At 68.1% G+C, this 111,876-nt stretch carries 111 protein-coding genes, 2 pseudogenes and 1 riboswitch (1 of these 114 only partly in view); of the genes and pseudogenes, 64 read left to right on the top strand and 49 right to left on the bottom strand.

What is annotated here, in order from left to right:
- The 10 genes from fabD to E2F46_RS05380 form a co-directional block, all read left to right on the top strand.
- Positions 1–656, top strand: partial view of an ACP S-malonyltransferase gene (fabD, locus tag E2F46_RS05425; protein WP_133321075.1) — the 3' portion only. The gene continues 289 nt to the left of window position 1, outside the view; only the last 656 of its 945 coding nucleotides appear in the window; its start codon lies off the left edge, out of view; the stop codon is at positions 654–656.
- A gap of 123 nt (positions 657–779) precedes the next feature.
- A complete protein-coding gene (gene fabG, locus E2F46_RS05420; protein WP_133321074.1) occupies positions 780–1,523 on the top strand; it encodes a 3-oxoacyl-ACP reductase FabG in 744 nt (247 codons plus the stop codon).
- A 115-nt stretch (positions 1,524–1,638) separates the two neighbouring features.
- Positions 1,639–1,878, top strand: coding sequence for an acyl carrier protein (acpP, locus tag E2F46_RS05415; protein ID WP_133321073.1), 240 nt, complete (start codon positions 1,639–1,641; stop codon positions 1,876–1,878).
- Positions 1,879–2,006: 128 nt separating this feature from the next.
- Positions 2,007–3,245 carry a beta-ketoacyl-ACP synthase II gene (fabF, locus tag E2F46_RS05410; RefSeq protein ID WP_133321072.1) on the top strand — a complete coding sequence of 413 codons (1,239 nt, stop codon included), beginning with the start codon at positions 2,007–2,009 and terminating at the stop codon, positions 3,243–3,245.
- Positions 3,246–4,022: 777 nt separating this feature from the next.
- A complete protein-coding gene (locus E2F46_RS05405) occupies positions 4,023–5,396 on the top strand; it encodes an aminodeoxychorismate synthase component I (protein WP_133321071.1) in 1,374 nt (457 codons plus the stop codon).
- A gap of 39 nt (positions 5,397–5,435) precedes the next feature.
- Entirely contained in the window at positions 5,436–6,491 is a 1,056-nt protein-coding gene (mltG, locus tag E2F46_RS05400) for an endolytic transglycosylase MltG (RefSeq protein WP_133321070.1), read from the top strand.
- Positions 6,488–7,129, top strand: a complete 642-nt coding sequence (gene tmk, locus E2F46_RS05395) for a dTMP kinase (protein ID WP_133321069.1) — start codon at positions 6,488–6,490, stop codon at positions 7,127–7,129. The genes mltG and tmk overlap by 4 nt, the downstream gene beginning before the upstream one ends.
- A complete protein-coding gene (locus E2F46_RS05390; protein WP_133321068.1) occupies positions 7,126–8,076 on the top strand; it encodes a DNA polymerase III subunit delta' in 951 nt (316 codons plus the stop codon). Before tmk ends, E2F46_RS05390 begins: the two co-directional genes overlap by 4 nt.
- Complete coding sequence (locus tag E2F46_RS05385) at positions 8,073–8,432, top strand: PilZ domain-containing protein (protein ID WP_133321067.1); 360 nt, start codon at positions 8,073–8,075, stop codon at positions 8,430–8,432. The genes E2F46_RS05390 and E2F46_RS05385 overlap by 4 nt, the downstream gene beginning before the upstream one ends.
- 92 nt (positions 8,433–8,524) lie before the next feature.
- Positions 8,525–10,231 carry a tetratricopeptide repeat protein gene (locus E2F46_RS05380; RefSeq protein WP_133321066.1) on the top strand — a complete coding sequence of 569 codons (1,707 nt, stop codon included), beginning with the start codon at positions 8,525–8,527 and terminating at the stop codon, positions 10,229–10,231.
- A gap of 63 nt (positions 10,232–10,294) precedes the next feature.
- Here the strand turns inward: E2F46_RS05380 and E2F46_RS05375 are convergent, their stop codons facing one another.
- Positions 10,295–12,367 (bottom strand): 3-hydroxyacyl-CoA dehydrogenase NAD-binding domain-containing protein, encoded by a 2,073-nt coding sequence (locus tag E2F46_RS05375; RefSeq protein ID WP_133321065.1) that lies wholly within the window; start codon positions 12,365–12,367, stop codon positions 10,295–10,297.
- 212 nt (positions 12,368–12,579) lie between these two features.
- Between E2F46_RS05375 and rpoE the strand changes: the two genes are divergently transcribed.
- From rpoE to recO, 9 genes are all read left to right on the top strand, one after another.
- Positions 12,580–13,194: an RNA polymerase sigma factor RpoE gene (gene rpoE, locus E2F46_RS05370; RefSeq protein WP_133321064.1), complete on the top strand. Its 615-nt coding sequence runs from the start codon at positions 12,580–12,582 to the stop codon at positions 13,192–13,194.
- Positions 13,191–14,165 carry a sigma-E factor negative regulatory protein gene (locus E2F46_RS05365; RefSeq protein ID WP_133321063.1) on the top strand — a complete coding sequence of 325 codons (975 nt, stop codon included), beginning with the start codon at positions 13,191–13,193 and terminating at the stop codon, positions 14,163–14,165. The genes rpoE and E2F46_RS05365 overlap by 4 nt, the downstream gene beginning before the upstream one ends.
- Before the next feature lie 103 nt (positions 14,166–14,268).
- Positions 14,269–15,807: a DegQ family serine endoprotease gene (locus E2F46_RS05360; protein WP_133321062.1), complete on the top strand. Its 1,539-nt coding sequence runs from the start codon at positions 14,269–14,271 to the stop codon at positions 15,805–15,807.
- 150 nt (positions 15,808–15,957) lie between these two features.
- Positions 15,958–17,751, top strand: coding sequence for a translation elongation factor 4 (gene lepA / locus E2F46_RS05355; protein WP_165967382.1), 1,794 nt, complete (start codon positions 15,958–15,960; stop codon positions 17,749–17,751).
- 44 nt (positions 17,752–17,795) lie between these two features.
- Positions 17,796–18,587 carry a signal peptidase I gene (gene lepB / locus E2F46_RS05350; protein WP_133321060.1) on the top strand — a complete coding sequence of 264 codons (792 nt, stop codon included), beginning with the start codon at positions 17,796–17,798 and terminating at the stop codon, positions 18,585–18,587.
- A 41-nt stretch (positions 18,588–18,628) separates the two neighbouring features.
- Entirely contained in the window at positions 18,629–19,027 is a 399-nt protein-coding gene (locus E2F46_RS05345; RefSeq protein ID WP_133321059.1) for a DUF4845 domain-containing protein, read from the top strand.
- The gene (gene rnc, locus E2F46_RS05340) at positions 19,017–19,691 is read left to right on the top strand and encodes a ribonuclease III (RefSeq protein WP_133321058.1); all 675 of its coding nucleotides are present in this window, start codon (positions 19,017–19,019) and stop codon (positions 19,689–19,691) included. The genes E2F46_RS05345 and rnc overlap by 11 nt, the downstream gene beginning before the upstream one ends.
- A 91-nt stretch (positions 19,692–19,782) precedes the next feature.
- Positions 19,783–20,694 (top strand): GTPase Era, encoded by a 912-nt coding sequence (gene era, locus E2F46_RS05335; RefSeq protein WP_133321057.1) that lies wholly within the window; start codon positions 19,783–19,785, stop codon positions 20,692–20,694.
- A 12-nt stretch (positions 20,695–20,706) separates the two neighbouring features.
- Positions 20,707–21,453 (top strand): DNA repair protein RecO, encoded by a 747-nt coding sequence (recO, locus tag E2F46_RS05330; RefSeq protein WP_133321056.1) that lies wholly within the window; start codon positions 20,707–20,709, stop codon positions 21,451–21,453.
- Here the strand turns inward: recO and E2F46_RS05325 are convergent.
- Positions 21,432–22,154 (bottom strand): response regulator, encoded by a 723-nt coding sequence (locus E2F46_RS05325; RefSeq protein WP_133321055.1) that lies wholly within the window; start codon positions 22,152–22,154, stop codon positions 21,432–21,434. The two genes, recO and E2F46_RS05325, sit on opposite strands and share 22 nt — an antisense overlap.
- A gap of 51 nt (positions 22,155–22,205) precedes the next feature.
- On the opposite strand from E2F46_RS05325, the gene rlmD reads away from it, so the two are divergent.
- From rlmD to E2F46_RS05285, 8 genes are all read left to right on the top strand, one after another.
- On the top strand, positions 22,206–23,627 hold the full coding sequence (gene rlmD / locus E2F46_RS05320; protein ID WP_133321054.1) for a 23S rRNA (uracil(1939)-C(5))-methyltransferase RlmD: 1,422 nt from the start codon (positions 22,206–22,208) through the stop codon (positions 23,625–23,627).
- Positions 23,628–23,753: 126 nt separating this feature from the next.
- A complete protein-coding gene (locus tag E2F46_RS05315; RefSeq protein ID WP_133321053.1) occupies positions 23,754–24,275 on the top strand; it encodes a CYTH domain-containing protein in 522 nt (173 codons plus the stop codon).
- Positions 24,276–24,284: 9 nt separating this feature from the next.
- Positions 24,285–25,292, top strand: coding sequence for a beta-N-acetylhexosaminidase (gene nagZ, locus E2F46_RS05310; protein ID WP_133321052.1), 1,008 nt, complete (start codon positions 24,285–24,287; stop codon positions 25,290–25,292).
- A complete protein-coding gene (locus E2F46_RS05305; protein WP_133321051.1) occupies positions 25,289–25,849 on the top strand; it encodes a hypoxanthine-guanine phosphoribosyltransferase in 561 nt (186 codons plus the stop codon). Before nagZ ends, E2F46_RS05305 begins: the two co-directional genes overlap by 4 nt.
- Positions 25,850–25,993: 144 nt before the next feature.
- The gene (locus E2F46_RS05300) at positions 25,994–26,749 is read left to right on the top strand and encodes an S-methyl-5'-thioinosine phosphorylase (RefSeq protein ID WP_133321050.1); all 756 of its coding nucleotides are present in this window, start codon (positions 25,994–25,996) and stop codon (positions 26,747–26,749) included.
- Between the two features lie 89 nt (positions 26,750–26,838).
- Positions 26,839–27,045 carry a cold-shock protein gene (locus E2F46_RS05295; RefSeq protein WP_133321366.1) on the top strand — a complete coding sequence of 69 codons (207 nt, stop codon included), beginning with the start codon at positions 26,839–26,841 and terminating at the stop codon, positions 27,043–27,045.
- Positions 27,046–27,125: 80 nt separating this feature from the next.
- On the top strand, positions 27,126–28,397 hold the full coding sequence (locus tag E2F46_RS05290) for an FAD-dependent oxidoreductase (protein WP_133321049.1): 1,272 nt from the start codon (positions 27,126–27,128) through the stop codon (positions 28,395–28,397).
- A gap of 42 nt (positions 28,398–28,439) precedes the next feature.
- On the top strand, positions 28,440–29,105 hold the full coding sequence (locus E2F46_RS05285; protein WP_133321048.1) for a hypothetical protein: 666 nt from the start codon (positions 28,440–28,442) through the stop codon (positions 29,103–29,105).
- A gap of 436 nt (positions 29,106–29,541) precedes the next feature.
- On the opposite strand, the gene E2F46_RS05280 is transcribed toward E2F46_RS05285, so the two are convergent.
- The 4 genes from E2F46_RS05280 to E2F46_RS05265 all read right to left on the bottom strand — a co-directional run bounded on the left by E2F46_RS05280 (position 29,542) and on the right by E2F46_RS05265 (position 33,559).
- Positions 29,542–31,314, bottom strand: coding sequence for an ABC transporter transmembrane domain-containing protein (locus tag E2F46_RS05280; RefSeq protein ID WP_133321047.1), 1,773 nt, complete (start codon positions 31,312–31,314; stop codon positions 29,542–29,544).
- A 129-nt stretch (positions 31,315–31,443) separates the two neighbouring features.
- Positions 31,444–32,034, bottom strand: a complete 591-nt coding sequence (locus tag E2F46_RS05275; RefSeq protein ID WP_133321046.1) for an IMPACT family protein — start codon at positions 32,032–32,034, stop codon at positions 31,444–31,446.
- Entirely contained in the window at positions 32,031–33,014 is a 984-nt protein-coding gene (locus E2F46_RS05270) for a hypothetical protein (RefSeq protein ID WP_133321045.1), read from the bottom strand. The genes E2F46_RS05275 and E2F46_RS05270 overlap by 4 nt, the downstream gene beginning before the upstream one ends.
- Positions 33,011–33,559 carry an RNA polymerase sigma factor gene (locus E2F46_RS05265; protein WP_425599807.1) on the bottom strand — a complete coding sequence of 183 codons (549 nt, stop codon included), beginning with the start codon at positions 33,557–33,559 and terminating at the stop codon, positions 33,011–33,013. Before E2F46_RS05265 ends, E2F46_RS05270 begins: the two co-directional genes overlap by 4 nt.
- A 213-nt stretch (positions 33,560–33,772) precedes the next feature.
- On the opposite strand from E2F46_RS05265, the gene E2F46_RS05260 reads away from it, so the two are divergent.
- The 9 genes from E2F46_RS05260 (at position 33,773) to E2F46_RS05220 (ending at position 44,905) form a co-directional block, all read left to right on the top strand.
- Positions 33,773–36,718 (top strand): EAL domain-containing protein, encoded by a 2,946-nt coding sequence (locus E2F46_RS05260; protein ID WP_243720314.1) that lies wholly within the window; start codon positions 33,773–33,775, stop codon positions 36,716–36,718.
- A gap of 50 nt (positions 36,719–36,768) precedes the next feature.
- A complete protein-coding gene (gene miaA, locus E2F46_RS05255; RefSeq protein ID WP_133321044.1) occupies positions 36,769–37,725 on the top strand; it encodes a tRNA (adenosine(37)-N6)-dimethylallyltransferase MiaA in 957 nt (318 codons plus the stop codon).
- Between the two features lie 346 nt (positions 37,726–38,071).
- Positions 38,072–38,344 (top strand): RNA chaperone Hfq, encoded by a 273-nt coding sequence (gene hfq, locus E2F46_RS05250; protein ID WP_133321043.1) that lies wholly within the window; start codon positions 38,072–38,074, stop codon positions 38,342–38,344.
- A 92-nt stretch (positions 38,345–38,436) separates the two neighbouring features.
- Positions 38,437–39,843 (top strand): ribosome rescue GTPase HflX, encoded by a 1,407-nt coding sequence (gene hflX, locus E2F46_RS05245; RefSeq protein WP_133321042.1) that lies wholly within the window; start codon positions 38,437–38,439, stop codon positions 39,841–39,843.
- A 197-nt stretch (positions 39,844–40,040) separates the two neighbouring features.
- On the top strand, positions 40,041–41,189 hold the full coding sequence (gene hflK, locus E2F46_RS05240; RefSeq protein WP_133321041.1) for an FtsH protease activity modulator HflK: 1,149 nt from the start codon (positions 40,041–40,043) through the stop codon (positions 41,187–41,189).
- Entirely contained in the window at positions 41,186–42,049 is an 864-nt protein-coding gene (gene hflC / locus E2F46_RS05235; protein ID WP_133321040.1) for a protease modulator HflC, read from the top strand. Before hflK ends, hflC begins: the two co-directional genes overlap by 4 nt.
- A 389-nt stretch (positions 42,050–42,438) precedes the next feature.
- Positions 42,439–42,624 carry a DUF2065 domain-containing protein gene (locus E2F46_RS05230; RefSeq protein WP_133321039.1) on the top strand — a complete coding sequence of 62 codons (186 nt, stop codon included), beginning with the start codon at positions 42,439–42,441 and terminating at the stop codon, positions 42,622–42,624.
- A 230-nt stretch (positions 42,625–42,854) separates the two neighbouring features.
- Positions 42,855–44,147 (top strand): adenylosuccinate synthase, encoded by a 1,293-nt coding sequence (locus E2F46_RS05225; RefSeq protein ID WP_133321038.1) that lies wholly within the window; start codon positions 42,855–42,857, stop codon positions 44,145–44,147.
- 2 nt (positions 44,148–44,149) lie between these two features.
- Positions 44,150–44,905 carry a hypothetical protein gene (locus E2F46_RS05220; RefSeq protein ID WP_243720313.1) on the top strand — a complete coding sequence of 252 codons (756 nt, stop codon included), beginning with the start codon at positions 44,150–44,152 and terminating at the stop codon, positions 44,903–44,905.
- A 140-nt stretch (positions 44,906–45,045) separates the two neighbouring features.
- On the opposite strand, the gene E2F46_RS05215 is transcribed toward E2F46_RS05220, so the two are convergent.
- Positions 45,046–45,477, bottom strand: a complete 432-nt coding sequence (locus tag E2F46_RS05215) for a type II toxin-antitoxin system death-on-curing family toxin (protein ID WP_133321037.1) — start codon at positions 45,475–45,477, stop codon at positions 45,046–45,048.
- Between the two features lie 9 nt (positions 45,478–45,486).
- Positions 45,487–45,708: an AbrB/MazE/SpoVT family DNA-binding domain-containing protein gene (locus E2F46_RS05210; RefSeq protein WP_133321036.1), complete on the bottom strand. Its 222-nt coding sequence runs from the start codon at positions 45,706–45,708 to the stop codon at positions 45,487–45,489.
- A gap of 156 nt (positions 45,709–45,864) precedes the next feature.
- On the opposite strand from E2F46_RS05210, the gene E2F46_RS05205 reads away from it, so the two are divergent.
- The 7 genes from E2F46_RS05205 (at position 45,865) to hsdR (ending at position 52,956) form a co-directional block, all read left to right on the top strand.
- On the top strand, positions 45,865–46,395 hold the full coding sequence (locus tag E2F46_RS05205) for a MarR family transcriptional regulator (protein WP_133321035.1): 531 nt from the start codon (positions 45,865–45,867) through the stop codon (positions 46,393–46,395).
- Positions 46,382–47,092: a hypothetical protein gene (locus E2F46_RS05200; protein ID WP_133321362.1), complete on the top strand. Its 711-nt coding sequence runs from the start codon at positions 46,382–46,384 to the stop codon at positions 47,090–47,092. The genes E2F46_RS05205 and E2F46_RS05200 overlap by 14 nt, the downstream gene beginning before the upstream one ends.
- Positions 47,093–47,095: 3 nt before the next feature.
- The gene (locus E2F46_RS05195) at positions 47,096–48,850 is read left to right on the top strand and encodes a class I SAM-dependent DNA methyltransferase (RefSeq protein WP_243720312.1); all 1,755 of its coding nucleotides are present in this window, start codon (positions 47,096–47,098) and stop codon (positions 48,848–48,850) included.
- Entirely contained in the window at positions 48,847–49,962 is a 1,116-nt protein-coding gene (locus E2F46_RS05190; RefSeq protein ID WP_133321034.1) for a restriction endonuclease subunit S, read from the top strand. The genes E2F46_RS05195 and E2F46_RS05190 overlap by 4 nt, the downstream gene beginning before the upstream one ends.
- A gap of 73 nt (positions 49,963–50,035) precedes the next feature.
- Complete coding sequence (locus E2F46_RS05185) at positions 50,036–50,320, top strand: CopG family ribbon-helix-helix protein (protein WP_133321033.1); 285 nt, start codon at positions 50,036–50,038, stop codon at positions 50,318–50,320.
- Position 50,321: 1 nt separating this feature from the next.
- The gene (locus E2F46_RS05180) at positions 50,322–50,621 is read left to right on the top strand and encodes a type II toxin-antitoxin system RelE/ParE family toxin (RefSeq protein ID WP_133321032.1); all 300 of its coding nucleotides are present in this window, start codon (positions 50,322–50,324) and stop codon (positions 50,619–50,621) included.
- Entirely contained in the window at positions 50,605–52,956 is a 2,352-nt protein-coding gene (gene hsdR, locus E2F46_RS05175; RefSeq protein WP_133321031.1) for an EcoAI/FtnUII family type I restriction enzme subunit R, read from the top strand. Before E2F46_RS05180 ends, hsdR begins: the two co-directional genes overlap by 17 nt.
- A 95-nt stretch (positions 52,957–53,051) precedes the next feature.
- Here hsdR and E2F46_RS05170 read toward each other — a convergent pair whose 3' ends face one another.
- Together E2F46_RS05170 and E2F46_RS05165 are read right to left on the bottom strand one after the other, a co-directional pair.
- Entirely contained in the window at positions 53,052–53,444 is a 393-nt protein-coding gene (locus E2F46_RS05170; protein WP_133321030.1) for a GFA family protein, read from the bottom strand.
- Between the two features lie 2 nt (positions 53,445–53,446).
- Positions 53,447–54,094 (bottom strand): glutathione S-transferase family protein, encoded by a 648-nt coding sequence (locus tag E2F46_RS05165; protein ID WP_133321360.1) that lies wholly within the window; start codon positions 54,092–54,094, stop codon positions 53,447–53,449.
- Between the two features lie 95 nt (positions 54,095–54,189).
- Between E2F46_RS05165 and E2F46_RS05160 the strand changes: the two genes are divergently transcribed.
- The 3 genes from E2F46_RS05160 to E2F46_RS05150 all read left to right on the top strand — a co-directional run bounded on the left by E2F46_RS05160 (position 54,190) and on the right by E2F46_RS05150 (position 56,606).
- A complete protein-coding gene (locus E2F46_RS05160) occupies positions 54,190–55,197 on the top strand; it encodes a helix-turn-helix transcriptional regulator (RefSeq protein ID WP_133321029.1) in 1,008 nt (335 codons plus the stop codon).
- A gap of 96 nt (positions 55,198–55,293) precedes the next feature.
- Positions 55,294–55,734 (top strand): response regulator transcription factor, encoded by a 441-nt coding sequence (locus E2F46_RS17790; RefSeq protein WP_133321028.1) that lies wholly within the window; start codon positions 55,294–55,296, stop codon positions 55,732–55,734.
- Between the two features lie 338 nt (positions 55,735–56,072).
- Complete coding sequence (locus tag E2F46_RS05150) at positions 56,073–56,606, top strand: DUF4199 domain-containing protein (RefSeq protein WP_133321027.1); 534 nt, start codon at positions 56,073–56,075, stop codon at positions 56,604–56,606.
- Positions 56,607–56,717: 111 nt separating this feature from the next.
- On the opposite strand, the gene E2F46_RS05145 is transcribed toward E2F46_RS05150, so the two are convergent.
- Positions 56,718–58,772, bottom strand: a complete 2,055-nt coding sequence (locus tag E2F46_RS05145; protein WP_425599803.1) for a catalase — start codon at positions 58,770–58,772, stop codon at positions 56,718–56,720.
- Between the two features lie 274 nt (positions 58,773–59,046).
- Here E2F46_RS05145 and E2F46_RS05140 point away from each other — a divergent pair, with 274 nt between their 5' ends.
- Together E2F46_RS05140 and E2F46_RS05135 are read left to right on the top strand one after the other, a co-directional pair.
- The gene (locus E2F46_RS05140; protein WP_133321025.1) at positions 59,047–59,448 is read left to right on the top strand and encodes a host attachment family protein; all 402 of its coding nucleotides are present in this window, start codon (positions 59,047–59,049) and stop codon (positions 59,446–59,448) included.
- Positions 59,448–59,780: a thioredoxin family protein gene (locus tag E2F46_RS05135; protein ID WP_133321024.1), complete on the top strand. Its 333-nt coding sequence runs from the start codon at positions 59,448–59,450 to the stop codon at positions 59,778–59,780. Before E2F46_RS05140 ends, E2F46_RS05135 begins: the two co-directional genes overlap by 1 nt.
- Positions 59,781–59,984: 204 nt before the next feature.
- Here E2F46_RS05135 and E2F46_RS05130 read toward each other — a convergent pair whose 3' ends face one another.
- The 4 genes and pseudogenes from E2F46_RS05130 to E2F46_RS05120 all read right to left on the bottom strand — a co-directional run bounded on the left by E2F46_RS05130 (position 59,985) and on the right by E2F46_RS05120 (position 62,315).
- On the bottom strand, positions 59,985–60,356 hold the full coding sequence (locus E2F46_RS05130; RefSeq protein WP_133321023.1) for a response regulator: 372 nt from the start codon (positions 60,354–60,356) through the stop codon (positions 59,985–59,987).
- 8 nt (positions 60,357–60,364) lie between these two features.
- Complete coding sequence (locus E2F46_RS05125; protein ID WP_341777553.1) at positions 60,365–61,342, bottom strand: sensor histidine kinase; 978 nt, start codon at positions 61,340–61,342, stop codon at positions 60,365–60,367.
- A gap of 2 nt (positions 61,343–61,344) precedes the next feature.
- Positions 61,345–61,759, bottom strand: a pseudogene (locus E2F46_RS17660) (PAS domain-containing protein); the annotation flags it as partial.
- A 97-nt stretch (positions 61,760–61,856) separates the two neighbouring features.
- The gene (locus E2F46_RS05120) at positions 61,857–62,315 is read right to left on the bottom strand and encodes a hemerythrin domain-containing protein (RefSeq protein WP_133321021.1); all 459 of its coding nucleotides are present in this window, start codon (positions 62,313–62,315) and stop codon (positions 61,857–61,859) included.
- A 151-nt stretch (positions 62,316–62,466) separates the two neighbouring features.
- Here E2F46_RS05120 and E2F46_RS05115 point away from each other — a divergent pair, with 151 nt between their 5' ends.
- The 3 genes from E2F46_RS05115 (at position 62,467) to E2F46_RS05105 (ending at position 67,135) form a co-directional block, all read left to right on the top strand.
- Complete coding sequence (locus E2F46_RS05115) at positions 62,467–62,823, top strand: cupin domain-containing protein (protein ID WP_133321020.1); 357 nt, start codon at positions 62,467–62,469, stop codon at positions 62,821–62,823.
- Between the two features lie 36 nt (positions 62,824–62,859).
- Positions 62,860–64,077: an NAD(P)/FAD-dependent oxidoreductase gene (locus tag E2F46_RS05110; protein ID WP_133321019.1), complete on the top strand. Its 1,218-nt coding sequence runs from the start codon at positions 62,860–62,862 to the stop codon at positions 64,075–64,077.
- A gap of 136 nt (positions 64,078–64,213) precedes the next feature.
- Complete coding sequence (locus tag E2F46_RS05105; RefSeq protein WP_165967353.1) at positions 64,214–67,135, top strand: bifunctional diguanylate cyclase/phosphodiesterase; 2,922 nt, start codon at positions 64,214–64,216, stop codon at positions 67,133–67,135.
- A gap of 243 nt (positions 67,136–67,378) precedes the next feature.
- On the opposite strand, the gene gcvP is transcribed toward E2F46_RS05105, so the two are convergent.
- On the bottom strand, positions 67,379–70,255 hold the full coding sequence (gene gcvP / locus E2F46_RS05100) for an aminomethyl-transferring glycine dehydrogenase (RefSeq protein ID WP_133321017.1): 2,877 nt from the start codon (positions 70,253–70,255) through the stop codon (positions 67,379–67,381).
- A gap of 156 nt (positions 70,256–70,411) precedes the next feature.
- Positions 70,412–70,531: riboswitch (glycine riboswitch) on the bottom strand.
- Positions 70,532–70,750: 219 nt separating this feature from the next.
- Here gcvP and E2F46_RS05095 point away from each other — a divergent pair.
- Complete coding sequence (locus E2F46_RS05095) at positions 70,751–71,455, top strand: hypothetical protein (protein WP_133321016.1); 705 nt, start codon at positions 70,751–70,753, stop codon at positions 71,453–71,455.
- A gap of 23 nt (positions 71,456–71,478) precedes the next feature.
- A complete protein-coding gene (locus E2F46_RS05090) occupies positions 71,479–72,702 on the top strand; it encodes a multidrug effflux MFS transporter (RefSeq protein WP_133321359.1) in 1,224 nt (407 codons plus the stop codon).
- A gap of 15 nt (positions 72,703–72,717) precedes the next feature.
- Here the strand turns inward: E2F46_RS05090 and E2F46_RS05085 are convergent, their stop codons facing one another.
- The 7 genes from E2F46_RS05085 to E2F46_RS05055 all read right to left on the bottom strand — a co-directional run bounded on the left by E2F46_RS05085 (position 72,718) and on the right by E2F46_RS05055 (position 79,713).
- Entirely contained in the window at positions 72,718–74,169 is a 1,452-nt protein-coding gene (locus E2F46_RS05085) for a trypsin-like serine peptidase (RefSeq protein WP_133321015.1), read from the bottom strand.
- A 274-nt stretch (positions 74,170–74,443) separates the two neighbouring features.
- Positions 74,444–76,465 (bottom strand): M2 family metallopeptidase, encoded by a 2,022-nt coding sequence (locus E2F46_RS05080; RefSeq protein WP_133321014.1) that lies wholly within the window; start codon positions 76,463–76,465, stop codon positions 74,444–74,446.
- A gap of 237 nt (positions 76,466–76,702) precedes the next feature.
- Positions 76,703–77,197: a hypothetical protein gene (locus E2F46_RS05075; protein ID WP_133321013.1), complete on the bottom strand. Its 495-nt coding sequence runs from the start codon at positions 77,195–77,197 to the stop codon at positions 76,703–76,705.
- A 50-nt stretch (positions 77,198–77,247) separates the two neighbouring features.
- Positions 77,248–77,505, bottom strand: a complete 258-nt coding sequence (minE, locus tag E2F46_RS05070) for a cell division topological specificity factor MinE (RefSeq protein WP_133321012.1) — start codon at positions 77,503–77,505, stop codon at positions 77,248–77,250.
- 3 nt (positions 77,506–77,508) lie between these two features.
- Positions 77,509–78,318 carry a septum site-determining protein MinD gene (minD, locus tag E2F46_RS05065; protein WP_133321011.1) on the bottom strand — a complete coding sequence of 270 codons (810 nt, stop codon included), beginning with the start codon at positions 78,316–78,318 and terminating at the stop codon, positions 77,509–77,511.
- Between the two features lie 25 nt (positions 78,319–78,343).
- Complete coding sequence (gene minC, locus E2F46_RS05060) at positions 78,344–79,129, bottom strand: septum site-determining protein MinC (protein ID WP_133321010.1); 786 nt, start codon at positions 79,127–79,129, stop codon at positions 78,344–78,346.
- A complete protein-coding gene (locus E2F46_RS05055; RefSeq protein WP_133321009.1) occupies positions 79,126–79,713 on the bottom strand; it encodes a GNAT family N-acetyltransferase in 588 nt (195 codons plus the stop codon). The genes minC and E2F46_RS05055 overlap by 4 nt, the downstream gene beginning before the upstream one ends.
- Positions 79,714–79,912: 199 nt before the next feature.
- Between E2F46_RS05055 and E2F46_RS05050 the strand changes: the two genes are divergently transcribed.
- From E2F46_RS05050 to E2F46_RS05030, 5 genes and pseudogenes are all read left to right on the top strand, one after another.
- On the top strand, positions 79,913–81,181 hold the full coding sequence (locus E2F46_RS05050; protein ID WP_133321008.1) for a sensor histidine kinase: 1,269 nt from the start codon (positions 79,913–79,915) through the stop codon (positions 81,179–81,181).
- Positions 81,178–81,819, top strand: a complete 642-nt coding sequence (locus E2F46_RS05045; protein ID WP_133321007.1) for a response regulator — start codon at positions 81,178–81,180, stop codon at positions 81,817–81,819. The genes E2F46_RS05050 and E2F46_RS05045 overlap by 4 nt, the downstream gene beginning before the upstream one ends.
- 328 nt (positions 81,820–82,147) lie before the next feature.
- Positions 82,148–83,278: pseudogene (locus tag E2F46_RS05040) on the top strand (polyketide cyclase); the annotation flags it as partial.
- Positions 83,279–83,499: 221 nt separating this feature from the next.
- Positions 83,500–83,871: a DUF423 domain-containing protein gene (locus E2F46_RS05035; protein WP_133321006.1), complete on the top strand. Its 372-nt coding sequence runs from the start codon at positions 83,500–83,502 to the stop codon at positions 83,869–83,871.
- A gap of 4 nt (positions 83,872–83,875) precedes the next feature.
- Positions 83,876–84,550, top strand: a complete 675-nt coding sequence (locus E2F46_RS05030) for a DNA-3-methyladenine glycosylase family protein (protein WP_133321005.1) — start codon at positions 83,876–83,878, stop codon at positions 84,548–84,550.
- Positions 84,551–84,572: 22 nt separating this feature from the next.
- On the opposite strand, the gene E2F46_RS05025 is transcribed toward E2F46_RS05030, so the two are convergent.
- From E2F46_RS05025 to E2F46_RS04990, 8 genes are read right to left on the bottom strand one after another with little or no spacing between them, the layout of a single operon-like run.
- On the bottom strand, positions 84,573–85,382 hold the full coding sequence (locus tag E2F46_RS05025) for a M15 family metallopeptidase (protein WP_133321004.1): 810 nt from the start codon (positions 85,380–85,382) through the stop codon (positions 84,573–84,575).
- 10 nt (positions 85,383–85,392) lie between these two features.
- A complete protein-coding gene (locus tag E2F46_RS05020) occupies positions 85,393–85,926 on the bottom strand; it encodes a hypothetical protein (RefSeq protein WP_133321003.1) in 534 nt (177 codons plus the stop codon).
- Positions 85,927–85,955: 29 nt separating this feature from the next.
- Entirely contained in the window at positions 85,956–86,354 is a 399-nt protein-coding gene (locus tag E2F46_RS05015; RefSeq protein WP_133321002.1) for a DUF3887 domain-containing protein, read from the bottom strand.
- A 1-nt stretch (position 86,355) separates the two neighbouring features.
- Positions 86,356–86,538, bottom strand: a complete 183-nt coding sequence (locus tag E2F46_RS05010; RefSeq protein ID WP_133321001.1) for a DUF4177 domain-containing protein — start codon at positions 86,536–86,538, stop codon at positions 86,356–86,358.
- Entirely contained in the window at positions 86,535–87,344 is an 810-nt protein-coding gene (locus E2F46_RS05005) for an alpha/beta hydrolase (protein WP_133321000.1), read from the bottom strand. The genes E2F46_RS05010 and E2F46_RS05005 overlap by 4 nt, the downstream gene beginning before the upstream one ends.
- The gene (locus E2F46_RS05000; protein WP_133320999.1) at positions 87,341–87,529 is read right to left on the bottom strand and encodes a type II toxin-antitoxin system antitoxin; all 189 of its coding nucleotides are present in this window, start codon (positions 87,527–87,529) and stop codon (positions 87,341–87,343) included. Before E2F46_RS05000 ends, E2F46_RS05005 begins: the two co-directional genes overlap by 4 nt.
- A gap of 4 nt (positions 87,530–87,533) precedes the next feature.
- A complete protein-coding gene (locus E2F46_RS04995) occupies positions 87,534–87,812 on the bottom strand; it encodes a hypothetical protein (protein WP_133320998.1) in 279 nt (92 codons plus the stop codon).
- The gene (locus E2F46_RS04990) at positions 87,812–88,681 is read right to left on the bottom strand and encodes an SPFH domain-containing protein (protein ID WP_133320997.1); all 870 of its coding nucleotides are present in this window, start codon (positions 88,679–88,681) and stop codon (positions 87,812–87,814) included. Before E2F46_RS04990 ends, E2F46_RS04995 begins: the two co-directional genes overlap by 1 nt.
- Positions 88,682–88,913: 232 nt before the next feature.
- Between E2F46_RS04990 and E2F46_RS04985 the strand changes: the two genes are divergently transcribed.
- Positions 88,914–89,192 carry a hypothetical protein gene (locus E2F46_RS04985; protein ID WP_133320996.1) on the top strand — a complete coding sequence of 93 codons (279 nt, stop codon included), beginning with the start codon at positions 88,914–88,916 and terminating at the stop codon, positions 89,190–89,192.
- Between the two features lie 21 nt (positions 89,193–89,213).
- Here E2F46_RS04985 and E2F46_RS04980 read toward each other — a convergent pair whose 3' ends face one another.
- Together E2F46_RS04980 and E2F46_RS04975 are read right to left on the bottom strand one after the other, a co-directional pair.
- The gene (locus E2F46_RS04980) at positions 89,214–90,434 is read right to left on the bottom strand and encodes an endonuclease/exonuclease/phosphatase family protein (protein ID WP_133320995.1); all 1,221 of its coding nucleotides are present in this window, start codon (positions 90,432–90,434) and stop codon (positions 89,214–89,216) included.
- Entirely contained in the window at positions 90,431–91,153 is a 723-nt protein-coding gene (locus tag E2F46_RS04975; protein WP_133320994.1) for an arginyltransferase, read from the bottom strand. The genes E2F46_RS04980 and E2F46_RS04975 overlap by 4 nt, the downstream gene beginning before the upstream one ends.
- A 171-nt stretch (positions 91,154–91,324) precedes the next feature.
- On the opposite strand from E2F46_RS04975, the gene E2F46_RS04970 reads away from it, so the two are divergent.
- Positions 91,325–91,972, top strand: coding sequence for an EF-hand domain-containing protein (locus E2F46_RS04970; RefSeq protein WP_165967352.1), 648 nt, complete (start codon positions 91,325–91,327; stop codon positions 91,970–91,972).
- A gap of 367 nt (positions 91,973–92,339) precedes the next feature.
- Here E2F46_RS04970 and E2F46_RS04965 read toward each other — a convergent pair whose 3' ends face one another.
- The 7 genes from E2F46_RS04965 to E2F46_RS04935 form a co-directional block, all read right to left on the bottom strand.
- Positions 92,340–93,479, bottom strand: a complete 1,140-nt coding sequence (locus tag E2F46_RS04965) for an RNA polymerase sigma factor (protein ID WP_133320992.1) — start codon at positions 93,477–93,479, stop codon at positions 92,340–92,342.
- A 55-nt stretch (positions 93,480–93,534) separates the two neighbouring features.
- Positions 93,535–94,356, bottom strand: coding sequence for a putative signal transducing protein (locus tag E2F46_RS04960; RefSeq protein WP_165967351.1), 822 nt, complete (start codon positions 94,354–94,356; stop codon positions 93,535–93,537).
- A gap of 1 nt (position 94,357) precedes the next feature.
- On the bottom strand, positions 94,358–95,251 hold the full coding sequence (gene tesB / locus E2F46_RS04955) for an acyl-CoA thioesterase II (protein WP_133320990.1): 894 nt from the start codon (positions 95,249–95,251) through the stop codon (positions 94,358–94,360).
- Positions 95,252–95,319: 68 nt separating this feature from the next.
- Positions 95,320–95,886 (bottom strand): hypothetical protein, encoded by a 567-nt coding sequence (locus tag E2F46_RS17655; protein ID WP_243720309.1) that lies wholly within the window; start codon positions 95,884–95,886, stop codon positions 95,320–95,322.
- 34 nt (positions 95,887–95,920) lie between these two features.
- Entirely contained in the window at positions 95,921–97,147 is a 1,227-nt protein-coding gene (locus tag E2F46_RS04945; protein WP_133320989.1) for a glycoside hydrolase family protein, read from the bottom strand.
- A gap of 1 nt (position 97,148) precedes the next feature.
- Complete coding sequence (locus E2F46_RS04940; RefSeq protein ID WP_133320988.1) at positions 97,149–97,814, bottom strand: hypothetical protein; 666 nt, start codon at positions 97,812–97,814, stop codon at positions 97,149–97,151.
- A 166-nt stretch (positions 97,815–97,980) separates the two neighbouring features.
- Complete coding sequence (locus E2F46_RS04935) at positions 97,981–98,556, bottom strand: N-acetylmuramoyl-L-alanine amidase (RefSeq protein WP_133320987.1); 576 nt, start codon at positions 98,554–98,556, stop codon at positions 97,981–97,983.
- Positions 98,557–98,579: 23 nt separating this feature from the next.
- Between E2F46_RS04935 and E2F46_RS04930 the strand changes: the two genes are divergently transcribed.
- The 4 genes from E2F46_RS04930 to E2F46_RS04915 all read left to right on the top strand — a co-directional run bounded on the left by E2F46_RS04930 (position 98,580) and on the right by E2F46_RS04915 (position 102,762).
- A complete protein-coding gene (locus tag E2F46_RS04930) occupies positions 98,580–99,080 on the top strand; it encodes an MOSC domain-containing protein (RefSeq protein WP_133320986.1) in 501 nt (166 codons plus the stop codon).
- Positions 99,077–99,607: an alpha/beta hydrolase gene (locus E2F46_RS04925; RefSeq protein WP_133320985.1), complete on the top strand. Its 531-nt coding sequence runs from the start codon at positions 99,077–99,079 to the stop codon at positions 99,605–99,607. The genes E2F46_RS04930 and E2F46_RS04925 overlap by 4 nt, the downstream gene beginning before the upstream one ends.
- Before the next feature lie 14 nt (positions 99,608–99,621).
- Positions 99,622–101,760 (top strand): bifunctional 23S rRNA (guanine(2069)-N(7))-methyltransferase RlmK/23S rRNA (guanine(2445)-N(2))-methyltransferase RlmL, encoded by a 2,139-nt coding sequence (gene rlmKL / locus E2F46_RS04920; protein ID WP_133320984.1) that lies wholly within the window; start codon positions 99,622–99,624, stop codon positions 101,758–101,760.
- 141 nt (positions 101,761–101,901) lie between these two features.
- Positions 101,902–102,762 carry a pirin family protein gene (locus tag E2F46_RS04915; protein WP_133320983.1) on the top strand — a complete coding sequence of 287 codons (861 nt, stop codon included), beginning with the start codon at positions 101,902–101,904 and terminating at the stop codon, positions 102,760–102,762.
- 178 nt (positions 102,763–102,940) lie between these two features.
- Here the strand turns inward: E2F46_RS04915 and aqpZ are convergent, their stop codons facing one another.
- The 9 genes from aqpZ to E2F46_RS04870 form a co-directional block, all read right to left on the bottom strand.
- Positions 102,941–103,675 carry an aquaporin Z gene (gene aqpZ, locus E2F46_RS04910; RefSeq protein ID WP_133320982.1) on the bottom strand — a complete coding sequence of 245 codons (735 nt, stop codon included), beginning with the start codon at positions 103,673–103,675 and terminating at the stop codon, positions 102,941–102,943.
- Positions 103,676–103,775: 100 nt separating this feature from the next.
- Positions 103,776–104,213 (bottom strand): hypothetical protein, encoded by a 438-nt coding sequence (locus E2F46_RS04905; RefSeq protein ID WP_133320981.1) that lies wholly within the window; start codon positions 104,211–104,213, stop codon positions 103,776–103,778.
- A gap of 83 nt (positions 104,214–104,296) precedes the next feature.
- Positions 104,297–105,157: a pirin family protein gene (locus E2F46_RS04900; protein WP_133320980.1), complete on the bottom strand. Its 861-nt coding sequence runs from the start codon at positions 105,155–105,157 to the stop codon at positions 104,297–104,299.
- Positions 105,158–105,250: 93 nt separating this feature from the next.
- Positions 105,251–105,922 (bottom strand): deoxyribonuclease V, encoded by a 672-nt coding sequence (gene nfi, locus E2F46_RS04895; protein ID WP_133320979.1) that lies wholly within the window; start codon positions 105,920–105,922, stop codon positions 105,251–105,253.
- Complete coding sequence (locus E2F46_RS04890) at positions 105,919–106,353, bottom strand: SixA phosphatase family protein (RefSeq protein ID WP_165967350.1); 435 nt, start codon at positions 106,351–106,353, stop codon at positions 105,919–105,921. The genes nfi and E2F46_RS04890 overlap by 4 nt, the downstream gene beginning before the upstream one ends.
- Positions 106,354–106,494: 141 nt before the next feature.
- Positions 106,495–106,722: a putative cation transport regulator ChaB gene (gene chaB, locus E2F46_RS04885; RefSeq protein WP_133320977.1), complete on the bottom strand. Its 228-nt coding sequence runs from the start codon at positions 106,720–106,722 to the stop codon at positions 106,495–106,497.
- A gap of 81 nt (positions 106,723–106,803) precedes the next feature.
- Complete coding sequence (mfd, locus tag E2F46_RS04880) at positions 106,804–110,346, bottom strand: transcription-repair coupling factor (protein ID WP_133320976.1); 3,543 nt, start codon at positions 110,344–110,346, stop codon at positions 106,804–106,806.
- 73 nt (positions 110,347–110,419) lie between these two features.
- Positions 110,420–110,968 carry a GNAT family N-acetyltransferase gene (locus E2F46_RS04875; protein ID WP_133320975.1) on the bottom strand — a complete coding sequence of 183 codons (549 nt, stop codon included), beginning with the start codon at positions 110,966–110,968 and terminating at the stop codon, positions 110,420–110,422.
- An 81-nt stretch (positions 110,969–111,049) separates the two neighbouring features.
- A partial coding sequence (locus E2F46_RS04870; protein ID WP_133320974.1) for a 23S rRNA (adenine(2030)-N(6))-methyltransferase RlmJ occupies positions 111,050–111,876 on the bottom strand: 827 nt, incomplete at its 5' end.

Below are 111,876 nucleotides of genomic sequence, written 5' to 3'. Positions count from 1 at the left end.
AATACACCGCGCTGGTCGCAGCCGGGGCGCTGTCGCTGCACGATGCCGCGAAGTTGGTGCGCATCCGCGGGCAATTGATGCAGGACGCCGCACCTGCAGGCACGGGCGCGATGGCAGCCGTACTGGGGGCGGAGGATGCGGTGGTCGTCGAAGCCTGCGTGCAGGCGTCGCAGGACGAGGCCGTGGTGCCCGCCAACTACAACTCTCCCGGCCAGATCGTGATCGGTGGCCATGCGGCCGCAGTGGATCGCGCACTGGCACTGCTGGCCGAGCGTGGCGTGCGCAAGGCGGTGAAGCTGGCGGTCAGCGTGCCCTCGCATACGCCGCTGATGCGTGAAGCCGCGAACCGCTTGTCGGAAGCGATGGCCGGCCTGTCCTGGCAGGCGCCGGCGCTGCCGGTGGTGCAGAACGTCGATGGCGAAGTGCACGACGGCGTGCAGTCGGTGCGCGACGCGCTGGTGCGCCAGCTCTACCTGCCGGTGCAATGGACCTCGTGCGTGCAGGCGCTTGCCGCGGGCGGCGCGACGCGCATCGCCGAATGTGGTCCCGGCAAGGTTCTGGCCGGACTGGCCAAGCGCATCGACAAGACGCTCGACGCGCGGTCGCTGGGCGCGCCCGGCGATTTCGACGCTGCATTGGCGGATTGGAACAACTGATGTCGGCCGCGGATTGACGCAGATCGTTACGGATCGCGCAAAGACATCCTCTATGCTGGATGTTCCATCCGCGATCATCCGCGTCGATCCGTGGCGAAAGGATCCAAAGGGCAGGTAACTCACATGACACAGCAACTGCAAGGCGAGATCGCGCTGGTCACCGGCGCCAGCCGCGGCATCGGCGCCGCGATTGCCGACGCACTGGCTGCGCGTGGCGCGACCGTGGTCGGCACCGCAACCAGCGAGTCGGGTGCGAATGCCATCGGCGAACGCCTCAAGCCACAGGGCGGCCATGGCCGCGTGCTCGACGTGTCGCAGGCAGGCGCGATCGAGGCGCTGATCGATGAGGTCGGCAAAAGCGTCGGTGCCATCTCGATCCTCGTCAACAACGCCGGCATCACCCGCGACAACCTGCTGATGCGGATGAAGGACGAGGAATGGCAGGCGATCCTCGATACCAACCTCACCAGCGTCTACCGCGCGTCGAAGGCGGTGATGCGCGGCATGATGAAGGCGCGCAAGGGCCGCATCATCAACATCGCGTCGGTGATCGGCGTGACCGGCAATGCCGGGCAGACCAACTACGCCGCGGCCAAGGCCGGCATCATCGCCTTCAGCAAGTCGCTGGCGAAGGAAATCGGCTCGCGTGGCGTGACCGTGAACGTGGTCGCGCCGGGCTTCATCGAGACCGACATGACCGCGGCGCTGCCCGAAGACGCGAAGTCCGCGCTGGTCGGGCAGATCGCGCTGGGCCGGCTGGGCCAGGCGGCGGACATCGCGGAGGCGGTCGCCTTCCTTGCGGGTCCCGGTGCCGGCTACATCACCGGCGAAACCCTCCACGTCAATGGCGGCATGTACATGCCGTGACGGGCTGCCCAGGTGGCAAACCCTTGAACCGGAAGGCCGATGCCCGGGGCGCGCCCCGCCAGCGGCTTTGTCTTACACTATCCCCTGAAACATCCCTCCGCGGAGCCAACAACCCATGAGCAGCATCGAAGAACGCGTCAAGAAGATCGTGGTCGAACAACTGGGCGTCAAGGAAGAAGAAGTGAGCAACAGCGCTTCCTTCGTCGACGACCTCGGTGCCGATTCGCTGGATACCGTCGAGCTGGTGATGGCGCTCGAGGAAGAGTTCGAGTGCGAGATCCCGGACGAGGAAGCCGAGAAGATCACGTCGGTGCAGCAGGCCATCGATTACATCAAGGCGCACGTCAAGGAGTGACGGCGGCCATCGCGGGCCCGGGGCGCATCGCGCGCGGGTTCCGCCACCACCACGGGGCCGCATCGCGGCCTCGTGCGTTTGCGCGGCGTGCGGCCGCGTGCCGGCATGTCCATCGCAGGAGTTGAGCAATGTCCAAGCGTCGCGTCGTCATCACTGGCCTCGGCATCCTGTCGCCACTGGGCAATGACCTGGCTTCGAGCTGGGATGGCATCGTCAATGCCCGCTCGGGCATCGGCCCGATCACCCACTTCGACGCCTCCGCCTTCGCCACCCGCATCGCGGGCGAGGTGAAGGGCTTCGACGCGACGCAATGGATCGCGCCGAAGGACCTCAAGAAGATGGACCCCTTCGTCCACTACGGCGTGGCCGCCGCGATGATGGCGATCGCCGACGCGGGCCTCGAGATCCGCGATGCCGATGCCGAGCGCATCGGCGTGGCCATCGGCGCCGGCATCGGCGGGCTGAAGGGCATCGAGGAAACCTCGATCAAGTACCACGAGGGCGGCCCGCGCAAGATCTCGCCGTTCTACGTGCCCAGCACCATCATCAACATGATCTCGGGCCAGGTCTCGATCATGACCGGGGCCAAGGGCCCCAACATCGCCGCAGTCACGGCCTGCACCACCGCCACCCACAACATCGGGCTGGCGGTGCGCATGATCCAGTACGGCGATGCCGACGCGATGATCGCCGGCGGCGCCGAGTTCGCGACCACGCCGACGTCGGTCGGCGGCTTCTGCTCGATGAAGGCATTGTCCACGCGCAACGATGCGCCGGAACAGGCCTCGCGCCCTTGGGACCAGGGCCGCGACGGCTTCGTCATGGGCGACGGTGCCGGCGTACTGGTGCTGGAGGAATACGAGCGCGCCAAGGCACGCGGCGCACGCATCTACGCCGAGCTCGCCGGCTTCGGCATGAGCGGTGACGCCCACCACATGACCGCGCCCAGCGAGAACGGCGAGGGTGGGGCGCGCTGCATGGTGGCCGCGATCCGCGATGCCGGCATCGATGCCTCGCAGGTCGAATACATCAACGCGCATGGCACGTCCACGCCGCAGGGTGATCTGGCCGAGACGATGGGCATCAAGTCGGTGCTGGGCGCGCAGGCGTCGCAGGTGATGGTGAGCTCCACCAAGTCGATGACCGGCCACCTGCTGGGCGCGGCCGGCGGCGTGGAGGCGGTGTTCTCGACGATGGCGATCCACACGGGCGTGATCCCGCCGACGATCAACCTGGACAATCCGTCCGAGGGTTGCGACCTGGACTACGTGCCGCACGTGGCGCGCGAGAAGAAGATCGATATCGCGATGTCGAATTCGTTCGGGTTCGGCGGGACGAACGGGACGCTGGTGTTCCGGCGCGTCTGATGCTTCTTGCGGGCGGGAGCCGTCCCCTGGAACGCGTCTGGTCCAATCGTTTCACCCCGTCATTCCTGCGAACGCCGGGAGACGGTGCCCTCGTGGTCGATCTGCAGGCATGAGTTGCCCGGGGCGCCGATTTCGCGGGAATGGCCGGATTGCAAGCGAGCGGTTCTCGTTTGTTGCAGCGACAACATCGAATCTTTTCGGAAGAGCTAAAGGCTTCCGCCTTCGGCGGGTTCATTTCTTTTTGCTGGCCCAAAAAGAAACGAACCAAAGAAAAAGGGCCTTCCCCGACAGAGCTAACGATTGGGCGGAGAGTACGTCGGGATTTTCCGACTCGCCATCCTGGCTCGGTCGGAAAACGCCGCACACCCCTGTGCGGCGCCCTACGGGTCTGGAAAGCTCCGTCGTGGTTGGCCAGAAGAACTTAAAACTGTCATTCCGGCGAAAGCCGGGATCCGGCGTCTTTCGATTGCTCACCTGTTGTCGTAGGAAAAGGCATTGGGTTACGGCTTTCGCCGGGACGATGGCTGTTGGGCTGTTGATCCACGTTGAGCAGCAATACTGCTGGAAGACCCGGAGGGCGGCCGGCAGGGATGCCGGACGTTTTTCGACAGGACAGGGATGTCCTGTCGAAAAATCCCGTCGAGGCCAAAGCGATACGTTAGCTTCGTCGGGGAAGGCCATTTCTTTTGGTTACTTTTCTTTGGGCCAGCAAAGAAAAGTAACCCGCCAAAGGCGGAAGCCTTTCGCTTTTCCCTAGGATGAATCTGAAGCGAAAGTATGCTGACCACCCGTCAACTCCTTCCCGACACCGACCTGCTCGCACTGCAACGCGCGGCATCGTCGCGCTACCCGCTGCTGCTGCAATCGGTCGCGCAGGGTGGCGCGCAGGCGCGCTGGGACATGCTGCTCATGGCCGATGGCGATCGCCTGCAACTGGATGCCGATGGCCGCGTGCGCGATGCCGCCGGAACCGACACGGGCCTGCCGTTCCTGTCCGCACTCGACATGCAATGGCAGGCACTGCGAATCCCGCGCGAGGAACCCCGCTGGCCCTTCCGCGGCGGCTGGGCGCTGTGCCTGGGCTATGAACTGGCCGCCCAGGTCGAACCCGTGCTCAAGCTACCTGCGGCCCGCGGCCACCTGCCCGTCGCCATCGCGATCCGCTGCCCGGCAGCCGTACTCCGCGATCGCACCACCGGCGAGTGCGTGGCCGTGGCCGAAACCGGCAGCGACCACCTGCTGGATCGCATCGTCGGCGACGCGGATGCGGCCCGCGCCCTGCCTGCGTTGCCGGCGTGGATGCCGCCCACCGCAGTGCACGAGGATGCGCCGGACGCCTTCACCGATGGCGTCCGGCGCATCCTCGACTACCTCGCCGCGGGCGACCTGTTCCAAGCCAACCTGTCGCGCGGCTGGCAGGCGCGGTTCGATGCGCCGCTCGACCCGGCGCGGCTGTACACGCGCCTGCGCGAAGCGAATCCCGCCCCGTTCGCCGGCCTGTTCGCCGGCGATGGCTGGGCCGTGGTGAGCGCATCCCCTGAACGGCTGGTGTCGGTGCGTGGCGACGTGGTCGAGACCCGACCCATCGCCGGCACCCGCCCGCGTTTCGCCGGCGACGACGACGCCTCGCGCATCCGCGAACTGGTCGGCCATCCCAAGGAACGTGCCGAACACGTGATGCTGGTGGATCTTGAACGCAACGACCTGGGCCGCGTCTGCACGCCGGGCAGCGTCGAGGTCGACGAGCTGATGACGGTGGAAAGCTACGCCCACGTGCACCACATCGTCAGCAACGTGCGCGGCCGGCTGCGCGCCGATGCCACGCCCGGCGAGGTGATCGGCGCGGTGTTCCCCGGCGGCACCATCACCGGTTGCCCGAAGGTGCGCTGCATGCAGGTCATCGCCGAGCTGGAAGGCGTGGGGCGCGGCGCCTACACCGGCGCGATGGGCTGGCTGAACCGCGATGGCGACCTCGACCTCAACATCCTGATCCGCAGCGCCGAGGTGGAAGGCGACATGGCGCGCTTCCGCGCCGGTGCCGGCATCGTCGCCGACTCCGATCCGGCGAAGGAACTGGACGAAACCCGTGCCAAGGCGCGCGGCATGCTGGCCGCGCTGTACCCGCCGGGAACGCCGGGCACGGTATCCTGAGCGACATGGACATCGACACGCATCCAGCAGGGGCGCCGCATGGCGGGTAAGGGCAGGGTGGGGCGCATCCTCGCGGTCCTGTTCGTGGTGTCCGCGCTGGTCATGGGGAGCGCGGCGTACTGGGCCTGGGAGCGCTACACCGGCTTCGCCGACAGCCCGCTGACCGGCATCGAGGCGGGCGACACCTTGATGGTCGAACGCGGCGACTCGTTCGGACGCATGCTGGCCAAGCTGCGCGAAGCAGGCGTGCGCGAAGGCCACGAGAGGGAATGGCAGCTGCTGGCCAAGCAACTCGGCGTGGCCGGGCGCATCCAGGCCGGCGAATACGCGCTTGAGGATGGCATCACCCCGCGCACGCTGCTGCTGCGCATGCGCGACGGTCGCGTCATCAGCTACCGCTTCACCATCGTCGAAGGCTGGAACATCCGTGAACTGCGCGCGGCGTTGTCGCGGGCGGAGCCGCTGGTGCAGACCATTGGCGAACGGGACGATACGGCGTTGATGGCGGAGCTGGGCCTGCCCGGCGTGCACCCGGAAGGCCGGTTCCTGCCGGAAACCTATGTCTACACACGGGGCGATTCCGACCTCGACATCCTCCGCCGCGCCAATACCGCACTGGAGCGCGAGCTGGCGCAGGCATGGGAGGCACGCGCCGACGACGTGCCGCTGCGCACTGCCGAGGAAGCGCTGATCCTCGCCTCGATCATCGAGAAGGAAACCGGCATCGCCGAGGAGCGTCCGGAGATCGCAGGCGTGTTCTCGCGGCGGCTGAAGCTGGGCATGCGCCTGCAGACCGATCCCACCGTGATCTACGGCATGGGCAGCAGCTATACCGGCAACATCCGCCGCACGGATTTGCAGACCGACACGCCCTACAACACCTACACCCGCGACGGCCTGCCGCCGACGCCGATCGCGATGGCCGGGCGCGCCGCGATCCGCGCGGCCACCAATCCGCTGCCGGGCGAAACGCTGTACTTCGTGGCCGTGGGTGACGACAGCGGCCGGCACGTGTTCTCGCGGACCTATGCCGAACACCAGGTGGCGGTGCGCGAATACGTGCAGCGCTATCGCGAGCGGTTCGGCCCGCGATGACGACCCTGGCGACGCATCCGCGGCTGGTGTCGCTGGAAGGCGGCGAGGGCGCCGGCAAGAGCACGGTGCTCGAGGCGTTGCGCATCGCGCTGGGTGCGGACGGGGACGAGGTGGTGTGCACGCGCGAACCCGGCGGCACGCCGCTGGCCGAAATGATCCGCGCGCTGTTGCTGGACCCTGCGCATGAGCCCGCCTCGCCGGAAACGGAGCTGCTGCTGATGTTCGCCGCCCGTGCCCAGCACGTGCGCGAAACCATCCTGCCGGCGCTGGAACGCGGTGCCTGGGTACTGTGCGACCGCTTCACCGATTCCAGCTTCGCCTACCAGGGCGGCGGCCGCGGACTGGACGCCGGGTTCATCGACGAACTGGAACGGCGCGTCGTCGGCCTGCGCCCGGGGCTGACCCTGCTGCTGGACCTGCCGGTTGCGCAGGGCCGCGCACGCGCGCTGGGGCGCGACGGCAGGCCCGACCGCATCGAGGCCGAGCAGGACGCCTTCTTCGAACGCGTCCGCGCCACGTTCCGCGCACGTGCAGCCGCCGAGCCCGGCCGTTTCCGCATCATCGATGCCTCGCAGACCGCCGATCGCGTCGCTGCCGAGGCGGTGGCGCAAATGCAGGCATGGCGGAATCCGGCATGAACGATGCGCTGGCGCCCTGGCAGGCCCGTACCCTCGCGCAGGCCGTCGAAGCGCTCGACAGTGGCCGCATGGGCCATGCCCTGCTGCTCTGTGGCCCGCCCAGGATGGGCAAGCGCGCGGTCGCGGATCGCCTGGCGGCGCACGTGCTGGGTACCGCCCGGGATGCACGCGCCGCGGCCCTGGTCGCGGCGGGCACGCATCCCGACCTGCATCTGCTCGGGCTGGAATTCAACAAGGAAGGCACGCGGCTGCGCACCGAGATCGTGATCGACCAGATCCGCGCGCTGTCGGGCAAGCTGTCGCTCACGCCGCAGTACGGCGGCGCGCAGGTCGCCATCGTCGATCCGGCCGACGCGATCAACCATGCCGCCTGCAATGCGCTGCTGAAGACGCTGGAAGAACCGCAACCGGGCCGCTACCTGTGGCTGCTGGCGGCCGATCCCGCGCGCCTGCCGGCGACCATCCGCAGCCGCTGCCAGCGCCTGGAGTTCCGGCTGCCGCCGCGCGACGAAGCGCTGGCCTGGCTGCAGGGGCAGGGCCATGCCGCGGCGGCGGCCATCAATGCGCTCGACGCCACCCGCGGCCATCCCGGGCTTGCGGATGCCTGGTTGCGCGATGGCGGCATCGAGCTGCGCCGTGAAGTCGCCGCCGATCTCGCCAGCCTCGCCAAGGGCGCCGCATCGGCCCTCGAGACCGCACAGCGCTGGGCCGCGGACGATTCGGCGGCCGATCGCCTGCGCCACGCCGCCGACCTTGCGCTCGCCGAGGCGTCGGGGTTGACCGATCCGATGCGAATCCGGAAGCTGGCGCACTGGTTCGATGCGGCCAATCGCACGCGCGGCCTGCTCAGGACCACGGTGCGCGCGGATCTCGCCATCGTCGAATTGCTGCTCGACTGGTGCGGGGACGCGCACCAGGCGGCGACCGGGACACGAGGCTCACGATGAATGCAACTGCAGGTGGCGCACGACAGGGCATCCTGTCGCTCGCGATCAAGGACAAGGCGGCGTTGTACAACGCCTACATGTCGTACCTGAAGCATGGCGGCATCTTCGTGCCCACGCCCAAGCGTTATTTCCTGGGCGACGAGGTCTTCCTGCTGCTCACCCTGCCCGAGTCCAACGAACGCCTGCCGGTGGCCGGCAAGGTGGTCTGGGTCACGCCCACCGGCGCGCAGGGCGCCCGCACCGCGGGCGTCGGCGTGCAGTTCGCCGACACGCCCGAAGGCGAGAACGTCCGCGGCAAGATCGAAACCCTGCTGGCCGGTACCCTCAACGCCGAGAAGCCCACCCACACGATGTAGACGCCCCTTGCGGGCGTCGGGTGCATCTTCCTGTGGCCGCTGCCGGCGGGTCGCCGCGTTCCCGTGGATGTCGCCCGTCCCTGGAGACCGCCATGGTCCTTCGCCGCCTCGACGCCACGTGCCGGGCCACCGGCGCGCTCATCCTCGCGCTCGCTCTCGCCGGTTGCAGGGAGCAAGCGGTCGCGGATGCCGAACCCGCGGTGTCGCCGCCGGAAATGGCCGCGGTGGGCGCGGTGCTGCTGGATGGGCTGGGCGACTACAGCTTCCCGGTGACCAGCGACCATCCCGAAGTGCAGCGCTGGTTCGACCAGGGCCTGATGCTGGGCTACGGCTTCAACCACGACGCCGCCGAACGCGCCTTCGTCAAGGCGACCGAGCTCGACCCGGAATGCGCGATGTGCTGGTGGGGCGCATCATTGGTGTTGGGGCCGCACGTCAACGCCGGCATGGATCCCGCCGACAACGCCGATGCCTGGAGCCGGCTGCAGCGTGCGCGCGCACTGGCGCCGAACGCCGGTGAGCGCGAGCAGGCGTTCATCGAAGCGTTGTCGGCGCGCTACGCCGAGCAGCCGCCGGAAGACCGCCGCCCGCTCGACGAGGCCTATGCGGAGGCGACGCGCAGGCTGATGCAGCAGCGCCCGGACGACCTCGACGCGGCGGTGCTGCATGCCGAGGCGCTGATGGACCTGCAGCCCTGGGACTACTACGACGGAGCGCTGCGGCCGAAGGGCCATACCGCGGAGATCGTCGCGGTGCTGGAGTCGGTGATGGCGCGCGACCCCGACCACGCCGGCGCCCTGCACCTGTACGTGCATGCCGTGGAAGCCTCGGCCGATCCGCAGCGCGGCGTCGCCGCCGCCGACCGGCTGCGCGAACTGGTCCCCGGTTCCGGCCACCTGGTCCATATGCCCGCGCACATCTACGCGCGGGTCGGCCGCTGGCACGATGCGGTGATCGCGAACCAGCGCGCGATCGAGGCCGACGATGCCTACCTCGCGATCTGCCGCGGCAATGCCCAGGGCGTGTATCCGCTGGGCTATGTCCCCCACAACCACCACTTCCTGTGGTTCGCCGCCAGCATGGAAGGCGACAGTGCGATCGCGCGCGAGGCCGCGCGCCAGACCGCCGAACGCACCGACCTGCCGGAGCTGATGCGCGAGGACGGCTTCGCCGGCCTGCAGCACTACTGGATGACGCCATGGTTCGAGCGCGTGCGTTTCGGCCGCTGGGACGAGATCGCCGCCGCGCCCAATCCCGCCGAAGACCTGCCCTACGTCACCGCCATCTGGCACTACGCGCAAGGCATGGCCGCGGTGCGGCAGCAACGGCTGGACGATGCCGAGCGCCATCTCGCCGCATTGCGGCCGCTGGCGGACGATCCGGTGATGGAAACGCTGAGGGTCTGGGACCGCTACCCGCTGGCGCACGCGGCGCGGATCGCCGAGCGCAGCGTGACCGCCGAACTTGCCGCCGCGCGCGGCGACCACGATGCGGCCGTCGCGGCGTTGCGTGATGCGGTCGCGGTGGAGGACGGCATTCCCTACGACGAGCCGCCCGGTTGGCATGCGCCTGTTCGGCACACATTGGGCGTGGTGCTGCTTGACGCCGGGCGTCCCGCCGAAGCGGAGCAGGTCTACCGCGAGGAACTGCGACGCAATCCGGAGAACGGCTGGTCGCTGCGCGGCCTTGCGCAGAGCCTGCGGGTGCAGGACAAGGCAAAGGAGGCCGCTGCCGCGGAGCGCGCCTTCGCCGCCGCGTGGCAGAACGCCGACATCGAACTCACCGCGTCGCGGCTCTGAGCCGGGGGAACGAGGAACGAGAGAAGGCGAGAGCGAGCTTTTCCTCTCGTTTCTCGTTCCTCTTCACTCGCTCCCTGGTTGCAGCGAATCCCACCCCGGCTTCGGTGCGAAACGATCGCCGTAGCGGGCCTGCAGCGCCTTGAGTCGTGCGAGCAGGGCATCGGCGCCGGTCTCGCGCACATACTGGATCGGACCACCGCGGAACGGGGCGAAGCCGGTGCCGAAGATCACGCCGGCATCGAGCAGGTCGGCGTCTTCCACCACGCCGTCGTGCAGCGCGGCGACGGCCTCGTTGATCATTGGCAGGACCAGGCGGTCCTCCAGGTCGTCGGGCACTTTGTAATCCTTCGGCACCGGCGGCTTCTTCGGCTTGCTGCCCTTGTCGGTCTTTTCCCAGGTGTACAGGCCCTGGCCATCCTTCTTGCCGCGCTTGCCGTCTTCGGGCGGATTGGACAGCGCTGGCGGGATCGACAGGCCGAGGAAGGGCGCGAGTTCCTGGCCCACGCCGTAGGCCACGTCCAGGCCCACGGTGTCGATCAGCTCGATCGGCCCCATCGGCATGCCGAACTTCACCGCGGCCTTGTCGATCGCGGCCGGCGGCACGCCTTCCGAGTACGCGGTGGCCGCTTCCAGCATGTACGGGAACAGCAACCGATTGACCAGGAAGCCGGGCGTGCCTGCGACCGGCACCGGCAGCTTGTCCAGCGCCTTGCAGAACGCGGCCAGGCGCTGCTCGGTCTGCGGCGCCATCGCGTCGTGGCGCACGATCTCCACCAGCGGCATCAGCGCCACCGGGTTGAAGTAGTGCAGGCCGGCGAACTGCGCCGGGCGTGCGATGTGGCCGCGCAGTTCGTCCAGGGGGATCGACGAGGTGTTGGTGGTCAGCAGCGCATCGGACTTGAGCCTGGGCTCGACGTTCGCGTAAAGGTCGCGCTTGGCATCGGCCTTTTCGACGATCGCTTCGATCACCAGGTCGGCATGTGCCACGCCGTCGCCGGCAAGGTCGGACCTGAGTCGCGCGGCCACCGCGGGTCGCTTCGCCTCGTCCTTCACCCGCTTGGCGAACAGCTCGTTCGCGCGCGCCATGGCCTTGTCGATGTACTGCTGCTCGCGATCCTGCAGCGTGACCTCGAACCCCTTGTAGGCCGACCACGCGGCGATGTCGCCGCCCATCACCCCCGCGCCCACCACGTGCACGTGCGACACGCCGTGCGAGGCCTTGCCGCCAAGGCCCTTCAGCCGTTCCTGCAGGAAGAACACGCGGGTCAGGTTGCGCGCCGTGGGCGTGCCGGCCAGCTTGACCACCGACTTCTTCTCGGCCTGCAGCCTCGCCTGCGTGCCGCCGCCGCTGCGCCGCCAGGTTTCGATCAGCGCGTACGGGGCGGGGTAGTGTTCCTTGCGCGCCTTGCGCGCCACCTGCTTGACCAGCATCGGCGCCAGCACTTGGCGAACGGGCCAGGTGTTGGTGAACCAGCCAAGGAAGCGCTGCTTGAACGGGCGCTGCGTGCCGGTGAGTGCGAGTTTTGCCGCTTCGTCGATCAGCAGCGCGGGTTCGACCACCTTGTCGACCACGCCCATGGCTTTCGCCGCCCTGGCCGACAGGTTGCGGCCGGTCAGCATCACGTCCATCGCCGCGGGCGCGCCGACCAATCGCGGCAGGCGCACACTGCCGCCCCAGCCGGGATAGATGCCCAGCTTCACTTCGGGCAGGCCGATCTTCGTCGATGGGTCGTTGCTGGCGACGCGATAGTCGCAGGCGAGCGAGATCTCGGTGCCGCCGCCCATGCAGAAGCCGTGGATCGCCGAGACCGTGGGGCAGGGCAGGTCCGCGAGGCGCTGGAACACCTGCTGCCCACGATGGATCGAATCGCCGATGGTGCCCTTGCGGTCGAACTCGGCGAACTCGCGGATATCGGCACCGGCGATGAAGCCTTTCGCCTTCGCCGAGCGCAGCACCACGCCGTCGGGCGGATCCAGCGCCAGCCGTTCCAGGAGGGCGTCGAGTTCGATCAGCACGTCCTGCGCGAAGGTGTTGACCGACTCGCCGGCGCGGTCGAACGACAGCACGAGCACGCCGTCGGGGCGCAGCTCGGCTTGCCAGTGGCTGAAGCGCAAACCATCCAGGCCAGCAATCATGCGGGACCATCCGTTACGGTACGGGAAGAGGTCCTTATGATCCCGAGGATGTTCGCGCGGCGTCAAATCGCCGTTTCAAACGCCGCCAGCCCGCCCTTGCGGCGGTGCGCGGCCATCCCCAGATGATGAAGACACGGGGGCGGGAACTTCGACCCCTGCCGAAGGTCACATTGCCCGGCTGGATGGCCAGGCGCCGCAGGGAGCCCGGTCCGATGGCCGAGAACGACACACAACAACTGGACCTCGAGCTGGTCAAGCGCGTGCAGCGCGGCGACAGCGCGGCCTTCGACCTGCTGGTGCGCAAGTACCAGCACCGGATCGCGGCGCTGATCGGGCGCTACATCGCCGACTGGAGCGAAGTCCAGGACGTCGCCCAGGACACCTTCATCCGCGCCTATCGCGCGATCGGGAACTTCCGTGGCGACGCCCAGTTCTACACGTGGCTGCACCGGATCGCCGTGAATACCGCCAAGAACCACCTCGTCGCCAGCAACCGCCGCCCGCCGGGCGCGGACATCGATGTCGAGGATGCCGAACAGTTCGATGCGGGCATCCGCCTGCGCGACTCGGATACGCCGGAACGCGAACTGATGCGGCAGCAGCTGGAACAAACGGTGATGCGTGCGGTCGAAGCCTTGCCGGAGGAATTGCGGCTGGCGATCACCCTGCGCGAGGTCGATGGCCTGAGCTATGAAGAGATCGCGCAACGCATGGACTGTCCGATCGGCACGGTGCGTTCGCGGATCTTCCGCGCACGCGAGGCGATCGACCAGGAGATGAAGCCCTTGCTGGACAACGAAGACAACGTGGAGCGCGCGACGCGATGAGCCCCGCAGACGACATTGATGCGATGCAACTCACGCCGGACCCGGACAAGCTGCTGGCGTACCACCGCCAACAACTGTCGGCGATGCTCGACGGCGAGCTGTCGCCCGACCAGGCCAAGTTCATGCTGCGCCGGTTGCAGCACGACGGCGAACTGGCTGCCTGCTGGGATCGATGGCAGGTCTGCGGCGACATGCTGCGCGGGCAGCACCACGCCTTGCTGCCTTCCGATTTCGCCGCGCGCGTGGCGCGTGGCATTGCCGAGCCTGTGGCGGTGGAGATGGCGGCATCCCCTGCGATGGCTGCGGCATCCGGCCGGCGCCTGCGCTGGGGCGGTGGCGCAGCGCTGGCGGCATCGGTGGCACTGGCGGCGGTGTTCGCGCCACGCCTGTTCACCGATGACGCCGACATCGCACCCTATCCCGGGCAATCGCCCGTGCTGGCATCGGCCGGGTTGGCCGGTGGTGGTGACTCGGCCGTCGCCGTGACCGGGTCGGACGAAGTGCCCGCATCGCCTGCGCCCGCCGCGGCAGGCGCGCCTGATGTGCTGGAGCTTGCCCCGGCCGCGCTGGCGACGGCGCTCGCCGCTGCCGAAGCGCCGCGTCGCAGCGCTGAACGCCGTGCGCGCACCACGCCACAAGTCGCCGCGACGCGGCAGGCGCCTGCGGCAGCGGTCGCCGACGGTCCGTCGATCGCCCCGCCCGCCCCGGTGCTGGCCCTGGCCGATCCGCACAGCGCCTTCCCGGCGCCGACGCCGTTGCAGCCGCGGCCTTGGCCGCGGGCGGTGCTGCCGGGAGCCAGCGACTCGGCCTTCAGCGTGGGCTACGGCCAGTTGTCGGGGTCGCTGCAAGGGGATGACGCCGGTTACGACCCGCGCTTCCTGCCGCGTGGCGCAATGCCCTTGGTGTCGCTGCCGGATGCAGCGGCCGATGGCGGTCGCGAGCGGCCCGACGCCGCGCCCGTCACGCCTTAACCGCAAGGCTGCAACGGACAATGGGCCGCGGGCGCGCCTGCGCCCGGCCTGTTGCTCGCCACTGTTCCTTCCTCCCAGTCCATTCGTCGAGGACGCCCGTCCGATGAAAACCGCCCTTCCCGCCGCTGTTCTGGTCCTGGCGACTGCTGCCGCCACGGCCGCCGTGATCCTGCCGGCCGCCACCGCGCAGACCGAGGCCGTGCAGGCCGCGCCTGCCCTGACTGAGCCGGCCATCCGCGCCCAAGCTCCCGCCGCGCCGCTGGTGACCGGGCTGCCGGACTTCACCCGACTCGTCGAACAGGTCGGGCCGGCCGTGGTCAACATCGAGACCGTCATCGGTGCGCGGACCGCGCAGCGTAGCCAACCGCCCATGGATGATGAGCAGATCCCCGAGATCTTCCGCCGCATCTTGGGGCCCGGCTTCCAGATGCCCGGTCCGGGCCAGTCGCCGGGCGCGCCGCGCGGTCGCTCGCTGGGCTCGGGCTTCCTGATCAGCGCCGATGGCTATGTGCTGACCAACCACCACGTCATCGATGGTGCCGACGAGGTCAAGGTCACCTTGACCGATCGCCGCGAGTTCACCGCCAAGGTGGTCGGCAGCGACCAGCCATCGGACGTGGCCGTGCTCAAGATCGAGGCCACCGGCCTGCCGGTGTTGCGCACCGGCAATGCCGCGCAGGTGCGGCCGGGCCAGTGGGCGGTGGCGATCGGCTCGCCGTTCGGTTTCGACCAGTCGGTGACGGCCGGCATCGTCAGCGCGGTCGGCCGCGCCAACCCTTACGCCGACCAGCGCTACGTGCCCTTCATCCAGACCGACGTCGCGATCAACCGCGGCAACTCCGGTGGCCCGTTGCTCAACACCAGCGGCGAGGTCATCGGCATCAATTCGCAGATCTTCAGCAACTCCGGCGGCTTCATGGGCGTGAGCTTCGCGATCCCGATCGACGTGGCGATGAACGTGGTGGAGCAGATCCGGACGACAGGCGAGGTGCGTCGCGGCCAGATCGGCGTACAGGTGGGTGCGATCACCTCCGAGTTCGCGACGGGCCTGGGCTTGCCCGATACCCGCGGCGCGCTGGTCTCCAGTGTGCTGCCGGGCGGCCCGGCGCAGCTGGCTGGCATCGAGCCGGGCGACGTGATCCGTTCGGTGGATGGCGTGGCCATCAACCAGTCCAGCGACCTGCCACCGCTGATCGGCGCCAAGGCGCCCGGCACGCGCGTGCGGCTGGGCGTGATCCGCGAGGGGCGTGAGCGCAACATCGACGTCACCCTGTCGCAGCTGGAGGAAGCAACGGCCGCGGGGCCGCGCCAGCAGGGGCGTCCGGCATCGCCAGGTGAGCCCGCCGCCAGCAATGTGCTGGGCATCGTGGGCCAGGAGATCGAGGCTGCGCAGCGACGGCAGCTGGGGCTGGAGGCGGGCGAGGGCGTGCGCATCGCACGCGTCGATGGCGCGGCCGCCCGCAGCGCCGGACTGTCGCCGGGCGACGTGATCCTGCGCGTGGGTCGCACCGCCGTGGGCAGCGTGGCGGCGCTGGACCGCGCGCTGCGTGACGTACGCCAGGGCCAGACGGTGATGCTGCTGGTCCGCGACCGTACCGGCAACCAGCAGTTCGTCGCGGTCACGCCGCGGGACGGAGAATAAGTAGCCTGCATGTCCGCCACGCGGGCCGGTTGTCGGTTCGCGTGCGGCGAAGGCGGGGTGGTGACGGCGGGCCAGGGCCCGCCCTATGCGATAATGCGCGGCTTACCGAATGCCGATGACGGCCGACCGCCGCCCATGACTTCCGATCCGATGCGGTCGATCCGCAACTTCTCCATCATCGCCCACGTCGACCACGGCAAGTCGACGCTGGCCGACCGCATCATCCAGCTGTGCGGCGGCCTCGAGGCGCGCGAGATGGAGGCGCAGGTGCTCGACTCGAACCCGATCGAGCGCGAGCGCGGCATCACCATCAAGGCCCAGTCCGTGTCGCTGCCCTACGTGGCGCTGGACGGGCAGACCTACCAGCTCAACTTCATCGACACGCCCGGCCACGTCGACTTCTCCTACGAAGTCAGCCGCTCGCTGGCCGCATGCGAGGGCGCGCTGCTGGTGGTCGATGCCGCGCAGGGCGTGGAGGCACAGTCGGTCGCCAACTGCTACACCGCGGTCGAGCAGGGGCTGGAAGTGGTGCCGGTGCTCAACAAGATCGACCTGCCCACGGCCGACATCGACAAGGCCAAGGCCGAGATCGAGGCGGTGATCGGCATCGACGCCGAGGACGCCATCGCGGTCAGCGCCAAGACCGGCCTGAACGTGCGCGACGTGCTGGAAGCCATCGTCCAGCGCATCCCGCCGCCACGGCCGCGCGACACCGACAAGCTGCAGGCGCTGATCATCGACTCGTGGTTCGACAATTACCTGGGCGTGGTCTCGCTGGTGCGGGTGATGCAGGGCGAGATCGCGCCTAAGAGCAAGATCCTGGTGATGTCGACCGGGCGCACGCATGAAGTCGACAAGGTCGGCGTGTTCACGCCCAAGCGCAAGGAGCTGAAGAAGCTGGGCGCGGGCGAGGTGGGCTGGATCACCGCGTCGATCAAGGACGTGCACGGCGCGCCGGTCGGCGACACGCTGACCCTCGCCGGCGATCCCGCGCCCAAGCCGCTGCCCGGCTTCCAGGAAATGCAGCCGCGCGTGTTCGCCGGCCTGTTCCCGGTCAATGCCGAGGACTACCCGGACCTGCGCGAGGCGCTGGAAAAACTGCGGCTCAACGATGCCGCCCTGCGCTTCGAACCGGAAAGCTCCGAGGCGATGGGCTTCGGTTTCCGCTGCGGCTTCCTCGGCATGCTGCACATGGAAATCGTGCAGGAACGGCTGGAGCGCGAGTACGACCTCGACCTGATCAGCACCGCGCCGACCGTGGTCTACGAGGTGCTGCGCACCGATGGCGAAGTGCTGCCGCTGGACAATCCGGCCAAGCTGCCGCCCGCGAACCAGATCGAGGAAGTGCGCGAGCCGATCATCCGTGCCAACATCCTCACGCCCGAGGAATACATCGGCAACATCATCAAGCTGTGCGAGGAAAAGCGCGGTGCGCAGATCGGCATCCAGTACCTGGCCAGCCAGGTGCAGATCAGCTACGAGCTGCCGATGGCCGAGGTGGTGCTGGACTTCTTCGACAAGCTGAAGTCGGTCAGCCGCGGCTATGCCTCGCTGGACTACCACTTCCTGCGCTTCGACGCCGGCCCGTTCGTGCGCGTGGACACGCTGATCAACGGCGACAAGGTCGACGCGCTGAGCATCATCGTGCACCGCAGCCATGCCGACCGGCGCGGCCGCGAGCTGACCGAAAAGATGAAGGACCTGATCCCGCGCCAGCAGTTCGACGTGGCGATCCAGGCCGCCATCGGCTCGCAGATCATCGCCCGCACCACGGTCAAGGCGCTGCGCAAGAACGTGCTGGCCAAGTGCTATGGTGGCGACATCAGCCGCAAGAAGAAGCTCCTCGAGAAGCAGAAAGAGGGCAAGAAGCGGATGAAGCAGGTCGGCCGCGTCGAGATCCCGCAGGAAGCCTTCCTCGCGGTGTTGAGTACGGGCAAGGATTAAGGGCGTGGACTCCGGTCCGGCCGACGCATTCCGAAGGAACCCGCATGAAATGGTTTGAAATCGCGCTGGTCGTGCTGACCTTCGCCACCGGCATCATCTGGCTGCTCGACCGCCTGCTGTTCGCCAGGCGCCGCCGAGAAGCGGCGGGCCTGTTGGAGGAGAAGGAGCCGCTGGTCGTCGACTACGCCCGCGCGTTCTTCCCGGTACTGTTCGTGGTCCTGATCCTGCGCAGTTTCGTGGCCGAACCGTTCCGCATCCCGTCCAGTTCGATGATGCCGACGCTGCTGATCGGCGACTTCATCCTGGTCAACAAGTTCACCTACGGCATCCGCCTGCCGATCAACAACCGCAAGGTCATCGCGCTGGGCGAACCGCAACGCGGCGACGTGGCGGTGTTCCGGCCGCCCCATCATCCCGACCAGGACTGGATCAAGCGCGTGGTCGGCCTGCCGGGCGACCTGGTCGCCTTCGAGGGCGACACGCTCTACATCAATGGCGAGCGACTGGATTACCAGCTGCTGGGACAGTACGAAGGCCGTGGTCGCGGCCGCGACATGACCGGGGTGGCGGTGCTGCGGGAAGCGCTGGGCGACCGGCCCCATGACGTGCTCGAGAGCACCGGCGTCCACGACCCGCGGGGGCAGGGCGAATGGCGCGTGCCCGAAGGCCACTATTTCGTGATGGGCGACAACCGGGACCGCAGTGACGACAGCCGGTTTTGGGGTACCCTCCCGGAAAGCCAGCTCCGCGGCAAGGCGTTCCTGGTGTGGATGAATTTCGACAGCAGTGCGCCGGGGTGGGTGGACTGGAGTAGGATCGGCAAGGGTATCCAGTAGCCGCCCGACGGGTGGCAATTACGGACGCAGGGGATCAATCCATGAATATCCACGGCGGCATCGCCAGGCGGCAGCGGGGTATCACCCTGCTCGGGTTCATCATCGTCATGGCGGTGGTGGGGGTGTTTGCTTACATCGGATTCAAGCTGTTCCCGATGTACCAGGAGTACTACGCGGTGAAGACCGCATTGAAGGGGCTCGCGAACGAACCGGGGATCGCCACCACCGATCCCGCGCGCATCCAGCAGATGTTCCTGCGACGGCTCGACATGAGCTACGCCCAGAACATCAAGAAGGAACACATCAAGATCGAGCGGGGCGACGCTGGCTGGGTGATGACCGTGCAATACGAGGTCCGCAGGCCGATGATCGCGAACCTCGATGTCATCGGGAAGTTCGGCGCCGTGCAGAACCTGTCCCGCTCGGGAAATGCCGATTGATGTCCTTGGCGATGCGGCCTTTGGACCGCATCGGTTCCGCGACCCCGCGCTTCTGGCACAGGCGCTGACCCACCGCAGTGCGGGCACGCCGCACAACGAGCGGTTGGAATTCCTGGGTGACGCGCTGCTCGGCCTGTTCGCGGCCGAAGCGCTGTACGTGTGCTGGCCGAAAGCCGACGAGGGCGTGTTGACCCGGGCGCGGGCCGAACTGGTGCGCGAGTCCTCGCTGGCCACGCTGGCGCGAGGCTTCGAACTCGGCGCGCGGCTTACCCTGGGGCCCGGGGAAATGAAGTCCGGCGGCCATCGTCGCGACTCGATCCTGTCCGATGCGCTGGAAGCCGTGGTGGGTGCCATCTATCTCGACGCCGGCTTCGAAGCCTGCCGCGACGTGGTGCGGCCGTGGTTCGGACCCCTGATCGAAGCCCTGCATCCGGCGAAGGTGGGCAAGGACGCCAAGACCCGGCTGCAGGAATGGCTGCAGGCGCGGCAGGCGCCGCTGCCGCAATACGAGCTGGCGTGGGAGGGCGGCGAGGATCACGCCAAGGCGTTCCGCGTGCGTTGCACGCTGTCCCAGCCGCCGTTGTCGGCCGAAGGCGAAGGCGGCTCGAGGCGCGCGGCCGAGCAGCAGGCAGCCGAGGCGGTCCTGGCGCAACTGGACGCGTAGGGCGGGCCCTGGCCCGCCGTTGCGACCTGGCGCGCCGTCGCGATGGGGAACGGATCGAGCGGCGGGCCAGGGCCCGCCCTACAATGCACGCATGACTTCAAACGCCCATCGCGCCGGCCACGTCGCCGTCATCGGCCGTCCCAACGTCGGCAAGTCCACCCTGGTCAATGCGCTGGTCGGGGCGCGCGTCAGCATCGTGTCCAACCGGCCGCAGACCACGCGGCACCGGCTGCTGGGCATCGCCTCCTTCCCGGAAGGACAGCTGGTGCTGGTCGATACGCCCGGTATCCATCGCGAGCAGAAGAAGGCGATGAACCGGATGATGAACCGGGCGGCGCGCGGCGCGCTGGAGGGCGTGGATGCCGCGGTGCTGGTGGTCGAGGCGGGCCGCTGGGACGAGGAGGACACACTGGCCTACGACACGCTGCGCGAAGCCGGCGTGCCGGTGGTGCTGGCCGTCAACCAGGTCGACCGCTTCAAGGACAAGACCGCGCTGCTGCCGTTCCTGCAGCAGGTGGTGGACGGGCGCGAGTTCGCGGCGGTGCACCCGGTGTCCGCACTCAAGCGCGTGGGGCTGGACGACCTGGTGGCGACGCTGTTGCCGTTGGTTCCCGAGCAGGCGGTGCTGTACGGCGAGGACGAGATCACCGACCGCAGCCAGCGCTTCCTCGCCGGCGAACTGGTGCGCGAACAGTTGATGCGCCAGCTGGGCGCGGAGCTGCCGTATGCGACCACGGTCGAGATCGAATCCTTCGTCGAGGAACCGTCGCCCACCGCCGGCGTGATGTATCGCATCGGTGCGGTGATCTGGGTCGAGCGCGAAGGCCAGAAGGCCATCGTGATCGGAAAGGGCGGGGCGCGGCTGAAGGACATCGGCGCCAAGGCGCGCCAGCACATGGAGCGCCTGTTCGACGCCAAGGTGTTCCTGCAGACCTGGGTGCGGGTGCGCGCGGGCTGGAGCGACGACGAAGCGGCCCTGCGCACGCTGGGCTACGACGGCTGACGCGGCGACCCCATGCGCTACGCCGGTGAACGCGCCTATGTGCTGCACGCGCGGCCGTGGCGCGAGACCAGCCTGCTGCTGGAGGCGTTGAGCGAATCCCACGGCCGCATCGGCCTGGTCGCGCGCGGCGTGCTGGGGCCGAAGCGGCACGTGCTGCGCGCTGCGCTGCAGCCGCTGCAGCACATCCGTTTCGACGCTGTGCAGCGCGGCGAAATGGCGCACCTCAATGGCGCGGAGGCCCTTGATGCCGCTCCAAGGCTGACCGGCGATGCGATGCTCGCCGGCTTTTACGTCAACGAACTGATGGTCCGGCTGGCGCCCCGCCAGGATCCGCAACCGGATCTGTACGCGCTGTACGGCCAGGTGCGCGCACGCTTGCGCGCCGGCAGTGGCGTGGCGTGGACGCTGCGTCGCTTCGAACGCGACCTGCTGCAGGCGCTCGGCGTCGGCTTCGACCTGTCCTGCGACGGTGATGGCGAGACGATCGATCCCGCCGGGCATTACCGCCTCGATCCGGAACATGGACCCCGCCGCGTGCGCAGCGAGCGCAGCGGCGATGCGCGCGGTGCCAGCGGGCGCGGGCTGGTGGCCCTGGCGAACGACGAGATGCCGGCGGCCGCGGACCTCGCCGGATTGCGCAGGGTCATGCGCGAAGTGGTGTCGCACCACCTGGGCGGGCGCGGGTTGAAGTCGTGGGAACTGGTGGCCGGGCTGGCGCGACCGGAGCGCGCGGACGATCAGGACGACAGCGTCTCCTGAATCGCCTGCGCCAGCGCTGCCATCATCGGCGCTGAAGCCGGCGATGCGCGCAAGGCCTGCGCCGCGGCATCCACGCGCGCCGCACCAACGAAGCCGCAGCTGGCGCGCAGCTTGTGCAGCGTCGCCAGCACCGCGTGCGGGTCGCCTGCCGCGGAGGCCGCGGACAAGGTCCCGGCCAGTGCCGGCAACTCGGCCAGGAACAGCGCGCGCAGCGCATCGACGTGCGCGGCGTTGCCGTTCATCGCAGCCAGCGCGGCGGCATCGTCCCAGACCGGGCGCACGGTTGCGGTCGTGTCCCCGGGCGGCGTGCGGGAGGTCGCGGCTTCGCCCCGCAGCGCCTGGCGCAGGGCGTCGCGCCAGGCGTCGGCGGGAAGGGGTTTGCAGACCACGCCATCGAAACCTGCCGCGCGCAGCGTGCCGATCGTGTCTTCGTCGCGGGTCGCGGTGTGCGCCAGTGCGGGGGCGTGCAGTCCGCGCGCACGCAGCATGGAAAGCAGTTCGGCGCCGCTGCCATCGGGCAGGTGGGCGTCGATCAGCCAGAGGTCGTGGTCACGGGCGGCGGCGATCGCGAGCGCTTCCGACACGCTGCTTGCCGCATCGACCGTCGCGGGCAGGGCTTCGCTGGCGGCGACAAGGAACGCCCGACTGGTCGCATCGTCTTCGACCAGCAGCAGCCTGGCGGGCGTGGGGCCTGGTGGCATCGTGCAACTCCCTCGCGACTCTGGCCGCATGGTAGTGCGGCGCGCGCTGGAATGCAGGGTGGTCGCAGCCAGAGGGCCGCTGGCGCGGTTCTGCGACAATGCCCTCTTTCCGTACGCAGCCTTCGCCACGTGGCCCGCATCGACCAGACCCCGTTCCCCGCCGACATCCTCGATCTGAGCCACGACGGCCGTGGCGTCGCCCGCCGCGAGGCCGGCCATGCCAGCGCAGGCAAGACCGTGTTCATCGCCGGCGCGCTCCCGGGCGAACAGGTGATGGTGAAGCAGACGGCGCGGTCGCGGCATTTCGACGAGGGCGAGGCTGTCGAGGTGCTGCAGCCGTCGCCGCACCGGGTGCAGCCGTGTTGCGCGCATTTCGGTGTCTGCGGCGGCTGCGCCCTGCAGCACCTGGAGACCGGCCAGCAGATACTCGCCAAACAGCGCGTGCTGCTGGACAACTTCGAGCGCATCGGCCATGTCGCGCCTGCCACGGTGCTCCCGCCGCTGACCGGGGATGCGTGGGGGTATCGCCGCAAGGGCCGGTTCTCGGTGCGGCGGGTGGAGAAGAAGGACAAGACCCTGGTGGGTTTCCGCGAGCGCGATCCGCGGTTCGTCGCCGACCTGTCCGAATGCCATACGGTTGTGCCGGCGATCGGCGCCGCCATCCCCGCGCTCTCGGCGCTGGTCGATGGGCTAGAGGCGCGGCGCGAGATCCCGCAGATCGAATTCGTCGTTGGCGACGCCACCGAGGCATTCGATGGCGTGGCGCTGGTGTTCCGGCACCTGCAGCCGCTGTCCGATGCGGACCTTGCCGCGTTGCAGGCCTTCGGCGAGCGGCATCGCTTCGCGATCTTCCTGCAGCCCGGCGGTGTCGATTCTGTGCGCGCACTGTGGCCGGAGGCACCTGCGCTGTCGTTCCGCCTCGAGCCCTGGAACATCACCTTCGGCTTCCGCCCGCTGGACTTCATCCAGGTCAACGCCTCGCTCAACGAAAAGATGATCGAGCGCACGCTGGAACTGCTCGACGTGCAGCCGGGCGAGCGCGTGCTGGACCTGTTCTGCGGATTGGGCAATTTCACCCTGCCGCTGGCGCGCGTCGCCACCGGGGTGGTAGGCGTGGAGGGAGAGGCCGGACTGGTGGCGCGCGCACGCGAGAATGCCGAACGCAACGGACTGGCGAACGTGCAGTTCCATGCCGCCGACCTCACCAAGGACCAGCGCGGCACGCCGTGGATGCGCCAGGGCTTCGACAAGCTGCTGCTGGACCCGCCGCGCTCCGGCGCGATCGAAGTGCTGAAACAGCTGCCGCTGGAGCGCTTTGGCCGGATCGTCTACGTCAGCTGCCACCCGGCATCGCTGGCGCGCGATGCGGGGCATCTGGTGAACGACCAGGGCTGGAAGCTGGTGAGCGCGGGGGTGATGGACATGTTCCCGCAAACGGCGCACGTGGAGTCGATTGCGTTGTTCGAGCGGTAGCTTCGGTGTCGTCATTCCGGCGCAAGCTGGGATGGATACCGTTCACCGGTGTCATTGGCGGATGGATGCGGGTGAGTCGCTGGATCCCGGTGTTCGCCGGGATGACGTGGAGAGGCATTAGGCATCATGGGCATTGAAATCGAGCGAAAGTTCCTGGTCGTCGGCGATGGCTGGCGCGATGCGGCGCACGAAGTGCTGCCCATGGCGCAGGGCTACATCAACGACATCGGCGCAATGGATCGCGGACAACAGAAGGCATCGGTGCGCATCCGCATCCAGGGCGGTGCCGCGTTCCTGAACCTCAAGTCGCGCGAGTCGGGGCATACCCGGCAGGAATTCGACTACCCGATCCCCGTGGCGGATGCCCGCGCCCTGCTGGCGTTGTGCGTGGGCGGGGTGATCGACAAGCGCCGGCACCTGGTCCGGCACGGCGGCCACCTGTGGGAAGTGGACGAGTTCCTGGGCGACAACGCCGGACTGGTCGTTGCCGAGGTGGAACTGGGCGATGCGAGTGAAAAAATCGTGAAGCCGGCATGGGCGGGGAAAGAGGTGACAGATGCCGCCCGCTATTACAATCTGGCGTTGGCCTCGCGTCCGTTTCAGGACTGGACGCAACGCGAGCGCGACGCCCTCGACATCCCCGAATAAGGATCCCCCATGCTCGTCATCGGCATCGCCGGCAAGGAACTCACCGCGCAGGAGCGCGACTGGCTGCAGCACGACGCGTGCGCGGGCGTGATCCTGTTCAAGCGCAACTTCGCTTCACGCGACCAGGTGGCCGAGCTTTGCGTCGCCATCCGCGAAGTGGCGCTGCGGCCGCAGCTGATCTGCGTGGACCAGGAAGGCGGGCGCGTGCAGCGCTTCGAAGAGGGCTACACCGCGCTGCCGTCGCTGGACGGATTCGGCCGCCTGTACGCCAGCGATCCCGATGCCGCGCTGGCGCTGGCGGAAGAACATGCCTGGCTGATGGCCAGCGAGATCCGCGCCAGTGGCGTCGACCTGAGTTTCGCGCCGGTGGTGGACGTGGGCCACGGCAACCTCGCCATCGGCAACCGTGCGTTCTCGGAAGACCCGCAGGTGGTCGCCGCGTTCACCCGCGCCTACGTCAAGGGCATGCATTCGGTCGGGATGGCGGCGACGCTCAAGCACTTCCCCGGCCACGGTACGGTGCGCGAGGACACGCATTTCGACAACGCGGTGGATGACCGTCCGCTGGACGCGATCCGCGCGCACGACCTGATCCCGTTCGTGGCCGGTATCGATGCCGGCGCCGACGCGGTGATGCTGGCGCACGTGGTCTATCCGCAGGTGGCGCCGGAACCGGCCGGCTACTCGCCGTTCTGGATCAACGACATCCTGCGTGACGAGATGGGTTTCCGCGGCGTGGTGTTCTCCGACGACATCGGCATGGCGGCGGCCTTCTCGGCGGGCGGCATCAAGGCGCGGGTGGATGCGCACCTGGACGCGGGTTGCGACGTGGTGCTGGTCTGCCATCCGGAACTGGTCGAGGAGTCGCTGGCCGCCGTGAAGGACCGCCAGCTCGACACCGCAGCGGTGATCTCCTTGATCGGTCGCGGCGCAATGGGATGGGACGGCCTGCTGGCCGACGGTCGCCGTGGCGGCGTGCAGTCGAAGTTGGGCACGCTTCCGGGGGCGATGGCATGAACATCCCGAAGCTGGCCGACGTGATCGGCAGTGCCGACCTGATCCACGACCGCGATGCGCTGGAAGACGCGATCGAGGACATGGCCGACGCCATCTGCGACGACTACGAGGACGACGACACGCCGCCGCTGTTCATCACCATCATGCATGGCGGCATGCCATTCGCCGCGCAGCTCGCGTTCGCGCTGGGCGAGCGCGAACTGGACGTCGAGCTGGAGTACCTGCACGCCACCCGCTACCGCGGCAACACCACCGGCTCCGGACTGGCCTGGCTGCATCGTCCCGCCACCCCGCTGCGCGGGCGCCGCGTGCTGCTGGTCGACGACATCCTCGACGAAGGCCATACGCTGAAGGCGGTGAAGTACTGGTGCGAGGACCAGGGCGCGTTGGATGTGCGCGTCGCGGTGCTGGCGACCAAGGCGCACGACCGCCGTGTCGATGGTATCGGTGCCGACTACGAAGGCGTCGAAGTGCCCGACCGCTATGTGTTCGGCTACGGCATGGACTTCCATGAGCAGGGCCGCAACCTGCCGGGCATCTACGCCCTGGGCGAATGAGCCGCGGCACGTGGACGTGCCTGTTTCGCCGTACCGCCGGCAATCCCGTGACAGGCATCGCGGCGGTCGATTCGCAAGCGACTGCGGGCCGCGGCGCGCGACCGGTATAGTCGCGACCACGCCCATCGATCACCGGTAGATGCCATGACTTCCCCCCTCCTTGCCGTCATCGGCGGCACCGGCCTGTATGCATTGGGCGAACTGCAGGACATCGAAAGCCACCAGCCGGTGACGAAATATGGCGCGCCCTCCGGTCCGGTGCGCATCGGCACGCTGGGCGGGCATCGCGTCGCGTTCCTAGCGCGCCATGGCGAAGGGCACTCGGTACCGCCGCACCAGGTCAACTATCGCGCCAATCTCGCGGCGCTACGGGCGCTGGGTGCGACGCGCGTGCTGGCGCTGAATACGGTCGGCGGCATCACCGAACGCTTCGGCCCACGCGTGCTGGCTTGCCCGGAGCAGTTGATCGACTACACCTGGGGACGCGTTTCGACGATTTGCGAGGAACCCGGCACCGACGTGCTGCACGTGGATTTCGGCGATCCGTACACGCCGGCGCTTCGCGCGGCGGTGCTGTCCGCGGCGCGTCGCCGTGGCATCGCATTGGTCGACGGCGGTTGCTATGGCGCCACGCAGGGCCCGAGGCTGGAGACCAAGGCCGAGATCGCGCGGATGCGCCGCGACGGTTGCGACCTGGTGGGCATGACCGGCATGCCGGAAGCGGGGCTCGCGCGCGAAATGGGGCTCGAGTACGCCTGCCTCGCCATCGTCGCCAACTGGGCGGCAGGGGCAGGGCCCGATGTGGACGAGGTGATCACGCTCGACGACGTGCTGGCCAACGTGGCCGCGGCGTCGTCCGGCATTCCTGCGCTGGTGGCTGGTCTGCTCGCAGGCGATTGAACCTCGGCACCGGAGTTTGCATACTCGCCGGGTGCGGCGCCTTGCACTGCCGCACACGCCCTGCATCCATCACGAGGTTCGACGAGATCATGCAATACGGCACTGTGAAGTGGTTCAACGACGCCAAGGGGTTCGGGTTCATTGCGCCCGAAGATGGCAGCGCGGATGTATTCGTCCATTTTTCCGCGATCGACTCCAAGGGCTTCCGCTCCCTGCAGGAAGGCCAACGCGTGCAATACGAAGTCACGCAGGGACCGAAAGGCGCACAGGCGGCAGGGGTGACGCCTGTGGCCTGATCGGAACCCGTTCGGGATGTCCGGACCCCGCTTCGGCGGGGTTTTTCTTGCATGGATCACCGGCAGGGAGCATCGGCGCAATGACGCGCAAACGCATCGCCATCGTGGGCTATGGCACGGCAGGACAAGCGACGGCCGTGCTGCTGTCGCGTGACGGGCATCACGTCGAGGTGTTCGAGCGCGTGGCCACGCCCGGTCCGGTGGGGGCGGGGTTCCTGCTGCAACCGACTGGCCTGCAGGCGCTGTGGCGCATGGGCTTGCTGGACGGTGTGTTGAAGCATGGCGCCGTGGTGGAACGATTGTTTGGCGACGTGCCCTGCGGCCGTGCGGTGATGGACATGCGCTATGCCACGCTGGACGCGCGCCTCGCCGGCTTGGGCATGCAGCGGGGTGCGCTGTTCTCGATCCTTGCCGATGCCTGGGATGGCCATGCTGCCGTGCAGGCGGATACGGCCATCGCCGATGTGCTGGACGATGGCCGCACGCTGCTCGACCAGCGCGGCAGCCGGCATGGTCCGTTCGATCTCGTGGTGCTGGCCGATGGGGCGGCATCCAGCCTGCGTGGCGTTGTCGCAAGGCCTTCACTGGACGCGCCCTATCCGTGGGGTGCGCTGTGGTGCCTGCTGCCGCGAGCGCACTGGCCACACATGCATGAACTGCGCCAGCGCTACGTCGCCGCGCGCAAGATGATCGGCCTTCTGCCCGTTGGCACTTGCCCCGGCGACGACCAGCGGAAGCTCAGTTTCTTCTGGAGCCTGCCGGTCGCGTCCTTCGAGCGCTGGCAGGCCGATGGCGTGGAGACCTGGAAGCAAGAAGTGGCGGCATTGTGGCCGGAAGCGGCCGCGCTGTTGTCGGGCATCGAGTCGCCCATGCACTTGGCGCGCGCCCGCTACCGCGACACGGTGATGCGCGACTGGCACCGCGGGCGCGTGGTGCTGGTGGGCGATGCCGCGCACGCCATGAGTCCACAGCTGGGGCAGGGCGTGAACATGGCGCTGCTGGATGCCCTGGCGCTTGCCGATGCGTTGCGTGGCGGAGCGGCGTTGGCCGATGCGCTTGCGCACTACCAGCGTGAACGCCGCCGGCACCTGCGCATCTACCACGTCTGGAGCCGCTGGCTGACGCCGATGTTCCAGTCCGACCGGGAGCTCGTCGCGCGCCTGCGCGATGTTGCATTGCTGCCCGCGGGCAAGTTGCCGGTGGGCAGGGCGCACATGCTGCGGGTGCTCAGCGGGACGCAGCGGGGACTGTTCGGACAGGTCGCGCTCGATCCGCGTTTCGTCGACGAACTCGGTGCGCGCGTGCACGGCATGGCTCGCGTGTCGCATGGGCAATCTGTGCCGGATGCATGAAATGTGGTTTGATGTCCGCTTCGATCCAAATGGAATGACGCGATGAAACTCTCCGCTACCGACGCCGCACTGCTGAGCGACTGCGAGCGCAAGATGGTGCAATCCACCGGCCCGTGGCAGGTCAAGGACCTGGTCTCGCTGATCAAGCGCCTGCGCGACCTGCGCGACAAGCAGCGCGACCTGCAGCAGCGCCAGCGCATCCGCTCCTCGCGCACCACCGGCAGTAAGGACGGGCGTTCCGGCAGGGCCAACGTGCGCACCGGCGACAAGTCGAAGGTGCTCGACCGCGCGCTGAAGCACTTCGAGGCCCAGCTGGCGAAGCTGGACCGCGAGAGCAGCAGCGCCATGCGCTCGCTGGGCGAGGGCAAGGCCGCAACCCCGAAGAAGAAGGCCAACAAGGGCGAGCGCAAGGCCGCGCGCAGGGCGGTGAAGGCGGCGGCTGGCGAGACCGTGGCGAAGACGGCCACGAAGAAGAAGACCGCGAAGAAGGCCGCCGTCGGCAAGTCCACGGCCACCAAGGCGGTTGCCGGGAAGGCCGCCGGCAAGAAGGCAGCGACGAAGAAGGCCGCCAAGCCTGCTGCCAAGGGCCCGGCGAAGGCGGTCTCCAGCAAGACCCGCATCAAGATTCCGCGCAGCCTGGGCGGTGCCGCATCGCGCCAGCGTGTCGGCCAGGCGTCGCGCCGTACCCGCGCGAAGAAGACTCGCTGACGTTCATTTGGGCAGGGAGCCGCTCGCCGCCGTGGCGATGGGTCGGTCAAGAGCGTTCCGCCCGTGAACGGGCGGGTTACTTTCTTTGCTGGCACACTGCGGAGCGAACGGCGAAGCCGGTCAAGAAAGTAACCAAAGAAATGCCTTTCCCCGATCAGAGCTAAGCAGGTCGATTGGTCTCGACGGGATTTTTCGACAGGACATCCCTGTCCTGTCGAAAAACGGCTGGCTTGTCCGCTTCGCGGCCAAGTCCGGGCCGCGCTTGCGGCGCGGGCGTTCGCCAATGCGCGCGCCAGTGGCGCGCAAGCGTGCATCGGCTCACCCATGCCGGCCGCCCTCCGGGTCGACCAACAGCATTGCTGCTCAACGTAGATCAAGAGCCCAACGCTCGTCATCCCGGCTTGCGCCGGGATGACGAGCTCGGGTCGATCACGGCTCAGTCGATGAACTGCAACCGCGCCAGTTCCGCGTACAGCCCGCCCTGCGCCAGCAATTCGGCGTGCGTGCCCTGCGCGACGATCCGGCCCCGGTCCATCACCACGATCCGGTCGGCCTGCAGCACGGTCGCCAGCCGATGCGCGATCACCAGCGTGGTGCGGCCTTCCATCAGGTGTTCGAACGCGATCTGCACCGCGCGCTCGCTTTGCGCATCCAGTGCGGACGTGGCTTCGTCCAGCAGCAGGATCGGCGCGTCCTTGAGCAGGGCGCGGGCGATGGCGATGCGCTGCTGCTGGCCGCCGGACAACCGTGCGCCACGCTCGCCCAACTGCTCGTCGTAGCCGGCGGGCAGGGCGGCGATGAACTCGTGCGCTTCGGCGGCAGCCGCGGCGGCGGCGACCTCGTCGTCGCTGGCGTCCAGCCGGCCGTAGCGGATGTTGTCGCGCGCGCTGGCGGCGAAGATCGCCGGCTGCTGCGGCACCAGCGCGATCGCCTCGCGCAGTTCCGCCGGATCGACGGTGTCGATGCCGACGCCGTCGACGGCGATGCGGCCGGCCTGCGGATCGTGGAAGCGCAGCAGCATCGCGAATACCGTGCTCTTGCCGGCGCCGGAGGGGCCGACCAGTGCCACCGTTTCGCCAGGCGCGACGTGCAGGCTGAAGCCTTCCAGCGCGGCCGCATCCGGTCGCGTCGGGTAGTGGAACGACACCTCGTCGAAGCGCAGTTCGCCGCGCAGCGGTCGCGGCAACGCCGCCGGATGCGCGGGCGCGGCGATGCCATTGCGCTCATCCAGCAGTTCGCCGATGCGGCCCATGCCGCCGGCGGCACGCTGCACCTCGTTCCAGACTTCGGCCAGCGCGCCGACCGACCCCGCGCCGAACAGCGCGTACAGCACGAACTGGCCCAGCGTGCCCGCGGTCATGCGTCCGGCGATCACGTCGTGCGCGCCCAGCCACAGTACCAGGGTGATCGCGCCGAAGATCAGCGAGATGGCGACAGCCGTGATGATCGACTGGGTGCCGATGCGGCGGCGCGCGGTGGCGACGGTCAGCGCGACCGCATCGGCGAAGCGGTGGCGCTCGAAGGGCTCGCGCGCGTGCGCCTGCACCGTGCGGATCGCACCCAGCGCCTCGGCCGCCAGCGTGTTGGCATCGGCCACCCGGTCCTGGCTCTGCCGCGAGATCTTCTCCAGCCGGCGGCCGCCCAGCACCAGCGGCAGCACGAACAGCGGGATGCCCACCAGCGTCCACGCCGCCAGCCGCGGGCTGGTGATCACCAGCATCGCGATGCTGCCCAGCACCATCACCACGCTGCGGATCGCCACCGACATCGTCGAACCCACCACGCTGCGCAGCAGCTCGGTATCGGCGCTGAGCCGCGAGACCAGTTCGCCGCTGCGGTTCTTCTCGAAGAATGCCTGGTCCAGGCCGACAAGGTGCCCATACAGCCGGTTGCGCAGGTCCGCCACCACCCGCTCGCCCAGCAGCGAGACGAAGAAGAACCGCGCCGCGGTGGCGAACGCCAAGGCCAGCGCCACCAGGAACAGCAGGCCGAATGCGGCATCGACGTTGCTGCCGCTGTCGAAGCCGCGGTCGATCATGTGGCGCACGGCCACCGGCAGGCTGAGCGTGGCGGTGGACGATGCCGCCAGCGCCAGCAGCCAGGCGGCGAACAGGCCGCGCTGGCGCATCATGAAGGGCCACAGCAGGCGCAGCGCGCCGAGGCGCGGCTTGGGCGGGTCGGGCGAATCCTTTTGCGTCGCGTCGGTCATGCGGGTTCCAGGGCGATCCATTCGGGCACGCCGCGTGGCGTTGCATTCCTGAGGGTGCGAAGGCGGGACAGATGCGTTGCCTCGATGCCTTGCGACTGCCGTGCACAGGCGAGGCCGGCCGACAGGTACTCAGCCATTGTCCTCGAAACGCACCCGGTCACGGGTGGCGTCGACCAGGCGCGCTTTCAAGGCGTCGAGGGCATCGGCCGGCAATCCGACCACCAGCCGCGCACCTTCGGCATCGAAGCTTTCCTCGTGCTTCACCGCGCCGAACGCCGCCAGCGCGGCATGCAGTGCCCCCAGGTCGTCGAACGGCACGTGCATCCCCATGGCGGTGGTCTCGATGATCGGCAGCCGTTGCGCCAGGCGCAGGCATTCGGCCGCCGCGCCGCCGTAGGCACGTACCAGCCCGCCCGCGCCCAGCTTGATGCCGCCGTACCAGCGGGTGACCACCACGGCCACGCGGTCCAGGCCCTGGCCGTCGATCGCGGCGAGGATGGGCCGGCCAGCGGTGCCGGCGGGCTCGCCGTCATCGCTGCTGCGGTAGTCGCCGCCGATGCGCCATGCCCAGCAGTTGTGGGTGGCGTCGCGCACCGAGACCTCGCGCAGCAGCGCCTGCGCGTCGTCGGGCGTGGTGACGGGTGCCGCACGGGCGATGAAGCGGCTGTGCTTCACCTCCAGCGCGAACACCTGCGTTGCGGCCAGGGTGTGGCCGCTCATTCGGCCAGCAGGGCCTTCAGGTCCGCAGGCAGCGAATGCTGCGGATAGCGGCGGCGGAACTCCTTCAGGCTGGCGCGTGCGGCGTCGAGTTCGCCTTCGGCGACCAGTTCGCGGATGCGCTGCAACCAGGCGTCGCGCGCCTCGGCGGTTGCGAACGAGGCGGGGGGGCGGTCGTCCAGCGGCTCGTCGATGTATTCGTCGGCGCGTTCGGGCAGCGCGGGCTGCGCCTGGCGCACGCGCGAGCCGGTGGCGGTGATCGTTTCCCCGGCGCGGTCGGGACGTGCGCCGGCAGCGCGCATCGTGTCCGACGTGGACTCGCTGCGTGCGGTGCGGCGTTCCTGCTCCTGTGCGCGGACCTTGGCTGCAGCAGCATCTGCCGCCTCTGCAGCCGCTCCGGCAGGCGCGGAGGCTGGAGCCGCTGGTGCTGCAGCAGGCGGTGCGGGGGGGGCTGGTGGAGGTGGGGGAGAGGGCGCATCGAACAGCAGCGCGGCGGGCGGCTCTTCCTGCAACGCTTCGTCGGCAGCCGGTGGCGGTGCCTGCTGCAGGCTCGACAGCGGTGTCGGCGCATCAGGAGGTGCCGGTTCGGCAGGCGTCACGGCAACCTGCGGCTCCGCATCGGGCGCGGGCGCAGCGGCTTGTTCCACCTCTCGGGAAAAATCGGCGGTCCTGGCAGGAGGCGTCTCATGATCCATCATCGCTGCCGACGCGGTTTCCGACGGCGCTTGCATGACCTCGGTCTCGGGCAAGGGGCGCAGTTGCCAGGCCACGCCCACCGCAAGCGCCAGCGACGCCGCCATCCCCATGCCCAGCGGCCAGCGTGCCCGCTTGCGGTGCAGGCTCGGCCGCGCGGCATTGCGCGCCGCGGCGAGGATCTTCGCGTCGAGTGCGGCTGGAGGTTCCGCGTGGCCACCGAGGCGCGACAGGCGCTGGGCCAGGTCGCGCTCCTCGGGGGTCAGCGGTTCACGGTCGCGGATGTTCATGCGGTGGCGCTCCCGAGGTGTGCGCGCAGCTTGTCCATCGCGTAGCGCAAGCGCGACTTCACCGTCTCGCGGCCTACGCCAGTCACCTCGCCGATCTCTTCCAGCGTCAATTCCTGCTCCAGGCGCAGCAGCACCACTTCGCGCTGTTCCGGCGGCAGCGTATCCAGCGCGACCTGCAGCTGGCGTCGCTGTTCGAAATCCGAGAGCTGGCGCTCGGGCGTGTCAGGATCGGGTACGCGCTCGGTGCGGGCGTCGGCGTCGTCGGGCGCGGGCGGGCGATGCTGCAGGGCGCGCCAGTGGTCGGCCAACCGGTTGTGGGCAATGCGGTACAGCCAGGTGGTGAACAGCGCCTCCGGGCGCCAGCCGTGGCGCGCGGTGACGACCTTCTGCCAGATGTCCTGGAACAGTTCGTCGGCCAGCGGGCCGTCACGCAACTGCCGCAACAGGAAGCGGTAAAGGCGCTGGCGATGCCGGCCGTAGAGCGTCTCGAACGCGGTGGCATCCCCTGCGGCCCACGCGAGCATCAGCGACTCGTCGCTGTCCATGGCGTCGTGGGCGGGGGCATCATCCATCCGCGGCAGCGTAAGCGCTGGCGCCGCCGGCGTGAAGCGCGGCCGCTGCGACAGGCGCTTGCGGGGAAGGGTGGCGAGGGCGGCGGCGGGGGGCATGCGGGGGTCAACGGATGTCGATCTGCGACGGGGTTTGCCGATTCCGGTGCCGGTTCACGTTAGGTTTCTCCGGGGAACCGCGAGAAGCATGTGAGCGCACCGGCCATCGACCGATCGTCGGCGGAAGCCTTGGCCTCCGCCAACGACCTGGCGTCCATAGCGACGCGGCTGGCGGCTGCGCTGCCGTCGGGCTCGACCGTGGCCGTGGCCTGGGACGACCCGGTGCTCGGTGCCGCCCATACCTGCCATGGTCCCTCGGCGTCGGCGTGCGGCGAGATGGCGCAGTCGCTGCTCGAACAGGCGCCCGGGCGCCTTCCGTTGCGCGGGCCGCATATCGAGGATGCGTGGGACGAGGGCACGTCGCGGCTAGCGCTCATTGCCCAGCCTGGCCGGGAGTTGCCCGGTGCCGTGCGCGAGGGCTGGCTGTCGCTGGCGCGGGTGGCGGTGGCCACCACCCTGCGCACCGCGCTGGCCGCACAGCGGATCGAATCGCTGCGCCGTTCCGAGCGATTGCGGCAGGCGCTGTACGAGATCGCCGACCTGTCCAGCGCAGCGCTGGAGATGCCGGAAGTGCTGGGGCGCATGCACGCCATCGTCGGTACGCTGATGCCGGCCGAGAACTTCTACATCGTGTTGTATGACGATGTGCGTGAAACGCTCCGCTTCCTGTACTTCGCCGACCAGCGCGATCCGTGGGTCGCGCAACCGGACGAGGAAATCCCCGTCTCCGACATGCCCAACAGCCTGACGGTGGCGATGCTGCGCCATGGCCATCCGTTGCTGGGGCCTTCGGCGGCGATCCGGCGGCAACTGGGCGTGCAGAAGGACCAGGCGCACGGCCCGGACAGCGCGGACTGGCTGGGCGTGCCGATGCGGCGCGATGGCCGTGTCAGCGGCGCGATCGTGGTGCAGAGCTACGACCGCCCGCTGCGCTACAGCCACGAAGACCGCGCCCTGCTGGAGTTCGTCGCGCAGCACATCCAGACCTCGCTGGACCGCAAACAGGCACAGGCCGAGCTGGAACGGCAGGTGGACCTGCGCACGCGGGAGTTGCAGCACGCCAACCAGGTACTGGAGGCGGAGATCGTCGAGCGCGAACGCGCCGAGCAGTTGCAGCGGGCCCTGTTCCGCATCAATGAAATGTCGGTGACTGCCGGCAGCGTCGAGAAGTTCTACTCCGACCTGCATGGGGTGATCGGCGAATTGCTGTACGCGCGGAACTTCTACATCGCGATGCTGGACGACGACGGCACGCAGATCGAGTTCCCGTACTCCATGGACGAACGCGACCAGGTGCGCCGCCCCCGACGTCTGGCCCGCGGACTGACCGAGTACGTCATCACCACCGGCAAGGCGATGCTGGCCACGCGCGACCGGATCAACGCCCTGGAGGCCGACGGCCTGGTCCGCAGCCGTGGTGCGCTTGCCCACTGCTGGCTGGGCGTGCCGTTGACCCGTGACGGCACCGCGGTCGGGGTGATCGCCGTGCAGAGCTACACGCCGGACATCGGCTTCACCCAGGCCGACCAGGAACTGCTGACCTTCGTCGCGCACCACATCGACGGGGCGCTGGCGCGCAAGCGTGCGCAGGAATACCTGAAGGCGGCGCACGCAGAGCTGGAGTTCCGGGTCGAGGCGCGCACGCAGGAACTGGAGCGCGCCAATCGCGAATTGCGCGCGCAGATCGGCGAGCGCGTGCGTGCCGAGCAGCGATTGACCCACCAGGCGCGGCATGACCCCTTGACTGGTTTGCCGAACCGCGTGCACCTGGTGGAGCGGCTCGACCAGGCCCTGGTGGCGATGCATGAGCCGCAGCGGTCTCCATTCGCGGTGCTGTTCCTCGACCTCGACCGCTTCAAGCTGGTCAACGACAGCCTGGGCCACGCGGCGGGCGATGCGATGCTGGTCGAGGTGGGGCGTCGCATCGCCAGCGCGATCGGCGAGCACGACGTGGTGGCGCGGCTGGGTGGCGACGAATTCGCAGTGCTGCTGGAAAACATCGAGCGGCCGGACTATGCGGAGGAAGTGGCGGGCAGCATCCTGCGCAAGCTGGGGCGCTCGATGTGGGTTGCCGGGCGCGAGGTGTTTCCGTCGGCCAGCATCGGCATCGCGGCATGGCAGCCCCGCTACCGCCACGGCGATGAACTGCTGCGCGATGCCGATGCCGCGATGTACCGCGCCAAGGCGCGCGGGCGCGACCGCAGCGAACTGTTCGACGAGGAAATGCGCGCCGAGGCGATGCGCCTGCTGGACCTGGAGGCCGACCTGCGCCGCGCGATCCAGCGCGATGCGTTCGAGCCGCATTTCCAGCCCATCGTGCGCCTGTGCGATGGCGCAGTGGTAGGCCATGAAGCCCTGCTGCGCTGGCACCATGAACTGCATGGTCCGTTGCCGCCATCCGAGTTCATTGGCGTGGGCGAGGACAGCGGCCTGATCGAACAGGTCGACTGGCTGATGTACCGGCACGTGGTGGAGTGGATGACCCTGCACCATGACGGCTATGTGTCGATCAACGTTTCGCCACGGCATTTCCACGCCGACGATTTCGCCGAGCGTTTGTTGCTCATGCTGGACGAGGCGGGTGCCGACCCGCGCCGGCTGCGGATCGAGATCACCGAAGTGGCGCTGCTCGACGACGCGCCGCGTGCCCTGCGCATCCTCAGCACGCTGCGCAGCCAGGGCGTGTTGGCACTGCTGGACGATTTCGGCACCGGCTTCTCGGCGCTGTCGTACCTCCACAGGTTCCCGATCGAGGCGCTGAAGATCGACCAGAGTTTCGTCGCCGGGCTGGAGGGCGACATGCACGCCGAAAGCCTGGCGCTGGTGCGCGCGATCCTGGCGCTGGCCGGCACGTTGGGCATCGAGACCATCGGCGAAGGGGTGGAAAGCGAACAACAGCGGCAACTGCTGGGCGAACTGGGCTGCAACTACGGACAGGGCTTCCTGTTCGGGCGTCCGCAGCCGGCAGTGGGCGCACCGCCACCGCAACCGCACTCGCCGGCACGCAAGCGCAGGAAGGCGCGCAAGCCCGCCTGAGCGGATCCAGTCCATCCACATCGCATGCGTCGATCGACGACAATGCCGCCATGCCGGCCGACCAGCGCGTTCCCGCCATTGCCCTGATGGGCCCGACCGCGTCGGGCAAGACGGCGTTGTCGCTGGACTGGGCCGAGCGACTGAACGGAGAAATCGTCAGCGTGGATTCGGTGCTGGTCTATCGCGGCCTGGATATCGGCGCGGCCAAGCCCGAGGCGGCCGAACGCGCGCGTGCGCCGCACCATCTGCTCGACCTGCGCGACCCCTGGCAAACCTACTCGGCCGCCGAGTTCGCGCGCGATGCCCGCAGTGCCATCGACGGCATCGTCGCGCGGGGCAGGGTGCCGCTGCTGGTGGGCGGCACCGGGCTGTACTTCCACGCGCTGCTACAGGGGTTGTCGCCCATGCCCGAGGCCGATCCCGCGATGCGTGCGACGATCGCGCAAGAGGCGCGCATGCGCGGGTGGCCCGCCTTGCATGCCGAACTGGCCATCGCCGATCCCATCGCCGCCGCGAAGATCCGGCCCGGCGATCCGCAGCGCATACAGCGCGCACTGGAAGTGCTGCGACTGAGCGCGCGGCCGATCAGCGAGTGGCAGCGCGAGCCATCGCAATCGGCACCCCTGCCGGTGAAGGTGCTCAAACTGGTGCTGGCCCCGGCATCTCGCGAGACGCTGCATGCGCGCATCGCCACGCGCTTCGACGCGATGCTGGCCGCGGGCTTCCTGGACGAAATCCGGCGACTGCGCGCATTGCCTTCATTGCAATCGCATCGAGCGCCCCTGGACCTGCCGGCGATCCGCGCCGTCGGCTATCGCCAGGCATGGCAGCACCTCGACGGGCAGACCGATGCGGCGACGTTCCGCGACCAGGCCATCGCTGCGACGCGCCAGCTTGCGAAGCGTCAGTTGACCTGGCTGCGCGGCCAGCGCGACGCGCGCTGGTTCGATCCTGCCACCGATCGCGCACGGCTGGATGATGCGCTCGCGATGTTCCTGCCAACGTAGGCGCCTCCAACGACCGCGACTGCGTTCGGGATGGTCCAACCGTCGTCGCGCCTGCTGATGGCTGTCCTGCGTCCGCCGGCGCCTGGCGCGGCTCGCTGTCGGATGCCGCCACATGGCTGACACCTGCATCTGGCAACGCGACGTGCCGGTTGGCCGACGGACAACCACGAGCGATCGCCGCGGTCCGTGAAGGCGGTCACGTTGCGGCGCGCGCTGGACGGCAGGGTTGTGTACCATCGGGTGTCGCCGCCGCATGGGGAAACCGCGGGTCGGGCGATGCGGGCGATCCACGCCAAGACGTGGACGGCCGGACACAACAATAACGAACCACTCCGGGGAAATACTCATGTCCAAAGGACAGTCCTTGCAGGATCCCTTCCTGAACGCCCTGCGTCGCGAACGCGTGCCCGTGTCCATCTACCTGGTCAACGGCATCAAGTTGCAGGGCACCATCGAATCGTTCGACCAGTTCGTCGTGCTGCTGCGGAACACCGTCAGCCAGATGGTCTACAAGCACGCCATCTCCACCGTGGTGCCGGCGCGCAACGTGCGCGTGGGACCGGGCGGCGGCGTGGTGCAGGCGAGCGAGACGCCCGAACAGGAAGCCGAACCGGCCTGACCGCCGCCGCGTCGCCCCGCCTTGCGCGGGGCGACTTGAAGCAGGGCGGCACGGCCCACATCTAGGGGGACCAAGCCGTCCCCGCCGAGCCGATGCCGACCCAACTCTTCGAACGTTCCCGCAAGGGCGAACACGCCCTGCTGATCCAGCCGCATGCGGGTGGCCGCCCGGACGAGGCCGACCTCGAGGAATTCGCCGATCTCGCGCGTTCGGCCGGGGCGACGGTGGCGCACCTGCTCACCGCGCGCCTCGACCGGCCCAACCCGGCGACGCTGCTGGGCGGCGGCAAGCTGGAGGAAGTGAAGGCCGCCGCCGATGCCACCGGCGCCGACCTGATCCTCGTCAACCATCCGCTCACGCCCGGCCAGGAGCGCAACCTCGAGAAGTTGCTCGAGCGTCGCGTGGTGGACCGCACCGGGTTGATCCTCGACATCTTCGCGCAGCGTGCGCGCAGCCATGACGGCAAGCTGCAGGTCGAACTGGCCCAGCTCAAGCACATGGCCACGCGCCTGGTGCGGGGCTGGACCCACCTCGAGCGCCAGCGCGGCGGTTCGATCGGCCTGCGCGGCCCCGGCGAAACCCAGCTCGAAACCGACCGCCGGCTGCTGCAGAAGCGCGTCGACATGCTGCAGAAGCGGCTGGAAAAGGTGGAAGTGCAGCGCACGCAGATGCGTCGCGCCCGGGTGCGCAGCGAGCTGCCGCGCGTGGCCCTGGTGGGTTACACCAATGCCGGCAAGTCCACGCTGTTCAACGCGCTCAGTGGTGCCGATGCGTACGCCGCCGACCAGCTGTTCGCCACGCTGGACCCGACGGTGCGCCGCATCGAGCTTCCCTCCGGCGGCGTGGTCCTGGCCGATACCGTCGGCTTCGTGCGCGACCTGCCGCACGAACTGGTGGCCGCGTTCCGCTCCACCCTGAGCGAGGCGCGCGAGGCCGACCTGCTGCTGCACGTCATCGACGCCGCCGACCCGCTGCGCAGCGAGCGCATCGCACAGGTCGATGCGGTACTGGCCGAGATCGGTGCCGGCGACATCCCGCAGGTACTGGTGTTCAACAAGATCGACCGGCTGGGCGCGCCGGCGGAGGGACCGCGGGATGCGGATCCTGCAGCCGCGACGCAGGACGCGCCAACGCCCGCGCCCGCCGATGCCGCGCCCGGCGGCATCCCGCCGCGCCGCGACCAGCCCAACGAGGGCCGCGAGCGCGTGTGGTTGTCCGCGCGCGATGGCCTGGGCCTGGACCTGCTGCTGCAGGCCCTGGGCGAACGCCTGGGCCAGCGCCGCATCGTCGCCGAGCTGGCCCTGCCCACGTCGGCCGGTCGCCTGCGCGCGCGCCTGCACGAACTGGACGCCGTGCGCGACGAAACCCATGACGAGGGTGGATGGCGGCTGTCGATCGACATCGCCGAAGCCGACGCTGCGCGGCTGGCCGCCCGTGAGGAAGGCGCGCCGCTCCGGGCACTGTTGCCGGAGCCCGAGCCCGAAGTGGAGTCCACGTAGGGCACGCTCGGCCCGTGGCCGGGCAGGGCCGTGCAATCCCTGAAGCCACCCGCCCGGCTTGCGGCAGGCAGGATCGCCCCCACCCTGTAAACTAGGTCGCAGACGGTGTCGCGGGCGCGGGACAAGCCCCGCCCCGGCAGCGGAATCGAACGATCGCCCCCGGCCTGCAGGCCGCGCGGCACCAGATTGGAGCAGGCATGGCCTGGAACATCCCCGGCAAGAACAACAGCGGGCCCGATCGCGGGCCCGGCAACAACAACGGCCAGAACCCCTGGCCGCCCAAGCGCAAGCGCCCCTCGGGTAGCGGCGGTGGCGGCTTCGACCGGATCGGCGACGGCCTGCGCGACCTCTTCGGTGGCGGCGGTGCCGGTGGCGGCAATCCGCTGCGCTGGGTGGCGATCGCGCTGGCGCTGTGGCTGGTGTTCAACTGCTTCGTGCTGATCGGCGAAACCCAGCGCGGCGTGGTGCTGCGCTTCGGCGAAATCGCCCGGATCATGCAGCCCGGCCCCAACTTCAAGGCGCCGTGGCCGATCGAGCGCGTGCAGAAGGTCGAGGCCACGCAGATCCGTCGCTTCGAGCGCACCATGCCGGTGCTGACCCGCGACGAGAACATCGTCAACGTGTCGTTCAACGCGCAGTTCCGCGTCAGCGATCCCGAACTGTTCCTGTTCGGCACCCGCAACGCCGAGAAGATGCTGGAGGAAGTCGCGCAATCGGTGGTGCGCGAACAGATTGGCCGCGCCGACCTGGATGCCGCGCTCAACGCGCGTGGCCCGCTGTCGGTCGCCGCGGCCACCGCGCTGCAGGCTTCACTGGATGCCTACCGCACCGGCCTGGTGGTGACCGAGCTGAACCTGCAGGACGCGCGTCCGCCGGAGCAGGTCAAGCCCGCCTTCGACGAAGTCAACAGCGCGCAGCAGATGAACGAGCGCCTGGTGAACGAGGCCCGCGCCTACGCCGCGCAAGTCGTGCCCGAGGCACGAGGCGAGGCCGCGCGCCTGCGCACCACCTCGGAAGGCTACAAGGAGGCCGCCATCGCACGCGCCAGCGGTGATGCGCAGCGCTTCACGCTGCTGGTGGACGCCTACCGCAACGCGCCCGAAGTCACCCGCAAGCGCCTGTGGCTGGAAACCGTGCAGCAGGTGCTGGCCGACAACCGCAAGATCGTCGGTGGCGATGGCCGCCAGCTGATCTACGTGCCGATGGCCGGGCAGGGCGGTGGTGGTAGCCCGCCGCAGCAGCCGCTGCTGACGCCCGAGCTGATCTCGCCCTCGGTCTCGGCCGAAACCCCGGCCCCGGCGCGCACGACGCCGCGGCCCACCCGTGGACAGGGAGGTGCGCAATGAAGCCCGGACTGGTCATCGGCCTCGTGGTCGCCGTGTTGCTGGGCCTGATGGGCTCGGTGTACGTGGTGCGCGAAGGACAGACGGCGCTGGTGCTCAACCTCGGTCGCGTCGCGCGCACCGACATCGGCCCCGGCCTGCATTTCAAGATCCCGCTGATCGAAAGCGCGCGCGTGTTCGACCGCCGCTTCTACACTGCGGAGTTCCAGCCAGAGCGCTACCTGACCTCCGAGCGCAAGGACGTCAGCGTGGACTTCGTGGCGGTGGCGTACATCTCCAACGTGGGCGATTTCTTCCGCGCCACCGGCGGCAACGAGGACATCGCCAACGATCGCCTCGCGCCCATCGTGCGCGACTCGCTGCGCAACGAGATCAACGCACGCACCCTGACCCAGCTGGTGTCGGGCAACCGCGCCGAGCTGATCGAAAAGCAGCTGCCGGGCATCAACCAGGGTGCGCAGACGCTGGGGCTGAACGTCATCGACATCCGCTTCAAGCAGATCGAACTGCCGACCGACAGCGACGTCATCGCGCAGGTCTACGATCGCATGCGCGCCGAGCGCAAGCAGGTGGCCAGCCGCCTGCGCGCGGAAGGCGAGGAGCAGGCGCGCATCATCCGCGCCGAGGCCGATCGCGAGCGCACCGTGCTGCTGGCCGAGGCCGAGCGCGACGCGCAGGTGCTGCGCGGCGAAGGCGACGCCGAAGCCACCCGCATCTACGGCGTGGCGGCGAACCGCGATGCCGGGTTCTATGCCTTCCAGCGCAGCCTGGAGGCCTACCGCGCGGCGTTCGCCGATGGCGAAGGCATGATCGTGCTGGAGCGCAACGACCCGTTCCTGCAGTACCTGCGCAGCGACCGCTGACGCACCGACGGGGTCGCGACTTCCGCAGCGCCTTCCTCCTGCTGTTTCGAGCGTTGCGTCATGACGCCTCCCTTCCCCCGCAAAGCGGGGGAAGGGGCCGAAGGCGGATGGGGGCACTCTCTGAAGGCATGAGGCCCGAAGCCGCAGCACCAACCCGTTCCCTCATCCCCGCGACCCGGAAGCGAACCGCGCGTCCGATCAGGCGGTTGCCCAGAGACGTTGCTTCCCGCCGATCCGAACGTCGATGAAGCCCCACGCGCGCCGCAAGCGATCAGCCACAGGCGCAGCACCCGCTCGGCACGCCGTGCGGTCCGCCCCGGCGTCCCTGCGACAATGACGCACGACCGGCCACGGGTCGCCTCCCTCGACAACACCCAAGGAATGCCCCCATGACCGACCTCTGGGCCGCCCTCTGCCTCGTCGCCGTCCTCGAAGGCCTGTTCCTGTTCGCCGCCCCGCGCGGCTGGAAGCGGGCCGCCGAACAGATGCAGGCGCTGCCGGACCGGCAGGTGCGCATCATCGGTGGCATCGTGCTGGCCATCGGGCTGGTGGCACTGGGGTTCGTGCGCGGCTGAACGGGGTGGGCGAGAGGCTGCGACGAAGCTAGCCCCGGCCGCGAAAAACCCGGAGAATGCACAAAAGCCGGTTGGGCCGATTCGATCAGAACGGACCACCGGCTTTTTCCGTGTCTGGCCCCGGCGTGGCCGACGGTTCCCCGATGGAACCCGACGCATCCACCTCGCCACGGGCCGGAACGGCCAATCCCTGCGGCCCCGATGGCCGCACGCAAGAGGAGTGGACCGTCATGGGTCAGTCAGTGGTGGTGTTGGGCGCCCAGTGGGGCGATGAAGGCAAGGGCAAGATCGTCGACCTGCTGACCGAAGAGATCGGCGCGGTCGTGCGTTTCCAGGGCGGGCACAACGCCGGCCACACGCTGGTCATCAACGGCAAGAAGACGGTGCTGCACCTGATTCCGTCAGGCATCCTGCGCGAGGACGCGCTGTGCCTGATCGGCAATGGCGTGGTGATCTCGCCGGCCGCATTGATCAAGGAAATCGGCGAGCTGGAAGGCGCCGGCGTCGAGGTGCGCTCGCGGCTCAAGATTTCGCCGGCAGCGCCGCTGATCATGCCGTACCACATCGCCCTCGACCAGGCGCGCGAGATCAAGGCCGGCGGCAAGGCCATCGGCACCACCGGCCGTGGCATCGGCCCCGCGTACGAAGACAAGGTGGCGCGTCGCGGCATCCGCGTTGCCGACCTGCATTACCCCAGGCAGCTGGAAGAGTTGCTGCGTACCGCGCTGGACTACCACAACTTCGTGCTGACCCAGTACCTGGGCGGCGAAGCCATCGACTTCCAGAAGACCTACGACGAAGCGCTGGCCTTCGGCGAATACGTGCAGCCGATGAAGTCCGACGTGGCCGGCATCCTCCACGACCTGCGCAAGCAGGGCAAGAAGGTGCTGTTCGAAGGCGCGCAGGGCGCGTTGCTCGACATCGACCACGGCACCTACCCGTACGTCACCAGCAGCAACACCACCGTCGGCGGCGCGTATGCCGGCACCGGCGTGGGCGCGGATGCCATCGACTATGTGCTGGGCATCGCCAAGGCCTACGCCACGCGCGTGGGCGGCGGCCCGTTCCCGACCGAACTCGACGACGAAGTCGGGCAGGGCATCCGCGACCGTGGCCAGGAATACGGCGCCTCCACCGGCCGCCCGCGTCGCTGCGGCTGGATGGACATCGTCGCGCTCAAGCGTGCCGTCGCCATCAACGGCATCAGCGGCCTGTGCATCACCAAGCTCGACGTGCTGGATGGCATGAAGACGCTGAAGATCTGCATTGCCTACGAATACCGCGGCAAGCGCACCGAATACGCCCCGCTCGACGCCGCCGGCTGGGAAGAGATCACCCCCGTGTACCTCGAATTCCCCGGCTGGGACGAGAACACCCACGGCGTGACCGAGTGGGACAAGCTGCCCCCCGCCGCCCGCGCCTACCTGCGCGCGCTGGAGGAACTGGCGGGTTGCCCGCTGGCCATCGTCAGCACCGGGCCGGACCGCGACCACACCATCGTGCTGCAGGACCCGTTCGCCTGAGCATGGGCACGCTGCGCGCCATCGCGGCGGCCACGGCCTGGCTGGGGGCCGCTGCGTCGTCGACGGTGCAGGGCCAGGCGTTCGATGTCCCGCCGGTGCAATGGCCGGCGGTCGCCGAGCGCGCCATGTCGGTGCAGGGCTTCGTCCCCGACGGCTGGCGGCTTGAGCACCATGTCGAGGGTCGGCTGGACGACGATGCCCGGCCCGACCTGCTGATCCTGCTGCGCATGCAGGACCCGGCCAACATCGTCGAACACGACGGGCTGGGCATGTCGCCGTTCGATACCAACCCGCGCATGCTGGTGATTGCGCTGGCGGATCCGGATGGCGGCTACCGTCGTGCCCTTGTCGACCGGGCGTTGATTCCGCGCCCCGAATCCCCGGTGATGGACGACGTGTTGCAGGACGATCCCGCGCACGCGATCCGCATCGCCGACAACCGCGCGTTCTCGGTCGCGTTGCACAGCTGGGCCAGCGCGGGCAGCTGGTTCACCAGCCGCCGCAGCTTCACCTTCCGCTGGCAGGACGGCTGCTTTCGGCTGATCGGACTGGACACGTTCGAACTGCATCGCGGCTCCGGCGCAACCGCAGAGGCCAGCATCAACTACCTCACCGGGCGCGCGTGGACCCGCACGGGCAGCATCGAGGACGACGACGGCGACCGGCAGCCGCATCGCCTGGCGAAACGCAGCATGATCTGCCTGGAAGATGTCGGCGATGGCCTTTCGTTCCAATCCGGGCTGACCGTCGAGGATTGATCCGGCCTGCAATTTCGGAGCGGACCCTGCCTGCGATCACCATCGTCATCCCGGCGCAAGCCGGGGCGCACCCTCGCGCCACGTCGCCACGGCCGGTCGCCCGGAGGAAGGCGCGCAGCGCAGCACGCCGGGCTCCGCGATCAGCCGTCCCCGTAGCCCGCGTGCGCCTCGTGCACCCCGCCGGCCGCATCGGCATGGAGGTGCCTGCGCAGCCACGCGGCGAAGTCGGCTTCCGACAGGCTGCCTTCGGCGAGCGCAAGATAAACCGGGTACAGCGCCACGTCGTCGGCATCCAGCACCGCCCCGTTGAGCAGGATGAAGGTTTCGCAGGCCACCGCGGCGGTGCGCTTGTTGCCGTCGACGAACGGGTGGTTGCGCGCCAGTCCGAACGCCAGGCTTGCGGCCAGGCCGGCCAGATCCGGCGGCGGGTCGCCATAGGTGTGCAGTTGCTGCGGGCGGGCAAGCGCCGAGTCGAGCATGCCCTCGTCGCGCACGCCGCTGCCTCCACCGTGTTCGGCCAATTGCCGCTCGTGGATGGCCAACGCCAGCGCCTTGCTGATCCAGACGATCATGACCGGTACCTACTGGGCCAGCTTGTGCAGCAGACCGCGGCGCTTGCGCATGACCTGTTCGGCCACTTCCATCTGCTTCGCCAGCTCCGGATCGAACACGGTCAGCTTCACCCCGTCCGGGGTTTCCAGTGCATACAACTCGTCGCCCTTGCCCAGGCGCAGGCGGGCCAGCAGCTCCTTGGGCAGGATGACGCCGGCGGAATTGCCGATGGTGGTGATCTTGAGTTTCATGGCGGGCTTTGGGTGAATGTTATAACTAACGTTATCACATTCACGTCGGTTCGGTCGATTGCGCCCCCGTTCGTTTCGCTGGTGCTGCAAACCGCTTGCGATCACGACGTACTTCGGTCAAATTCGCTATTCGCGAATAGCGAATATGGTGCCGACGTGGAACTCAAACCCCAGGAACTGCTGGTTCTGCTGAAGGTATCGGCACATCCCGCGCGCAAGTTCACATTCGCCGCGCTGGCCAAAGAACTCTCGATGAGCGCCGCCGAAGTCCATGCCAGCGTCAAACGCGCCATCGCGGCCGGGTTGGTCCACCAGCGCGGCCGTGGCGACTGGTCACCGATCCGTCCGGCGCTGCAGGAATTCCTGCTACACGGCGCACGTTATGCGTTCCCTGCGGAAATCGGGCCGGCCAAGCGTGGCGTGCCCACCGCGCACGGCGCACCGCCACTGCAGGGCGTGTTGCTGGGTGGCGACGAGACGCCGGTGTGGGCGCATCCGAAAGGCAGTGCGCGGGGGGCGTCCATCTCGCCGATCTATCGCACAGCGCCGCAGGCGGCGTTGGCCGATCCAGCGTTGCACCGCCTGCTGGCGCTACTGGATTCTTTGCGAATTGGACGTGCGCGTGAACGCGAGCTGGCCACGAAATTCCTGATCGAAGAACTGCGTGGCCTGGATGCGGCGGCCTGATCCCAACCTGCCGCACCTGCTTGCGATTGCCCAGGCACTGGGCGACCTGCGCGAGCAGGTCGTGTTCATTGGCGGTTCCACCGCAGGCCTGCTGCTGACCGATCCGCTGGCCGAAGGCGTGCGCCCCACGCTGGACGTGGACGCCGTCGTCGAAGCGCATGACCTGATCCATTTCTATCGCATCGAAGCGCAGCTTGAGCAGCGCGGTTTCATGCGCGATGCCGACAGCGGCGTGATCTGCCGCTGGAAGCACAAGCCTTCCGGCGTGGTGTTCGACCTGATGCCGGTGGATGCCGCCGTGCTGGGGTTCAGCAACCGCTGGTATGGCGAAGCCGTCGCCACCGCACAGCCGCTGCAACTTGCCGACGGTGTGGTCATTCGCATCGTGGCCGCGCCAGCCTTCGTGGCCACCAAGCTGGAAGCATTCCTCAGTCGCGGCAAGGGCGACTTCCTTGTCAGCCATGACTTGGAAGACGTACTCAATATCGTCGACGGCCGTGATGAGCTGATGGATGAGCTGCAGGCCGCGTCCATGCAACTGCAGGGCTTCGTGGCCGAAACTTTCGCGGGCTTGCTGGTCAAGTCCGATTTCATCAATAGCCTGCCCGGCCTCGTCGCGGACGCGGATCGGGCAGGCGTCGTGCGTGAGCGCCTTGAGCAGATGGCTAAGCTGCGCACGCCAGAACAAAGGAACTGATCCGTGGCATCCAACGAACACAATCTCCAACGCTTCCTCGACGTGCTTACCGAGCTGGGCGGCCAGGCCGGCAACCAGCGCCTGGCCGAGACGCTGGGCTGGCAGGACAGCACTTACCAGCGGATCAAGGCGCAGTTGATCGAAGACGGGCGCATTCGCACTGGGCGTGGACGGGGCGGCTCGGTTGCGCTCACCGACGGGGCGGATGCAGTCACACCCAAGGCCGTGCGTAATCCAGTGCGGACGAACCAGGCGACGCAGCGTGAACCGACCTCCAAGTCGAATGGCGACCGCAATGGTGGTGCCGGCACCTACAGCCAGGCCTTCAACGCCATCGACAAGGCCATGCGCAACGATGAAGGCCTTGCGTCCGAGTTGGACTACGCCGAGCAGACCTCGTGGCTGCTGTTCCTGAAATACCTCGACGACATGGAACACGAGTGGGCCGACGAGGCCGCGCTCAAGGGCAAGACCTACACGCCGATCCTCACCAAGCCCTACCGCTGGCAGGACTGGGCCGCGCCGAAGACGGGCGATGGCAGGCACGACCCCAATGCCCTGACCGGCAGCGACCTGATCGAATTCGTCAACGGCAAGCTGGTTCCGCACCTCAAGTCGTTCAAGGACAGTACGGTCCAGGCCGACAGCCTGCAGTACAAGATCGGCGAGATCTTCTCGGAAGTGTCCAACCGCTTCCGCTCCGGCTACACCCTGCGCGATGTGCTGCAGATCGTGGACACGCTGAGCTTCGGCAGTTCCGAGGCCAAGCACGAGCTGTCCGACCTGTACGAAACGCGTATCAAGCGCATGGGCAACGCCGGCCGCAACGGGGGCGAGTACTACACGCCGCGCCCGCTGATCCGCGCCATGATCCAGGTGGTGCAGCCGCAGATCGGCGAGACCATCTACGACGGCGCCTGCGGCAGCGCGGGCTTCCTGTGCGAGGCCTGGGAGCACCTGCGCCGCCGCGACCTGTCCGCGAAGGACTGGGACACCCTGCAGCGCAAGACCTTTTACGGGCAGGAGAAGAAGTCGCTGGCCTACGTGCTGGGCGTGATGAACATGATCCTGCACGGCATCGACGCGCCCAACATCCGACACTACAACACGCTGTCCGACAGCGTCATGGACATCCAGCAGAAGGATCGCCACGACATCGTGCTGGCCAACCCGCCGTTCGGCGGTGGCGAGCGCAAGGAGGTGCAGCAGAACTTCCCGATCCGCAGTTCGGAGACGGCCTACCTGTTCCTGCAGCACTTCATCCGCAAGCTGAAGGCCGGCGGCCGCGGCGCGGTGGTCATCAAGAACACCTTCCTCAGCAACACCGACAACGCCAGCATCGAGCTGCGCCGCGAATTGCTGGCCAGCTGCAACCTGCATACCGTGCTGGATTGCCCGTCCGGCACCTTCCAGGGCGCGGGCGTGAAGACCGTGGTGCTGTTCTTCGACAAGGGCGCGCCCACGCGCAAGATCTGGTACTACCAGCTCGATCCCGGGCGTTCGATGGGCAAGACCAACCCGTTGAACGACGCCGACCTGGCCGAGTTCGTGCAGTTGCAGAAGACGAAGCCGGGCGGCGAGAAGAGCTGGACGGTGGATGTGGCCGATGTGGATGCCGCCACCTGCGACCTGTCGGTCAAGAACCCGCACGCGCCGGAAGCGGCGCCACAACGCACGCCGCAGCAGATCATCGATGACATGCTGGCGCGGGATTTGGAGACGGCGAAGTTGCTCGCGCAGGTGAGGGCGATGCTGTGAGCACACTTGGTGCTGTCGAGCGCGCTGAATGCCCAACGATTGGGATTGCTGGGCTTGAGGCGACGGGTGTCATCCAGCTCGGTAGGGGGAAGGTCATCTCGAAAGGAGACTTGGCTTCAACCCCTGGGCGTTACCCGGTTTATTCGTCAGCCAAGGAGAACGATGGGAAGTTCGGTGAGTATGGGCTCTTTATGTTCGACGAAGAACTGATCTCATGGTCGGTGGATGGCGGTGGCGCTCTGTTCCACAGACCAAAGCATAGATTCTCGATCACCAATGTCGGGGGGTTCATTCGAATACTCAAGCCGGAGCGAATCTTTTGCCGCTACCTATATTTCGCGCTCTCGCACTTGCACAGTCAGGTGAAGTTTGATTGGGTGCGAAAGGCCCACCCCTCTGTCATACGCAACGTGTACACAGACATTCCGCTTCCGAATCTGGACGAGCAGAAGCGCATCGTCTCGGTACTGGATGAGGCCTTCGCCGCCCTCGATCGTGCCCGCGCCAATGCCGAGGAAAACCTACGCGCTGCGCGCGATCTATTCCATGCGGAACTGCAGCGGCAGTTCGGTTCGGCACGCGAAGATGCGGACGTGCTTCCGTTCGAATCAATATGTGAGCCGTTGACACCGACCGTGAAGCTGAAGCGTCAGGATTACCTCGATGAAGGTACCTATCCGGTGGTTTCACAGGAAGCGGATTTGATCTCCGGCTATTGGAACGATCCATCCGCTGTCATGAGTATTGAGGGTCCAGTTGTGGTGTTTGGCGATCACACCTGCTGCCTGAAGTACGTAGATTTCGATTTCGTCGTGGGTGCCGATGGCACAAAGGTTCTGCGGCCATTCGAAGGAGTCGCCGCGAAGTTCTTGTATTACGGACTGCGCAGTCAACCGATACAGCAAACCGGGTATGCGCGTCATTTCAAGCTGCTTCGAGAGACGTCTCTGCCTAAGCTGTCGATACAGGAGCAGAGGCGAATCACGGAACATCTTGATGAGATGGATACTGAGTCCGGAAAGCTGGCGAAGGCGTACGAAGGCAAGCTGACCGACATCGCCGCTCTCCGCCAATCCCTGCTCCAAGCCGCCTTTTCCGGCCAGCTGACCTGACGTACCCGCTTGACCCGACCGCTTGTATCACACCTGTGCTACATTGCCTCCAGCCCACCGCCGGGAGCCCCGCATGAGCACCACCACCATCCGCCTGCCGGACGCGCTCAAGGCCCGCATCGCCAAGGCGGCGGAAGCGGCGGGCACCACGGCGCACAACTTCATCCTGGAAGCGATTGCCGAAAAAGCCGAGCAGGCCGAGCGGCGCGCCGACTTCCATGCGGAGGCCGATCGCCGTTGGGGCGAATTCCTCGAGACTGGCGAGAGCGTTCCCTGGGAGGAGGTGCGGCAATATCTGACGAGCCGCATCCAGGGCAAAGACACACCACGTCCCGTCCCCCGCAAGTTCGCGAAATAGCATGGCGCGCGTCGAGTTCCTGCCGGCTGTCACCGAGGACCTGCGGCGCATCATCGATCATCTGGACCAGCACGAGGCCGAGCACATCCAGGAGCGGCTGGGCGAGATTGTCAGTGCATCCGATGTGCTCACGGACAATCCGCTGATCGGGCGCGTGACGCGCGGCGATCTGCGTGAACTGGTGATCGGCCGGGGCGCCCGCGGCTATATTGCGCTCTATCGATACGTGGACGCACTGGATGCCGTATTCGTCCTGGCGATCCGCGCGCAGCGCGAGGGGGGCTATGCACGCGACGCATGAAACCGAGGCCGATACCCGCGCCAACCGCATCGACCCGGTGCTGCGCGATGCGGGCTGGGGCGTGGTGGACGGTGCACATGTCCATCGCGAACTGATCTGCCCGGGCCGCATCCTCGGCGGCGGCCAGCGCGGCACCGCACTGTCGGCGGATTACGTGCTGAGTTATCGCGGCCGCAAGCTGGCGGTGATCGAGGCCAAGCGGGCGGGGCTGGGCCACACCACGGGCGTCGGCCAGGCCAAGGACTATGCCGGTCGGCTGCAGGCGCGCTTCGCCTATGCCACCAACGGCATCGGCTGGTATGGCATCGACATGCACACCGGCGCGGAGGGCGACATCGCCTTGCCGTTCCCCACGCCCGAGCAGTTGTGGTTGCGCTGCTTCCCCGACGGCAACGACTGGCGCGAGCGCCTCGGCGCAGTGCCATTCGAGACCGGCGGTGGCAAGTGGCAGCCGCGCTATTACCAGCACAACGCCATCACTGCCGTGCTGGACGCGATTGCGAACGACCGTGACCGCATCCTGCTGACGCTAGCGACGGGCACCGGCAAGACGTCCATCGCGTTCCAGATCGCGTGGAAGCTGTTCCATGCGAAGTGGAACCTCAGCCGTGACCCGGTGCGCCGCCCGCGCATCCTGTTCCTGGCCGACCGCAACATCCTGGCGGACCAGGCCTTCAACGCGTTCAGTGCGTTTCCACCGGATGCGCTGTGCCGCATCCGCCCGGAGGAAATCCGCAAGAAGGGCGGCATTCCGCGCAACGCCAGCGTGTTCTTCACCATCTTCCAGACCTTCATGACCGGTGGCGGCGAAGCGGAAGGCGAAGCCGGGGACGCGCAGTTCACCTTCGAAGGCTACGAGCCGGAGTTCTTCGATTTCATCGTCATCGACGAATGCCACCGGGGCGGCGCGCGCGACGAGAGCACCTGGCGCGCGATCCTCGAGTACTTCAAACCTGCGGTGCAGCTGGGCCTGACCGCCACGCCAAAGCGCGACGTCAATGCCGATACCTACGCCTACTTCGGCGAGCCGGTCTACACCTACGCCCTGAAGGAAGGCATCGGTGACGGCTTCCTGACGCCGTTCAAGGTGCGGCAGATGGCCTCGACACTGGACGAGTACCGCTTCACGGACGGTGACCAGGTGCTGGCTGGTGAGATCGACCGCGACAGGACCTACACCGAGACGGACTTCAATACCCGTCTGGTCATCGACCAGCGCGAGCAGAGCCGGGTGCAGGAGTTCATGGACCAGATCGACCAGCGCCAGAAGACGCTGGTGTTCTGCGCCACGCAGGACCATGCCGCACGAGTGCGCAACTTCATCAACCAGGTGAAGGACAACCCCGACCCGCACTACTGCGAGCGGGTGACGGCCGACGACGGTGACCTGGGCGAGCGCCACCTGCGCGAGTTCCAGGACAACGAGAAGACCCTGCCGACCATCCTCACCACCTCGCAGAAGCTGTCCACCGGCGTGGACGCGCTGAACGTGCGCAACATCGTGCTGCTGCGCCCGATCAAGTCGATGATCGAGTTCAAGCAGATCATCGGGCGCGGCACCCGTACCTTCGAGGGCAAGGATTACTTCACCATTTACGACTTCGTGAAGGCGCACCAGCATTTCAAGGACCCGGAGTGGGACGGCGAGCCGTTGCCGCCCGATGCACCGGGCAACCCGCGCCCACCGCGTGGTGACGGCGAGGAGCCGCGCCCTCCGCCGGAGACCACCGGTGGCGGTGGCGTGGAAGAGCCGCCACCGCCGGAGCGCATCGTGGTGAAGCTGGCGGATGGCAAGGAGCGCAGCATCCGCTACATCGCCGCCACGACCTACTGGCACGAGGGGCGACAGATCACGGCGCAGGAGTTCATGGCGCAGTTGTTCGGCGACCTCGGCGCGCTGGTCGCGGATGAGGACGAGTTGCGCACCATCTGGAGCGACCCGGACAGGCGCGAGGCCTTCATCCAGCGCCTTGCCGACCTGGGTTACGACAGCGACCGTCTGGATGACATGCGGCGCCTGATCGACGCGCCCAACAGCGACATCTTCGACGTGCTGGCTTACGTGCGCTTCACGCTGGCGCCGCTTGCCCGTTCCGAGCGGGTGCAGTCCGCCAAGGCGCAAGGCCTGGGAGGCTACGAGCGCGAGATGCGCGCGTTCCTCGAGTTCGTGCTGGACAAGTACCAGTACGAAGGCATCCGCGAACTCGCGTCAGGAAAGATCGCCGACTTCCTGCGTATCCGGTATGGCGGCGTCAATGATGCCAAGCGTGCCCTGGGAAGCGTGGATGACATCCGGCGTGCGTTTGTCGATATCCAGGGGCATCTGTTCCGGTAGCGCGTGCACAGAGTAGGTGATGTCGGAGGCGCGAGCCGGTTCCTATGAAGGCGGAGCGGGAGCCCGGACGGGGCCGTGAACATCGAAGGGCAACATCACCATTCGTTCCTGCCATCCAGTTCCACCACCGGCAAGGCGGACAGGTCCAGACCGTCGAACAGGCGCGCGTTGACGCAGACGCGTGGCTGGCTGAAATCGGGGCCGTCTTCGGTCCACGAGCACAGCAGGTCGCTGTGCGTCGAGCAGCCGCAGCGGGCGCAGTGGTAGTGGACGTGCTGCATGCGGTCGGAGGAATACGAGGCCCGGTGGAGGGTGGCATGCACCACTACCTGGTCGCGCGGGTAGTACGTCCACAGGCCGCCGCGCTTGCTGCAGAAGCTGCAGTTGCACGCGGTGAGTTCGGGCGGCGGCACGGCGACTTCGATGCGCGTGCCGCCACAGTGGCAGGTGGCGACCAGGGGCGTGGCAGCGGTAGGGTTCGCCTGCATACTCAAGCCTCCGCGCCTGCGCCTTCCCAGGTCTTGCGATAGGCCGGGCGCGACTGGAACGCCTGCAGCCAGCGCTGCACATTGTGGTGGCCATCGACCGGCACGCCGCAGTAGGTGCTGTAGGTGACCACGCAGGCGACGATGGTGTCGGCCAGCGAGTAGTCTGCGCCGAGCAGCCAGGGGCGATCGGCCAGATGCGCATCCAGCCGCCCGAGTGCGGCGTCCATGCGCTGCATGGCGTCGGCCGCCAGCGGCGCGTGGTGCAGCGCCGGATCGACATCGGGGCTCTGCGTGAACTTGGCGACGTTGATCAGCATGCCGTAGCTCACGTAGACCCACGTGGTCCACGACAGCGCAACCAGCCGCTCGGGCGTGTCCGCCGCGGGCCACAGGCCGCGCTCCACGCCATGGCGGTCGCCGAGCCACTGCATGATGGCGAGGGTCTCGTACAACGGCGTGCCGTCGACCAGCAGCGTCGGCACCACGCCATGCGGATTGAGGGCCAGGTAGTCGGCCGATTTCTGCTCGCCGGCCTGCAGGTCGAGCATGACGATGTCGGTGTCGGGGCGGGTGTCGAGGCCGAGTTCGGCCAGGGCATGAACGACCGGGGTGGCGCTGGACATGGGGGCGGCGAACAGGGTCAGGGACATGGCGATCTCCTTGCGGATGGCGAGTGGAAAGGTCGAGGACAGGGTATCGATGATCGAGGACAGTTTCGGTCCTCGATCCATGGCATGCTGGCGCCATGTTGCAGACCTCGTCCCGACTGTTGCGCCTGCTGTCGCTGTTGCAGTCCCGCCACGAATGGTCGGGTGCGGCACTGGCCGAACGGCTGGCGATCACGCCGCGCACGGTGCGGCGCGACGTCGACCGGCTGCGCAGCCTGGGCTATCCGGTGGCGTCGAGCGGCGGCGTGTCCGGCGGCTACCGGCTGGCGGCCGGCAGCAACCTGCCACCGCTGCTGCTGGACGACGACGAGGCGCTGGCGGTGTCGCTGGGGTTGCGGCTGGCGACCGCCGGCACCGTGACGGGCATGGAGGACTCGGCGCTGCGCGCGCTGGCCAAGCTGGAACAGGTGATGCCGCTGCGCCTGCGCAAGCGCGTGCGCAACCTGCATGCCGCGGTGGAGTTGCTGGACTTTGGCGGGCCGCGCATCGCCCACGAATTGCTGGCTGCGCTGGCCGGCGCCTGCCGCGCCTTCCATTGTGTGCAGTTGCGTTACGTCGACAAGCAGGGAAACGCGACCGCGCGCGAAGTCGAACCGCATGCGCTGGTGTCCGCGGGTTCGCGCTGGTACCTGCTGGCCTGGGACCGGATGCGCGAGGAATGGCGCACGTTTCGCGTCGATCGGATCGACGCCATGCAGGAAACGGGCACGCGCTTCCTGCCGCGCAAGGTGCCCGGCGGTAATGCGGCGGCCCATGTCGCGCGCGCGTTGTCGATCGAACCGCATGTGCTGAAGGCCAGGATTGTGCTGCATGCACCGCTGGCGCGGATGCGCGAGAAGATCCCGCCATCGGTGGGTGAACTGCAGCGGATCGATGCGACGCGTTGCCTGCTGGAGGTGGGCGCGGCGCGGCCGGATGCGATTGCTTACCACCTCGCGTTGCTGGGCGTCGATTTCGAGGTGCGCGAACCGCCGGAGCTGGCCGAAGAAGTCGGAAAGCTCGGCAAGCGGCTGCTGGCCGCGTCTCATGCGAGGAAGGGTGCTGTCGATGGGCAACGGCGAGGGCGCAAGGCGCGTCAGTTGTAAATGGCTGTCGGTGCACTATGGGTGCCTGCCGCGGTGCGGGCCGTGCCGGATGCGCGCAATGGTGTGTTGCAGGGGCGCAGGTCGTAGGATTCGCCCATGCCTGTCGTTTCAAGTCGCATCCTTTGGAAACCCGCGCTGCTCTACGGCAGCCTGCTGGCCCTCGGCACGCTTGCGCTGCAGTGGCTGGACTACCAGCGCCTGGCGCGCAGCCATGCGGGGCTGTTGTGGGATGGACTGTTGGCGGCGGGATTTTTGGGGCTGGGGATCTGGCTGGGTGTGCGATTGCTGGCGCGGCGGTCGTCGCGGTTGCCGTTCAACGGCAATCCCGAGGCGCAGGCGGCGTTGGGGATCAGTGCGCGGGAGCTGGCGGTGCTGCAGGAGATCGCGGCCGGTCATTCCAACAAGGAGATCGCGGCGCGGTTGCATGTGTCGCCGAATACGGTGAAGACGCATGTGGCGCATCTGTTCGGGAAGCTGGGGGCACGGCGGCGGACGGATGCGTTGCGACGGGCGCGGGAGCTGGGGTTGGTGCCGTAGGTTAGGGTCGATGGAGTGAGGGGAGGGCAACGTCCATGGGTCCCCGCCTTCGCGGGGATGACGGGCAAGGGCAACGTCCATGGATCTTCGACCTCGGGCCCTCACGCACAGCGCGCTCGGGCGTTCGGCGGGGTGCGAGCCAATGGCTCGCGAGCAACCCAGCCTCACCGCCGCCTGCGCGGGGATGACGGGTAGAAGCGGGATCAGAGAAGCGAGGCTATGAGTAGAGCTTCGACGCCAGAGGGGTGAAACCGTCGAAATCACCCTTCCGGGCGATTGCCGCGGGCGTGCGGCCGGGGCGAAATGCCGGTTCCGTTGAATGACCCTGGAGGTCCCGCATGTTCCGCATCGTCCTGAAGTACGGTTTGATCGCCGGCGTGATCGTCGGTCTGGCGCTGGTGTCGGTCAGCCTGGCCTATGGCGGGCAGCCGCCGCCGGACTGGGGCATGGCGGCGGGGTTCGCGTCGATGCTCATCGCGCTGTCGATGGTGTTCGTGGGCATCAAGCGTCACCGCGACACCGCCGGGGGCGGGGTGATCCGGTTCTGGCCGGCGTTCGGGCTGGGGCTGGCGATCAGCGGCGTGGCCAGCGTGGTCTATGTGCTGGCGTGGGAGCTGTCGTTGGTACTGGTGGGCGGCGACTTCGCGGCGATGTTCGCCCAGCACATGGTCGAGCGGGCCGAGGCCAAGGGCCTGGCCGGCGATGCACTGGCGGCAGCGGTGGCGAAGGCGCGCGAGTTCGAGGCGATGTACCGCAACCCGTTGCTGCGCATGCCAATGACCTTCGTCGAGATCTTCCCGGTGGGCGTCTTGGTATCGCTGGTGTCGGCGCTGGTGCTGCGCAACCCGCGGGTGTTGCCGGCGCGCGCGTGATGCGGGTGGTGGTGGCGTCGGGCGAGGGTGCCGGACGACTCCACCGGGCCGCGGGCGTGGCAGGCATCGTCGATGCCTTGGCCACGCCCGACAGGCCCGGCGGTTGGACGATCAGGCCAGCATCCGCAGCTTCGGTTCGCGCGCCCACTGCCGTGTCTTTGCGGCGGCGATGAACGCCTTGGCATCGCCGGCCTCGACGATGCCGGCGTCCTTGCCCACGTTGCCGGCCTTCAGCAGCGGCGCGGCGCCCGCATCGTGGGCGATGGCCTTCAGGTGTGCCCAGGCGAAGGCGACGAAATCGACGGCGGCCGAATCCTTCGCCAGCTTCTTGCCGGCCTCGTCGCCCAGCACCACGGCCACGGCATCGAACACCACGGACGGCGTGCCCGCCAGCTGGCCATCGGCAGCCAGGCGCTTGCCGTCCGAGAGCCTGGCGCCGCCGAGTTTCGGCGCGACGATCTTCACCATCGCGCCGGCGCTTTCGGCGGCCTTGCGGATCGCCTTCACGGTGGCGGCGTCGGAGCCGTCGTCGACCAGGATGCCGATCGCGCGGCCTTCCAGGGTGTCCTTCATGCGGTCGATGATGCGCAGCGCGGGCGAGGGCTTCATGTCGCGTGCCTCGACCTGCGCAGGCGGTGCCGGCGGCAGCGCATCGAGCCCCAGTCCGTCGGCGACGCGCTGCGCCAGCGATTCGTCCACGTGGCGCAGGTGGCCGACGATCGCTTCGCGCACGTGCGCCGTGCCCACCTTCGATAGCTCGAACACCAGCGCGCTGGCCATGTGCGCCTGCTCGGGCTTGCCCTGGCTGCGGAAGAACAGCCGCGCCTGGCTGTAGTGGTCGGCGAAGCTTTCGGGGCGCACGCGGCCCTTGGCGCCATCGTCCACGGTGGCGTGGTGGCGATAGCCCGGTGGCGTGGCGCGCGGGCTGTCGCCCTGCAGGCTGCTGGGTTCGTAGTTCACGCGGCCCTTCTGCGCGTGCATCTGCATGTGGCCGTCGCGCTGCAGGTTGGCGAACGGGCACTTGGGCGCGTTGACGGGAATCTGGTGGAAGTTGGGCCCACCCAGCCTCGAGAGCTGCGTATCGAGGTACGAGAACAGCCGTCCCTGCAGCAGCGGATCGTTGCTGAAGTCGATGCCGGGGACGATGTTGGCCGGACAGTAGGCCACCTGTTCGGTCTCGGCGAAGAAGTTGTCCGGCCAGCGGTCCAGCGTCATGCGGCCGATGACCTGCAGCGGCACCAGTTCCTCGGGGACCAGCTTGGTCGGGTCGAGGTGGTCGAAGGGGAAGGCGTCGGCTTCTTCCTCGGTGAACAGCTGCACGGCGAGGTCCCAGGCGGGGAAGTTGCCCGCTTCGATGGCTTCGAACAGGTCACGGCGGTGGAAGTCGTTGTCGGCGGCCTGCAGCTTCAGTGCTTCGTCCCACACCGTGGACTGGATGCCCAGCACCGGCCGCCAGTGGAACTTGACGAAGGTGCTCTTGCCCTTCGCATCCAGCAGGCGGAACGAGTGCACGCCGAAGCCTTCCATCGTGCGCAGGGATCGCGGGAGGGTGCGGTCGCTCATCGCCCACATGATCATGTGCATGGCTTCGGGCATCAGCGACACGAAATCCCAGAAGGTGTCGTGCGCGCTGCCGGCCTGCGGATAGCCGCGGTCGGGTTCCATCTTCACCGAGTGCACCAGATCGGGGAACTTCATCGCGTCCTGGATGAAGAACACCGGGATGTTGTTGCCCACCAGGTCCCAGTTGCCTTCCTGCGTGTAGAACTTCACTGCGAACCCGCGCACGTCGCGCGGCGTGTCCACCGAGCCTGCGCCGCCTGCGACGGTGGAAAATCGGCAGAACACCGGCGTCTCGGTGCCGGTTTCGGTAAGGATCTTCGCCGTGGTGTACTTCGACAGCGACTTGCTGAGCTTGAACGTGCCGTGCGCCGCGGTGCCGCGCGCATGGACGATGCGCTCGGGGATGCGCTCGTGGTCGAAGTGGGTGATCTTCTCGCGGAGGATGAAATCCTCCAGCAGCGTGGGCCCGCGTGGCGCGGCCTTCAGCGAATTCTGGTTGTCGGCGACCGGGATGCCCTGGTTGGTGGTCAGTACCGGGTGCTTGCCACCGGCATGCTGGTGCAACTCGTCGCCGTTGCCGCGGGTCTCGCCACTTTTGCCCACGCTGCTCGACGCAGTTGATTCACCGCGTTTTCCCTTGCTGCCCGCCTTTGACGTATTGGGTTGAGGCGATTTCGTGGCTGGCGTCTTGCGGGCCATGGCAGGTTCTCGAGGCGGGGAAGCCCGAAGGGTGCACGCGATGTCGTGACGGGGGCGTGGTGCGGACCTGTGTCACATCGCGCCAGCCGGCGACGCCTGTGCGCGGCATCTCACGCCCCCTTGATCGCCGGTGCGAAACAGTAGGTATCAAGTTCGAAGGACAAATCAGGAGGGTTGCATGGGTCGGATTCCGAAGGATGCGCTGGTGGTCGTGGCCGATGGCGGTGGCGCGCGTGTATTCACCAACAAGGGCGAGGACGGCGCGCTGTCGCTGCACCAGTTCGATGTGCTGGAACTGATGAACATGAACGACGACGGCCCGGCCGGACGCATGCCCGGTGAGTCGCGCGGCGAGCAGATCGACGAGGCCACGTTCGCCAAGCAGCTGGCGCTGGGCTTGAACGACGCTGCGCTGAAGCATCGCTTCGAGCATCTGGTGCTGGTGGCAGACCCGGTTACCCTGGGCCGCATGCGCCCGCTGCTGCACAAGGAGACCCAGCAGCGCATGCTGGCGGAAGTGGGCAAGACGCTCACCAATGCACCGCTGGAAGCGATCGAGCGGGCGCTTCAGGCGGACTGATGGGTTACGAACGCGACTATGCCGTGCGCGAGCCGACGCGCAGCGACGTGGACGACATGCCGGGGCGCGTACTGGTGGAGTTCGGCGCGCCCTGGTGCCCGCACTGCATCGCCGCGCAACCTGCGCTGCAAGTATTGCTTGCCAACCATGACGAGGTGGCGCACATCAAGGTCGAGGATGGCGGCGGGCGGCCACTGGGCCGATCTTTCGGCGTGAAGCTGTGGCCGACGCTGGTGCTGCTGGAGTCTGGCGAGGAGCGGGCGCGCGTGGTGCGACCGCGCGGCGATGGCGACCTGGTACCGTTGCGCGAGGCGTTGAAGCCGGACAGGTAGCGGTTGCCGGATCGTCGTCGCCGGTGCTGCAGCCCGCGGCGCCGCCATGCGGACCAGGCACCTGCCTGCGTTGCGTCGCCCTGGACGCTGTGCCCGGATGCCGGCCTCGACGTCCAAGGTCCTGCGCGGGGATGACGTGCGTTGCGACGCGTGCCCGTGCCATGGATCCATGCGCTGGACGACGCGGCCGCACGCTGCCGCGGCTCAATCCGATTGCGGGACGTCTTCGCGTTCCGATAGCGTGCGCAGGGCCTTTTCCAGTTCACGACGACCGTAAGGTTTCTGCACCAGCGGCGCCTTGTCATGGCGGGCTGGGACAACGCTGCTGCCGTAGCCGGTGGCGAACAGGAACGGCGTGCCGCGCGCGGCCAGTGCGTCGGCGATGGGGAAGGACGCTTCGCCGGCGAGATTGATGTCGAGGATGGCGAGATCGACCGCGTGTGCGTCCAGCGCATCCAGCGAGGTTGCGACGGAGTTTGCCGTGGCGACGACGTCGTAGCCGAGCTCCGGTAGCAGGTCTTCAAGCACCATCACCAGGAGCGATTCGTCCTCGACGATCAGTACGCGTCTTGCCATGGCGGTCCTCAGTCCTGTTCCCGGATGAGTGATGTTTCGATGTGGCAGTGCACGCCTTCAGGGTCGAACGCCAGTGTGACCCGGCCACCAAGGTCGTGCGGCAGGCCCTTTTCGAGCAGGCGCGAACCGAATCCGCAGCTGGCGGGGGCCTCGACGGTGGGGCCGTCGCGTTCGCGCCAGTCCAGGACCAGCGCGTTGCCATCGTCGCCCCGCCGCGACCAGTGGATCTCGACGTGCCCGGCAGGGGTCGAGAGTGCACCGTACTTCATCGCATTGGTGCACAGCTCGTGCAGGGCCATCGACAGCGCCACAGCGCGCCGTGGCTCCAGGCAGCCATCGCTGCCTTGCACTTCGAAGCGGTTGGCCGCCACGTCCAGGCAGTGCGCGATCGCGGTACGTACGATTTCATCGACGGTCGCACCCTGCCATTTCTTCCGGGTCAGCACGTCGTGGGTGGCCGCGAGGGCCTGCAGTCGCGACTCGATCATCTCCGACGCCCGTGCGTTGCCGCCGCAATTGCGCAGGGTCTGCGACACCATCGACTGCACGATGGCCAGCGTGTTCTTGACGCGATGGTTCAACTCGTTGACCAGAAGGCGCAGGTGTTCTTCCTGGCGCACGCGCTGGGTGATGTCGGTGGCCGCGCCGAACCATTCGCTGACGCTGCCATCCGCACCGCGGATGGGCACGGCGTGGGAATTGATCCAGGACCATTGGCCGGCCTCGATCTCGACGCGATGCTCGGCCTCGTAGGGGGCCAGCTGCTCCTGCGCGCGGCGGATGGCCTCGGCCACGCGCGCGCGATCGTCCGGATGGATGCGTTCGGTGGTCCAGCCCCGCCGCACGCTGCCGGTCGGGGCCTTGGGCAGCCTGTCGGCCGCGCGGCCACCCACTACCGCCACCTCCTTCCAGTCGGGGGAGATGCGGTAGATCAGGTCCGAACTGGCGTTGACCATCGCACTCAGCCGGTTCTCGCTGCGGCGCAGCGCTTCTTCCTGCTGCTTGCGCTCGGTGACGTCGCGGGTGGTGCCGGCGATGGCTTCCACCTCGCCATCCGGTGACATCACCGGGATGAAGATGTAGTCGTAGATGCGCGTGCCCAGCGTGGTGTGCGGGAATGGCACCTCTCCGCGGATCGGCGCGCGGGTGGCGACCACGCGTTCGATCTCCTCGTCGTGCATGGCGGCGTGCCAAGGCTCGTAACCGAGCTCGAGGCAGGTCTTGCCCACGGCATCGGCCCATTCCATGCCCCACATGCTCAGCAAGGCCTGGTTGGCGTAGATGAAGCGGTGTTGGCGGTCGAAGACGTAGACCAGGTCCGGGATGGCCTGCAGGATGGTTTCGTACAGTCGCAGTTGCGCGCTGTCGTCGGCATGGCTGCGCGGCGGCGTGGGACCATCCAATGTCTCGATTCCCCTTGGTGAAGCGGATGCGGCCGATACCGGCACGGTCGCCGACTGTCATCCAGCGCGCGTTGCGATGCCGTGAAGGCGCGGGCAGCTACTGTCCGCGGAGCGTTTCCAGCATGCGCGCGTAGTCCCGCCGGTACTGTCCGGCCAGCACCGACTTCTGGCGGTCGCTGAGCAGCTTGCCGGACACCTGGAAGAATTTCTTCTCCTCCTCGCGCAGGTGGTGGTGCACCTTTTCCGACAACTTCCGTGCCTTCGCCATCCAGCCGGCGCCGGCTTTCCCCACGACCTGCATGTCTTCGATGATCTCGTCGATCTGGTGGTGTTCGTGCAGGGCGTGGCGGGACGAGTCCAGGCCGGCATCGTGCAGCAGGATCGGCGCGTAGAGGTAGCGTTCCTCGGCGGCAGCGTGCGCGGCCAGCTCGATGCGCAGTTCGGTGAACAGCTCGATGCGACGTGCGCTGCGCGGCGGCGAGCGCAGCAGCTTGCGACACAGCGAACGCTGCCGCTCGTGGCTTTCGCGCAGGGCATCGTAGAGGTTGTCGGCCATGGCATGACGGCGGGGCGGGGTCGGACCGGATCCTGCGGCCGGCATCGTGAATGCGGTGTCTGCGTGCGGCCTGCCGGGAAGCGGGCCCGGCTTCGCGGCGTGTTGACGAGCGCTGGGACAAGGTGCAGCGCAGGCACGACGGGAGACCCGCATGCAGTCCAGGCATCTCAGGTTCGGCAAGGGTTTCCTGCCGCTGTTCGCCGTGCGCAAGGTGCAGGCGGCGCAGATGGTGCTGGCGCCGGGCGCAAGCGAAGGCGGCCCGGACAATGCCCACCGCGGTGCCGACCAGTGGCTGTACGTGGTGTCCGGCACCGGGCTGGCGATCGTCGACGGCGCACGGCGGCGGCTCCGCGCCGGCAGCCTGCTGGTGATCGAGCGCGGCGAACGGCACGAGATCCGCAACACCGGGCGCACGCCGTTGAAGACCCTGAACCTCTATTCGCCCCCGGCCTACGGCGACGACGGCGAGCCGTTGCCGCCGGGCCGCCGTCCGGTTCCCAGGGGCTGAAGCGCGAGAGGCGAAGGACACCATGGACCTGGAAAGATGGATCTGAAAAGCGGCTATCCCTACTGGGCGGTCAGGAACGGCCTGATGCAGGCGTTCCCGCCGCTGCAGCAGGACGCCCGCTGCGACGTACTGGTGGTGGGCGGGGGCATCACCGGTGCGCTGGTCGCCGACGAGCTTGCGCGCCACGGGCACGACGTGATGGTGGTGGAGCAGCGCGATGTCGGCTGGGGCAGTTCCGCAGCCAGCACCGGCCTGCTGCAGTACGAGATCGACACGCACATGGTCGACCTGGCCAGGGAGTACGGCGAGGATGCCGCCGTACAGGCCTACCGGGCCTGTGCCGACGCCATCCCCGCGCTGGAAGACCTGGCACGCAGCCTGCGCGGGCTGCGTGACGCGGGCATCCGTCCTTGCCACAGCCTCTATTTCGCCAGCAAGCGACGGCATCGCGGCGACCTGTGGGACGAATTCGAACTGCGCGCCAGGCATGGCTTCGACGTGGTGTGGTTCGATCGCGAACCGCTGGTCGAGACGTACGGGGTGGATGCGCCCGCGGCGATCCTCAGCCGCCTGGGCGCCAGCATCGACCCGTACCGCATGGCGTATCGCCTGCTCGCCCGGCTGGAAAGGCAGGGCGCGGCGATCCACGACCGCACCCGCATCGACGACCTCCAGGTCATGTCGCGCAGCGTGCTGGCACGCACCGGCGATGGCCATGCCATCCGCGCGGGACACGTGGTGTTCGCCGCGGGCTACGCCAACCAGAAGTGGCTGGACAAGCGCGTTGCCGCCAACCGCAGCAGCTACGCCTTCATCACCGATCCAATCGATGCCGACATGCTGGGCAAACTGCGCAGCACGATGGTGTGGGAGTCGGCGCGACCTTACCTCTACCTGCGGCCGACCGAGGACGACCGGCTGCTGGTGGGGGGGGAGGACGATGCGGTCGACGTGCCGGCCAAGCGCGACGCGCGCGTGGAGAAGAAGGCGCGCAAGCTGCTCAAGCGGGTGCAGCACATGTTCCCGCACCTGCCGCTGCAACCGGCATTCTCGTGGGCGGGCACCTTTGCCGAAACGAAGGACGGGCTGCCGTATTTCGGCGCGCATCCGCAGCATGGCCCGCGCGCGCTGTTCGCGATGGCCTACGGCGGCAATGGCATCACCTATTCGATGGCGGGGGCGCCGCTGTTGCGCGCATTGATCGAGCGACGGCGCCATGCGCTGGCGTCGCTGTTCTCGTTCGACAGGGCATGAGCAGGGGGAACATCATCGACAAAATGAATGGGGATCGGGTTGCGCCTGCTGCGGATGCTTGGCAAGGTTAGGCCCGGCCTTGGGGAAGATGCCGTTGCAGAACGAAATGCCGCTCCGGAGCGCGGGTTCCGCGGCCATGGTGCGAACCGTGGGCGTGGTGCTGGGCGTGGTCTTGATGGTGGGACTGGCGGTCCTGCTGCTGCAGGATCGCAAGGCGCGGATCGATGCCGCGCACCGGCAAAGCCTGGCGTTGGCGACCGGCGTGGACCGTTTGCTTTATTTCGGCCTGCGCAACCTCGAACGCGCGATGGCGGGCATCTCTGCCGATGCCGAGGTGTTCGCGACCACCGCACCGGAACAGGCGCAGGCGCTGCTGGTCGATGGCGTGGAGGGCGTGGTGTCCCGCCATGCCGAATTGCATTCCATCGTACTGGTGGATGCCCGTGGCCAGGCCATGACCTCTGGCGAAGGCGATCCGGACCTGCCGGGGTGGGCGACGCCCATGCGCAGCGCCGGTCGGCTGCTGGTGGGGCCGTTGCAGGCCGACGGCGATGGCGGCTGGTGGTTGCGGCTTGCCTTCCCGTTCGGCCAGGACCAGTGGCTGCTGTCGCGCCTGCATGCAAGTGAATTCGAGCGCATGATCCGCGACCTCGACATCGGGCGAGACGGCAGCGTGACCATGCTCGACCAGCTCGGCACGGTGCTGGCGCGGGTCCAGAACGGCGGCAATGTCGATTTCGCGGGACGTCGCATCCAGTTGCCGGACCAGGTGCGCGACGCCACCGGGACGGCATCGTTGCGCATGGTCAGCCAGCTGGATGGGGTCGAACGTACCGCAGGCTTCAGCGGCACCAACGGGTATGGCGTGCTGGTGGCCGCGGGGATCGGGCTGGATGAGGCGTTGACGCCCTGGATGTGGCTGGTGGCGCTGGCATCGGCCATCGTGGCCCTGTACTGGATGGGCCTGGGGTACCTGGTGTATCGCCTGGCCACGGGCGAACGTGCCCGCGACGCGTTGCTCGACGAGCTGGAGGCGCAGGCGGATTGGCTGGACCAGGCGCAGCAGGCGGCATCGACGGGCGTGTGGCGGTTGGAGTCGGACGACATGATGATCCGCGTCTCGGCACACACCGCCGCGATCTTCGGACTGGCGCCCGAGGCAGCCGTGCTGCCGGCGGACAGGTTCTTCGAACGCATGCATCCTGAGGACCGTGCCCGCGTGGAACAGGCCTTTGCGGAATCGCGCGGCAGCGGCACGCCCTACCTGACCGAATACCGTGTGCTGCTCGACGATGGCAGCGAGCGCTGGATCAGCGCGCGCGGCGGCGTGGCCGGCAGTGGTCGTGCGCCTGGTCGGCTGGCGGGCACCGTGGTCGACATCACTTCGCGCCGGTTGGCGCAAGCGCGGATCGAGCGCGCGGAAGCGCAATTCCGCGCGCTGTTCGAGCGCAACCCGCTTCCGTTCTGGGTATTCGATGTCGCTACGTTGCGCTTCATTGCGGTCAACCAGGCAGCCGTTGCCGCGTATGGGTACAGCGTCCGCGAGTTCCTGGAGAAGACCATCCTCGACATCCGTCCACCGGAGGATCGCCCCGCGTTAATGGGGGCCATGCGGCAACGCACTGGGGACCAGGACGTGGACGGGGTCTGGACCCATGTCCGCAAGGACGGCAGCCGCCTTGACGTGCGCATCTTCAGCAGCAGCATCGAATTCGGTGGACGGCCGGCGCGACTGGTGTTGGCGGAAGACATCAGCGACCGCATGACGTACGAGCGCGACCTCGCGTGGCGTGCAACGCACGACAGCACCACGGGGCTGGAGACCGTAGAGGCGTTGACCGATCGCCTGGATCGCCGTGCCGCCGACGCGTTGGGCGCACGCTATGCCGTCGCATACGTGCGACTTCGGGAGCTGGAGCTAGTGGCGCCCACGCTGGGGCGCAGCACCAGCGAACTGCTGCTCCGCGAGATGGCCGAGCGCATCTCGCTGGTGGGCGAGACCTTCGGCCTGGCCGGTTACTGGCCCAGCGAATCGTTCGTGGTGGTGGCGCTGGATGCGTCGCGCCGTCACGAAATGCTGGCTGCGCTGGAAGAGGCGATTGCCATGCCGGTGCACACCGAGGGAGGGGCGCATCCGGTGGAAGCCTCGATCGGCATCGCCGAGGGGCCGGAGCCCGGGGAAGGCGCCGAGCAAGTGATCGGGCATGCAGCACTGGCGGCACTGAAGGCGTGGCAAGAGCAGACCCAGGCCTTGCCCTATGACCACGCCATGGCCGAGGAGGCTGCCGAGCGCTTGGCGCTGGCGCGCAGCCTGCGCGACGCGATCGACAACCGGGAATTCGAACTGCATTACCAGCCGATCCGCCGCCTGGAGGACAATCGGCTGGTTTCAGTCGAAGCATTGTTGCGCTGGCGGCGCCCCGGCGGCGGCCATGTCCCGCCGGCCACTTTCATTCCGCTGGCCGAGGCCTCGGGACTGATCGTGCCGATCGGACGCTGGGTGCTGGCGGAGGCGGCGCTTGGCTACCGGCGTCTCGCGGCACATGGCCATGGCGACGTGGCGGTTGCGATCAACATCTCTGCCGTGCAATTGCTGGGCGACGGCCTGCCCGACGCCATCCGCTCGGTCCAGGCCGAACATGGACTGCCTGTCGGCGCGCTGCACGTCGAACTGACGGAAAGCGTGGTGGTGCGTCGCCCGCAGGTCGCGCGGGCCCGCATGCTCGAACTGCGGTCGGCAGGCGTTCGCATCTCCATCGACGATTTCGGAACCGGTTTCTCCAGCATGGCCTACCTGCGCAACCTGCCGCTGGATTGCCTCAAGATCGACCGCAGCTTCGTGCAGAACGTGCACGCCGACGAACGCAATGCGTCGATCTGCCGTGCGCTGATCGCACTCGCCCGCGGGCTGGGCCTGGGCACCATCGCCGAAGGGGTGGAGCGCGAGGAAGAGCTGGAGTGGTTGCGTCGCAACGGTTGCGAACAGGCGCAGGGCTATCACCTCGGGCGACCTGCGCCACTGGACGACCTGCTGCAGGCGCTGCGCGCGGCTGCCTGAGCAAAGGCGCAGTCGGGGTGCAAGGCCCGTGACGGCCACTGGCCTCGGCCACCGAGCCCGAGATATCCACCGATGCTGTGGACAAGCTTGTGGAGCAGCGCTCGGACAAGGCGCGCGAAGTGGCGCGGCGACTGCGCTGCAGCGCAGATGACGCATTTGTGTCCACCCCTCGCGACGATGGCGCCACCCCTTGCGGGATGGCGCCATCTGCGGCAGCCACGATCAACGACTTGCGGCGTCGGCTCAGGCGTCGGCGTCTTCCGCTTCCTTGAAGGCATCCACCGGGATGCACGCGCAGAACACGTTCTTGTCGCCGTGCACGTTGTCCACGCGCGCCACCGGCGGCCAGTACTTCTGCTGCTTCAGCACCGGCAGCGGGAACACCGCCAGCTCCCGCGGATACGCGTGGGTCCATTCGCTTGCAGCGGCTGCGGTGGCCGTGTGCGGCGCGTGCTTGAGCGGGTTGTCGTCGCGATCCAGGCGGCCGTCCTCGATCGCGTGGATCTCTTCGCGGATCTGGATCATCGCGTCGATGAAGCGGTCCAGCTCGTGCTGGGACTCGCTTTCGGTAGGTTCGACCATCAGCGTGCCCGCGACCGGGAAACTGAGCGTCGGCGCATGGAAGCCGAAGTCGATCAGGCGCTTGGCGACGTCCTCGGCGGTGACGCCGGTGGCCTTCTCCAGCGGGCGCAGGTCGAGGATGCATTCGTGCGCCACCAGCTTGTTGCGGCCGGTGTAGAGCGTCCTGTAATGCGGCGCCAGCCGCTTCGAGATGTAGTTGGCGTTGAGCAGGGCGACCTGGGTCGCCTTTCTCAGGCCGGTCTTGCCCATCATGGCGATGTACATCCAGCTGATCGGCAGGATGCTCGCGCTGCCGTGGGTGGCGGCCGAGACCATGCCGACCGTGCCGTCGGCGCTGTGATGGCCGCGGGGCAGGAACGGCGTCAGGTGCGCCTTCACCGCGCACGGGCCCACGCCGGGTCCCCCGCCGCCGTGCGGGATGCAGAACGTCTTGTGCAGGTTGAGGTGCGACACGTCCGAACCCCACTGGCCGGGCTTGGCCAGGCCGACCAGCGCGTTGAGGTTGGCGCCGTCGGTATACACCTGGCCGCCGTGCTGGTGGACGATCTCGCAGATCTCGACGATGTCCTCCTCGAACACGCCGTGCGTGGACGGGTAGGTGACCATCAGCGCGGCGAGGTTGGCCGAGTGTTTCTCGGCCTGCGCGCGCAGGTCGCCCACGTCGACGTTGCCGTTGGCGTCGCACCTGGTCACCACCACCTTCATGCCGCACATCTGCGCGCTGGCGGGGTTGGTGCCGTGCGCCGACTCGGGGATCAGGCAGACGTTGCGATGGCCTTCGCCACGCGACCGGTGCCAGGCGCGGATCGCCAGCAAGCCGGCGAACTCGCCCTGCGCGCCGGAGTTCGGCTGGAAGCTCACGGCGTCGTAGCCGGTGATCTCGACCAGCATCGCTTCCAGCGAATCGATCAGCTGCCGGTAGCCGCGGGTCTGCGACGGCGGCGCCAGCGGGTGGATGTTCGCGAACTCCGGCCAGGTCACCGGGATCATCTCGGCGGTGGCGTTGAGCTTCATGGTGCACGAGCCCAGCGGGATCATGGTGCGATCCATCGCCAGGTCCTTGTCGGCCAGGGCGCGCATGTAGCGCAGCAGTTCGTGCTCGCTGTGGTGGGTGTTGAACACCGGATGGTCGAGGAACGACGACGACCGCGCGAGCGACGCGGGCAGGGCATCGTCGACCTCGGCATCCAGCGCGTCGATGGCGCTGTCGGTGAGGTCCACGCCGAAGATCTTCGCCAGCGCGGACAGGTCGGCGCGGGTGACGGTCTCGTCCAGGCTGATGCCTACGCTGCCGGCGTCGATCTTGCGCAGGTTGATGCGCTGGTGGCTGGCGTAGAGGTGGATCTGCTCGGCATCCACGCCGGTCACGTGCAGGGTGTCGAAGAACGCATCGCCCACCGACACGCCGGCCTTGCGCAGCGCGGCAGCAAGGATCGATGCCTGCCTGTGCACGCGGCGCGCGATGCGGGTCAGCCCTTCCGGGCCGTGGTACACCGCATACATCGAGGCCATCACCGCCAGCAGCACCTGCGCGGTGCAGATGTTGCTGGTCGCCTTCTCGCGGCGGATGTGCTGCTCGCGCGTCTGCAGGGTGAGGCGGTAGGCGGGCTTGCCCTCGGCATCCACCGACACGCCGATCAGGCGGCCGGGCATCGAGCGCTTGTAGGCGTCGCGGCAGGCCATGAACGCGGCGTGCGGGCCGCCGAAGCCGAACGGCACGCCGAAGCGCTGGCTGTTGCCGACCACGATGTCCGCGCCCCATTCGCCGGGCGCCTTCAGCAATGTCAGCGCGAGCAGGTCGGTGGCGACGGCGACGATGCCGGCGCGCGCATGCACCGCCTCGGCCAGTGCGGCGTGGTCGGCGGCATGGCCGAAGGTGTTGGGGTACTGCAGCAGCACGCCGAAGCTGTCGGGGGATGCGGCATCGGCCGCCGGCCCGACGATGATGTCGATGCCCAGGCCATCGGCGCGCGTGCGCACCACTTCCAGCGTTTGCGGATGCACGTCGTCCGCGACGAAGAACGTGTTTGATTTCGACTTGCCCATGCGCTTGGCCAAGGTCATGGCCTCGGCGGCGGCGGTGGCTTCGTCCAGCAGCGAGGCGTTGGCGATGTCCATGCCGGTCAGGTCGGCGCACATCTGCTGGAAGTTGATCAGCGCCTCCATGCGCCCCTGCGAGATTTCCGCCTGGTACGGCGTGTAAGCCGTGTACCACGCGGGGTTCTCGAGGATGTTGCGCAGGATGACGTTCGGCGTGTGCGTGCCGTAGTAGCCCTGGCCGATGAAGCTGCGGTAGACGTCGTTGCCGCTGGCGATGGCGCGGATCTTCGCCAGCGCCTCGACCTCGGTCATGGCGTCGTCCAGCGCCAGGCCGCCGGTGGCCTTGAGGCTGGCGGGCACGATGGCGTCGGTCATCGCGTCGAGCGAGTCGTGGCCGACCACGCGCAGCATGTGCGCGACTTCGGCATCGTTGGGGCCGATGTGGCGTTCGATGAACGCGGAGTGGTGTTCGAGGTCGCGCAGGGAAGGCTTGGACATGGCGGGGTTCCGTCAGGGGCGGTGGCGGCGCGGAACCCCGCTTTCGATCGTCATCCCAGCGAACACGGGGATCCATGGACGTGGCCTTGCAGATGTGCAACGTCGATGGGTTCCCGCCTGCGCGGAAACGACGAACGGAGGCGTGCGGGCGTCCGGTCGTGCCCCTCTGTCCTTTTGCCTGAGAGTTTGGAAGCGCGCGGGACGAGGATCCGCTTGCTTCGTGCCCCTTCGGCGCCGGTTCCGGCAATGCCGGTCGGTCTCTCCAGAGTGTTGGTGCGATGGTGGTATCGGGCCTGAGCGATTACGGGCGTTTGCGCCTTCGGCAGCGGCAGGCATCCCGGCCCGCGCGCTTCTCCCACCAGTTGCGTGGGCGATTATAACGGGCTGGCGCGGCGGCGGCGGGTGCGACGGCTCCGCCCGTCCTGGGTCACGCCTGGGCGCCGCTGCCGTCTTGGAACTTGTTAACCTGAATGCCGATCCGGCAAGGCCCCATCAATGACCGATCCACCCCCCCCAGCCGCCCACGGCCCGCAGGATGAGTCAGCGATCGCCCGGCTGTGGCGGGTGTTCCATCGCGAGCCCATGCTGCTGGTGACCTGCAGTTACCTGTTCGTGTCCATCGTCGGCCTCTGGGACAGCTACTGGTTCTACCGCCGCTTCGACCTGCCGATCCTGGAGTACATGCAGGCCAGCGATTACTTCGTGACCGGGCTGCGCCGCCCGGTGTATTTGTTCCTGTTGGCGTTCACGCTGGGGGCCTCGGTGCTGATCCTGTGGCCGGAGCGTTGGCGCCAGCGCAACCCCGAGCGGGCCGAACGGCTGCAGGCACGCTGGTGGGGGCGGTTGCTGGTGCCCAAGCGCAGCGACTGGTGGGCGTACTTCGGCCTGCACCCGGAAACCATGGTGACGCTGGTGGCGGTCATGGTGATGGCCTCGGTGCTGTTCACCCACAGCAATGATCGTGCGACGGCGATCCAGCGTGGCGAGGTGAACCGGGTGGCGGTGGAACTGGCCCGAAGTGATCTCGCGTTGCCGGGGCAGTGGAGCACGCTGGGTACCAGTAGCGCGTTCGTGTTCCTGTGGAACCGGACCGAGCAACGTGCGCTGGTGGTCCCGATCGAGGGCGTGGGCAGCCTGTTGCCCGAGGCTTCGCCGCCCGCTGATGCGGATGGCTCCAACGACGGCGAAGCCACGCCTTGACCTCGAAACCGTCGCCGCTGCCGATGCGCCGGCTCGCCCTGCTGCTGGCGGGGCTGGCGATGTTCGGTCCGTTCTCGATCGACACCATCTTCCCGGCCTTCCCGGTGATGGGCGCGGACCTGTCGGCCGACAAGGTGGCGATGCAGCAGACGATCAGCGTGTACCTGATCGCGTATGCGCTGATGAGCATCGTGCACGGGCCGCTGTCGGATGCCATCGGGCGCAGGCGGGTGATCCTGGGCGGGCTGGCGGTGTTCACCCTGGCCTCGGTGGGCTGTGCGCTTGCGCGCGACTTGCCGACGCTGCTGGTGTTCCGCGCGATGCAGGGACTGTCCGCTGGCGTGGGCCTGATCGTGGGGCGTGCGGTGATCCGCGACGTGCTGCACGGCGACGATGCGCAGCGGCTGATGAGCCAGGTGACGATGATCTTCGGCGTGGCGCCGGCCATCGCGCCGATCATCGGCGGCTGGATCCTGGGCTGGGGGCAGTGGCCGCTGATCTTCTGGTTCCTGGTGGCGTTTTCCGCGCTGCTGATGGCCGCTAGCTGGCGTTGGCTGCCGGAGACGCATCCGCGCGAGGCGCGCCTGTCGCTGGCCCCGAAGAAGCTGCTGCGCGACTACGTGGCGATCTTCCTCAACCCGCGCTTCCAGCGGCTGGCTGCGGCGGGCGCGTTCAACTTTTCGGCGCTGTTCCTGTTCATCGCCTCGGCGCCGGTGTTCGTGATGGAGCTGCTGCGGCTCAACGAGCGCCAGTTCGGCTGGTTCTTCGTACCGATGATCAGCGGCATGATGCTCGGCGCGTTCGTGTCCGGGCGTGCGGCGGGGCGCATCGAAGGGCGGCGGCTGGTGAACATCGGCTTCGCCTGTTGCGGCGTTGCCGGCGTGGCCAACATCGCCTACCACCTGCTGGTCGCCGAACCGACCGTGCCGTGGGCGATCCTGCCGATGACGCTCAATGCCTTCGGCATCGCGCTGGTGTTCCCGATCATCACCCTGTCGATCCTGGACATGTACCCGCGCCAGCGCGGTTCCGCCTCGTCGCTGCAGGCCTTCACCGGCCTGGTGCTCAATGCGGTGGTGGCCGGGGCGCTGTCGCCGCTGGTCAGCCACACGGGCTGGTGGCTGGCCGCGACGGCGGCGCTGTTTACCCTGGTGGGCTGGCTGTTCTGGCAGCGCGAGACGCGTCGCGGACGGCAGCCGCCATGCCCGCCATCACCAGCGGTGCTGGAGCCTGCCGAACACCTCTAGGCCCGGCATTTGCGATCACGGCACGAGTGGTTGCGCGCCATTGCTGCGCATCGGTTGGGGTGCGAGGTGCTGGCGGATCTGGGGAAACACCACGTCCAGGCGCGAATACCAGTCGAAGTTGTTGGCGTTCGATACCGATCCAGTGTTCGCGCAGCTGGCATTGCCACCATACAGGCCGCCACGCAGCAGGAATCCACCCGGTCCGGACGTGAACAGGCCAGAGCCGCTGCTGCCGCCTTCCGTCGTGCCGCTAATCCAGCCGACGCGATGACTCACGGCGTCCTGCCCGGTCTTCTGCCCGGACGACACTTTCTTTGCGTCGCCGGAAGGATGGTGGATCGCGAACACGGCCTGCCCGCTGCCCAGGGGCGCGGAATCCCAGCCCGAGAAGGTCGCGTCCGTCGGTGCCGCATTGCGCAGCCGCAACAGCATCGCGTCGCTGTTCGCATCGTTGAACAGCACGTCCGCGCCACCGGTGACCTGCGTGCGCGTCGTCGAGACGCCACTGCCGCAGCTCGTGGCCTCGTAATTCCAGTGCGTGGTCAGCGTGTTGGCGACGTTCTGCCGGTTCTGTGCAGGCACGCCGCCGCTCCCACCCGCGAAGCAGTGGTCCGCGGTGTAGAAATACGGTACCTGCGTGGTGGGCACGGTGTCGTTGAGCAGGGTGCCGGTGCAGATGTAGGTTCCGTACAGCGAGCCATTGGTGTTGAACAGGTTGTACACCATGTGCGCAACCGCATTCTTCGCATGGACGAAGCCGGCGCCCAGTTCGCCGACGCGACACGCGGTATCGACGTTGCAGCTTCCGGATTCGCCGATCTTCTCGACGATCTTGAAGTTGCGGCGGCTGTTGGCCAGCAGGTGCGAGAGTTGCGGTGCAGCCACGCGCACCCGCGACGGATCGGAACCCGCGGGCAGGAAGATCTCGATGGCCTGGGTTTCGCCGTCGGTGACCGGCGACCAGAACACGCCGTCTTCGAGCGTGGCGTTGGCGATCTCGTCGCCGCGCATCAGCAGCAGGTCGCCGAGTGGCAACTCGGAGCCGCCGAAGCGCAGTTCCGCCGAGTCTGGCAGGCCTTCGATGCGCAGGCCCACGCGGAGGCCAAGGGCGACCGGCGAGGTGACTTCGAACCTGGCGACATGGCCGCCAGCCGCCAGCGGCTCCCATGACAGCGCAGGCAACTGCCGACCGGCGCCCTCGTGCGCGGCCGTGCGCGCAATGCCGATCTGCGTGGCCTTGTGCGCACGCGTGCGGTTGGCGGCATGCAGCGTGGCGATACGTTCGGCGGAGAGTTCGCCGTAGCGCAGGGAGGGAAGCGCCATGGCGGCACGCTTGGCGCCACGCCATTGCACCGTTGCCTGCGCGGGTGTGCGGCTGGCTTCACCGTCGACGCGCTCGACCGCCGATGCAGTGGCCGCCAGCGGGAACGACAGGACGGCAAGCAGAACGCAATGCACGAGCTTCATGGGATCCATCCATCGAGTGGGGCGCCGCGCCCGGGGTCCGGGCAAATTACCACGCCGGATCACCGTGGCCCGCCAAGGGCGGTGGCTGAGCGAGGCCGACAGCCGCGGGGCAAGGCCGTGCAGGCCAGGAGGGCCCGCGTTCGTGGCATGGCGGATGGGACGCGCACCGCATCGTTCCAGTGCGCTGCCGTGAACAGGGATGCCGAGGGCGTCCGGCCCTCGGCATTCCGTCAACCCGTCACAGCCCCGTCCGCAACGGACGGGACGTGCCTGGTCAGCCCTGCGGCGCTGCAGGTGCCGGTGCCGGCGCTGCCGCAGCGGTCGTGCCGGATTCGCTCCAGCCGCAGGTCCTGCCCTCGTTCTGCTGCTTCAGCCAATCCTGCAACGGTGCGAAGTATTCCAGCACCGGTGCGGCGTCCATCTGCTCGCCGCCGGTCAGTTCGCGCAGCGTCTGCTGCCAGGGCTGGCTGTTGCCCTTCGACAGCATCGCCCAGAACTTCTCGCCCGCGGCCTGGTTGCCATGGAAGCTGCAGGTGTACAGCGGGCCGGTGTGGCCGGCCGCGTCGCACAACGCCTTGTAGAACTGGAATTGCAGCACGTGCGACAGGAAGTAGCGGGTGTACGGCGTGTTGCCGGGCACGTGGTACTTGGCGCCCGGGTCGAAGAACTCCTCGCCGCGCGGGGTCGCCGGGGCCACGCCCTGGTAGCGCGCCTTCAGCTGCCACCAGGCCTGGTTGTAGTTGTCCGGCGTGATCGAGCCGTCGAACACGCCCCAGCGCCAGCGGTCGATCATCAGCCCGAACGGCATGAACGCCACCTTCGACAGCGCCATGCGCATCTGGTTGTTGATCAGCGCCTCGTTGCTGGGGGACTGGCCGCTGACCAGGCCGATCGACTGCAAGTATTGCGGCGTCATCGCCAGCACGATGGTGTCGCCGATCGCTTCGTGGAAACCATCGTGCGCGCCGGACTGGAACAGCGGCGGCAGGTGGTTGTAGGCCAGGTAGTAATAGACGTGGCCAAGTTCGTGGTAGATGGTGGTGAAGTCTTCCTCGTTCGGCTTGATGCACATCTTGGTGCGCACGTCCGGCGAGGTGCCGTCGTCGCCGCCCATGTTCATGTCCCAGGCGCTGGCGTGGCAGACCACGTCGCGGTCGCGCGGCTTGATGAACTGGGTGCGCTGCCAGTAGCCGTCGGGCAGCTTGGGCATGCCGATGGAGGTGTAGTAGTCCTCGGCGCGCTCGGTCATCGAACGGGCGATGGCAAGTTCGGCGTCGCGCACCACTTCGGCACGCTTGGTGTCGCTGATCATCGCGTTCTGCTTGCCCAGCAGGTCGCTCAGTCCGGCCTGGTACTGCCGCTCCAGTGCGCCGGTGACGTCCAGGCTGCCGGCCTGCGCCTCGGTGTACGGGGCGAGGATGTCCCAGCGGTTGCTCCAGTCCTGCTGCCACATGTTGCCCATCAGGTGCGCGGGCAGCAGGCCATTGACCGACCCTTGTCCCGGATAGCGCGCCTCGAGCTTGGTGCGGGCATAGCAGTGCAACTGTTCGTACAGCGGCTTGACCTGTCCCCAGAGGCGGTCGGTCTCGGCGGCGATGGCGGCCGGTGGCATGTCGTAGCCCGAGCGCCACATCTCGCCGGCGTTGGCGAAGCCGAGGTCGCGCGCGCCTTCGTTCACCAGCTCCACGAATCGTTGGTAGTCCGGACGCATCGGCTGCGAAATGGTGTGCCACCCCTGCCAGGCATCGAGCTGCGCGGCGTAGTCGCGGTTGTTGCGCAGCACGTCTTCCAGCGCACCGAGCTGGCGGCAGGTGGCCGGGTTTTCCGAATCCGTGCAGTACGTGCCCGAGCCGTAGGCGCCTTCCATCTTCGTTGCCAGCGCCGCGAGGTCGGACAGCTTGACCGGATCGTTCGGTGCCGGCATCGCGGTGCCCAGCTTGAGCAGCATGATGGCGCGCGCGGTCTCGGGCGACATCTGCTGGCCTTCGAAGCGCTTGGCCTGTTCGATCCAGCTGTTGAGCGCGGTGAGGTACTTCTCGTTGGATTTCGCCGCCAGCAGTTGGCTGTCGTCGTTGATGTAGGTGCTGGACAGCCATTGCGCCGCGGTCAGCTCGGGGTACATCGCCTTGAGTTCGGCGTTGACGCGGGCGATGAACTGGTCCGCGGTCTCGTCTTGCTGCGCCGCCGTGGCGCCGGGTGCGCCCGCGGTCGGTTCGGCAGTGGGCTCGCGCTTGCAGGCGGACAGGGCGAGGCTCGCGGAGATGGCAAGCACGAGCAGGGCGTGGCGTTGTTTCACGGCGGTTCCTTCGGACGCGGTGTGCGCTGGAACCGCTGAGGCTAGTGCCGTCGGGCGGGCGCCCGCAAGTGTGGGAAGGCGCGGGCGCCGTGGGCAGGGGGATTCAGGCGTGCCGCAGTCCACGCGTTGCGAGGAACGCGCGGGCGCCTTCGGGATCGTGCTCGAACCGCGCCGCCGGCCAGCGTGGCTGGCGGAGAAACGAGCGCGCCGCAGCGCGTGACAATCCGGACGTCGGGACTACCGATGCGGCAGACCGCGTTCGGCGAGGAACGCCCGGGCGTCCTCGGCATCTTCCTCGAACCACGCCTTCGCCGAGCCCAGCCGGAAGCTGTAGCCCCAGGCGTCCATGTCGGCCATCAATCGCTCGCGGCCCACGCCGGGGACGGCGTCGGCAAGGATGATCTGCAGGCAGCAGGTGGCGTCTTCCTCCGGCACCGAATCGGTGGCGTCGGTATGCACGTGCATGCGCCGCTCCGGCGGCATCACGATCAGGTGGCAGGCTTCGTGCAGCAGCGAGTGCACCGGCGTGTCGCCGCGCGCATGCACGGTGGTACCGACCAGCCCGGCCTCGGGCTCGCCCCAGTAACTGCCGGGGATCGGCGCGTCGTCGGCCACGTGGGCCAGCTGCAGGCCATGGCCTGCGAGCAGTGCCGCCAGCGCATCGGACGAGACATCGCGGACGCGAAGGACCTCGACATCCGCATCGGGCAGGGGCGAGGGGGGCGCGGACATGCGGCTTGCGGGTTGCGGGCGCGGACAGGGCGGGCAGGGCCCGCCGGGGATCAGGCCTTGCCTTCGGGCAGCGCGACCGAGATGTCGAGCACGTCGTGGTCGCCGTCCTTGACCAGGTCCACCTTGACTGCTTCGGCGTCGATGCTGACGTACTTGCGGATCACTTCCAGCAGCTCGCGCTGCAGCAGCGGCAGGTAATCCGGCGCGCCGCGGGTGCTGCGCTCCTGCGCGACGATGATGCGCAGGCGCTCCTTGGCGATGGATGCGGTGGAGGTCTTCTTGGCGGTCAGGAAATCGAACAGTCCCATGCCTCAACCCCCGAAGAGCTTGTTGAAGAAACCCTTCTTCTCGGCCTGGGTGAAGCGCATCGGCCGGTCTTCGCCCAGCAGGCGGGCGACGGCATCGTCGTAGGCCTGGCCGGCGTTGGATTCGGCATCCAGGATCACCGGTTCGCCCTTGTTGGAGGCATCCAGCACATCGGACGATTCCGGGATCACGCCGATGGTCTTAAGCCCCAGCACTTCCTCGACGTCGGTGATCGAGAGCATCTCGCCCTTTTCCACGCGCGCCGGGTTGTAGCGGGTCAGCAGCAGGAATTCCTTGACGCGCTCGCCGGCTTCGGCCTTGCGCGTCTTCGACGACAGCAGCCCGAGGATGCGGTCGGAGTCGCGCACGGACGAGACTTCCGGGTTGACAACCACCACCGCCTGGTCGGCGAAGTACATCGCCAGGAACGCGCCTTTCTCGATGCCGGCAGGCGAGTCGCAGACGATGTATTCGAAGCCGTCGTCGGCCAGGTCCTTGAGCACCTTCTCCACGCCTTCCTTGGTCAGCGCGTCCTTGTCGCGGGTCTGCGACGCGGCCAGCACGTACAGGTTCTCGAAGCGCTTGTCCTTGATCAGGGCCTGCCGCAACGAGGCCTCGCCCTGGACGACGTTGACGAAGTCGTACACCACGCGGCGCTCGCAGCCCATGATCAGGTCGAGGTTGCGCAGGCCGACGTCGAAGTCGATGACCGCGACCTTCTTGCCCTTGCGCGCGAGTCCATTGGCGAGGCTGGCGCTGGTGGTGGTCTTGCCCACGCCGCCCTTGCCCGAGGTGACTACGATGATTTCTGCCAAAACACGTCTCCTGGTGGTGTCGCCGTCAATCCAGTGCGGCGATCTTGAGTTCTTCGTTGTCCAGCCAGACCTGCACCGGCTTGCCGTGCAGGTCCTTCGGGATATCTTCCAGCACTTTGTAGTGCCCGGCCACGGCGACGAGTTCCGCGTGGAACGCGCGGCAGAAGATGCGCGCCTTCTCGTTGCCCTGCGCGCCGGCCAGGGCGCGACCGCGCAACGGGCCGTAGATGTGGATCGAGCCGTCCGCGATCACCTCGGCACCGGCGCCGACCGTCGAGAGCACCGTCAGGTCACGGTTGTCGGCATAGACCTGCTGGCCGGAGCGGACCGGCGCGACCTGGACCAGGCCGGGCTGGCCGCCGCTGCCGGAAGTCGCCGGGGCGCGGGCGGGCGCTTCCGGTGCCGGCTCGGGTTTGCGCGCGGCCGGCGCCGGCGCATCGGCCGGGACGGTGCCATCGGCGCGCTCGTACTGGGCGCGGAACTTGGCCAGCAGCGGCAGGCCGAGTTCGACCGCCAGCTTCTCGTTGTCGCCGCTGCCCCAGGCCAGCGCCACGGGCAGCACGCCGGCATCGCGCAGGGCATCGACCAGCTTGCGGGCCGTGGCCGCGTCGGGCGTGCCCGCCAGGCCGCCGAAATCGAGGATCACCGCGGCGCGGGCGAACAGCTTGGGTGCACGCGCAACGCGGTCGCGCATCTCGCCGGCCAGCCGCTCAACGTCCAGCGTGCGCACGCGCAGGTTGGCGATGCCGACCTGGCCGATCTTCAGCTCGCCCGCCGGTTCGTAATCCATTGCAGGTGCTGGGGTGCTCATGCGCCCACCTCCGCGCCGGCCACGTTGCGCGGGCGCACCAGCCAGTCGGCGTCGGGCAGCGTGTCGCCATAGCGCTGCCGCACCCAGTCGTAGCTGCAGCTCATGTCCTTGGTCAGCATCGAGGCGCGGATGCCGCTTTCCATGATGTTCTGCCCGACCTCTCGGAAGCCGAAGCTGCCGTGGAACAGGCGCACGGGGTCGTTGTCGTGCTCCAGGAACACTTCGCAGGCCAGCAGCGGATAGCGCAGCTCGGCATAGCTCTGCACGTCGGCATAGAACGCGCGGCCCACGCCGCCGCCGCGGCGACGGCTGGAGACCACCACGCGGTCGATGTAGAAGAAATCCTGGTGACGCTCGCTGAACCAGCGGAAGTTGCTGCTGTCGTGACGCGCGCCGGAACCGAAGCCGACCAGGAACCCGACGAGGGCGCCATCGCGTTCGGCGATGCGGAAGTATTCGGCGTGGTCGTAGAAGCGGCGGAGGCGGTCGACATCCAGCGGCAGGATGGCGGGGCCTGCGGCGTTGTTGAGGGCGAGGATGGAATCCAGCTCGTGCTCGCGCACGTCGCGGACGGCAATCGACATTCCTGACTCCAGGGGGTGCTGCTTCCGGATGGCGGCGGGCAAGCCGCCCCAAGGCGGTAACGGCCACGACGCGAAGGAGCGGCCGTGGCACCGCGTTGGCGGGATTATCGCATGGCACAGCGGGCAGGGGGCACCGCGGGCCGACGGCGGCATGACTTTAGGCGCTGTCGCGCAGGGGCTTTGCGCCTACCATGTCGCCATGCTCTCGCGCTTCGACCACAACCGCCTGCTGCGCTACGCCGGCCTGTTCACGTGGGGCGTGATCGGGTTGCCGTTGCTGCTGCTGTCACTGCCGGCACAGGAAGCGATTGCGCCACATCCACTGTGGCTGCTCGACAGCTGGCGGACCTGGGCGGCGTGGGGGGCCTTCGGCCTGTGTTACGCGTGGTTGACCCGCGACCTCGGCAAACGCCGGATCAGCCTGTTCGACCTGCCGCTGGTGGTCGTGCTGGCCGGCAGCGCCATCGCGATCAGTTACTACAGCCAGAGCGGCTTGGGCAGCATCCTGCTGATGGTCGTGGCCTGCGTGCTGCCGTGGCTGATGCCGCTGCGCTCGGGCATTGCCCTGCTGGTGCTGTGCGAGGTGGTGATCATCCCCGTGTACGTGCGTGGGCTGGGCTTCACCTGGGGTGAGGCAGTGCTGCAGGCGGCGCTGTACGTCGGCTTCACCGGCTTCGCCTATGTCACCGGGCTGGTGGCACGCCAGCAGGCGCAGGCGCGGGAGGAGCAGCGGCGCCTGAACGCCGAACTCCGCGCCACCCGGGCGCTGCTGGCCGAGAGCGTGCGCGTGAACGAGCGCACCCGCATCTCCCGTGAACTGCATGATCTGCTGGGCCACCATCTCACGGCGCTCAGCCTGAACCTGGAAGTCGCCAACCACCTGGTGCGCGGGCAGGCCAAGGAGCACGTATCGCAGGCGCATACGCTGGCCAAGCTGCTGCTCAGCGACGTGCGCGAGGCGGTCAGCCGCCTGCGCGACGATGACGCCATCGACATGCGCGCCACCCTCCTGCCGCTGGGCGAGAACGTCCCCGGGCTGCGCATCGACATGGACATGCCGCAAGTGTTCCTGCTGGACGATCCCGAGCGCGCCCACGTCCTGCTGCGCTGCACCCAGGAGATCATCACCAATGCCGTGCGCCATGCCGAGGCGTCCACCCTGCGGCTGAGCTACCGGCGCAGCGGCGGCGTGGTGACGCTGGAGGCCTGGGACGACGGCCGCGGCGCCGAGCTGGCCACCGCCGGCAACGGACTGCTGGGCATGCGCGAGCGGCTGGCTGCGCACGGTGGCACGCTGCAGGTGGAAACCTCGCCCGGCAACGGCTTCTCGGTGCGCCTGCGCCTGCCGCTGGACGACGACGCCCTCCCGGCATCCGTGCCGCTGGCGCCACCGCGCCAGGCCGGGCCGATGCCTGCCCCGGCCACCCATTCCCCGACAACATCAACGACCGCCGTGGAGGCCCCATGATCCGTGTCTGCCTGGTCGACGACCAGACCCTGGTGCGCCAGGGCATCAAGTCCCTGCTGGCGCTGGACGGCGGCATCGAAGTGGTCGCCGAGGCGGCCGATGGCAAGCAGGCGGTCGAACTGGTGCCCCAGGTCCGCCCCGACGTGGTGCTGATGGACATGCGCATGCCGGTGATGTCCGGACTGGAGGCGCTGCAGGCTCTGTCCAAGGCCGATGCCCTGCCGCCGACCATCATCCTGACCACGTTCGACGACGACCAACTGGTACTGGCCGGCATGAAGGCCGGCGCCAAGGGTTACCTGCTGAAGGATGTGTCGCTGGAACAGCTGGTGGGCGCGATCCGCACGGTCGCCGGCGGGGGCTCGCTGGTGCAGCCGGCGGTCACCCAGCGCCTGCTGTCGGGGCTGGAGCACATGCGCAACGACTTCGTCAGCCTCGACCGGCCGGATCCGCTGACCGACCGCGAGACCGAGATCCTGCGGCTGATGGCGGGCGGGTTCTCCAACAAGGAAATCGCCAATTCACTGGGCGTAGCCGAGGGCACGATCAAGAACCACGTGTCCAACATCCTCAGCAAACTTGGCGTCCGTGACCGCACCCGGGCGGTGTTGAAAGCCTTCGAGCTGCAACTCGTCTGAAGGGACAGGATGCCGGGGCCGCCGCAGCGCGGCGTGCGTTCGCCGCAGCACGAGGCGGTGCTTCGTGAACGCTGCCGCCTCAGCCTGTGCAAACCGGGGGCCGCGGCCATGCCCGCACGGTGCTCGAAGCGTTCGAATTGCAGTTGGCGTGATGGCCGCGAACCCATGCCATCTCCCCGAGGCACGCCTGCGGCTAACGACTTTTTCACGAGTGGCCAGGGCGGGTAGTGGCGGAAGATGACCGGATGGCTCGCCCGCTCCGGCGCAACTTGCTAGCATTGCCGACTGGTGCCTGATGGCGGCCCGGATTGGTTCTGGAGAATCCTGAATGACCCGTTTGTACGAGATCCTGATTTCCATGGCGATTGTCGCCGTGCTGTTCGTGCTCGTTGCTGTGTTTCTCCCGTCCAGCCGTACCCTGGTTGAGCAGTCGGAAACCAATCGCCAGCGCACCATCGTGTTCGACACGCTCAACAGCTTCCGTCGCTTCGGCGAGTGGAATCCCATCATGCTGCGCGACCCGCAGATGAGGGTCGAGCGCAGTGGCCCGGAAGAGGGCGTCGGTGCGCGCCTGTCCTACGAGTCCGACGAGCGCGCCATCGGCAAGGGCGCCTGGGAGATCGTGGAAAGCGACCCGGGCAACCGCGTGGTCTACGCCATCGAGTCGCCCGCCGTCGGCAGCGACAAGCGCATGGACTTCACCCTCCGCGGCACCGGCCGCAACAACCGCAACATCGAGATCACCCAGCGCTACCACGTCGATTACGGCTGGAACCTGCTGGGTCGCTATGCCGGCATGTACGTGCGCAGCAGCGTGGGCGAGGACATGAAGATCGGCATGCGCCGCCTGTCCACCATGCTGGCCCAGGTGCCCAACGTCGACTACCGCGTCGAAGGCAGCAAGCTGCGCGACATGTCGACCGTCGACCGTCCCGCCGAGAACCTGCTCGTGGTGTTTGCCGGTGCCGTCGACCGCAACAACCAGAAGATCAAGGAATCGATGGAGGCCAACAGCGAGTGGATCAAGCGCGCGATGGACGCCAACAACCTCGAACCTGCCGGCCCGATGCGCATCGTGACGTCCGAGCTGGGTCGTGAAGCCTATATCTTCGACGTGGCCCAGCCGGTGCGCCGCAAGGCGTCCGGTGGAACGGCACGCAGCACGGGTGCCGAGGGCGAAGAGGCCGCCGCTGCACAGCCGATCGCTGCCAACGATGGCGAGCTCACCGGCCTGGACCTGCCGGAGACCGTCAAGTACGAGCGCACCGAGCCGGGTCGTGCGGCGCGCGCGCTGTACACGGGTTACATGGCCGAGCTGGAGAACGTGCGCAACGCGCTGCGTGCCTGGGCGATGACGCACGGACACGAGGCGGCCGGTCGCCCGTACGAGTATTACGTCAACGGCATCGACGCCGCGTTTACCGCCGAAGGCGAGTACGAGGTCTACTGGCCGCTGCGCGACCGCAATGCCCCGGTGGCGCCGGCCGCGCCGGCAGCAGCGCCCGTCGAGGCGCCAGCGGAAGCTGCCGAGTAAGCGAAGGCGCGGAGTTTCCGTCGCGTGTTGCAACTGCGAGCCGCATCCGTGAGGGTGCGGCTCGTTGCGTTGACGGGATGCCTGTTCCCGCGTCCGCGCGGCGGCAGCCCGTGGCGAGGTCTGTCGGAATTCGCATGGGAGTGCGCATGACGGTTGGAGCGGGTCGCCACGCGCGCCACGTGGGCGCACTTGTTGCCGCGGGCGCGCTGCTCGCAAGCACGTCGGTGGGCTTGTCGGCCTACGCGGCGCACGCCGCCGATGGCGGTGCGCGTGCCGCGTTGCAGACCGCGGCCGCGTTTGCGTTCGGCCACGGTATTGCGCTGGCGGTCGTCGGCCGCGCGGTGCGCGACACACTTGAGATGGTGTCGTTGATTGCGTTGCTGCTGGGCACGCTGCTGTTCGCCGGCGCGCTGGTTTCGAGGCATCTGTTCGGCGGCCCATCGTTCTTCGCACCCTGGGGCGGCCTGCTCACGATGTCGGGATGGCTGTTGTTTGCCGTCTCGGCCTTGCGGCGCTGAGCCGATGCCCCGGCACGCGCGCGGGTTCGATACCGATGCGGCGTTTGCGTACCTGGCGCGCCGCGACCGCACGCTGGGCGCGTGGATGAAGCGCATCGGCGTGATCGCGCCGGAGCCGCGCTGGCGCAAGCCGTTCGATCCGGTGGATGCACTGGCGCGCGCCATCCTCTACCAACAGCTCAGCGGCAAGGCGGCGGCGACCATCGTCGGTCGCGTCGAGGCGGCCATCGGCAGCAGCCGGTTGCACCATGACACCCTGGCGCGGATCGACGACGTGGCACTGCGCGCCTGTGGGGTGTCGGGAAACAAGACGCTGGCGCTCCGGGACCTCGCGGCGCGCGAGGCTCGTGGCGAAATCCCGACCTTGAGGCAGATGTCGGTGCTGCACCACGACGACATCGTCGCCGCGCTCACCCCGATCCGCGGCATCGGCCGCTGGACGGTGGAAATGATGCTGATGTTCCGCCTGGGTCGCCCCGACGTGCTGCCGATCGACGACCTGGGCATCCGCAAGGGCGCGCAGCGCGTCGATCGCGCCGACGTGCTGCCGACGCCCAAGGAACTGCTGGCACGCGGCGAGGCCTGGGGCCCGTACCGCACCTACGCCAGCCTGTACCTCTGGCGCATCGCGGACTTCGCCGACGGCGCGAAGGTCGCGACGAAACGTTCGCAGGATTGAACGCCGCGAACGGCATTGCGGTTCACTCCGCCTTGTTGCTGAAGCGCCAGTGCCACGGCTCGTACACGATGTCGTGTGGATTGTCGCGCGGATAGCTCATGCGGAATCCGTGCGCCCCTGCATGCGCCTGCAGCCAGTCGAATGCAGGGGTGGTCTCGAAGGTCTCTTCCGCAGGTGGCTCGCCTGGCGTACCGATGTCGAGCGCACGGCCATCGTGGTGTTCGCTGAAACCCGGGGCCGCGTTGACCGCGAGGATCCGTTCGATCGAGAGCCCACGCGTCAGCTTGCGCGCGAAGATGCCCAGCTGGTAATCGTGGCTGCGGTAGCCGGAGATCGCGTCGAGTACCACGCCGTCGCGATACGCGGCTTCACGCATCGCCCCCCAGGCGCGTGCGGCGCCGGCATGCAGCCAGAGCGGGCGGTGGTAACGGTCGCGGCCAGCGTATGCGAGGTGGTCGGGTTCGGGCACGAGTGCAAGCCCCGTTCGCGCCATGTAGGCGTCGGCATCGATCCCGAGTGCATCGAGACGCTCCTCGAGCCGATGCAACGGCAGTGCGTTGGCATGCCCTGCATTCCGGCGCGTCTGGCATATCGGCGCGTCGAGCCGATCCAGCGCTTCGTCGATACCGGGTTCGTGCTGCCAGCGCGGCAGCAGTGGCATCAGCCCCTCGGGCAGTTCCGCGGCGAGGTAGCGACCGTCGCGCTTGCGTCGTAGCACGCGGATCGCGCGCGCCAGGATGCGGGCATCGTGGTTGGCGCGCGCGCGCAGCAGGCCGCCCGGCCAGAGTTCGATGTCCGGTGTGTTGAGCAGGGTGGGCCGCAAGGCGCGCATGGCGTGCAGGCTATCCGCGTGTCGGCGTGGCGGCCAGCTCGCGTAGCCGCGACAGCAGCGCCTGTGGCTGCTCAGGGCTGAGCAGTACGAACCGGCCGTCTCGCCGGGGCAGCACCAGCACGCGCTGGAAGCGGGTAAGCAGGCAGAAGCCGCGGACGCGGTTGCGCAGGACGTAGTAGCCCGCGCGGAAACCTGGCAGGCCGAACCGGTTGATGCCCAACATCGGCCTGAATTCGGTGCGTTCGTCCAGGTCGACGACGCGCGCGCTGTCCAGGTCGAATGCGTCGACCGGGATCCGCTGCGTGTACGCCGTCGCGGCGACGACCAGGGTGTGCCCATCGAGGGTAATGCGTCGTCGCAGCAATCCCAGGAGTGGTCCGGCGATGACCAGCGCGAACATGAATGCCGTCGCCAGCATCGGCAGCGGCGTGGCCTGTTCGCGCGGCGCGACCAGGACGGCCAGGGCAATGCCGGCCGCGGGCACGACCAGCACCAGCGGTGCCAGTCGGTTCATGGGTGCCAGCGGGAAGGTCTGCGTCGTCATCGGACCGTTCGGGAATTGGCCTTGCGCGGTTACTGTGCGGCTGGCGCCGTCGCGGGGGCGAAGTGCAGGCCTGCGACCTTGCCGTCGCCGTCGATCGCGACCGTGGCATCGATGGCCGCATGCTCGCGCTGGATGCGGTACACCACCACGGTGAAGCCGTCGCGCTCGCTGACCAGCGGCTCGCCGCGCGACTGCACCGCACCTGCGGATTCGATCTGCAGTTGCACCCCCGCCAGCTGCACGGCGTCGATCTGCGCCTTGAGGTTGTCGTTGAAGTCGCCGGAGGCGGCTTCGAAATCACCGGCTTCCATCTGGTCCAGCACCGCGGACGCGGTGGCGATGGCGGCGCTGTCTTCCTGCGCGAACGCAGGTGCGATGGCGAACAGTCCGAGGCAGAGGGCCACGGTGAAGTTGCGGAGTGCATTCATGTCATTGCTCCTTCTTGAAGACGAGGGTAGGCGAGGATACCGTGGGAAACGCGTGGACCACGTTCACCAGCTCCCAGCCCTGCTTGCCGTGCCGGTCGAGCTCTTCGCGCAGGGCGTCGTGCTTGAAGCCGCCGAACAGGGAGGTCTTGACCTCCACGACCAGGTAGGTCCAACGCTTGTTCATGGTGCCTGCTCCGTTGTCGTGCGCGAAGCGTCGGGCGTACTTGCCGTCGCTCGCGCGGAAGAGAGGGCGGACAGCAGCGCGGACCGGGTCGCTCTGCGTTGCTGTCCACGGGTGATGGCCGCGAACCGGTCGCCGGGCTGGAAGCCGTATTCGCCGAAGCGCGAATGGTTGCCGCCCTCGATCACGATCCTTGACGTCGACCGGGGCAGGTTGTGACGGTTGCGGTTGGCGCGTTCGATGCTTGCGATGGGATCGCGGTCCGCCAGCACCTGCAACACCGGATAGGTCGCGTCGGACAGGTCGACGTCGCGCGGGTGAGACGTGCCGATCAATGCCAGTGCGGCCGTCTGCCGGGGGTATGCGTGTGCGAACAGGGCCGCTACCTTGCCGCCCTTCGAGTGACCCGCGACCACCCAGCGGCCGCCTGCATCGCGCACCAGCGCGTACGCACGCGCCAGTACTGCGGGATCCTCGGCGCCGCCAAACGCACCACGCCGTGGGAGGGCGACCAGCGCCACGCTGTGCCCGCGTGCCGCCACGTCGCGCAGCAACGGCGCGTAGGCGACGGGATCGACCATGCCGCCCGGGAAGAACAACAGTGAAGCCGCGCCGGGCGTTGCCACGACGGGCTCGAAGCGCCAGACGCCGCTGCCGGCCTCGATCGACACCCGCGCATCGCTGCGCACTGCGTCGCGCGCGGTCCCGTTGGCTCGGAACGCCAGCAGCGCCCAGCCGATCGCCACCACCATCACGACCGTACCGGTGATGGCCCAGACCTTCCGGAATTCGGCCCAGGTGACCTTCACTTGGCGGCGTCCTCGTCAGCGTTGTGCGATGGATCGCCCGGCAGCCGACCGGCCTTGCGTAACGCATCGCGCAACACGTACTCGATCTGCGCGTTGAGGCTGCGCAACTCGTCGTCGGCCCATTTCTGGGCGGCGGCGAGTACGTCGGCGCTGATTCGTAGTGCGTAGCCCTTGCGCTCGGCCATCGCCTCAGCGCCCCCGGTCGCGACGGCGCATCTGCAGGATCATCGACACGGCCAAGGCATTCACCGCGACCACCATCAGGATGGCGACCGCGGCCACGCGCGACTGGTCGTTGCCGGCCCAGTACAGGCCGGCGGCGCCGACGAACATCGACAGCGCGATCAGCGCCCAGTGCAGGGCGATGCGGTGCGCCAGCGGATCGGCGGCGGCGCGCATGTACCAGGCGGCGATGCCCAGTGCGGGCATCGCGCCGATGGCAACCAGCAGCGGGGCCAGCGCATCCATCAGTACAGCGTGCCTGCGTTGACGATCGGCTGCGTACTGCGGTCGCCGCACAGCACCACCAGCAGGTTGCTGACCATCGCCGCGCGGCGCTCCTCGTCCAGCTTCACCGTGCCGCTCTTCTCCAGTTCGGCCAGCGCCATCTCCACCATGCCCACGGCGCCGGCGACGATGCGGGTGCGTGCCGCGATCACCGCATTGGCCTGTTGCCGCTGCAGCATCGCGTGCGCGATCTCGGGTGCATAGGCGAGGTGGCTGATGCGCGCATCCACCACGTCCACGCCGGCGGCGGTGAGGCGTTCGTCCAGCTGCTCCTTCAGCCGGTCGGAGATCTCGACCGGATGGCTCCGCAGCGAGATCTGGTCGTCTTCGTGCTGGTCGTAGGGGTAACTGGTGGCCATCGCCCGCAGCGCGGCCTCGGACTGGATGTGGACGAAGCTCTCGTAGTCGTCGACGTTGAACACGGCCTCGGCCGAGTCCACCACCTTCCAGACGATCACCGCGGCGATCTCGATCGGGCTGCCGTCGAGTTCGTTGACCTTGAGCCGGCCACTCTCGAAGTTGCGCACCCGCAGCGACAGCTTCTTCTTGCCGTAGAAGGGGTTGTTCCAGCGCAGGCCGTTCTCTTTCACCGTGCCGACATACCGGCCGAACAGGGTCAGCACTGCGGCCTGGTTCGGCTCGACCATGTACAGGCCCAGCATCAGCAGGAACGAGGTCGCGCCAATGCCCAGGCCGGCGACTACGCCCTGCCAGCCGAACTGGCCGGTGTGCACCGCGGAGGCGACCAGCCAGCCGCCGAACAGCAGGAGGGCCAGCAGTGCCAGCAGCATGGGGATGCCGGCGAGTGAGCGGATCGGGTTTTCTTTCATGGCGGGTCTCTCGGGAGCTGCGTTGGCCGGCCGGGCCGGTCGCCAGCGATTGGCGTGCAAAGAAGATATCAAATTGATATCAGTCGTCAAGTGTCGGGTCGGCGAAGCGTAGGCCCGACTCGCGGGGGGGGGGGCGCATCGCAGGCACGTCCGGGATGGGAGGGTCCGTCCGCGTTCGCGCCCCACGCCCACGCAGGTTTGCGATCATGCGGCGCTTATCAGGGAGTGACGGATGGCCGGATCAGGCGGATACGCGGTGTTCTTCTACGAGCAGGCACTCGAGGTGCTGGGCGAGGCGGTCAAGCCTTACCTGCAGGATGGGCCGGTCGGTACGCACGTGGCCTGCCACGAGGTGGATACCGCGGGCGGGTTCACCGAAATGACCCTGCGTGGCACCACCAACGATGGCCGCGAGGCCACGGTGGAACTGATGGTGCCCTCGACCATGGTGCGGATGATCGTGTCGAGCCAGCAGGACGGCGCGTTCGGGTTCCGGCCGCGCCAGGGCTGAGGCCGCGAATGCCGCGTTGCGTCAGTTCGCCAGGTCCACCCACACCAGCCGGTGGTCGGTGGCATCCACCAGTTCCGCGCCGGGTTCGCCGGTGCGGGGCCAGAACACGCCGTTGCCCTGCAGGCTGAAACCCACCGATGGCAGCGCGTAATCCACCCGCAGGTTGCCGACGCGGGCGCTGAAATCGCCGGTGTCATGGGCGTGCGCGCCACGGTGTTCGAGGTTGGCGGCGCCGGTGGCCAGTGCGGCATCGACCGCGCCTTCGCTGCGCGGCGTGGCGTGGCGCAGCACGCGGGGGTGCTCTAGCAGCTCGCCGATCACGCTGTGGTCGCCGCTGCCGTCGACCGGGTCGTTGTTGAGGTCGCCCAGCAGCACGAAGCGCGCATCGGGCGCGAGTCCGCCGCAGGCGCCGGCGTCGTCGCACAGCCAGGGGCGGTCGTCGGTCGAGAGGTACTCGAGCCACAACCGGATCTCGTCGTGGTTGCGGTGCACGTTGCGCTGCTCCGGGCCGTCGAACGCGGGCGGCGTGGGATGCGAGGCCAGCACATGCACCGTCCCCAGCGGCGTGTGCACCGGGACGTCCCAGTGCGACTTGGACGACAGCCGCAGTTGCGACCAGATGGCGTCCGGGTGGAACGGCCGGCCGCTGGCCGGATCCATTGGCCGGCGTGCGTCGGGCAGGTCGCTCCACTTGAGGTGCTGGAACGTCCGTGCGCGTTCTGCATCGATCGGGTACTTCGACAGCAGCAGCATGCCGTACTGGCCGGGGTGGAGGCCGTAGCCCCAGGCATCGTTGCCGCGGTCGCGGCCTTCGCCGCCGACGCTGCCACTGGCGTCGAGGTCGAGGCCGCTGGGTACGCCGGTATTGACCGGCGCGAGGTAGCGGTACGGGTAGTGCAGCGCGTCGGCGCCGCCCGGCTGCGGCCGTTCGAGGTAATGGCGCTGGAACAGGTCGGCGGCGCTGCCATCGGCCACGTAGTCGAACTCGTTGAGCAGCACGATATCCGGACGCACGCGCTGGAGCACCGCGGCGATCCTGTGTGCATCGGCATCGTCGGCCTGCAGCCGCGCGAGCAGGCCGCCGGCCTGTTCGTCGTAGAGCGAGACGTTGTAGGTGGCGACACGCAGGGGGGGCGGGTTCATTGTGGCGTCGCGTGCGGCATCGGGCGGGGGCATATGCACGCAGGCGGTGAGTGCCGCGGTGGCGCACAGCAGCACGGTCGCGATGGCGCGCAAGGTCATGCGGCCTCCCACGCGTCGAACGGCCGCCAGCTACGTCCATCGAACCCTTCCAGCGGTCGGAACCGTCGCTTGTAGTCCATCTTGTCGTGTCCTGCGATCCAGTAGCCGAGGTAGAGGTAGTCGCGGCCTTCGCGCGCGGCCCATTCGATCTGCCTGAGGATGGCGAGCGTGCCCGGTCCGCATGACAGCGCTTCAGGGTCGTAGAAGGTGTACACCGCGGACAGCGCGCCCGGCGCAAGGTCGGTCACGGCGATCGCCAGCAACCGGCCATCGCGGCGCAATTCGAGGAAACGGCCATCGGCCCAGCGGCCGATCAGGAACTGGTCGAACTCGGCGGCGCCATGGTTATCCATGCCGCCACCGGGGTGGCGCCAGGCAAGGTAGCGCTGGTACAGCGCAAGGCGTTCCGGGTTGCGCTCGACGGGCACCACGCGCGTACTGACATCGGCGTTGCGCGACAAGGTGCGGCGCTGGCTGCGGTCGGGGCGGAACGCGGCGACGGGAATACGCACCGCGACGCAGGCGCGGCAGCCATTGCAGTGCGGGCGGTAGAGCAGGTCGCCGGAGCGGCGAAACCCCCATTGCAGGGCTTGCGGGTACACCTGCGCCAGGCGCTCGTCGTGCGGATCGAACACCAGGTCGCGCGCCGTGCGGTCGGGCCAGTAGCCGCAGGCGTGGTCACCGGTGTGGAACAGCCGCAGGTTGTCGTAATCGCCCATCGCGGTATCGCCGTTGAGACGGTCCCAGCATACCGCCGCGCGGTCGCGTCGGCTGCGAGCGGCATCTGTCCGTTCGCTGAACCCGGGCGCGTGGCGGTCAACGCGGCGTGCGTGCAGGGCGTTGATGGGATCACCTGCGGCGATGACGCCGCGTGCGAGGAAACGAAGATGATGAAGAACAAGACCCTGGTGGCCGCGATCGTCCTGTCGCTGTGCGCGGGCGCGGCGTTCGCCCAGACCGCGCCGCAGGCCGAGCGGACGACGCGAATGAACCTCGATACGAACGGCGATGGCGTGATCGATCGTGCCGAAGCCGCGCAGCACCCACGCCTGGCGCAGCACTTCGACCGGTTGGACAAGAACGGCGACGGCAAGCTCGATGCTTCCGAGCGTCGCGGTGGCAAGGGCATGCGTGGGCACCGCCACGGTCGCATGGGCGGCCACTTCGACCCGGCGCGCCTGGATACCGATGGCGACGGCCGCCTGAGCCGCGCGGAAGTCGAGGCGGCGCGGACCGGACGCGATGGCAAGAACCGCTTGCTGGAGAACTTCGAGTCCATCGACACCAACCGCGACGGCCACCTGACCCGTGCCGAGCTGCGTGCCTGGCACGAGCGCCAGCGTCCGCAGCGCGAAGCGCAGATGCGCGAACGCTTCGAGCAGCGATTCGCCGAAGCCGACCTCAACGGCGACGGCAGGTTGAGCCGCGTCGAGGTGGACGAGAAGATGCCGCGGCTGTCCAAGCGCTTCGCATGGCTGGACGAGAACGGCGACGGCTTCCTGAGCCGCGAGGAGCTACGTCCGCAGCGTTCGCGCTGATGCGCTGATTGGAACATCACGAGCAATGGGCGAAGAGCCCGCGTCGCGAGGCGCGGGCTCTTTGTTGTCCGGAAGTCCCGCGAAGCCCCTCAGTCATCGGGATCGCACGCCGCGGCTGGCGGGTATCACGCCGAGTCGCGGCCCGATATCCGCTTGGTCGGCGTGATACCCGCCAGCCGCGTTACGCAGACGCGTAGGCCGGTCGGGGAAAGCAAGGCGGCTTGTGAGGATGTTTCCGGCGCAGGCGTGGTGTCGGCGCAACCGAGCGGATATCGGGCCGCGACTTGCGCCGACACCACGCCTGCGCAGGCACACCCCTGGATTTCGAGCCGCACCGGAAAGGTGTCTGTGCAAGGGACCGCTGGCGCTACAGCAGGTAAAGCCGCACCAGCACCATCGAACCGATGACCACGACATTGCTCATCATCACCCCGGTGCGACCCCAGGTGAGCCGGTAGGCCAGCAGGCGCGCACGTGCGCCGAACGGGTCGCGGTGCGCATCGCGCGCCAGGAAGGGCGCCATGATCCGCGGCAATTGCACCAGCAGCTGCCAGTTCATCGCCAGCAGGGCGATGGCGATGGCGACGAACGTGAGTTGCGGCGATTGCCACAGCAGGTGCACGCCGAGGATGGCGATGATCGTCGCCAGGGTCAGCGCCATGTAGCGATACGCGAAGCGACGGATGACATCCATCTCCTCCACGCTGTCGGCATAGCCCAGGATGATGCCGCGACTGAACCAGGCCGCGACCAGCCCGCCGAGCAGGCCGCCCGCGGCGGCACCGGCGAAGCCGAGCGCGAAGCGCGCTGCGACATTGGTGGCGATGGCGCGCACGGCAATCCCGCCCAGGCCCGCGGCGGCGGCCGGCTTGCTGGCGCCCATCGCGGCGGTGACGCCCAATACGAAGGCCGCCGACGGTGCGCTGCTGCGTGCGAATTCGCCAAAACGGGCCAGCAGGTCGTCGCGCACGCTCTGGCGCGCACGCGACAGGCGCTTGCGTACCGCGGCGTCGGACAGTCCCAGCAGGCGCGCGACCTGCTGAGAACTCTGGCCTTCGCGGTAGAACAGCAGCAGCACTTCGCGGCTTTCGGTGGGAAGCTCGGAAATCAGGTCCGCCGCCATTGCATCGCGCTCGGCATCCAGCGCGGTCTGCATCGGGCAGGCCGAGGGATCGGCGGCGTGTTCGATCGCCAGTTCGGCCGCTTCGCCACCGACCGGACGGTTGCGCAGGCCACGCAGGTGGTCGTGGGCGAGGTTGCGGGTGATCTGGCGGAGCCAGGGCAGGAAGCTGGCGTGGTTCTTCAGTCGCGGCAGGTTGTGCCAGGCGGAGAGGAAGGCTTCCTGCGCGATGTCCTCGCTGGAGGCGACGTCGCGGGTGATCGCCAGTGCCACGGCGGTCACGGTGTTCTGGCTGGCGCTGACGATGCGTCCGAAGGCAGCGGCATCGCCCGCGGTGGCGGCAGGCAGTTCGCGGTGGATCAGCTGGTCGATGTCGTCGGCGTTCATGCGGTCGCTGTGGGGGCGGATGCATCCGTGACGGGACAGGCGGCAGGATGTGACCTTAGCGCGGTTCGCCCACGTGCCAGTCGTCATCCACGCGCTGCGCGGTGGCGCTGCGCCCCCGGGCCTCGGTGCGGCCCTCGGCCACGGACCACGTGACCTGGCCGCCGCCGGAGCCGTCGGTGCGCCACAGGTAGACCTCCACGCGCAGCGACTCGCCATCGCAGGCGGACCGGGGCAGCAGGTCGAAGCCCGCCGCGCGCGCCATCGCCAGCGTCTGCTCCGGCGGATCGCGGCCTTCGATGCTCAGGCAGGCCTGATCGACGCCGCGGCTCTCGGCTTCCTGGCGCGCCACGGCGACGGCCAGCGCCGGCGGGACGGCGATCATGAAAATGGCGCGGGCCGCGGTCTCGATCTGGTCGAGCGACGGATCGATGGGGCCGGCCACCGGCGTGCCGACCCGGATCCCGGGTGGCGGGCCCTCCGGTGCGGGCCTGAACACGATGGCCGCGGCAAAGACCGCGATCACGATCAGCAGGCCATAGCGGAAACGCGCGGTGCGGCGCTTGGCCATCTCGTCGCCGCGCACGTCACGCGCCGTGTGCGGCGTGCTGGCGAGGAAGGTGTTGGGAACCGTGCTTGCCGCATCCAGCAACCCGGCGTCGCGCAGCAGTTGGCGCGCGCGCGGCTGGTCGTCTGACCGGATCACCCAGACGGTCGGCCTGGGGCCTTGTTCGGCGCCGGCGCGATAGCTGAAGTTGCCGCGAATGGCGCGACGGAAGGTATTGCCATGCTCGATCCGCACCTCGATGCCCTCGGCCCGCAGCATGCGGGCCACGGCTTCCGCGTTCTCGATGCGCGCGCTGCTGAAGACCTTGCGCATGTCAGGCCACCGGGACCTGTGCGGCGCTGGCCGCATCGGCGACCACGCGGATCATGCCTTCCTGCGCCGTGCTGGCCACCAGCCGGCCCTGCAGGTCGTACACTAGGCCGCGTGCCAGCCCGCGCGCACCCTGCGCGCTGGGGCTGTCGATGGTGTACAGCAGCCAGTCGTCGGCGCGGAACGGGCGATGGAACCACAGTGCGTGGTCGAGCGAGGCCATCTGCACGTTGGGCTGGTAGTAGCTGATGCCGTGCGGGAAGGTGGCGGTGCCCAGCAGGTGGAAGTCGGACGCATACGCCAGCAAGGCGCGATGCAGCTCGGGCGCGTCGCCCACCTTCGAGGCCAGCCGGAACCAGACCTGCTGGTAGGGCGGGCGCTTGGGCGGGTTGAGCTCGTCGCGCGGATAGACGTGGCGGAATTCGAACGGGCCCATCCGGTCCAGCCAGCGCTGCACCTTGGTCGGCAACTGCGCGAGGCGTTCGGGCGGGATGGCAGGCGCGGGCTCGATGTCGTCGGGGCGAGGCACTTCCGGCATCGACAGCTGGTGCTCTGCGCCGGCTTCTTCAGACTGGAACGAGGCCGCGCAGAAGAAGATCACCTTGCCGTGCTGGATCGCACTGACCCGGCGCACCGAGAAGCTGCCGCCGTCGCGGGTGCGGTCCACGTCGTAGATGATGGGGTGGTTGATGTCGCCGGCACGCAGGAAGTACGCATGCAGCGAGTGCGCGGCGCGCGGCTCGGCCAATGTTGCCTGCGCTGCCGAGAGCGCCTGCCCAAGGACTTGCCCACCGAACACGTACTTCGTGCCGATGTCGCGGCTCTGGCCGCGGAAGAGATTCTCTTCCAGCCGTTCCAGCGACAGCAGTTCGATCAGTTCGGAGACAGGGGAGGTCATGGGCCGGCGAGATCCGGGACACGGCAGTAGGGTCGCCAAGTTTAGCCTCGGCAGCCCGCTTGATGCCTTCAGGGGGGATCTGGCCGCGGTTTCGCCTCCCTGTACTGGTGTTGGTCGCCCGTCCGTTGTCCGTTGGGATCGACATTGACGCAGATGCGCTCTCCACACAGCACCGCATCTGAGGCGACGTAGGCCCGTACCACCGGTACCGCGTCCTCGTACCGGTTCAGTGTCTGCTGGACAGCGGCCAACTCCCGGCGGTAGTAGCCCAGCACCGCCCAGCCGACGAGGAGTACCAATACCAGGATCGAGGCGGCAGCGCCAAACCACAGCCACACGGTCCGGCTGGCGCCTTGCAGGTGTGCGGAAGTGGCCGAAACAGCACGGCCATATTCCGCCGCCACCGGGGTCACTGCTGCACGGGCATCGTGGGCGATCCGCGCACCGGCGCCGTTGACGATGCCGGTCACGTCCTGGCGGAACTGGTTCACTTCCTGCCGCAACGATTGCACCTGCTCGTTGAAAGAGGTGCTCATGCGGGTCTCACGCTGGGCCATTTCCGAGCGCAGCATCAGCAACGCCTTGACGGCGTCCATCGGCAGGGCGGTGCCGGAGTTGTGATAGCGACTGTCCATGGGGGCCTCCCTGGCCTGCTGTCTGTGCTCTGGTCTATCGCATCATGGCGGGCCCCTGCGGCGCCTGTGCCATCTGCCGTTCTTCCAGTTGCCGCTGCTCTTGCATCTGTTGCTGGGCGAACAACTCATCGCCCATCCGCGCCATTTCCCGTCCCTCCTGGGAGTTGGCGAACTCGATCGCGAGACGGTCGGCCAGGTCGCTGTCGCCGGCTATGACGGCGGCGTAATAGCGGTCCAGAGTTGGGTCGTTGAACGGACCGGGAGGGGGGTGATTCATGCCTTGGTGGTCCGGAGGATAACCTTCGGGGAATGGCGCGTGATGCTGCGGGTGAGGTTGGTGTTGTTCTCGCTCCTGATCTGGATTTTCTTGAACCGGGTGCCGGTTCAGGTCGATCAGCCCGGAATCGAAACGTTCCACGGTGAAATCATCCGCCTGCTCCGGGTATCGAGTGCGAAGGTGCTCAAGCAGCACCGTGCGTGCAGGTTCCAAGGATTCGGAAAGAGTCCGGACAGGTCCATACTCGTCGACTATCGCCGGATAATCTCGATTGGCATGCGCAACGCGGTTCGGGCGAGCTTCAACTCCGTCGATGGTAACGCCAAAGCGACCTTCCACGCGGTGTATTTCCGTGCGATTCGATCGGTACATGCTGTAGACGTTCGCAGCTTCCTCGACGGAGACATTGTTGCGATCATCATAAAGACCGAAGGCTTCCGATTCTGCGAAGCGACGCTTTCGAAGCCCTCCTTCCATGTCTTGCCGGCTTCCCCAGCAGTTGTACCGCATCTGATACCAGGATTCCGCACGATCGCCGTCGGCAATGGCATCATTGATTGGGTGGTTCTGCATGGCGCCGATGCCGCGGTTGTAAGTAACCGAAACCATCGCAATTCGTTCGTCGGACATTGGCATATCGGCGGCAATGGCCGGGCCTTCGTATTCCCGTACCGAGGCTCTATACAGCCTGTCAGCTTCGGCTTCGTCTAGTTCGCGGGTGAAGGTCAACCCGACGCGAGTTTTTCCCGCATTTGTAAGTTCTGCGTCTACCCGTCTCAGCGTCGCCCATTGCTGATCAGTCAGTTCAATCCCTGAATTTCGCCAAATTTCGACGTTATTATTCCTGTTGAGTGTATAGCCCCAACCAATAGTTGCACGATTATCGCCAACGTTTTGAACATGCGGATGAAGGCCTTCAGTGCCCACGATCACCATGCGCAACTTGCGGTCATATTCTTGTTGGTCGAGTTCCCTGTAATCCATGTCACCCCTCCTGCAAAGAACTGACTAGTGCGTTGCAACTGCGTGGCGAGTCTTCTCTCTTTGTCGGGGTCGGCGCAAGCACATCATTTGTCGCGATGATGGCAATATCGGTTCCGCCCTTCTTGATGGCGTCAACTTCCTCCCAGTGGAGATCGCCTCCGTGCAATTCCGCGCGCACCAATGCGATCATGTTGTTTCGCATGCTTCCGACGGCCAATATCGCGATATTGCCGACGATGGTGCCGACTATCTCACCTTCATCGACTTGCCTCATGTTTACCAGAGCACCACCATAGTCGCCGCATATCCGCGCACCTTTCTGAACGAGCGTGACCGAGAACCCTCCGCAGTCGAGTTCGGGATTCGTCTTGTCGCACCATTCAACCGACCAGTTTCCCGTGAAGTCGGAGTTGGCGACTGGCAGCTTCAGTGCCTCGCCTGATTCAGCGGTGGGAGCCACCTCGATTGCATCATGCGATTGCTTGACAATCGCTACTTGCTGAGGCGTGGATTGGGCACAGCCACTGGCCAGGAGGGCCAGGATCAATATTGCTGTTGCGATCAACCGGTTCGCGGAGCCCCCAGCTTTGCGGGAGCCCTGCAGGTGACTGTCAATACGATCAGCACCAAGGCAATGGTTCAAGCTTTCATGGGATTCGTGTGGCATGTCACAACCTCCTGTCGTTGACACATCCGCGGCATGGAAAACCGGGTGCCGCCTGCGGTACTCCCGCCGCTGGTCATGCGTGGAGCAGGCTAGCACGGAACAGCGGCTAGGTTTGTCCGACGTTAGCCCCATACCCCGGTGGGCGCCGATGGCAGGGCAGACGCGACTACGGAATGCGTTGCAGCCCGCAGGCTTCGACCACCCGGGGCCACGGGAACAGCGGGCCCGGGTCGCGCTTGCGCGGCACCATGACGGCCGGGTCGTCGCTGGCTGGCACCTGTTCCTTGTCCAGGTCTTCGTGGCCGGCGATGAAGCGCAGCGCGGGCAGCTCGCGGCGCAGCTTCGCCAGCAGCGCGATCAGGGCGTCCACTTGCGCGGTGGGGTAAGGCTCCTGCATCTGCTGCCGGCGCGAATCCAGCCAGTCCGGGAAGCGGCCACGGTTGACCAGCTCGATACCGATCGAGCGGGTGTTGTAGCCGCGGACATGGTGGGCGATGCGGTCGGCGGGCACGTACTCCAGTGCACTGCCGTTGCGGTCGATGTACCAGTGGCCGCTGTTGCCCGTGCCCGAGCCGGCATACAGCACGCGTTCGCCGTAGGCGCGCGCGGTTTCGATGTCGGGAAGCTCGGTGCAGTGGATAACCACGAGGTCGATGTCGCCGATGTCGCGGGGTGCCAGCCGCGATGCGTAGGGGAGCCTGTCGATGTAGAGACGGAGCGGGGACGAGGGCGGCGGCGACATGCGCCGATGCTAGCATTGCACCGATGAGACTTCCGCCGCCCGGCAGCGAATTGCATGCCTTGATGTCACGCTTCCCACGTGCGGGCCGGCTGCGCTGGATCGGCCTGCGTCCGGCGCGGGATGTGCCGATGCGCGAGGTCGATGTGGCCGGGGTGGAAGCGGGCACCGGCCTGGTCGGCGATCGCTACGGCGGCGGTAGCGGCAAGCGCGGCATCACCCTGATCCAGGCCGAGCACCTGCCGGTCATTGCGGCGTTGTCCGGGCATGCGTCGCTGGCGCCAAGCCTGCTGCGGCGCAACCTGCTGGTCGAAGGCATTCCGCTGGCGGCGCTCAAGGGCCATCGCTTCCGCATCGGAGACGTGTTGCTGGAGGGCACCGGGGACTGCGATCCGTGTTCACGCATGGAGAAGGCACTGGGTGCAGGCGGCTACAACGCCATGCGTGGCATGGGCGGGCTGTGCGCGCGGGTGCTGGAAGGCGGCACGCTGCGGCTTGGCGATGCGGTGGAGTGGGTCGCGGCATGAGCGTGCGTGGCCACTGCATCCTGTCGCACGGCTTCGAGAGCGGGCCGGATGCGACCAAGGTCACCGCACTGGCCGATGCGGCCGAACGCCTTGGCTGGACGCATGAACGGCCCGACTACACCGATCTGGACGCGCGGCGCGAGGTCAGCGAACTCGGCGACGTGCTCGCACGCGTCGAACGCCTGTCGGTGCTTGCAAAGGCGGCGTCGGCACGCGGACCGCTCGTACTTGCTGGCTCCAGCCTGGGCGCGTGGATCTCCGGGCAGGTATCGCTGCAGGTGCCGGCCCAGGCGCTGTTCCTGATGGCGCCGCCGGTGGCGATGGGCAAGGCGCCCCCGCTGCAGGCGGCCAAGGTGCCGGTGTCGATCATCCATGGCTGGCACGACGAGTTGATCCCTGCCGCCGCGGTGGTCGACTGGGCCTCGGCGCGCAACGCCACGCTGTTGCTGGTCGATGACGCGCACCGCCTGTCGTCGCACGTGGAGGCCTCCGCGGAGGCGTTCGCACGGTTGCTGGCGGGGCTGTGACCGTTCCAATGCCGATGAAGTTCTTCGCTTCCTGCGCCAAGGGTCTCGAATACCTGCTGGCAGACGAGCTGCTTGCGCTGGGGTGCGCGCGCGCCACGGCCACCACCGCGGGCGTCAACGCGGAAGGCAGCCTGCACGATGCGCAGCGCGCGGTGCTGTGGTCGCGGCTGGCGAGCCGCGTGCTGTGGCCGCTCGCCGAATACGACTGTGCCGACGAGCATGCGCTGTATGCGGGTGCACGCGAGGTGCCGTGGCATGAGCAGCTCGATGCCACCATGACGCTGGCGATCGATGCGCATGTCTCCGGCAGCGCGATCACCCATGCCCGCTATGCCGCGCAGCGGGTGAAGGATGCGGTGGTCGATGCGCTCCGCGAGCACGCGGGTGCGCGCCCGGACGTGGACGTCGAGTCCCCCGACCTCAGGCTCAGCCTGGTCGTGCGCAAGGGGCGTGCGATCTTGTCGGTCGACCTGTCGGGCGGCCCGATGCATCGCCGTGGCTGGCGACGTGCGCAGGGCGAAGCGCCGCTGAAGGAGAACCTTGCGGCTGCGATGCTGTTGCGTGGCGGATGGCCTGCGCTGTACCGCGAAGGCGGCGGCCTGCTCGATCCGATGTGCGGCAGCGGCACCCTGCTGATCGAAGGTGCGCTGATGGCCGCCGACGTGGCGCCCGGCCTGATGCGCCATGGCGACACATTGCCTTCGCGCTGGCACGGGTTCGACGCTGACCACTGGCAGGCGCTGCTGGACGAGGCCGTATCGCGCGAACGCAGCGGACGCGGCGCACTGCGGCAATGTTTTGACGGTACCGACCTTGATCCGCATGCCATCCGCAACGCGCGCGAGAACGCGACGGCGGCAGGGCTGCGGGATGCGATCCGCTTCGACATTCGCGATGTCACCGGATTGGCCCCGCAAACCGGTACGCGCGGCCTGGCGGTCTGCAACCCACCCTACGATGCCCGCCTTGCGGCAGACCCCGGGCTGTATCGTGCGCTGGGCGATGCACTGCAGCGCGCCGTGCCCGACTGGCGGGCGAGCCTGCTGTGCGGCGACAGGGAGCTGGCCTTTGCGACCGGGCTGCGTGCAAAGAAGAGCTACCAGCTGTTCAACGGCGCGCTGGAAAGCACCCTGCTGGTCTGCGACCCCATCCAGGTACCGCGGCGCGCATCCAGCGAACCGCGCGCGCTTTCGGAAGGCGCGCAAATGGTCGCCAACCGCCTGCGCAAGACACTGCGCACATCGAAGGCCTGGCGCGAACGCGAGGGCGTCGACTGCTTCCGTGCCTACGATGCCGACATCCCCGAATACGCCGCCGCGGTCGACGTCTACACCACGGCCGATGCGCGCGAACGCTGGCTGCACGTGCAGGAATACGCTGCGCCGGCGGATATCCCCGAGGACATCGCGCGCAGGCGTTTCGGCGACCTGTTGGCCGGTGCGGCCGAGGCGCTGCAGGTGCCGCGCGAGCGCATCGCGGTGAAGACACGCGCCAAGGGCAAGGGCGGCAGCAAGTACGGGCGCTTCCAGCAGCGCGGCGAGATGCTGGTCGTGCGCGAGGGCGACGTGCGTCTGCGCGTGAACCTGTTCGATTACCTCGATACCGGCCTGTTCCTCGACCATCGCCCACTGCGCCTGCGCATCGCCGGGGATGCACGCGACACCCGTTTCCTCAACCTGTTCGGCTACACCGGCGCGGCCAGCGTGCATGCCGCGGCGGGCGGCGCGCGCACCACCACCACGGTGGATCTGTCGGCCACCTACCTGCAGTGGTGCGCGGACAACCTGCAGGAGAACGGCATGGGCGGCGCGAAGCATCGCTTGGTGCAGGCCGACGCGATGCAATGGCTGCAGGCCGAGCGCGCCGAATACGACCTGGTGTTCTGCGACCCGCCGACGTTCTCCAACTCCGCCCGTGCCGACGATTTCGACGTGCAGCGCTCGCACGTGGAACTGCTGCGGCTGGCGGTGGCGCGGCTGGCGCCAGGGGGCGTGCTGTATTTCTCGAACAACTTCCGGCGGTTCCGGCTGGACGAGGCCGCGCTTTCGGCCTTCGCCACGGTCGAGGAGATCAGCCGCGACACCATTCCGCCGGATTTCGCGCGCAATCCGCGCATCCACCGCGCCTGGCGGCTGTCACGCCGGCCAGGCTGAGCGCATGCCCCGGGTTCGCGCCCGACGCGCTGCCAATCGGGGTGTGGATGGCCATGCATGGCAACCATCGTTCCATCCATGCAGGTTCCGTGGACCGCAAACGGCGGCATATTGGTCGGCAGACCTCGACAGGAGCGTGTCATGAGTGCCATCGACCCCACCCGCCATGCCCGTATCGCCCGCAAGGTGCGCGGCATGCCTGCGTCGGACGGCGCAGGCGTGAAGCTGACCCGCGTCATCGGCAGCGGCGAGCTGCCCGACCTCGATCCGTTCCTGCTGCTCGACGAATTCGGCACCGACAAGGCCGAGGACTACCTCGCCGGGTTCCCCGACCATCCGCACCGCGGGTTCGAGACGGTGACGTACATGCTCGACGGCCGCATCCGGCACAAGGACAACCACGGCAACGAGGGCCTGCTGGTGTCGGGTGGGGTGCAGTGGATGACCGCCGGTCGCGGCGTGGTGCATTCCGAGATGCCGGAGCAAGAGGAAGGGCGCATGCGCGGTTTCCAGCTGTGGGTGAACCTTCCCGCGAAGGACAAGATGACCGATCCGCGCTACCAGGAGTTCGCACCGGAGCAGATTCCCGTGGTGACGCCTGCGCAGGGCGTGACGGTGAAGCTGGTCGCCGGCGAGGTGGATGGCGTGCGCGGCCCGGTCGCGCAGCCGGCGACCGACCCGGTGTACCTCGATGTCGGGCTCGCGCCGGGCGTGGCGTGGTCGCATGCCCTGCCGGAAGGCCACAACGCGTTCGCATATGTGTTCGAGGGCGCGCTGGCGTTGGGCGAGGGTGACGATGCGCGTCCCTTGGCGGCGCAGGAAATGGCGGTGCTGGGTGGTGGCGACCTGCTGTCGCTCAAGGCCGGCGAGCATGGCGCGCGGGTGATCGTGGTCGCCGGCCGGCCGCTGCGCGAGCCGGTGGCACGCTATGGCCCGTTCGTGATGAACACCAAGCAGGAAATCATGCAGGCGTTCGTGGACTTCCAGGAAGGGAAGTTCTGACCGCTTCGTGTCCGGCTGATGCGCCACGAAAGGTGACGATCGCCCGGGGCGCGCAGATCCGGTGCCGCCGCAAGTCGCGGCCCGATATCCGCTTGTTTGCGACGGCACCGGACTCGCGGGGGCATCAAGAAGAAAGCCGGGCATCCGCCCGGCTTTTTCGCTTGCTCCGATTCACGCGTCAACCATTGCCGACGATGTCCGGGCGGTCGTGGCCCAGCCATTTGTAGAAGACGCCGCCCAGCAATCCGCCGAGGATCGGCGCCAGCCAGAACAGCCACAGCTGCGACACCGGCGTACCCATCACCATCATCGCCACGCCGGTCGAGCGGGCCGGATTCACCGAGGTATTGGTAACGGGAATGCTGATGAGGTGGATCAACGTCAGCGCCAGGCCGATCGCGATCGGTGCGAAGCCGGCGGGCGCACGATTGTGCGTGGCGCCCATGATCACCACCAGGAAGAACGCGGTCAGCACGACTTCAACCAGGAATCCCGACGCCACCGAATAGCCGCCGGGCGACATCGCGTCGTAGCCGTTGGTGGCGAAGGTTCCCGCGGCGGCCGGGTCCACGGCGAACCCAGGCGAGCCGTTGGCGATCTGGAACAGGATGAAGGCCGCGGCGGTCGCGCCCAGCGTCTGCGCGACGATGTAGGGCAGCAGGTCCTTCGCAGGGAAGCGCCCGCCTGCCCATAGCCCGAAACTCACCGCCGGGTTGAAGTGCGCGCCGGAGATGTGGCCCAGCGCATACGCGCCGGTCAATACCGTCAGGCCAAAGGCCAGAGATACCCCCAGCAGTCCGATGCCGAGCGGGTTGCCGTCACCCCCGAAGTTCGCGGCCAGTACCGCGCTGCCGCAACCACCGAACACCAGCCAGAACGTGCCGATGAATTCGGCACTCAATCGCTTGATCATGATTCCCTCCCCGATCCATTGCGGCTTGATCGCCGCGGGTGGAAAGTAGGGCAGAACCGTGAACTGCGTGTTTCGAAAGCGTTAAACCCCGTGCGCCTGGCTAGTTGCTGCCCAGCCGCATGTCGTCGAACTGCAGTCGCTCTGCGATTTGCAGGCTGCGAGCCAGTTCTCCGTCGTCGCTTGCACGCACCACGATGTGCGCCGTGCTGTTGCGATCCAGTTCCAGCAGGGTTTCGCGGACGATGCCGTTCGGCACGTCGCCGCGGTACCAGTACACCTGGTGGCCATCGATCCAGACCTGGCTGCCCTCGCGGTGCGAACGCCGCGTCCGGAACTGTGCGTCGGCGCGCAGCATCACTGCGAACGCCTGCTCGCCATCGTCCGCGCGCATCGCCTTGCAGTAGGTGAAATCCGGCCCTTCCAGCTTCTCCCAGGACATCTCCGCGCTGGCCGGCAGTCCGGGACAGGTCGCCACCTGGGCGAAGGCGGCGGGCGAAACCAGCAAGGCTGCCAACGGCAGCCACTTCAGCAACGTCATGAATCCCCCTGCGATTACAACAATACGTCAAGCTCCCACAAGCCCATGGTGCTTGCTGCAACGCAGCGGTTCCGTGACCGGGGTCATCTTTCGGGCAGAGGGATGGACTCGGTCTCGTCCGCGATGGTGCCGAAACGGCCTTCCAGCCAATCCTGCTTGGCCTGTTCGATGCGCTCCTTCGACGACGAAACGAAGTTCCACCACAAGTGGCGGGGCGCATCCAGCGGCTCGCCGCCGAACAGCATCGCCTTGACCGGCGTCTTTGCGCGCAACACCGCCGGCGACCCGCGGTCGGGCAGGACGAGGTGGCGTGCCGGGATGTCGGCGCCATCGAGCTGGGCGTCGCCCTCGAGGATGTAGAGCGCACGTTCGCGATGGCTGGGGTCGATGGCGATCTCGGCGTCCGCGGCAAGATCGATCGCAACGTTCAAGGTGTCGCTGAACACGTCCACCGGCGAGGCTTCGCCATACGCGGTCCCGGCGATGATCCGCAACGTCGCGCCCTTGCGCTCGAAGTGCGGCAGGGTCGAGGCGGCATGGTGGTGGAACGCGGGCGCGGTTTCCTCGTGCGGCTTCGGCAGCGCCACCCAGGTCTGCATGCCGTGCAGCGGCGGGCCGCCTTCGCGCAGTTCGGCCGGCGTGCGTTCGGAGTGGGCGATGCCGCGCCCGGCGGTCATCCAGTTCACGTCGCCGGGGTTGATGTCCTGCAGCGAGCCGAGCGTGTCGCGATGGCGGATGGTGCCCGACCACAGGAAGGTTACCGTCGCCAGGCCGATGTGCGGATGCGGGCGGACGTCCACGCCCACCCCGGGCTCGAACACGGCAGGTCCCATGTGGTCGACGAACACGAACGGGCCGACGCTGCGCGCCTGGATCGTCGGCACGGCACGGCGTACCACCAGGCTGCCGATGTCGTGCTCACGCGGGGGGATGATCGTGGTCATGCCGGGCTCCTCGCTGGACAGGCGGGCAGCATCGCATGGCGCGTCGTTGCGTGCCGGCGGCTTGCGGGAACGAAGCGTTCCGGACGGCGCAGCTCAACCGTCGCGGCGCGAGGCCAGGCGATCGGCCAGGCGCGTGGGTTCGGGCAGGCGGTAGGTGGTGGTGTAGCGCATCACCAGTTCCGCCGCCGAGGCCATCGATACGCGATGTCCGGGCGACACCACCAGCGGGTTGCAGCGGGGCTTGCTGCGCAACATCCAGCCGATCTGTTCGCGTCCGTCGCGCAGGGGCGTGAACGCGCCGCGCATGTCATGCAGGGCGGTGGCACTGGTGCCGGTCAGCACTTTCTTCGCCACGCCCACCGTCGGCAGGTCGGTGACCACGCCGAAGTGCGCGGCGATGCCGAGCCGGCGCGGATGCGCGATGCCGTGGCCGTCGACGAAAACGAGATCCGGCGCATGCGGCAACAGCCGCAGCGCCTGCAGCAGCGCAGGCAGCTCGCGGAAACTCAGCAGGCCCGGTACGTAGGGCATCGAGGTGGGCAGGCGGACCAGTTCGCTGGCGATGGGTTCAAGCGTCTGCGCATCGAGCAGCACGGCGGCGGCGCGGGTGGTGGCCCCTTCATCCTCGAACCCCACGTCGAAGCCGCCGAGCCAGCGCGGCGGCTTGGGGAAGTCGTCCCGCAATCGCAGGCGCGTGGCCAGTTCCGCCTGCACGCGGCGGGCATCGGCGATGCTGCCGTCCCAGTCGCCGAATGCCTCGGTCATGGCGCGCCGCGTTCGATATGAAGGGTGCGGCGTCCATCGTTTCCGATGCGGACGCGGCTGATGCGGTCGTATTCGCTTTCCGGCATCGCTTCGGTCGTGCAGCCGCACAGTGCGGCGACGATCCCTGGCACGGTATTGCTGTGGCCGACGACGAGCACCGTGCCGGAGCGATGTGCTTCACGCAATGCCGCCGCGAAATCGTCGGCGGACCGGGCGGCGTCGTACCCCGTCACTGCGAGGCGACGCGCCGTCGCCAACGGTGTCGCGGTCTGCCGCGTGCGGCGGTACTGGGTGGCGTAGATAGCGACGAGGGCTTCGTCGCGCAGGAGCGCAACGAGTCGTTGCGCGCGCGCCTGTCCTGCGTCGTTCAGTGTCGGGTCGCGCGGGTCGTCGGCGGCCTTTTCAGCGTGGCGCACCACGATGAAGGTCACCGCGTCACCTGCGGGCGGGGTCGCTGGCGTGCCGGCGCAGGCAGACAACCACAGGGCGAGGCAAGCGCAGGCAAGAGGCAGTCGTGTCGTCATGCCGACATTGTGCGGCAGCGCCAAGACTTTGCGTCGGACGACCCGTGGCTATTTCGCGTGCCAGTCGCCGTCATCGCCCTTGGCGTACTTGTCCTTCACTGCCGCCCAGGCCACGCGGTGCGCGGTTTCCTCGCGGCTGGCGTCGCCGCGCCGGTCGTCGGGATCCTTGTACTGGTCCCAGGCGCTGTTGAAGGCTTCCTTGTAGATCTCCTGCGCATGTTTCGGCACGTGGTCGCGCACGTTGTCGGGCAGGTCGCTGAGGCGGTCGTAGGGCATGGTCTCGCTCCACGCGGGCCTGCAACCCTACGCGCGGTGCGGTGACCGCGCGGTGATCTTCGACTGAATGCGCAGGCGCGGCTAGTGTCCGCCGGGCGCCAGCGCGATCAGCAGCCCGCGCGCGGCCTTCAGCCGGGCATCGGCATCGGGCAGGTCGAGCGTGATGCGCAGCTTGTCGGGGCCATCCATGCGGTAATGCTTCGGCTGGCCCTGGATCAGGCGGATCACCGCCATCGGATCGACACCGGGCTTCTCGACGAACTGCAGGCGGCCGCTGGCCGGGCCCAGGTCGAGCTTGCGGATGCCAAGACGGGTCGCATCGAGTTTCATCTCGGCGATCGCGAACAGGTGCTTGGCCGCATCCGGCAGCAGGCCGAAACGGTCGATCATCTCCACCTGCAGTTCGCGCAGCGCCGCCGCGTCGCGCGCAGAGCTGATGCGCTTGTACAGCGTGAGCCGCGTGTGCACGTCGGGCAGGTAGTCTTCGGGGATCAGCGCCGGCACGTGCAGTTCCACGTCGGCACCGCGCGCGGAGCTGCCGTCCACGTCCGGCAGTTCGCCGCGCTTGATGCTGCGCACGGCGCGCTCCAGCAGCTCGGTGTAGAGGCTGAAGCCGACCTCGGCCATCTGCCCGCTCTGGTCCTCGCCCAGCAGCTCGCCGGCGCCGCGGATCTCCAGGTCGTGGGTGGCCAGGGTGAAGCCGGCGCCCAGTTCGTCCATCGAGGCGATCGCTTCCAGCCGCTTCTGCGCATCGGCGGTGATCGAGCGCCCATCGGGCACCACCAGGTAGGCGTAGGCGCGATGGTGCGAGCGGCCGACGCGGCCGCGCAGCTGGTGCAACTGGGCCAGGCCGAACTTGTCGGCGCGGTTGATGATGATGGTGTTGGCGTTGGGGATGTCGATGCCCGACTCGATGATGGTCGAGCACAGCAGCACTTTGAAGCGCTGCTTGTGGAAATCGAGCATCACCCGTTCCAGTTCGCGTTCCGGCATCTGGCCGTGGGCGATGCCGATGCGCGCATCCGGCACCAGTTCCTGCAGCTGGCGCTGCATGCGGCCGATGCTTTCCACGTCGTTGTGCAGGAAGTACACCTGGCCGCCGCGCGCCAGCTCGCGCTGGAAGGCCTCGCGCAGCTGCGCGTCGTCCCAGGCCGCGACGAAGGTCTGCACCGCCAGGCGGTGCGCGGGCGGCGTGGCGATGATCGACAGGTCGCGCAGGCCGGCCATGGCCATGTTCAGCGTGCGCGGGATCGGCGTGGCGGTGAGCGTGAGCAGGTGCACGTTCGCGCGCAGCGCCTTCAGCGCCTCCTTCTGGCGCACGCCGAAGCGCTGCTCCTCGTCGACGATCACCAGGCCGAGGTCCTTGAACTTCACATCCTTCTGCAGCAGGCGGTGGGTGCCGACGATCACGTCGATCCCGCCATCGGCCAGCTTCTCCAGCTCGGCCTTGATCTCCTTCGTGCTCTTGAAGCGCGACAGCACTTCCACCCGCAGCGGCCAGTCGGCGAAGCGGTCGCGGAAGTTGCGGTAGTGCTGTTCCGCCAGCAGGGTGGTCGGCACCAGCACCGCGACCTGCTTGCCGGCCGCGGCGGCGACGAAGGCGGCGCGCACCGCGACCTCGGTCTTGCCGAAGCCGACGTCGCCGCAGACTACGCGGTCCATCGGCTGGCTGCTGCCCAGGTCGCCGATCACCGCCTCGATGGCGGCGTGCTGGTCGGGCGTCTCCTCGAACGGGAACGCGGCGGCGAACGGCTCGTACATCGCGCGGTCGACCTGCAGCGCCAGGCCCGCGCGCGCCTGCCGCTTGGCCTGGATCTCCAGCAGCTCCGCAGCCACGTCGCGGACCTTCTCCGCGGCCTTGCGCTTGGCTTTCGTCCACTGCTCGCCGCCCAGCGAATGCAGCGGCGCGGTCTCCGGCGAGGCGCCGGAATAGCGGCTGACCAGGTGCAACTGTGCGACCGGCACGTAGAGCCGGTCGCCCTTGGCGTACTCGATGTCGAGGTATTCGCCGGGCTGGCCGCCGGCTTCCAGCGTCACCAGCCCGCGGTAACGACCGACGCCATGGTCCTCGTGCACGATGGGTGCGCCTTCGGTGAGCTCCCCCAGGTCGCGGATGATCGCCTCGGGCTCGCGTCCCACGCGCTTGCGCCGGCGCGGTTGCGCGGCACGTTCCGGGAACAGCTGGCGTTCGGTGAGCACCGCGATCCGCGGCGCGTCCAGCGCGAAGCCGTCGTCCAGCGGGGCGACGGCGATGGCAAACTGCGGTTTCCCTTCTCCCGAAGGGCTGGATGAGGGCGCGTCGTCACGCGGGCCCTCACCCCGGTCCTCTCCCGCGCGCGGGAGAGGGGACAGGAACGTGCCGAAATCCGGCAACACCGCCGGCTTCAACCCGGCCGCATCGAACAGTTCCAGCAAGGCCTCGCGCCGTCCGGCCGAATCCGCGGCGATCAGCACACTGCCGACGTAGCTGGACAGGAACGATTTCAGCGCAGCGGCAGACTCGGCATCGCGTGCGGCCAGCGGCAATACAGGTGCCGGCTGGTCGCCGAGTGGCTGTGCATCCTTGCGGCGGACATGGCCTTCGCCGCACAGCTCGATGCACGCGCCCTGGTTGAAGCGCTCGCGCAACTGCGCGGGCGCAAGCCAGAGTTCGGCGGGCGGCAGGATCGGTCGCTCGATGTCGTGCCGCAACTGCTCGTAGCGGTCGCCGGTCTGCGCCCAGAAGTGGTCCGCGGCTTCGAGGGCGCCTTCGTCCACCAGCGGCAGGCTGCCTGCGGGCAGGTAGTCGAACAGGGTGGCCGTCTGGTCGAAGAACAGCGGCAGGTAGTACTCGATGCCGGCCGGCGCGATGCCGGCCTTGAGGTCCTGGAACAGTGCGCTGCGCCGGGTGTCGATGTCGAAGCGGTCGCGCAGCGCGTCCATGGCGCGACCCACGGCGGCATCGTCCATCGGCACTTCGCGCCCTGGCAGCAGGTGCACCGCATCCACCTTGTCCAGCGAGCGCTGCGATTCGGGATCGAACGCGCGGATGGTGTCGATGGCGTCGTCGAACAGTTCCACGCGATAGGGCTGGCCTGCGCCCATCGGGTACACGTCGAGCAGGCCGCCGCGCACCGCGAAATCGCCGGGATCGAACACCTGCGGCACGTTGCGGTAGCCCGCGCTTTCCAGTCGCCGCTTCTCGGCATCCAGGTCCAGCCGCTGGCCGACGCGCACGTCGAAAGTGTTGCCCACCACGTAGCGCAAGGGCGGCACGCGCTGCAACAGGGTCTGCACCGGCACGATCACGATGCCCTTGGCGAGCGTGGGTAGCCGCAGCAGTGCGGCCAGCCGCTGGGAGACGATGTCCGGATGCGGGCTGAAACGGTCCCATGGCAGGGTTTCCCAGTCCGGGAACGTGACCAGCGGCAGGGGCGCATCGGCGCCCAGGAGGGTCTGCAGGTCGGCTTCCAGCTGGTGTGCGGCGTGGTTGTCGCGGGCCACCAGCAACAGCGGGCCATCGTGCGCATCGGCCGCGCGCGCCGCGGTCCAGGCGAGGGCGCTGCGGCTCGCCGGCGTGCGCCACCAGGCGCGCTGCTGGCCGGTCTTCGGGAGCGGCGGGACGGGGAAGGGGATGTCGGGCATGGCGGGGTCCAAAGCAGTGCAGCGCCGGAGGCCTTGCCCCCAGCGCGAATCGGACGATTTTACTTGACCGGGATCAGCGGGGCTTCCGCAGGTCCAGCACCACGCGTGCCAATCCGGGGGAATCGCCGTGCTCACGCACGAATCCCAGCGACTGCACCAGCGCCAGCATCGGCTGGTTGCTGTCGAGCACGTCGCCGTACAACTGGTCGAGCTTCTTCGCCTTCGCCCAGCGCACCAGCCGGCCCATCATGTGCCGGCCCAGGCCCATGCCGGCGACGTAGTGGCTGACCAGGATCGCGAACTCCGCGCGCCGCGTGCCGGCTTCGATCGAGGCGCGCGCCACGGCACCCACCAGCGCTTCGCCCGGCGGGATGGGCTCTGCCGCGACCAGGGCGAATTCGGTCCGTGGGTCGGGGCTGGACAGCTTCTTCGCCATCTCCGGCGAGAGTTCCTTCATCGCGTACAGGAAGCGCTGGCGCACTTCGTCCGGCCGCAGCAGTACGAACGCCGCGCGCAGGGGCTCGGCGTCGGCAGGGCGGATCGGGCGGATCAGCACTTCGCGGCCATTCGCGAGGGTGAGCTGTTCGTGCCAGGGGGGGAGTTGGTTCCGGCGTGGGGCCATGGCGCGATGGTGTCATGCGCCTTGCCGCAGGCCATGACGAATCCTTCACGTTTCGCCGGACGCGGCGAAGGCTTCACGCACTCATGCAGGTGCGCGCAGCCACTCCATCGTGCAACCGCCGCCGCCCTCGTCCAGCCGCGTCGCGAGTTCGGGCAGGGCCCGGGCAAGCGCGTCATGCAGGCCCCAGGGCGCATTCCACGCCAGCAGGCCGCTGCCGTTCATGCGCAGCGGCGAGTCGTCCGGGCGCACGGTCAACTCAACGCGCAACAGCGATTTGCCGGGCAACGCGGCCGCCTTGCGCATCGTCGGCCGCAACGCCCCGCCCTGCTTGATGGGATACCAGAGCACGAAGCAGCCCTGCGGCCAGCGCGACAATCCTTCCCGCAGGGCCGACAGCGCGGCATCGAACTCGCCCAGTTGCGCTTCGTAGGGCGGATCGATGAGCACCAGGCCGCGGGCGTAGCGCACGGCGCCGTGGCGGGGTGGCAACAGGGCCTTGATGGCGGCGTAGCCATCGCGTGGGTGCACGGTGAGGCGTGCGTCGTCGCCAAGCTGGCGTTGCAGCGCCTTCGCTTCGTCCGGCTGCAGCTCGCAGCAGGCGATGCGGTCCTGCGCGCGCAGTGCATGCGCCAGCAGCCAGGGCGACCCGGGATACGCCTGTGCACCGTGCGCGGTGCGGCAGGTCGCCACCGCCGAGAGGTAGCGGCGCAGGGCGGGCGCCTTAGGGGGTTGGGCAAGCAGGCGCGCGATCCCGCCTTCGGCCTCACCCGTGCGCCGCGCGGCGTCGGCATCCAGCCGGTACAGGCCGCGTCCGGCATGGGTATCCAGCGCGAAGCACGGCGCCGGCTTGGCGGCCAGCGCATCGCAGATCGCCAGCACCACCACGTGCTTGAGCACGTCGGCGTGGT

Origin of the sequence: Luteimonas aestuarii (assembly GCF_004357985.1) — a bacterium.
GTDB lineage: Bacteria > Pseudomonadota > Gammaproteobacteria > Xanthomonadales > Xanthomonadaceae > Luteimonas > Luteimonas aestuarii.
Note: the sequence above shows the minus strand (reverse complement) of the source record. Positions and strands in the feature narration are given on the sequence as shown.

Bases quoted from the DNA above. Each gene is read 5' to 3' on its own strand.
- rlmKL (WP_133320984.1), top strand. From the start codon at position 99,622: ATGAAGTTCTTCGCTTCCTGCGCCAAGGGTCTCGAATACCTGCTGGCA.
- E2F46_RS05295 (WP_133321366.1), top strand. From the start codon at position 26,839: ATGCAATACGGCACTGTGAAGTGGTTCAACGACGCCAAGGGGTTCGGG.
- E2F46_RS05270 (WP_133321045.1), bottom strand. From the start codon at position 33,014: ATGAACATCCGCGACCGTGAACCGCTGACCCCCGAGGAGCGCGACCTG.
- E2F46_RS05305 (WP_133321051.1), top strand. From the start codon at position 25,289: ATGAACATCCCGAAGCTGGCCGACGTGATCGGCAGTGCCGACCTGATC.
- E2F46_RS04925 (WP_133320985.1), top strand. From the start codon at position 99,077: ATGAGCGTGCGTGGCCACTGCATCCTGTCGCACGGCTTCGAGAGCGGG.
- E2F46_RS05095 (WP_133321016.1), top strand. From the start codon at position 70,751: ATGACCGATCCACCCCCCCCAGCCGCCCACGGCCCGCAGGATGAGTCA.
- E2F46_RS05265 (WP_425599807.1), bottom strand. From the start codon at position 33,559: ATGGACAGCGACGAGTCGCTGATGCTCGCGTGGGCCGCAGGGGATGCC.
- E2F46_RS05170 (WP_133321030.1), bottom strand. From the start codon at position 53,444: ATGCAGGCGAACCCTACCGCTGCCACGCCCCTGGTCGCCACCTGCCAC.
- E2F46_RS04965 (WP_133320992.1), bottom strand. From the start codon at position 93,479: ATGAACGCCGACGACATCGACCAGCTGATCCACCGCGAACTGCCTGCC.
- E2F46_RS05115 (WP_133321020.1), top strand. From the start codon at position 62,467: ATGCAGTCCAGGCATCTCAGGTTCGGCAAGGGTTTCCTGCCGCTGTTC.
- tmk (WP_133321069.1), top strand. From the start codon at position 6,488: ATGACGACCCTGGCGACGCATCCGCGGCTGGTGTCGCTGGAAGGCGGC.
- E2F46_RS05360 (WP_133321062.1), top strand. From the start codon at position 14,269: ATGAAAACCGCCCTTCCCGCCGCTGTTCTGGTCCTGGCGACTGCTGCC.
- gcvP (WP_133321017.1), bottom strand. From the start codon at position 70,255: ATGTCCAAGCCTTCCCTGCGCGACCTCGAACACCACTCCGCGTTCATC.
- era (WP_133321057.1), top strand. From the start codon at position 19,783: ATGACTTCAAACGCCCATCGCGCCGGCCACGTCGCCGTCATCGGCCGT.
- E2F46_RS04960 (WP_165967351.1), bottom strand. From the start codon at position 94,356: ATGCGCAAGGTCTTCAGCAGCGCGCGCATCGAGAACGCGGAAGCCGTG.
- E2F46_RS05075 (WP_133321013.1), bottom strand. From the start codon at position 77,197: ATGTCCGCGCCCCCCTCGCCCCTGCCCGATGCGGATGTCGAGGTCCTT.
- E2F46_RS05050 (WP_133321008.1), top strand. From the start codon at position 79,913: ATGCTCTCGCGCTTCGACCACAACCGCCTGCTGCGCTACGCCGGCCTG.
- E2F46_RS05345 (WP_133321059.1), top strand. From the start codon at position 18,629: ATGAATATCCACGGCGGCATCGCCAGGCGGCAGCGGGGTATCACCCTG.
- minE (WP_133321012.1), bottom strand. From the start codon at position 77,505: ATGGGACTGTTCGATTTCCTGACCGCCAAGAAGACCTCCACCGCATCC.
- E2F46_RS05025 (WP_133321004.1), bottom strand. From the start codon at position 85,382: ATGCGCGCCTTGCGGCCCACCCTGCTCAACACACCGGACATCGAACTC.
- E2F46_RS05120 (WP_133321021.1), bottom strand. From the start codon at position 62,315: ATGGCCGACAACCTCTACGATGCCCTGCGCGAAAGCCACGAGCGGCAG.
- hflX (WP_133321042.1), top strand. From the start codon at position 38,437: ATGCCGACCCAACTCTTCGAACGTTCCCGCAAGGGCGAACACGCCCTG.
- E2F46_RS04975 (WP_133320994.1), bottom strand. From the start codon at position 91,153: ATGGGCGATTACGACAACCTGCGGCTGTTCCACACCGGTGACCACGCC.
- E2F46_RS04875 (WP_133320975.1), bottom strand. From the start codon at position 110,968: ATGGCCCCACGCCGGAACCAACTCCCCCCCTGGCACGAACAGCTCACC.
- E2F46_RS05055 (WP_133321009.1), bottom strand. From the start codon at position 79,713: ATGTCGATTGCCGTCCGCGACGTGCGCGAGCACGAGCTGGATTCCATC.
- E2F46_RS04900 (WP_133320980.1), bottom strand. From the start codon at position 105,157: ATGACCACGATCATCCCCCCGCGTGAGCACGACATCGGCAGCCTGGTG.
- E2F46_RS04985 (WP_133320996.1), top strand. From the start codon at position 88,914: ATGGCCGGATCAGGCGGATACGCGGTGTTCTTCTACGAGCAGGCACTC.
- E2F46_RS04935 (WP_133320987.1), bottom strand. From the start codon at position 98,556: ATGTCGCCGCCGCCCTCGTCCCCGCTCCGTCTCTACATCGACAGGCTC.
- E2F46_RS04970 (WP_165967352.1), top strand. From the start codon at position 91,325: ATGAAGAACAAGACCCTGGTGGCCGCGATCGTCCTGTCGCTGTGCGCG.
- E2F46_RS05375 (WP_133321065.1), bottom strand. From the start codon at position 12,367: ATGATTGCTGGCCTGGATGGTTTGCGCTTCAGCCACTGGCAAGCCGAG.
- tesB (WP_133320990.1), bottom strand. From the start codon at position 95,251: ATGACCTCCCCTGTCTCCGAACTGATCGAACTGCTGTCGCTGGAACGG.
- E2F46_RS04905 (WP_133320981.1), bottom strand. From the start codon at position 104,213: ATGACGTTGCTGAAGTGGCTGCCGTTGGCAGCCTTGCTGGTTTCGCCC.
- E2F46_RS05185 (WP_133321033.1), top strand. From the start codon at position 50,036: ATGAGCACCACCACCATCCGCCTGCCGGACGCGCTCAAGGCCCGCATC.
- E2F46_RS05275 (WP_133321046.1), bottom strand. From the start codon at position 32,034: ATGAGCGGCCACACCCTGGCCGCAACGCAGGTGTTCGCGCTGGAGGTG.
- nagZ (WP_133321052.1), top strand. From the start codon at position 24,285: ATGCTCGTCATCGGCATCGCCGGCAAGGAACTCACCGCGCAGGAGCGC.
- E2F46_RS05220 (WP_243720313.1), top strand. From the start codon at position 44,150: ATGGGCACGCTGCGCGCCATCGCGGCGGCCACGGCCTGGCTGGGGGCC.
- E2F46_RS05090 (WP_133321359.1), top strand. From the start codon at position 71,479: ATGCGCCGGCTCGCCCTGCTGCTGGCGGGGCTGGCGATGTTCGGTCCG.
- lepB (WP_133321060.1), top strand. From the start codon at position 17,796: ATGAAATGGTTTGAAATCGCGCTGGTCGTGCTGACCTTCGCCACCGGC.
- nfi (WP_133320979.1), bottom strand. From the start codon at position 105,922: ATGACCGAGGCATTCGGCGACTGGGACGGCAGCATCGCCGATGCCCGC.
- E2F46_RS05230 (WP_133321039.1), top strand. From the start codon at position 42,439: ATGACCGACCTCTGGGCCGCCCTCTGCCTCGTCGCCGTCCTCGAAGGC.
- E2F46_RS05315 (WP_133321053.1), top strand. From the start codon at position 23,754: ATGGGCATTGAAATCGAGCGAAAGTTCCTGGTCGTCGGCGATGGCTGG.
- E2F46_RS05390 (WP_133321068.1), top strand. From the start codon at position 7,126: ATGAACGATGCGCTGGCGCCCTGGCAGGCCCGTACCCTCGCGCAGGCC.
- E2F46_RS05030 (WP_133321005.1), top strand. From the start codon at position 83,876: ATGCCCCGGCACGCGCGCGGGTTCGATACCGATGCGGCGTTTGCGTAC.
- E2F46_RS05085 (WP_133321015.1), bottom strand. From the start codon at position 74,169: ATGAAGCTCGTGCATTGCGTTCTGCTTGCCGTCCTGTCGTTCCCGCTG.
- fabG (WP_133321074.1), top strand. From the start codon at position 780: ATGACACAGCAACTGCAAGGCGAGATCGCGCTGGTCACCGGCGCCAGC.
- mltG (WP_133321070.1), top strand. From the start codon at position 5,436: ATGGCGGGTAAGGGCAGGGTGGGGCGCATCCTCGCGGTCCTGTTCGTG.
- E2F46_RS05405 (WP_133321071.1), top strand. From the start codon at position 4,023: ATGCTGACCACCCGTCAACTCCTTCCCGACACCGACCTGCTCGCACTG.
- E2F46_RS17790 (WP_133321028.1), top strand. From the start codon at position 55,294: ATGCCTGTCGTTTCAAGTCGCATCCTTTGGAAACCCGCGCTGCTCTAC.
- recO (WP_133321056.1), top strand. From the start codon at position 20,707: ATGCGCTACGCCGGTGAACGCGCCTATGTGCTGCACGCGCGGCCGTGG.
- E2F46_RS04995 (WP_133320998.1), bottom strand. From the start codon at position 87,812: ATGGATGCGCTGGCCCCGCTGCTGGTTGCCATCGGCGCGATGCCCGCA.
- E2F46_RS05150 (WP_133321027.1), top strand. From the start codon at position 56,073: ATGTTCCGCATCGTCCTGAAGTACGGTTTGATCGCCGGCGTGATCGTC.
- E2F46_RS05180 (WP_133321032.1), top strand. From the start codon at position 50,322: ATGGCGCGCGTCGAGTTCCTGCCGGCTGTCACCGAGGACCTGCGGCGC.
- E2F46_RS04980 (WP_133320995.1), bottom strand. From the start codon at position 90,434: ATGACCTTGCGCGCCATCGCGACCGTGCTGCTGTGCGCCACCGCGGCA.
- minC (WP_133321010.1), bottom strand. From the start codon at position 79,129: ATGAGCACCCCAGCACCTGCAATGGATTACGAACCGGCGGGCGAGCTG.
- E2F46_RS05380 (WP_133321066.1), top strand. From the start codon at position 8,525: ATGGTCCTTCGCCGCCTCGACGCCACGTGCCGGGCCACCGGCGCGCTC.
- E2F46_RS05130 (WP_133321023.1), bottom strand. From the start codon at position 60,356: ATGGCAAGACGCGTACTGATCGTCGAGGACGAATCGCTCCTGGTGATG.
- E2F46_RS05165 (WP_133321360.1), bottom strand. From the start codon at position 54,094: ATGTCCCTGACCCTGTTCGCCGCCCCCATGTCCAGCGCCACCCCGGTC.
- E2F46_RS04945 (WP_133320989.1), bottom strand. From the start codon at position 97,147: ATGGATTACAGGGAACTCGACCAACAAGAATATGACCGCAAGTTGCGC.
- E2F46_RS05200 (WP_133321362.1), top strand. From the start codon at position 46,382: ATGCGGCGGCCTGATCCCAACCTGCCGCACCTGCTTGCGATTGCCCAG.
- E2F46_RS05290 (WP_133321049.1), top strand. From the start codon at position 27,126: ATGACGCGCAAACGCATCGCCATCGTGGGCTATGGCACGGCAGGACAA.
- rnc (WP_133321058.1), top strand. From the start codon at position 19,017: ATGCCGATTGATGTCCTTGGCGATGCGGCCTTTGGACCGCATCGGTTC.
- hflC (WP_133321040.1), top strand. From the start codon at position 41,186: ATGAAGCCCGGACTGGTCATCGGCCTCGTGGTCGCCGTGTTGCTGGGC.
- E2F46_RS05035 (WP_133321006.1), top strand. From the start codon at position 83,500: ATGACGGTTGGAGCGGGTCGCCACGCGCGCCACGTGGGCGCACTTGTT.
- fabF (WP_133321072.1), top strand. From the start codon at position 2,007: ATGTCCAAGCGTCGCGTCGTCATCACTGGCCTCGGCATCCTGTCGCCA.
- E2F46_RS05160 (WP_133321029.1), top strand. From the start codon at position 54,190: ATGTTGCAGACCTCGTCCCGACTGTTGCGCCTGCTGTCGCTGTTGCAG.
- E2F46_RS05020 (WP_133321003.1), bottom strand. From the start codon at position 85,926: ATGACGACGCAGACCTTCCCGCTGGCACCCATGAACCGACTGGCACCG.
- hflK (WP_133321041.1), top strand. From the start codon at position 40,041: ATGGCCTGGAACATCCCCGGCAAGAACAACAGCGGGCCCGATCGCGGG.
- E2F46_RS05010 (WP_133321001.1), bottom strand. From the start codon at position 86,538: ATGAACAAGCGTTGGACCTACCTGGTCGTGGAGGTCAAGACCTCCCTG.
- E2F46_RS17655 (WP_243720309.1), bottom strand. From the start codon at position 95,886: ATGGACAGTCGCTATCACAACTCCGGCACCGCCCTGCCGATGGACGCC.
- E2F46_RS05210 (WP_133321036.1), bottom strand. From the start codon at position 45,708: ATGAAACTCAAGATCACCACCATCGGCAATTCCGCCGGCGTCATCCTG.
- E2F46_RS05105 (WP_165967353.1), top strand. From the start codon at position 64,214: ATGGTGCGAACCGTGGGCGTGGTGCTGGGCGTGGTCTTGATGGTGGGA.
- E2F46_RS05365 (WP_133321063.1), top strand. From the start codon at position 13,191: ATGAGCCCCGCAGACGACATTGATGCGATGCAACTCACGCCGGACCCG.
- lepA (WP_165967382.1), top strand. From the start codon at position 15,958: ATGCGGTCGATCCGCAACTTCTCCATCATCGCCCACGTCGACCACGGC.
- rpoE (WP_133321064.1), top strand. From the start codon at position 12,580: ATGGCCGAGAACGACACACAACAACTGGACCTCGAGCTGGTCAAGCGC.
- hsdR (WP_133321031.1), top strand. From the start codon at position 50,605: ATGCACGCGACGCATGAAACCGAGGCCGATACCCGCGCCAACCGCATC.
- E2F46_RS05325 (WP_133321055.1), bottom strand. From the start codon at position 22,154: ATGCCACCAGGCCCCACGCCCGCCAGGCTGCTGCTGGTCGAAGACGAT.
- E2F46_RS05300 (WP_133321050.1), top strand. From the start codon at position 25,994: ATGACTTCCCCCCTCCTTGCCGTCATCGGCGGCACCGGCCTGTATGCA.
- mfd (WP_133320976.1), bottom strand. From the start codon at position 110,346: ATGCCCGACATCCCCTTCCCCGTCCCGCCGCTCCCGAAGACCGGCCAG.
- E2F46_RS04930 (WP_133320986.1), top strand. From the start codon at position 98,580: ATGAGACTTCCGCCGCCCGGCAGCGAATTGCATGCCTTGATGTCACGC.
- E2F46_RS05000 (WP_133320999.1), bottom strand. From the start codon at position 87,529: ATGGCCGAGCGCAAGGGCTACGCACTACGAATCAGCGCCGACGTACTC.
- E2F46_RS04990 (WP_133320997.1), bottom strand. From the start codon at position 88,681: ATGAAAGAAAACCCGATCCGCTCACTCGCCGGCATCCCCATGCTGCTG.
- E2F46_RS05385 (WP_133321067.1), top strand. From the start codon at position 8,073: ATGAATGCAACTGCAGGTGGCGCACGACAGGGCATCCTGTCGCTCGCG.
- E2F46_RS05225 (WP_133321038.1), top strand. From the start codon at position 42,855: ATGGGTCAGTCAGTGGTGGTGTTGGGCGCCCAGTGGGGCGATGAAGGC.
- E2F46_RS05140 (WP_133321025.1), top strand. From the start codon at position 59,047: ATGGGTCGGATTCCGAAGGATGCGCTGGTGGTCGTGGCCGATGGCGGT.
- E2F46_RS05285 (WP_133321048.1), top strand. From the start codon at position 28,440: ATGAAACTCTCCGCTACCGACGCCGCACTGCTGAGCGACTGCGAGCGC.
- aqpZ (WP_133320982.1), bottom strand. From the start codon at position 103,675: ATGATCAAGCGATTGAGTGCCGAATTCATCGGCACGTTCTGGCTGGTG.
- E2F46_RS05135 (WP_133321024.1), top strand. From the start codon at position 59,448: ATGGGTTACGAACGCGACTATGCCGTGCGCGAGCCGACGCGCAGCGAC.
- acpP (WP_133321073.1), top strand. From the start codon at position 1,639: ATGAGCAGCATCGAAGAACGCGTCAAGAAGATCGTGGTCGAACAACTG.
- miaA (WP_133321044.1), top strand. From the start codon at position 36,769: ATGCCGGCCGACCAGCGCGTTCCCGCCATTGCCCTGATGGGCCCGACC.
- E2F46_RS04915 (WP_133320983.1), top strand. From the start codon at position 101,902: ATGAGTGCCATCGACCCCACCCGCCATGCCCGTATCGCCCGCAAGGTG.
- chaB (WP_133320977.1), bottom strand. From the start codon at position 106,722: ATGCCCTACGACCGCCTCAGCGACCTGCCCGACAACGTGCGCGACCAC.
- E2F46_RS05110 (WP_133321019.1), top strand. From the start codon at position 62,860: ATGGATCTGAAAAGCGGCTATCCCTACTGGGCGGTCAGGAACGGCCTG.
- rlmD (WP_133321054.1), top strand. From the start codon at position 22,206: ATGCAGGGTGGTCGCAGCCAGAGGGCCGCTGGCGCGGTTCTGCGACAA.
- E2F46_RS05045 (WP_133321007.1), top strand. From the start codon at position 81,178: ATGATCCGTGTCTGCCTGGTCGACGACCAGACCCTGGTGCGCCAGGGC.
- E2F46_RS04940 (WP_133320988.1), bottom strand. From the start codon at position 97,814: ATGCCACACGAATCCCATGAAAGCTTGAACCATTGCCTTGGTGCTGAT.
- hfq (WP_133321043.1), top strand. From the start codon at position 38,072: ATGTCCAAAGGACAGTCCTTGCAGGATCCCTTCCTGAACGCCCTGCGT.
- E2F46_RS05215 (WP_133321037.1), bottom strand. From the start codon at position 45,477: ATGATCGTCTGGATCAGCAAGGCGCTGGCGTTGGCCATCCACGAGCGG.
- E2F46_RS05015 (WP_133321002.1), bottom strand. From the start codon at position 86,354: ATGAATGCACTCCGCAACTTCACCGTGGCCCTCTGCCTCGGACTGTTC.
- E2F46_RS05280 (WP_133321047.1), bottom strand. From the start codon at position 31,314: ATGACCGACGCGACGCAAAAGGATTCGCCCGACCCGCCCAAGCCGCGC.